At 70.3% G+C, this 112851-nt stretch carries 105 protein-coding genes, 2 tRNA genes and 1 other RNA gene (1 of these 108 running past the window's edge); 52 read left to right on the top strand and 56 right to left on the bottom strand.

Features of this window, described 5'->3' with window-relative positions:
• Positions 1-11: 11 nt before the first annotated feature.
• Positions 12-1220, bottom strand: coding sequence for a CdaR family transcriptional regulator (locus LR269_RS12485; protein ID WP_231431100.1), 1209 nt, complete (start codon positions 1218-1220; stop codon positions 12-14).
• Positions 1221-1230: 10 nt separating this feature from the next.
• Positions 1231-3957, bottom strand: a complete 2727-nt coding sequence (gene aceE, locus LR269_RS12480; RefSeq protein WP_231431099.1) for a pyruvate dehydrogenase (acetyl-transferring), homodimeric type — start codon at positions 3955-3957, stop codon at positions 1231-1233.
• Between the two features lie 161 nt (positions 3958-4118).
• Here aceE and LR269_RS12475 point away from each other — a divergent pair, with 161 nt between their 5' ends.
• From LR269_RS12475 to rnpB, 5 genes are all read left to right on the top strand, one after another.
• Entirely contained in the window at positions 4119-4589 is a 471-nt protein-coding gene (locus LR269_RS12475) for a peroxiredoxin (protein WP_231431098.1), read from the top strand.
• Positions 4590-4653: 64 nt separating this feature from the next.
• Positions 4654-4726 (top strand) — tRNA-Val (locus tag LR269_RS12470).
• 1 nt (position 4727) lies between these two features.
• A complete protein-coding gene (locus LR269_RS12465) occupies positions 4728-5546 on the top strand; it encodes a Nif3-like dinuclear metal center hexameric protein (RefSeq protein WP_231431097.1) in 819 nt (272 codons plus the stop codon).
• A 37-nt stretch (positions 5547-5583) separates the two neighbouring features.
• Positions 5584-6321 (top strand): zinc ribbon domain-containing protein, encoded by a 738-nt coding sequence (locus LR269_RS12460; protein WP_231431096.1) that lies wholly within the window; start codon positions 5584-5586, stop codon positions 6319-6321.
• Positions 6322-6341: 20 nt separating this feature from the next.
• Positions 6342-6719: RNase P RNA component class A (rnpB, locus tag LR269_RS12455), an RNA gene on the top strand.
• A 67-nt stretch (positions 6720-6786) separates the two neighbouring features.
• Here rnpB and ppgK read toward each other — a convergent pair.
• Both ppgK and map read right to left on the bottom strand, forming a co-directional pair.
• On the bottom strand, positions 6787-7539 hold the full coding sequence (ppgK, locus tag LR269_RS12450; protein WP_231431095.1) for a polyphosphate--glucose phosphotransferase: 753 nt from the start codon (positions 7537-7539) through the stop codon (positions 6787-6789).
• A gap of 49 nt (positions 7540-7588) precedes the next feature.
• Complete coding sequence (gene map / locus LR269_RS12445; RefSeq protein ID WP_231431094.1) at positions 7589-8452, bottom strand: type I methionyl aminopeptidase; 864 nt, start codon at positions 8450-8452, stop codon at positions 7589-7591.
• Positions 8453-8463: 11 nt separating this feature from the next.
• Between map and LR269_RS12440 the strand changes: the two genes are divergently transcribed.
• A complete protein-coding gene (locus LR269_RS12440; protein WP_231431093.1) occupies positions 8464-8649 on the top strand; it encodes an SPOR domain-containing protein in 186 nt (61 codons plus the stop codon).
• A gap of 8 nt (positions 8650-8657) precedes the next feature.
• On the opposite strand, the gene panB is transcribed toward LR269_RS12440, so the two are convergent.
• Positions 8658-9566, bottom strand: a complete 909-nt coding sequence (panB, locus tag LR269_RS12435; RefSeq protein WP_231431092.1) for a 3-methyl-2-oxobutanoate hydroxymethyltransferase — start codon at positions 9564-9566, stop codon at positions 8658-8660.
• A 99-nt stretch (positions 9567-9665) separates the two neighbouring features.
• On the opposite strand from panB, the gene glnA (LR269_RS12430) reads away from it, so the two are divergent.
• Together glnA (LR269_RS12430) and LR269_RS12425 are read left to right on the top strand one after the other, a co-directional pair.
• On the top strand, positions 9666-11003 hold the full coding sequence (gene glnA, locus LR269_RS12430; protein ID WP_231431091.1) for a type I glutamate--ammonia ligase: 1338 nt from the start codon (positions 9666-9668) through the stop codon (positions 11001-11003).
• A gap of 7 nt (positions 11004-11010) precedes the next feature.
• The gene (locus LR269_RS12425) at positions 11011-14025 is read left to right on the top strand and encodes a bifunctional [glutamine synthetase] adenylyltransferase/[glutamine synthetase]-adenylyl-L-tyrosine phosphorylase (RefSeq protein WP_231431090.1); all 3015 of its coding nucleotides are present in this window, start codon (positions 11011-11013) and stop codon (positions 14023-14025) included.
• 135 nt (positions 14026-14160) lie between these two features.
• Here LR269_RS12425 and glnA (LR269_RS12420) read toward each other — a convergent pair whose 3' ends face one another.
• Positions 14161-15585: a type I glutamate--ammonia ligase gene (gene glnA, locus LR269_RS12420; RefSeq protein WP_231431089.1), complete on the bottom strand. Its 1425-nt coding sequence runs from the start codon at positions 15583-15585 to the stop codon at positions 14161-14163.
• Positions 15586-15720: 135 nt separating this feature from the next.
• Here glnA (LR269_RS12420) and LR269_RS12415 point away from each other — a divergent pair, with 135 nt between their 5' ends.
• The gene (locus LR269_RS12415) at positions 15721-16155 is read left to right on the top strand and encodes an RDD family protein (RefSeq protein ID WP_231431088.1); all 435 of its coding nucleotides are present in this window, start codon (positions 15721-15723) and stop codon (positions 16153-16155) included.
• 81 nt (positions 16156-16236) lie between these two features.
• On the opposite strand, the gene LR269_RS12410 is transcribed toward LR269_RS12415, so the two are convergent.
• From LR269_RS12410 to lipB, 3 genes are all read right to left on the bottom strand, one after another.
• Complete coding sequence (locus LR269_RS12410) at positions 16237-16950, bottom strand: DUF4191 domain-containing protein (RefSeq protein WP_231431087.1); 714 nt, start codon at positions 16948-16950, stop codon at positions 16237-16239.
• A gap of 98 nt (positions 16951-17048) precedes the next feature.
• Complete coding sequence (lipA, locus tag LR269_RS12405) at positions 17049-18038, bottom strand: lipoyl synthase (RefSeq protein ID WP_231431086.1); 990 nt, start codon at positions 18036-18038, stop codon at positions 17049-17051.
• On the bottom strand, positions 18035-18676 hold the full coding sequence (gene lipB / locus LR269_RS12400; protein WP_231431085.1) for a lipoyl(octanoyl) transferase LipB: 642 nt from the start codon (positions 18674-18676) through the stop codon (positions 18035-18037). Before lipB ends, lipA begins: the two co-directional genes overlap by 4 nt.
• 108 nt (positions 18677-18784) lie before the next feature.
• Here lipB and LR269_RS12395 point away from each other — a divergent pair, with 108 nt between their 5' ends.
• On the top strand, positions 18785-20419 hold the full coding sequence (locus LR269_RS12395; protein WP_231431084.1) for a hypothetical protein: 1635 nt from the start codon (positions 18785-18787) through the stop codon (positions 20417-20419).
• Here LR269_RS12395 and LR269_RS12390 read toward each other — a convergent pair.
• From LR269_RS12390 to LR269_RS12380, 3 genes are all read right to left on the bottom strand, one after another.
• On the bottom strand, positions 20416-21930 hold the full coding sequence (locus LR269_RS12390) for a 2-oxo acid dehydrogenase subunit E2 (protein ID WP_231431083.1): 1515 nt from the start codon (positions 21928-21930) through the stop codon (positions 20416-20418). The two genes, LR269_RS12395 and LR269_RS12390, sit on opposite strands and share 4 nt — an antisense overlap.
• A gap of 68 nt (positions 21931-21998) precedes the next feature.
• Positions 21999-23372, bottom strand: coding sequence for a dihydrolipoyl dehydrogenase (gene lpdA, locus LR269_RS12385; protein WP_231431082.1), 1374 nt, complete (start codon positions 23370-23372; stop codon positions 21999-22001).
• Positions 23373-23470: 98 nt separating this feature from the next.
• Positions 23471-24943, bottom strand: coding sequence for a leucyl aminopeptidase (locus LR269_RS12380; protein ID WP_231431081.1), 1473 nt, complete (start codon positions 24941-24943; stop codon positions 23471-23473).
• A gap of 89 nt (positions 24944-25032) precedes the next feature.
• On the opposite strand from LR269_RS12380, the gene LR269_RS12375 reads away from it, so the two are divergent.
• The 4 genes from LR269_RS12375 to LR269_RS12360 all read left to right on the top strand — a co-directional run bounded on the left by LR269_RS12375 (position 25033) and on the right by LR269_RS12360 (position 29570).
• Positions 25033-25959, top strand: coding sequence for a proteasome assembly chaperone family protein (locus tag LR269_RS12375; RefSeq protein WP_231431080.1), 927 nt, complete (start codon positions 25033-25035; stop codon positions 25957-25959).
• Between the two features lie 269 nt (positions 25960-26228).
• A complete protein-coding gene (locus tag LR269_RS12370; protein ID WP_231431079.1) occupies positions 26229-27557 on the top strand; it encodes an RNA polymerase sigma factor in 1329 nt (442 codons plus the stop codon).
• A gap of 118 nt (positions 27558-27675) precedes the next feature.
• Positions 27676-28836 (top strand): Mur ligase family protein, encoded by a 1161-nt coding sequence (locus LR269_RS12365; protein WP_231431078.1) that lies wholly within the window; start codon positions 27676-27678, stop codon positions 28834-28836.
• A complete protein-coding gene (locus LR269_RS12360; protein WP_231431077.1) occupies positions 28833-29570 on the top strand; it encodes a type 1 glutamine amidotransferase in 738 nt (245 codons plus the stop codon). Before LR269_RS12365 ends, LR269_RS12360 begins: the two co-directional genes overlap by 4 nt.
• An 81-nt stretch (positions 29571-29651) precedes the next feature.
• Here LR269_RS12360 and LR269_RS12355 read toward each other — a convergent pair whose 3' ends face one another.
• Positions 29652-29885 (bottom strand): hypothetical protein, encoded by a 234-nt coding sequence (locus tag LR269_RS12355; RefSeq protein ID WP_231431076.1) that lies wholly within the window; start codon positions 29883-29885, stop codon positions 29652-29654.
• A gap of 146 nt (positions 29886-30031) precedes the next feature.
• On the opposite strand from LR269_RS12355, the gene LR269_RS12350 reads away from it, so the two are divergent.
• A complete protein-coding gene (locus LR269_RS12350; protein WP_231431075.1) occupies positions 30032-32110 on the top strand; it encodes a type IIA DNA topoisomerase subunit B in 2079 nt (692 codons plus the stop codon).
• Between the two features lie 163 nt (positions 32111-32273).
• Here LR269_RS12350 and LR269_RS12345 read toward each other — a convergent pair whose 3' ends face one another.
• Positions 32274-34748 (bottom strand): DNA topoisomerase (ATP-hydrolyzing) subunit A, encoded by a 2475-nt coding sequence (locus LR269_RS12345; RefSeq protein WP_231431074.1) that lies wholly within the window; start codon positions 34746-34748, stop codon positions 32274-32276.
• 75 nt (positions 34749-34823) lie between these two features.
• Between LR269_RS12345 and LR269_RS12340 the strand changes: the two genes are divergently transcribed.
• Positions 34824-35972 (top strand): alkaline phosphatase family protein, encoded by a 1149-nt coding sequence (locus tag LR269_RS12340; RefSeq protein WP_231431073.1) that lies wholly within the window; start codon positions 34824-34826, stop codon positions 35970-35972.
• Between the two features lie 70 nt (positions 35973-36042).
• On the opposite strand, the gene LR269_RS12335 is transcribed toward LR269_RS12340, so the two are convergent.
• Entirely contained in the window at positions 36043-36630 is a 588-nt protein-coding gene (locus LR269_RS12335) for a DUF3043 domain-containing protein (protein ID WP_231431072.1), read from the bottom strand.
• Positions 36631-36667: 37 nt separating this feature from the next.
• On the opposite strand from LR269_RS12335, the gene LR269_RS12330 reads away from it, so the two are divergent.
• From LR269_RS12330 to LR269_RS12310, 5 genes are all read left to right on the top strand, one after another.
• Positions 36668-38110, top strand: a complete 1443-nt coding sequence (locus LR269_RS12330; protein ID WP_231431071.1) for a dipeptidase — start codon at positions 36668-36670, stop codon at positions 38108-38110.
• Between the two features lie 81 nt (positions 38111-38191).
• The gene (erpA, locus tag LR269_RS12325) at positions 38192-38542 is read left to right on the top strand and encodes an iron-sulfur cluster insertion protein ErpA (protein WP_231431070.1); all 351 of its coding nucleotides are present in this window, start codon (positions 38192-38194) and stop codon (positions 38540-38542) included.
• A 200-nt stretch (positions 38543-38742) separates the two neighbouring features.
• On the top strand, positions 38743-39645 hold the full coding sequence (gene coxB, locus LR269_RS12320; protein WP_231431069.1) for a cytochrome c oxidase subunit II: 903 nt from the start codon (positions 38743-38745) through the stop codon (positions 39643-39645).
• Entirely contained in the window at positions 39642-41378 is a 1737-nt protein-coding gene (gene ctaD / locus LR269_RS12315) for a cytochrome c oxidase subunit I (RefSeq protein ID WP_231431068.1), read from the top strand. The genes coxB and ctaD overlap by 4 nt, the downstream gene beginning before the upstream one ends.
• Complete coding sequence (locus LR269_RS12310) at positions 41378-41794, top strand: cytochrome c oxidase subunit 4 (protein ID WP_231431067.1); 417 nt, start codon at positions 41378-41380, stop codon at positions 41792-41794. The genes ctaD and LR269_RS12310 overlap by 1 nt, the downstream gene beginning before the upstream one ends.
• A gap of 60 nt (positions 41795-41854) precedes the next feature.
• On the opposite strand, the gene LR269_RS12305 is transcribed toward LR269_RS12310, so the two are convergent.
• The 6 genes from LR269_RS12305 to LR269_RS12280 are packed head-to-tail and all read right to left on the bottom strand — an operon-like array spanning position 41855 to position 47660.
• The gene (locus tag LR269_RS12305; RefSeq protein WP_231431066.1) at positions 41855-42520 is read right to left on the bottom strand and encodes an SAM-dependent methyltransferase; all 666 of its coding nucleotides are present in this window, start codon (positions 42518-42520) and stop codon (positions 41855-41857) included.
• 45 nt (positions 42521-42565) lie between these two features.
• Complete coding sequence (locus tag LR269_RS12300) at positions 42566-43423, bottom strand: methyltransferase domain-containing protein (RefSeq protein ID WP_231431065.1); 858 nt, start codon at positions 43421-43423, stop codon at positions 42566-42568.
• Positions 43424-43454: 31 nt separating this feature from the next.
• The gene (locus LR269_RS12295) at positions 43455-45062 is read right to left on the bottom strand and encodes a cytochrome bc complex cytochrome b subunit (protein ID WP_231431064.1); all 1608 of its coding nucleotides are present in this window, start codon (positions 45060-45062) and stop codon (positions 43455-43457) included.
• Positions 45059-46135: a ubiquinol-cytochrome c reductase iron-sulfur subunit gene (locus LR269_RS12290; protein ID WP_231431063.1), complete on the bottom strand. Its 1077-nt coding sequence runs from the start codon at positions 46133-46135 to the stop codon at positions 45059-45061. The genes LR269_RS12295 and LR269_RS12290 overlap by 4 nt, the downstream gene beginning before the upstream one ends.
• A 37-nt stretch (positions 46136-46172) precedes the next feature.
• Positions 46173-46967 (bottom strand): cytochrome c, encoded by a 795-nt coding sequence (locus LR269_RS12285; RefSeq protein WP_231431062.1) that lies wholly within the window; start codon positions 46965-46967, stop codon positions 46173-46175.
• 48 nt (positions 46968-47015) lie between these two features.
• Positions 47016-47660 (bottom strand): heme-copper oxidase subunit III, encoded by a 645-nt coding sequence (locus tag LR269_RS12280; RefSeq protein ID WP_231431061.1) that lies wholly within the window; start codon positions 47658-47660, stop codon positions 47016-47018.
• Between the two features lie 132 nt (positions 47661-47792).
• Here LR269_RS12280 and trpD point away from each other — a divergent pair, with 132 nt between their 5' ends.
• Positions 47793-48845, top strand: a complete 1053-nt coding sequence (gene trpD, locus LR269_RS12275; RefSeq protein WP_231431060.1) for an anthranilate phosphoribosyltransferase — start codon at positions 47793-47795, stop codon at positions 48843-48845.
• Between the two features lie 61 nt (positions 48846-48906).
• Here trpD and glpK read toward each other — a convergent pair whose 3' ends face one another.
• Both glpK and LR269_RS12265 read right to left on the bottom strand, forming a co-directional pair.
• Positions 48907-50421: a glycerol kinase GlpK gene (glpK, locus tag LR269_RS12270; protein ID WP_231431059.1), complete on the bottom strand. Its 1515-nt coding sequence runs from the start codon at positions 50419-50421 to the stop codon at positions 48907-48909.
• 87 nt (positions 50422-50508) lie between these two features.
• On the bottom strand, positions 50509-51267 hold the full coding sequence (locus LR269_RS12265) for an MIP/aquaporin family protein (protein WP_231431058.1): 759 nt from the start codon (positions 51265-51267) through the stop codon (positions 50509-50511).
• A gap of 208 nt (positions 51268-51475) precedes the next feature.
• On the opposite strand from LR269_RS12265, the gene dhaK reads away from it, so the two are divergent.
• From dhaK to dhaM, 3 genes are read left to right on the top strand one after another with little or no spacing between them, the layout of a single operon-like run.
• Positions 51476-52477 carry a dihydroxyacetone kinase subunit DhaK gene (dhaK, locus tag LR269_RS12260; RefSeq protein WP_231431057.1) on the top strand — a complete coding sequence of 334 codons (1002 nt, stop codon included), beginning with the start codon at positions 51476-51478 and terminating at the stop codon, positions 52475-52477.
• A 17-nt stretch (positions 52478-52494) separates the two neighbouring features.
• On the top strand, positions 52495-53142 hold the full coding sequence (gene dhaL / locus LR269_RS12255) for a dihydroxyacetone kinase subunit DhaL (protein ID WP_231431056.1): 648 nt from the start codon (positions 52495-52497) through the stop codon (positions 53140-53142).
• Entirely contained in the window at positions 53139-53855 is a 717-nt protein-coding gene (gene dhaM / locus LR269_RS12250) for a dihydroxyacetone kinase phosphoryl donor subunit DhaM (protein ID WP_308191649.1), read from the top strand. Before dhaL ends, dhaM begins: the two co-directional genes overlap by 4 nt.
• Positions 53856-53883: 28 nt before the next feature.
• Here the strand turns inward: dhaM and LR269_RS12245 are convergent, their stop codons facing one another.
• Positions 53884-54648: an SDR family NAD(P)-dependent oxidoreductase gene (locus tag LR269_RS12245; RefSeq protein ID WP_231431055.1), complete on the bottom strand. Its 765-nt coding sequence runs from the start codon at positions 54646-54648 to the stop codon at positions 53884-53886.
• Between the two features lie 78 nt (positions 54649-54726).
• Between LR269_RS12245 and LR269_RS12240 the strand changes: the two genes are divergently transcribed.
• Positions 54727-55065: a hypothetical protein gene (locus LR269_RS12240; RefSeq protein WP_231431054.1), complete on the top strand. Its 339-nt coding sequence runs from the start codon at positions 54727-54729 to the stop codon at positions 55063-55065.
• 105 nt (positions 55066-55170) lie between these two features.
• A complete protein-coding gene (locus LR269_RS12235) occupies positions 55171-55647 on the top strand; it encodes a GNAT family N-acetyltransferase (protein WP_231431053.1) in 477 nt (158 codons plus the stop codon).
• A 34-nt stretch (positions 55648-55681) separates the two neighbouring features.
• Here the strand turns inward: LR269_RS12235 and LR269_RS12230 are convergent, their stop codons facing one another.
• The 4 genes from LR269_RS12230 to LR269_RS12215 form a co-directional block, all read right to left on the bottom strand.
• The gene (locus tag LR269_RS12230; protein ID WP_231431052.1) at positions 55682-56023 is read right to left on the bottom strand and encodes a YciI family protein; all 342 of its coding nucleotides are present in this window, start codon (positions 56021-56023) and stop codon (positions 55682-55684) included.
• Positions 56024-56037: 14 nt separating this feature from the next.
• Positions 56038-58314, bottom strand: coding sequence for a LuxR family transcriptional regulator (locus tag LR269_RS12225; RefSeq protein ID WP_231431051.1), 2277 nt, complete (start codon positions 58312-58314; stop codon positions 56038-56040).
• Positions 58315-58458: 144 nt separating this feature from the next.
• The gene (locus LR269_RS12220) at positions 58459-58890 is read right to left on the bottom strand and encodes a hypothetical protein (RefSeq protein WP_231431050.1); all 432 of its coding nucleotides are present in this window, start codon (positions 58888-58890) and stop codon (positions 58459-58461) included.
• Positions 58891-58988: 98 nt separating this feature from the next.
• Entirely contained in the window at positions 58989-59516 is a 528-nt protein-coding gene (locus tag LR269_RS12215; RefSeq protein ID WP_231431049.1) for a hypothetical protein, read from the bottom strand.
• Between the two features lie 427 nt (positions 59517-59943).
• Here LR269_RS12215 and LR269_RS12210 point away from each other — a divergent pair, with 427 nt between their 5' ends.
• A complete protein-coding gene (locus tag LR269_RS12210; RefSeq protein ID WP_231431048.1) occupies positions 59944-60510 on the top strand; it encodes a hypothetical protein in 567 nt (188 codons plus the stop codon).
• 183 nt (positions 60511-60693) lie between these two features.
• On the opposite strand, the gene LR269_RS12205 is transcribed toward LR269_RS12210, so the two are convergent.
• Positions 60694-61134, bottom strand: a complete 441-nt coding sequence (locus LR269_RS12205) for a MarR family winged helix-turn-helix transcriptional regulator (RefSeq protein ID WP_231431047.1) — start codon at positions 61132-61134, stop codon at positions 60694-60696.
• A 71-nt stretch (positions 61135-61205) separates the two neighbouring features.
• Between LR269_RS12205 and LR269_RS12200 the strand changes: the two genes are divergently transcribed.
• Positions 61206-61691, top strand: a complete 486-nt coding sequence (locus tag LR269_RS12200) for a hypothetical protein (protein ID WP_231431046.1) — start codon at positions 61206-61208, stop codon at positions 61689-61691.
• Complete coding sequence (locus LR269_RS12195) at positions 61684-62673, top strand: hypothetical protein (RefSeq protein WP_231431045.1); 990 nt, start codon at positions 61684-61686, stop codon at positions 62671-62673. The genes LR269_RS12200 and LR269_RS12195 overlap by 8 nt, the downstream gene beginning before the upstream one ends.
• 63 nt (positions 62674-62736) lie before the next feature.
• Here LR269_RS12195 and LR269_RS12190 read toward each other — a convergent pair whose 3' ends face one another.
• Positions 62737-63402: a pentapeptide repeat-containing protein gene (locus LR269_RS12190; RefSeq protein ID WP_231431044.1), complete on the bottom strand. Its 666-nt coding sequence runs from the start codon at positions 63400-63402 to the stop codon at positions 62737-62739.
• 27 nt (positions 63403-63429) lie between these two features.
• On the bottom strand, positions 63430-65805 hold the full coding sequence (locus tag LR269_RS12185) for an excinuclease ABC subunit UvrA (protein ID WP_231431043.1): 2376 nt from the start codon (positions 65803-65805) through the stop codon (positions 63430-63432).
• Between the two features lie 210 nt (positions 65806-66015).
• Here LR269_RS12185 and LR269_RS12180 point away from each other — a divergent pair, with 210 nt between their 5' ends.
• Positions 66016-66618, top strand: coding sequence for an HdeD family acid-resistance protein (locus LR269_RS12180; RefSeq protein WP_231431042.1), 603 nt, complete (start codon positions 66016-66018; stop codon positions 66616-66618).
• A gap of 94 nt (positions 66619-66712) precedes the next feature.
• Here the strand turns inward: LR269_RS12180 and LR269_RS12175 are convergent, their stop codons facing one another.
• On the bottom strand, positions 66713-67480 hold the full coding sequence (locus tag LR269_RS12175; protein ID WP_231431041.1) for an SDR family oxidoreductase: 768 nt from the start codon (positions 67478-67480) through the stop codon (positions 66713-66715).
• Positions 67481-67618: 138 nt separating this feature from the next.
• Between LR269_RS12175 and LR269_RS12170 the strand changes: the two genes are divergently transcribed.
• The 4 genes from LR269_RS12170 to LR269_RS12155 all read left to right on the top strand — a co-directional run bounded on the left by LR269_RS12170 (position 67619) and on the right by LR269_RS12155 (position 70280).
• Positions 67619-68086, top strand: a complete 468-nt coding sequence (locus LR269_RS12170; RefSeq protein WP_308191675.1) for an NfeD family protein — start codon at positions 67619-67621, stop codon at positions 68084-68086.
• A complete protein-coding gene (locus tag LR269_RS12165; RefSeq protein WP_231431039.1) occupies positions 68083-69066 on the top strand; it encodes an SPFH domain-containing protein in 984 nt (327 codons plus the stop codon). Before LR269_RS12170 ends, LR269_RS12165 begins: the two co-directional genes overlap by 4 nt.
• 8 nt (positions 69067-69074) lie before the next feature.
• Positions 69075-69830: a glycerophosphodiester phosphodiesterase family protein gene (locus LR269_RS12160; RefSeq protein ID WP_231431038.1), complete on the top strand. Its 756-nt coding sequence runs from the start codon at positions 69075-69077 to the stop codon at positions 69828-69830.
• Between the two features lie 84 nt (positions 69831-69914).
• Positions 69915-70280 (top strand): RNA polymerase-binding protein RbpA, encoded by a 366-nt coding sequence (locus LR269_RS12155; RefSeq protein ID WP_231431037.1) that lies wholly within the window; start codon positions 69915-69917, stop codon positions 70278-70280.
• Here LR269_RS12155 and lnt read toward each other — a convergent pair.
• The 9 genes from lnt to LR269_RS12110 form a co-directional block, all read right to left on the bottom strand.
• Positions 70277-71833 (bottom strand): apolipoprotein N-acyltransferase, encoded by a 1557-nt coding sequence (lnt, locus tag LR269_RS12150; RefSeq protein WP_231431036.1) that lies wholly within the window; start codon positions 71831-71833, stop codon positions 70277-70279. The two genes, LR269_RS12155 and lnt, sit on opposite strands and share 4 nt — an antisense overlap.
• 23 nt (positions 71834-71856) lie before the next feature.
• Positions 71857-74283 (bottom strand): RNA helicase, encoded by a 2427-nt coding sequence (locus LR269_RS12145; protein WP_231431035.1) that lies wholly within the window; start codon positions 74281-74283, stop codon positions 71857-71859.
• Positions 74284-74312: 29 nt separating this feature from the next.
• Positions 74313-75071, bottom strand: coding sequence for a twin-arginine translocase subunit TatC (gene tatC / locus LR269_RS12140; RefSeq protein ID WP_231432333.1), 759 nt, complete (start codon positions 75069-75071; stop codon positions 74313-74315).
• A 50-nt stretch (positions 75072-75121) separates the two neighbouring features.
• Positions 75122-75340 (bottom strand): twin-arginine translocase TatA/TatE family subunit, encoded by a 219-nt coding sequence (tatA, locus tag LR269_RS12135; RefSeq protein WP_231431034.1) that lies wholly within the window; start codon positions 75338-75340, stop codon positions 75122-75124.
• Between the two features lie 120 nt (positions 75341-75460).
• A complete protein-coding gene (locus LR269_RS12130) occupies positions 75461-76453 on the bottom strand; it encodes a YafY family protein (protein ID WP_231431033.1) in 993 nt (330 codons plus the stop codon).
• Positions 76450-77469 (bottom strand): YafY family protein, encoded by a 1020-nt coding sequence (locus tag LR269_RS12125; protein WP_231431032.1) that lies wholly within the window; start codon positions 77467-77469, stop codon positions 76450-76452. The genes LR269_RS12130 and LR269_RS12125 overlap by 4 nt, the downstream gene beginning before the upstream one ends.
• Before the next feature lie 49 nt (positions 77470-77518).
• Positions 77519-78442, bottom strand: a complete 924-nt coding sequence (locus tag LR269_RS12120) for an FKBP-type peptidyl-prolyl cis-trans isomerase (protein ID WP_231431031.1) — start codon at positions 78440-78442, stop codon at positions 77519-77521.
• Positions 78443-78484: 42 nt separating this feature from the next.
• Positions 78485-79537, bottom strand: coding sequence for a tRNA (adenine-N1)-methyltransferase (locus tag LR269_RS12115; protein ID WP_231431030.1), 1053 nt, complete (start codon positions 79535-79537; stop codon positions 78485-78487).
• Entirely contained in the window at positions 79534-80208 is a 675-nt protein-coding gene (locus tag LR269_RS12110) for an HAD family phosphatase (RefSeq protein ID WP_231431029.1), read from the bottom strand. The genes LR269_RS12115 and LR269_RS12110 overlap by 4 nt, the downstream gene beginning before the upstream one ends.
• A 75-nt stretch (positions 80209-80283) precedes the next feature.
• Here LR269_RS12110 and LR269_RS12105 point away from each other — a divergent pair, with 75 nt between their 5' ends.
• Positions 80284-81189 (top strand): PAC2 family protein, encoded by a 906-nt coding sequence (locus tag LR269_RS12105; RefSeq protein ID WP_231431028.1) that lies wholly within the window; start codon positions 80284-80286, stop codon positions 81187-81189.
• Between the two features lie 72 nt (positions 81190-81261).
• Here LR269_RS12105 and LR269_RS12100 read toward each other — a convergent pair whose 3' ends face one another.
• Together LR269_RS12100 and LR269_RS12095 are read right to left on the bottom strand one after the other, a co-directional pair.
• Positions 81262-82092 carry an undecaprenyl-diphosphate phosphatase gene (locus LR269_RS12100; RefSeq protein WP_231431027.1) on the bottom strand — a complete coding sequence of 277 codons (831 nt, stop codon included), beginning with the start codon at positions 82090-82092 and terminating at the stop codon, positions 81262-81264.
• Between the two features lie 85 nt (positions 82093-82177).
• Positions 82178-83497, bottom strand: a complete 1320-nt coding sequence (locus LR269_RS12095) for a M20/M25/M40 family metallo-hydrolase (protein WP_231431026.1) — start codon at positions 83495-83497, stop codon at positions 82178-82180.
• Positions 83498-83676: 179 nt separating this feature from the next.
• Here LR269_RS12095 and LR269_RS12090 point away from each other — a divergent pair.
• The 5 genes from LR269_RS12090 (at position 83677) to LR269_RS12070 (ending at position 90581) form a co-directional block, all read left to right on the top strand.
• A tRNA-Leu gene (locus LR269_RS12090) sits at positions 83677-83761 on the top strand.
• A gap of 116 nt (positions 83762-83877) precedes the next feature.
• Positions 83878-84639 (top strand): hypothetical protein, encoded by a 762-nt coding sequence (locus LR269_RS12085; protein ID WP_231431025.1) that lies wholly within the window; start codon positions 83878-83880, stop codon positions 84637-84639.
• Entirely contained in the window at positions 84636-86180 is a 1545-nt protein-coding gene (locus LR269_RS12080; RefSeq protein WP_231431024.1) for a DNA polymerase Y family protein, read from the top strand. The genes LR269_RS12085 and LR269_RS12080 overlap by 4 nt, the downstream gene beginning before the upstream one ends.
• 13 nt (positions 86181-86193) lie before the next feature.
• Positions 86194-89646, top strand: coding sequence for an error-prone DNA polymerase (locus LR269_RS12075; RefSeq protein WP_231431023.1), 3453 nt, complete (start codon positions 86194-86196; stop codon positions 89644-89646).
• A gap of 65 nt (positions 89647-89711) precedes the next feature.
• Positions 89712-90581: a DUF3097 domain-containing protein gene (locus LR269_RS12070; RefSeq protein ID WP_231431022.1), complete on the top strand. Its 870-nt coding sequence runs from the start codon at positions 89712-89714 to the stop codon at positions 90579-90581.
• A gap of 40 nt (positions 90582-90621) precedes the next feature.
• On the opposite strand, the gene LR269_RS12065 is transcribed toward LR269_RS12070, so the two are convergent.
• The 3 genes from LR269_RS12065 to LR269_RS12055 form a co-directional block, all read right to left on the bottom strand.
• Complete coding sequence (locus tag LR269_RS12065; protein ID WP_231431021.1) at positions 90622-91374, bottom strand: SDR family oxidoreductase; 753 nt, start codon at positions 91372-91374, stop codon at positions 90622-90624.
• Between the two features lie 37 nt (positions 91375-91411).
• Positions 91412-92506, bottom strand: a complete 1095-nt coding sequence (locus tag LR269_RS12060) for a VIT1/CCC1 family protein (protein WP_231431020.1) — start codon at positions 92504-92506, stop codon at positions 91412-91414.
• Between the two features lie 238 nt (positions 92507-92744).
• Positions 92745-93221 carry an Lrp/AsnC family transcriptional regulator gene (locus LR269_RS12055; protein WP_231431019.1) on the bottom strand — a complete coding sequence of 159 codons (477 nt, stop codon included), beginning with the start codon at positions 93219-93221 and terminating at the stop codon, positions 92745-92747.
• A 110-nt stretch (positions 93222-93331) separates the two neighbouring features.
• Between LR269_RS12055 and LR269_RS12050 the strand changes: the two genes are divergently transcribed.
• On the top strand, positions 93332-94552 hold the full coding sequence (locus tag LR269_RS12050) for a PLP-dependent aspartate aminotransferase family protein (protein ID WP_255679933.1): 1221 nt from the start codon (positions 93332-93334) through the stop codon (positions 94550-94552).
• 69 nt (positions 94553-94621) lie between these two features.
• Here LR269_RS12050 and LR269_RS12045 read toward each other — a convergent pair whose 3' ends face one another.
• The gene (locus tag LR269_RS12045; protein WP_374201119.1) at positions 94622-96475 is read right to left on the bottom strand and encodes a DEAD/DEAH box helicase; all 1854 of its coding nucleotides are present in this window, start codon (positions 96473-96475) and stop codon (positions 94622-94624) included.
• A gap of 47 nt (positions 96476-96522) precedes the next feature.
• On the opposite strand from LR269_RS12045, the gene LR269_RS12040 reads away from it, so the two are divergent.
• Positions 96523-97308: an SGNH/GDSL hydrolase family protein gene (locus LR269_RS12040; protein WP_231431017.1), complete on the top strand. Its 786-nt coding sequence runs from the start codon at positions 96523-96525 to the stop codon at positions 97306-97308.
• Here the strand turns inward: LR269_RS12040 and LR269_RS12035 are convergent.
• Both LR269_RS12035 and LR269_RS12030 read right to left on the bottom strand, forming a co-directional pair.
• Positions 97290-98567, bottom strand: a complete 1278-nt coding sequence (locus tag LR269_RS12035) for a D-alanyl-D-alanine carboxypeptidase family protein (RefSeq protein WP_231431016.1) — start codon at positions 98565-98567, stop codon at positions 97290-97292. The two genes, LR269_RS12040 and LR269_RS12035, sit on opposite strands and share 19 nt — an antisense overlap.
• Positions 98564-99382, bottom strand: coding sequence for an RNA methyltransferase (locus LR269_RS12030; protein ID WP_231431015.1), 819 nt, complete (start codon positions 99380-99382; stop codon positions 98564-98566). Before LR269_RS12030 ends, LR269_RS12035 begins: the two co-directional genes overlap by 4 nt.
• Positions 99383-99525: 143 nt before the next feature.
• On the opposite strand from LR269_RS12030, the gene LR269_RS12025 reads away from it, so the two are divergent.
• Together LR269_RS12025 and LR269_RS12020 are read left to right on the top strand one after the other, a co-directional pair.
• On the top strand, positions 99526-100308 hold the full coding sequence (locus LR269_RS12025) for a Sir2 family NAD-dependent protein deacetylase (protein ID WP_231432331.1): 783 nt from the start codon (positions 99526-99528) through the stop codon (positions 100306-100308).
• A 31-nt stretch (positions 100309-100339) separates the two neighbouring features.
• A complete protein-coding gene (locus LR269_RS12020; protein WP_231431014.1) occupies positions 100340-100951 on the top strand; it encodes a histidine phosphatase family protein in 612 nt (203 codons plus the stop codon).
• 29 nt (positions 100952-100980) lie between these two features.
• Here LR269_RS12020 and LR269_RS12015 read toward each other — a convergent pair whose 3' ends face one another.
• Together LR269_RS12015 and LR269_RS12010 are read right to left on the bottom strand one after the other, a co-directional pair.
• On the bottom strand, positions 100981-102069 hold the full coding sequence (locus LR269_RS12015) for a glycosyltransferase family 1 protein (RefSeq protein ID WP_231431013.1): 1089 nt from the start codon (positions 102067-102069) through the stop codon (positions 100981-100983).
• A complete protein-coding gene (locus LR269_RS12010) occupies positions 102066-102959 on the bottom strand; it encodes an alpha/beta fold hydrolase (RefSeq protein ID WP_231431012.1) in 894 nt (297 codons plus the stop codon). Before LR269_RS12010 ends, LR269_RS12015 begins: the two co-directional genes overlap by 4 nt.
• A gap of 145 nt (positions 102960-103104) precedes the next feature.
• Between LR269_RS12010 and LR269_RS12005 the strand changes: the two genes are divergently transcribed.
• Complete coding sequence (locus tag LR269_RS12005; protein WP_231431011.1) at positions 103105-103821, top strand: exonuclease domain-containing protein; 717 nt, start codon at positions 103105-103107, stop codon at positions 103819-103821.
• Positions 103822-103878: 57 nt separating this feature from the next.
• On the opposite strand, the gene LR269_RS12000 is transcribed toward LR269_RS12005, so the two are convergent.
• The 3 genes from LR269_RS12000 to glgA form a co-directional block, all read right to left on the bottom strand.
• Entirely contained in the window at positions 103879-104127 is a 249-nt protein-coding gene (locus LR269_RS12000; RefSeq protein ID WP_231431010.1) for a type B 50S ribosomal protein L31, read from the bottom strand.
• 156 nt (positions 104128-104283) lie between these two features.
• On the bottom strand, positions 104284-105075 hold the full coding sequence (locus tag LR269_RS11995) for an ABC transporter ATP-binding protein (RefSeq protein WP_231431009.1): 792 nt from the start codon (positions 105073-105075) through the stop codon (positions 104284-104286).
• A 49-nt stretch (positions 105076-105124) separates the two neighbouring features.
• Positions 105125-106312, bottom strand: a complete 1188-nt coding sequence (gene glgA / locus LR269_RS11990) for a glycogen synthase (protein WP_231431008.1) — start codon at positions 106310-106312, stop codon at positions 105125-105127.
• 81 nt (positions 106313-106393) lie between these two features.
• On the opposite strand from glgA, the gene glgC reads away from it, so the two are divergent.
• Positions 106394-107641 carry a glucose-1-phosphate adenylyltransferase gene (glgC, locus tag LR269_RS11985; protein ID WP_231431007.1) on the top strand — a complete coding sequence of 416 codons (1248 nt, stop codon included), beginning with the start codon at positions 106394-106396 and terminating at the stop codon, positions 107639-107641.
• Positions 107638-108300 carry a phosphoserine phosphatase SerB gene (serB, locus tag LR269_RS11980; protein ID WP_231431006.1) on the top strand — a complete coding sequence of 221 codons (663 nt, stop codon included), beginning with the start codon at positions 107638-107640 and terminating at the stop codon, positions 108298-108300. The genes glgC and serB overlap by 4 nt, the downstream gene beginning before the upstream one ends.
• Positions 108301-108328: 28 nt before the next feature.
• On the opposite strand, the gene LR269_RS11975 is transcribed toward serB, so the two are convergent.
• Entirely contained in the window at positions 108329-109039 is a 711-nt protein-coding gene (locus LR269_RS11975; RefSeq protein ID WP_231431005.1) for a beta-ketoacyl-ACP reductase, read from the bottom strand.
• A gap of 104 nt (positions 109040-109143) precedes the next feature.
• Here LR269_RS11975 and LR269_RS11970 point away from each other — a divergent pair, with 104 nt between their 5' ends.
• The 3 genes from LR269_RS11970 to LR269_RS11960 are packed head-to-tail and all read left to right on the top strand — an operon-like array spanning position 109144 to position 110578.
• A complete protein-coding gene (locus LR269_RS11970) occupies positions 109144-109479 on the top strand; it encodes a DUF3099 domain-containing protein (protein ID WP_231431004.1) in 336 nt (111 codons plus the stop codon).
• Positions 109476-109730 (top strand): hypothetical protein, encoded by a 255-nt coding sequence (locus LR269_RS11965; protein ID WP_231431003.1) that lies wholly within the window; start codon positions 109476-109478, stop codon positions 109728-109730. The genes LR269_RS11970 and LR269_RS11965 overlap by 4 nt, the downstream gene beginning before the upstream one ends.
• Entirely contained in the window at positions 109727-110578 is an 852-nt protein-coding gene (locus tag LR269_RS11960) for an SURF1 family protein (protein ID WP_231431002.1), read from the top strand. The genes LR269_RS11965 and LR269_RS11960 overlap by 4 nt, the downstream gene beginning before the upstream one ends.
• 42 nt (positions 110579-110620) lie before the next feature.
• On the opposite strand, the gene LR269_RS11955 is transcribed toward LR269_RS11960, so the two are convergent.
• Positions 110621-112219, bottom strand: a complete 1599-nt coding sequence (locus LR269_RS11955; RefSeq protein WP_231431001.1) for an ABC-F family ATP-binding cassette domain-containing protein — start codon at positions 112217-112219, stop codon at positions 110621-110623.
• Positions 112220-112333: 114 nt separating this feature from the next.
• On the opposite strand from LR269_RS11955, the gene LR269_RS11950 reads away from it, so the two are divergent.
• Positions 112334-112851: the start of a winged helix DNA-binding domain-containing protein gene (locus LR269_RS11950; RefSeq protein WP_231431000.1), read on the top strand. Its footprint extends 607 nt past the window's final position; the window shows 518 of its 1125 coding nt (coding positions 1-518); it begins with the start codon at positions 112334-112336; the stop codon falls past the right edge of the window.

Here is a 112851-nt window from a genome sequence, read left to right as displayed (position 1 = left end):
CTTGGGCCGGTTCAGGATGGTCGTCGCGGGGCGTGCTCGTGGTCGCTCATCGATCCGATGATGAGCGCCGACTGGAGGATGAGCGCCTCGCGTGCGCCCGTGGCATCCCAGCCGATGACGTCGGAGACGCGCTTCAGCCGGTACCTCACCGTGTTGGGGTGCACGAAGAGCTCCCGGGCGGTCGCCTCGAGCGACCGGCCGTTGTCGAGGTAGCTCCAGAGCGTCGTCAGCAGCTCGGTCGAGTGCGCCTGCAGGGGGCGGTAGATGCGGTGGACGAGCGTCGCACGCGCGAGCGGGTCGCCCGCGAGCGCGCGCTCGGGTAGCAGGTCGTCGGCGTGCACGGGTCGCGGCGCGTGCCGCCACGACCGGGCCACCGCGAACCCGGCGAGCGCCGCCTTCGCGCTCTTCGACGCGTCGACGAGGTTCGGCACGGCGTGCCCGAGCACGAGATGGCCGGGACCGAAGTGCGGCTCGAGCTGCGCCGCGATCTCCATGAACGTGAGGGCGGGCGAGGTGCCGATCGACTCCTCGCCGTCGGGGGAGAGGGGGTCGGCCCGGCCGATCACGAGTACGAGGCGATTGCCCTGCACGCCGATGAGCACGTCGGCGTGCATGTGCCGGGCGGCGCGGCGCACGTGGTCGACGTCGAGCTGCTTCGGCGCCGTGCCGACGAGCACGGCCACCTCGCCGTGACCGTGCCAGCCGAGGGCGGCGATGCGGCTCGGAAGCTCGTCGTCGGACTCGCCGGAGAGGATGGAGTCGACGACGAGGGCCTCGAGCCGGGCGTCCCACAGGCCGCGCGCCTCGGCGGCGCGGGCGTAGACGTCGGCTGCCGCGAACGCGATCTCACGCGAGTACAGCAGGATCGCCTCGCGGAGCGGCTCGCCGCCGTCCTTCACCCGTTCCTCGACGACCTCGACCGTCACCCGGATGAGTTGCAGCGTCTGCTGCAGGCTCACCGACCGCAGGAGCTCCCGCGGCGCGGCGCCGAACACGTCGGCGGCGATCCAGGGCGTCGACCGGGGGTCGTCGAACCACGCGATGAACGACGAGATGCCGGCTTGGGCGACGAGGCCGACAGCGGAACGGCGGCTCGGGGGCATGTCGCCGTACCACGGCAACGTGTCCTCGAGTCGCTTGAGCGTCGCAGTCGCGAGCTCACCCGCGATGGTGCGCAACCATGCGAGCGTCTCCGCCTTCGTCTTCGGCCTCGTCGCCACCTCGCGCCCGCTAGCTCTCGCCGCCGGCCGATCCGGTCGTACCGGCGTTCACGTCGTGCAACCGGTACTTCTCGATCGCCTGGGCCGGCAACGAGCGGTCGACCTCGCCTCGGTCGGCGAGCAGCTCGAGTGTGCGCACGACGACCGACGGGCCGTCGATCTTGAAGAAGCGACGGGCCGCCGCGCGCGTGTCGGAGAAGCCGAAGTCGTCTGCGCCGAGCGTCGCGTACTGACCGGGCACGTAGGCGCGGATCTGGTCGGGCACCGCGTGCGCGTAGTCGGAGACGGCCACGAACGGACCCTGGGCCCCGCCGAGCTTCTGCGTCAGGTACGGGACCTGCCGCTCGGCGTCGGGGTTGAGGAAGTTGTGCTCGTCGGCGGCGACGCCGTCACGGCGGAGCTCGGACCAGCTGGTCACGCTCCAGATGTCCGCCGACACGCCCCAGTCGTCCGCGAGGAGCTGCTGCGCCTCGAGGATCCACGGCACGGCGACACCCGAGGCGAGCAGCTGGGCCTTCGGGCCGGCGGTACCGGACTCCGAGAGGCGGTGGATGCCGCGGACGATGCCGTCGACGTCGACGCCCTCGGGCTCGGCCGGCTGCACGATCGGCTCGTTGTACACCGTGAGGTAGTACATGACGTTCGGGTCGGCGTGCTGGCCGCCGTACATGCGCTCGAGGCCCGAACGCATGATGTGCCCGATCTCGTAGCCGTACGCGGGGTCGTACGAGACGACCGCGGGGTTCGTCGCTGCGAGGAGCGGCGAGTGACCGTCGGCGTGCTGGAGGCCTTCACCCGTGAGCGTCGTGCGACCGGCGGTCGCGCCGATGATGAAGCCGCGCGCCATCTGGTCGCCGGCGGCCCACATCGCGTCGCCCGTGCGCTGGAACCCGAACATCGAGTAGAACACGTAGATCGGGATCAGCGGCTCGCCCTGCGTCGAGTACGACGTGCCCACGTTGGTGAACGCGGCGAGTGCGCCGGCCTCGTTGATGCCGACGTGCACGATCTGCCCCTGCGGGCTCTCCTTGTACGCCAGCAGCAGCTCGCGGTCGACCGACGTGTAGTGCTGGCCGTTCGGGTTGTAGATCTTCGCGGTCGGGAAGAACGCGTCGATGCCGAAGGTGCGCGCCTCGTCGGGGATGATCGGCACGATGCGGTGGCCGAAGTCCTTCGAGCGGATCAGGTCCTTCAGGAGTCGCACGAACGCCATGGTCGTCGCGATCTCCTGCGTGCCCGAGCCCTTCTTCGCGATCGCGTAGGCCGACTCGTCGGGCAACGTGATCTGCGTGTACTTCGCGCGGCGCTCGGGCGTGTAGCCGCCGAGTGCGCGACGCCGCTCGTGCAGGTACTGGATCGCCGGGTCGGTCTCACCCGGGTTGTAGTACGGCGGCAGGTAGGGGTTCTCCTCGAGCTGCGCGTCCGTGATCGGGATGCGCATCGAGTCGCGGAACGTCTTCAGGTTGTCCAGCGTCATCTTCTTCATCTGGTGGGTCGCGTTGCGACCCTCGAAGGCGGGACCGAGTCCGTAGCCCTTGATGGTCTTCGCGAGGATGACGGTGGGCTGGCCCTTGTGCTCGACCGCGGCCTTGAACGCCGCGTACACCTTGCGGTAGTCGTGGCCGCCGCGCTTGAGGCCCCAGATCTCGTCGTCGCTCAGGTCTTTCACGAGCTCGAGGGCGCGGGGGTCGCGGCCGAAGAAGTTCTCCCGCACGTAGGCGCCCGACTCGGCCTTGTACGTCTGGTAGTCGCCGTCGGGGGTGACGTTCATGAGGTTGCGGAGCGCGCCCTCGTGGTCGTTCGCGAGCAGCGAGTCCCACTCGCGACCCCAGATGACCTTGATCACGTTCCAGCCCGCACCGCGGAAGAAGCTCTCGAGCTCCTGGATGATCTTGCCGTTGCCGCGCACCGGGCCGTCGAGCCGCTGGAGGTTGCAGTTGATGACGAACGTGAGGTTGTCGAGGCCCTCGTTCGCGGCGACCTGGAGCTGGCCGCGGCTCTCGACCTCGTCCATCTCGCCGTCGCCCAGGAACGCCCAGACGTGCTGGTCGGAGGCGTCCTTGATGCCGCGGTTGGTGAGGTACTTGTTGAGCTGCGCCTGGTAGATCGCGTTGATCGGGCCGAGACCCATCGACACGGTCGGGAACTGCCAGAACTCGGGCATGAGCCGCGGGTGCGGGTAGCTCGAGAGGCCGTTCGGGGCGTGCGACTTCTCCTGGCGGAAGCCGTCGAGCTGGTCGCTCGAGAGACGGCCCTCGAGGAACGCGCGTGCGTACATGCCGGGGGAGGCGTGACCCTGGTAGAAGACCTGATCGCCGCCGCCGGGGTGGTCCTGCCCGCGGAAGAAGTGGTTGAAGCCGACCTCGTACAGGGCGGCGCTCGACGCGTAGGTCGAGATGTGCCCGCCGACGCCGATGCCGGGACGCTGCGCGCGGTGCACGAGCATGGCGGCGTTCCAGCGGATCCACGCGCGATAGCGGCGCTCGGTCTCCTCGTCGCCCGGGAACTCCGGCTCGTTCTCGGGCGCGATCGTGTTCAGGTAGTCGGTGGTGGGCACCATCGGCACGCCGAGGTGCAGCTCCTTCGAGCGCTTCAGCAGGCTGAGCATGATCTCACGCGCCCGCTGGTGGCCCTTCTCGGCGACGAGCGAGTCGAGCGACTCCGCCCATTCGTTCGTCTCCTCGGGATCCGAGTCCATCGCCTCGACCGAGTAAGGATCCTGGTCGTTGACAGTCACACTCGACCTCTCTTCTCTGCAGGGATCACCTGCGTGGTGTGGACGTGCGCACGCCGAGGCTGACCGCCTCGCGGTCGCATGGCACCCCGCCATCCTAATGAGTCTCGTCGGGAATCGGGGGCGGTACGATGATGGGCCGTTCCGATCGGAGGTCCCCGTCCATGATCCTCGCCCCTGGTGCCGTCGCGCCCGACTTCGACCTCGTCGACCAGCACGGGCAGACCGTGCGGCTCGCCGACTTCCGCGGCCGGCGACCGGTCGTGCTCGTGTTCTTCCCTCTGGCCTTCTCGGGCATCTGCCAGGGCGAGCTGTGCGAGCTGCGCGACAACTTCGCGATGTTCGCCGACGAGTCGGTCGAGCTCATCGGCGTGTCGGTCGACTCCAAGCACACGCTCCGGGCGTGGAGCGAGGCGCAGGGCTACGGGTTCCGCCTGCTCGCCGACTTCTGGCCGCACGGCGAGGTCGCCGCGGCGTACGGCGCGTTCGACGCCGAGCACGGCGTCGCGGCACGCGCGACCTTCCTCATCGACGACGACGGCGTGGTGGTCGACAGTTTCGCCACGCCGAAGGGCGAGGCGCGTCCGCTCGAGCGGTACCGCGAGGCGCTCGCTTCGCTGCGAAGGGCCGCCTGACCCGGCGGGATGCCGCGCCGCCCGGCCGCTCGGATACGATGAGCCTGCGCCGCGTGCGGCGCGAGGGCCTTTAGCTCAGTTGGTAGAGCGCCACGTTTACACCGTGGATGTCGTCGGTTCGAGCCCGGCAGGGCCCACATGTCGCTGGTCCTCGCCGATGTGCTCGCCGTCACCGAACGCCTCTGGCCCGCGGCCGGCACCGAGGCGTGGGATGCCTCGGGGCTCGTCTCCGGCGCTCTCGACGCGCCCGTGCGGCGGGTGCTGCTGGCCGTCGACGCGGTCGCCGCGACGGTCGACGAAGCCGTGGCCTCCGGCGCCGACCTGCTGATCGCGCACCATCCGCTGCTGCTGCGGGGCGTCACGACGGTCGCAGAGGACCGCTACAAGGGCGCGCTGCTCGCCCGGCTCATCCGCGCCGACTGCGCCCTGCTCGCGGCGCACACGAACGCGGACGTCGTCGCGACCGGCACGAGCGCAGTGCTTGCCGATCGGCTCGGCCTCGCCGAGCAGCGCCCGATCGAGGCATCCGACGACGGTGACACGGGGCTCGGCCGGGTCGGTCGCCTGACCGAGCCGACCACGCTCGGCCGTCTCGCGCGACGCATCGCCGAGCTCCTCCCGGCGACCGCGACCGGCGTGCGTGCTGCCGGCGGATTCGACGACCCGGTCGAGACGGTCGCGGTCTGCGGCGGGGCCGGCGATTCGCTGCTCGGGCACCCTGCGGTACGTGCGGCCGACGTCTACGTCACCGCCGACCTGCGCCACCATCCCGCCTCCGAGGCGCGCGAGCAGGCCGCGCTCGGCGGCGGACCCGCGCTCGTCGACGTCTCGCACTGGGCGAGCGAGTGGCTCTGGCTGGACGTCGCCGCCGCCGAGCTGCGCGCGGCCCTGCCGGGGCTCGAGATCGTCGTGAGCGAGCTGCGCACCGACCCATGGGACTTCCAGGTCGTGCAATGATGACGAGTCCAGCCCAGACCCCCGCGAGGAGCACCACGTGAAGGCCACGCCCGCCGACCAGCAGGAACTGCTGCGGCTCCAGTCGATCGACACCCGCATCCAGCAGCTCGCGCACCGGCTCGGCGTCCTGCCGCAGACCGCGCAGCTCGCCGAGCTCGCCAAGCGCGAGACGGCGGTGCGCGGCACCCGTGCTGAGGCGATCGGCACGCTCGAGGACGCGAAGACGGAGCTCGCCCGGCTCGAGTCCGATGTCGCCGTCGTCGAGGCCCGTATCGCCCGCGACTCGGACCGGCTGCAGCACACCTCGTCGGTGAAGGACGTGCAGGCGCTCGAGGCGGAGCTCGCCTCCCTCGCCAAGCGGCGCGGCGACCTCGAAGACCAGGAGCTCGTCGTGATGGAGCGGGTCGAGGAGGCCGAGGTCGTCGTCTCGAGCATCGACCTGCAGCGCGCCGCCATCGAATCCGAGGTCGCCGAGCTCGAGGCCGAGCGCGATGCCGCAGCGGGCGGCATCACCGTCGAGCGCGAGCAGGCCGAGCGCGATCGGGAGGTCGTCGCGTCGGGCGTCCCCGCCGAACTCCTCGCCTTCTACGAGCAGCGTCGCACGCGCGGCGCCGGCGTCGGCGCGGCCCTCCTGCGCCAGCGCACCTGCGGCGGGTGCACGATGACGCTCACCGGCTCCGACCTCGAGTCGGTGCGTCGGTCCGCGCCCGACGACGTCGTGCAGTGCCCCGAGTGCGACCGCATCCTCGTGCGCACCGACGAGTCGGGGCTCTGACGGTAGACTTCAGGGGCGAGTGGGTCGGCAAGACGGTCGCGTCGCACGGTTCACCCCGTGCGCCGAGGAACGTCCGGGCTCCACAGGGCAGGACGGTGGGTAACACCCACCCGGGGCGACCCGCGAGACAGTGCCACAGAAAGCAGACCGCCTCCCGCGCGAGCGGGCGGTAAGGGTGAAACGGTGGGGTAAGAGCCCACCAGCGGCCGGGGTGACCCGGCCGGCTCGGTAAACCTCGTCCGGAGCAAGGTCAGACAGGGAACCATGGGGCTGCCCGTCCCGTTCCCGGGTAGACCGCTGGAGGGTCACGGCGACGTGGCCCCGAGAGAGATGGCCGTCCAGCCGCGAGACGCAAGGCTCGCGGTGAACAGAACCCGGCGTATCAGCCGGCCCGCTCGCACCACGAGGCGTGGCGCCGACTCCGGTGATCGCGCCGGCGATCGCGGGCGGCGTTGCACCACACGGTCATTTCGCCGCGAGCGACGCGGCCCCGATGATGCCGGCGTTGTTGCGGTGGCGGGCGGGTACGATCGGCGTCTTCAGGTCGAGCAGCGGCAGGAACTGCTCGTGGTGCTTCGACACGCCGCCGCCGACGACGAACAGGTCGGGCGAGAAGATGAACTCGATGTGCGCGTAGAACCGCTGCAGGCGGGCGGCCCACGACGCCCAGTCGAGCGACTCGCGCTCCATCGCGGAGTACGCCGCGCGCTTCTCGGCCTCGGTGCCGTCGAGCTCGATGTGCCCGAGTTCGGTGTTCGGAACCAGCACGCCGTCGTAGAGGAACGCGGACCCGATGCCCGTTCCGAGCGTCGTGAGGATGACGAGCCCATCGGCGTCGACCGCCGCACCGTAGCGCGACTCGGCGTAGCCGGCGGCATCCGCGTCGTTGATGAAGTGGATCTCGCGGCCGAAGGTCTCCTCGAAGAGCTCCTCGGCAGGCAGTCCGATCCACTCGCGCGAGATGTTCGCAGCCGACAGGGTGCGACCGCGCTTGACGATCGCCGGGAAGCAGACGCCGAGCGGCAGCGACTCGTCGAAGTCGGCCGAGAGCCGGTCGAGCAGCTCGGTGGTCGCGGTCAGGATGTCGGCGGGACGGCCGCCCTCGGGCGTCTTGACCTTGATGCGGTCGGAGACGAGGGTGCCCTCGCCGAGGTCGACGACTGCTCCCTTGATCCCCGTGCCGCCGATGTCGATGCCGATCGCGAGTTCCGTGGCCATGCGCTCACACTATCGCGGTGCCGTGCGGCGAACGCTCAGGCCGGATGCGTCACGGGAGGGTGAGGATCTCGGCGCCGCGGTCGGTGACGACGAGCGTGTGCTCGAACTGGGCGGTGAGGGAACGGTCGCGGGTGACGACCGTCCAATCGTCGGCCCAGACATCCCATTCGACGGTGCCGAGCGTGAGCATCGGCTCGATGGTGAACACCATGCCCTCCTCGATGACCGTCGTCGCGCTCGGGTCGTCGAAGTGGGGGATCACGAGCCCGGTATGGAACGCCCGGCCCACCCCGTGCCCCGTGTAGTCGCGCACGACGCCGTAGCCGAAACGCCTGGCGTACGCCTCGATCGCGCGCCCGATCACGTTCACCTGACGGCCGGGCGCGACGGCGCGGATGCCTCGTGCGAGTGCCTCGCGCGTGCGATCGACGAGCAGCGCGGCCTCCTCGCCGGCGTCGCCGACGAGGAACGTGTGGTTGAGGTCGCCGTGCATGCCGTCGAGGAAGGCGGTGACGTCGAGGTTCACGAGATCGCCGTCGACGAGCACGGTGTCGTCGGGGATGCCGTGGCAGATGACCTCGTTGACCGAGGTGCAGCTCGACTTCGGATAGCCGCGGTAGCCGAGGGTCGACGGGTACGCCCCGTGGCCTGTGACGTACTCGTGCACGATGCGGTCGAGCTCGTCGGTCGTGACGCCCGGGCGGATGGCCGCCGCGGCCTCCTCGATCGCGCCGGCCGCGATGCGGCCGGCGGCCCGGATGCGCTCGACCTCGTCGGGTGCGTACCGGTCGCCGCCCGGGTTCGGGGCGGGTGCACGACGGCCCACGTACTCGGGCCGGGCGATGCCGGCGGGCACGGCGCGCGCCGGTGAGAGTCGTCCGGGGATCAGGTGGCCGGCGGCGTCTTTGGGCATAGGATCAGCCTATGACCGAGGACGTCGAGCACATGTTCTGGTACAACCTCAAGACCGGTGCGGTCGAACAGGGGTTCGTCTCGCAGTCGGTCGACCGGGTCGGCCCCTTCGAGACGCGGGAAGAGGCCGAGCGGGCGCTCGAGATCCTTCGCGCGAACAGTGCGAAGTGGGCCGAGGAGGACGCGGCCGACGACTGACCAGCGGGTCACTCGAACGAGTGCTCCGCGGTCGGATACGCCCCCGACTCGACGTCGGCGCGCCACTCGTTGGCCGCCGCACTGAGCACGCCGGCGAGATCCGCATACTTCTTGACGAACCGCGGCACCCGGCCGGTGGTGAGGCCGGCCCAGTCGGTCCAGACGAGCAGCTGGCCGTCGGTGTGCGGACCGGCGCCGACGCTGATGGTCGGGATGTCGAGGAGCTCGGTGACCTGGCGGGCCGCTTCGGCCGGCACCATCTCGAGCACGACGGCGAACGCGCCGGCATCCTGCACGGCCCGGGCGTCTGCGAGCAGCTGGTCGAGGCCCTCGCCGCGCCCCTGGATGACGTGGCCGCCGAGCCCGTGCTCGCTCTGCGGGGTGTAGCCGATGTGCGCCATCACCGGGATGCCGGCGTTCACGATGCGCCGGATCTGCTTGGCGCTGCGCTCCCCGCCCTCGAGCTTGACGGCGTGCGCCCCGGTCTCCTTCATGAATCGCACGGCGGTGTGCAGTGCGTCCTCGGGGCCGTTCTCGTACGAGCCGAACGGCATGTCGGCGATCACGAAGGCCCGCTTGACCGCCCCGGCGACGGCGCGCGTCAGCGGGATGAGGTCGTCGACCTTGACCGGAAGCGTCGTCTCGTAGCCGAGCACGTTGTTGCCGGCCGAGTCGCCGACGAGCAGGAAGTCGATGCCCGCCTCGTCGAAGATGTGCGCCGTGAGCTGGTCGTAGCTCGTGAGCCCGGTGATCTTGATGCCGTTGCGCTTCGCGTTCTGGAAGTGGCGGGTGCGCACCCGCTTCGGACCGCCGGTCGCGGAGGCGCCGCCGTAGGGGTTCAGCTCCGCCGTGGCGTCGGAGGCCGCGCCGGTCGGGGCGGAGGTGTCGGATGCTGAGGTCTGGGGCTCGCCTGACATGCCGCAATCCTCGCACATCGGCCGAGCCCGATCGGCTGCCGCGAGGCCGCCCTGCGGCGGCCGGTGCCGGTACGCTGGGATCTGCGAGAGAGGGTGTGGATGGATAAGCAGCGCGACTTCGTTCTTCGCACGATCGAGGAGCGGGGGGTCAAGTTCGTCAGGCTCTGGTTCACCGACGTCGTCGGCACCCTGAAGTCGGTCGCGATCGCACCGGCCGAGGTCGAGGGCGCGTTCACCGAGGGCATCGGGTTCGACGGCTCGGCGATCGAGGGCCTGAGCCGCACGTACGAGTCCGACCTGCTGGCCTACCCCGACCCGTCGACGTTCCAGACGCTGCCCTGGCGGGGCGATGTGGACCCGACCGGTCGCATGTTCTGCGACATCACCACGCCCGACGGCGAGCCGGCGGTCGCCGACCCGCGGAACGTGCTGAAGCGCACCCTCGAGCGCGCCGCCGATCGAGGGTTCACCTTCTACACGCATCCCGAGATCGAGTTCTACCTGCTGCGCTCGTCGAAGTTCGGCGACGAGGGGCCGATCCCCGTCGACTCGGCCGGGTACTTCGACAACGTCCCCGGCGGCACGGCGCACGACTTCCGTCGCCGCTCGGTGCGCATGCTCGAAGACCTCGGCATCTCGGTCGAGTTCAGCCACCACGAGGCGGGCCCCGGCCAGAACGAGATCGACCTCCGCTATGCCGACGCCCTCACGACGGCCGACAACATCATGACGTTCCGCACCGTCGTCAAGGAGGTCGCGATCGAGCAGGGCGTCTACGCGACGTTCATGCCGAAGCCCTTCTCGCAGTACCCCGGATCGGGCATGCACACGCACCTGTCGCTCTTCGAGGGCGACACGAACGCGTTCTACGAGCCCGGCGCGCAGTACCAGCTGTCGAAGATCGGTCGTCAGTTCATCGCCGGCCTGCTGCGCCACGCGAACGAGATCTCGGCCGTGACGAATCAGTTCGTGAACTCCTACAAGCGGCTGTGGGGCGGCGACGAGGCACCGAGCTTCATCTGCTGGGGCCACAACAACCGCTCGGCGCTCGTGCGCGTTCCGCTCTACAAGCCGAACAAGGGTCAGAGCGCGCGAGTCGAGTATCGCGCGATCGACTCGGCGGCGAACCCGTACCTCGCCTTCTCCCTGCTGCTCGCAGCCGGCATGAAGGGCATCGAGGAGGGCTACGAGCTGCCGTCCGAGGCGGAGGACGACGTGTGGGCGCTCACCGACAGCGAGCGCCGCGCGCTCGGCTACCATCCGCTGCCGGCGAGCCTCGATCACGCGATCGAGTACATGGAGGGTTCCGAACTCGTCGCCGAGACGCTCGGCGAGCAGGTCTACAACTACGTGCTCGCGAACAAGCGGGCCGAGTGGCGCGACTACCGCTCGCAGGTCACGCCCTTCGAGCTGCACCGCAATCTCGAGATCCTCTGACCGCCGGATGTCTCGACAGGCGCCGACGCTCGGCCGACTCGCACGTGCCGGCTTCGACGACCTCGACCGGGCGTCGACGCGCCTCGGGGAGCTCGCGGCGGCGACCGGGGTCGATGGCGAGGCGCTCCTCGCGGCGCTGGGCGCAGCGGCCGACCCCGACTCGGCGCTGATCGAGTTCCGCCGCCTGCACGACCGGGCGCCTGCGGAGGTCGCCGCGGTGCTCGACGAACCCGCGGCGGCCGAGCGGCTCGCCCGACTGGTGGGCGCATCGCGGGGTCTCGCCGACTTCCTGAACCGCCATCCCGCCGAGATCGCGCTGCTGCAGGCGGTGCCGGCGCCGCCGCCCACGAGCACCGAGGCGCGATCCTCGCTGCTCGCAGCGGTCGACGGACTCGCGCCCGAGCGCGTCGACGATCCCGACGCGCTGGCTGCGGCGATCCGCGTGCGATATCGCCGGCTGCTCGCCGGCGTGGCCGTCTACGACCTCACCCGGCACGACGCGGTCGACGTCGTCGAGTCCGTCTCGGCGGGGCTCGCCGACCTCGCCGGCGCCGCCCTGGACGCCGCCCTCGCCGGTGCACGCCGGATCGTCGCGCGCGACGAGGGCGCCCCCGCCGCGCCCGGCCGGTATCCCGCGGCGGAGGTCGCGGCGACGCGGCTCGCCGTCATCGGCATGGGCAAGGCCGGCGCCCGCGAGCTGAACTACGTGAGCGATGTCGATGTCATCTTCGTCGCCGAATCCGCTGACGAGCAGGCGGTGTCGACCCCGCGCGCCGTCGAGATCGCGACGCGTCTCGCGATGGTGACCATGCGATTGATCGGCGAGCCCGGCATCGAGCCGCCGCTGTGGGAGGTCGATCCGAACCTGCGCCCGGAGGGCAAGGACGGGGCGCTCGTACGCACGCTCGACTCGCACCTCCAGTACTACGAGCGCTGGGCGAAGAGCTGGGAGTTCCAGGCGCTGCTGAAGGCGCGCCCGCTCGCGGGGGACCTCGAACTCGGCGGCCGATACACGGCCGGCGTCGAGCCGATGGTGTGGTCGAGCTCGAGCCGGGAGGGCTTCGTCGAGTCGGTGCAGCGCATGCGCGAGCGGGTCACCGAGCACATCCCGGCCGACGAGGTGGATGTCCAGTTGAAGCTCGGTCCAGGTGGCCTGCGCGACATCGAGTTCACCGTGCAGCTGCTGCAGCTCGTGCACGGCGCGACCGATGATTCGATCCGGCAGGGCGGCACCCTGCTCGCCCTCACGGCCCTCGCCGAGGCGGGATACGTCGGTCGTGAGGAGGCGGGGGAGTTCTCCCGCGACTACCGGGTGCTCCGCGTGCTCGAGCATCGGCTGCAGCTCGAACGCCTTCGACGAACGCATCTGATGCCGCGAGACGCCGACAGCCTGCGCATCCTCGCTCGGGCGTCGGGGCTCGGACGCGACGCCGCCGAGCTGACCCGCGTCTGGCAGTCGACGCGGCAGCGGGTGCGCGGTCTCCACCAGCGCCTCTTCTACCGGCCGCTGCTGTCGGCGGTGGCCGCGCTGCCCGCGTCGGGCCTCGAGCTCACCAGTGCGCAGGCGGAGGCGAGGCTCGCCGCCATCGGGTTCCGCGATCCTCGCGGTGCGCTGGCGCACATCGCCGCGCTGACATCGGGCCTCTCGCGGCGGGCGACGATCCAGCGACACCTGATGCCCGTGCTCATCTCGTGGTTCGCTGAGGGGACCGATCCCGATTTCGGGCTCCTCTCCTTCCGCCGCCTGAGCGACACGCTCGGGACGACGCACTGGTACCTTCGGCTGCTGCGCGACTCGTCCGACGCGGCGCTTCGGCTCACCCGCGTCCTGTCGGGGTCGCGCTATGCCGCCGAACTCCTCGAGCGGACACCCGAGGCGGTCGCCTGGCTCGAGGACCTCGAGGAGCTTCGACCCCGCTCGCTCGCCGCACTCCAGGACGAGACGCGCGCCGTGCTCCGACGTCACGGCGAGTCCGACGACGCGGCGAAGATCTTCCGCGCCATCCGGCGCCGCGAGATGCTGCGCCTCGCGTTGGCCGGCATCCTCGACGTCACGACCGTCGAAGAGCTCGGGCACGGGCTCACCGATCTCACCGAGAACCACATCGCCGCGCTTGTCGCGGCGATACGGGGCGGCGAGTCCGACGGCATCGAGTTCGCGGTGATCGGCATGGGCCGCTTCGGCGGCCGGGAGCTCGGCATCGGCTCCGATGCCGACATCATCTACGTGTATCGCGCTCAGGGCGCAGAGCCCGATGCAGCGCATTCCCGCGCGCTGCGCATCGTGAGCGAGCTCGTGCGACTCTCAGAGGATGCGCGGCTGCCGTTCGAGCTCGACGCCGACCTCCGGCCCGAGGGGCGCAACGGCGTCGTCGCCCGATCGCTCGACGCCTACCGCGCGTACTACTCGCGCTGGTCGCTCACGTGGGAGGCGCAGGCGCTCCTGCGGGCGCGTGGCGTCGCCGGCGACCGCGCACTGATCGACGACTTCACCGAGCTCGCCGACACCGTCCGCTATCCGAGCGAGATCGGTGAGCAGGAGGTCCGCGAGGTCAAGCGCATCAAGGCGCGCGTCGAGAACGAACGGCTTCCGCAGGGAGCCGACCCGACCCGCCACCTGAAGCTCGGCCGCGGCTCGATCTCCGACGTCGAGTGGTTCGTGCAGCTCGTGCAGCTGCAGCACGGCGCGGAGATCCCGTCGTTGCGCACGACGTCGACGCTCCGCGCGCTCGACGCCTCGACCGAGGCGGGACTCATCGATCGTGCCGATGCCGAGACGCTCCGGGCGGCGTGGGTGTTCGCCTCGCGGGCCCGCTCGGCGCTCACCCTCTGGCTCGACAAGACGACCGACGTGCTGCCCGTCGAACGTTCGCAGCTCGAGGGCGTCGCCCGCATCATGGGCTACCCGGCGGGCTCGGCGACGCAACTCGAGCACGACTACCTGCAGCTCACCCGGCGGTCTCGTGCGGTGTTCGAACGGGGCTTCTACGGCCTCGAGCCGAAGCGCGAACCGACCGTCTGACGACGCGAGCAGCGCCGTGCGATCGCACGCCCGCCACGTGGAATCCGAACGGTTTCCTCGGGGTCGGAATGCACGAGAAGGGCCGCCCCGCTTGCGCGGGACGGCCCTTCGTTGGCAGCAGGGGGCTGCGGGTGATCAGACGCCGTAGTAGAGCTCGAACTCGAACGGGTGCGGCCGCTGCGCGAGGGGCTTGAGCTCCTTCTCGCGCTTGTAGTCGATCCAGGTCTCGATGAGCTCCTTCGTGAACACGCCGCCCTCGAGGAGGAAGTCGTGGTCGGCCTCGAGCGCGGCCAGCGCCTCGCCGAGCGATCCCGGCACCTGGGGAATGGCCTTGGCCTCCTCGGGCGGGAGCTCGTAGAGGTCCTTGTCGACCGGCTCGTGCGGCTCGATGCGGTTCTTGATGCCGTCGAGGCCGGCCATGAGCTGCGCGGCGAACGCGAGGTACGGGTTGCCCGAGGCATCCGGCGCGCGGAACTCGATGCGCTTCGCCTTGGGGTTGGTGCCCGTGATCGGGATGCGGATCGACGCCGAGCGGTTGCCCGCCGAGTAGACGAGGTTGACCGGGGCCTCGAAGCCCGGGACGAGGCGGTGGTACGAGTTCACCGTCGGGTTCGTGAAGGCGAGCACAGCGGGGGCGTGCTTGAGGAGGCCACCGATGTACCAGCGCGCGATGTCGCTGAGGCCGCCGTAGCCGGCCTCGTCGTAGAAGAGCGGCTTGCCGTCGTTCCAGAGCGACTGGTGGGTGTGCATGCCCGAGCCGTTGTCGCCGAAGAGGGGCTTCGGCATGAACGTCGCCGTCTTGCCCCACTGCTCGGCGGTGTTCTTGACGATGTACTTGAACTTCAGGATGTCGTCGGCCGCGTGCACCATCGTGTCGAAGCGGTAGTTGATCTCGGCCTGGCCGCCCGTGCCGACCTCGTGGTGCGAACGCTCGAGAATCAGCCCGGCGTCGATGAGCTTCAGGCAGATGTCGTCGCGCAGGTCGGCCTGCTTGTCGACGGGGGAGACCGGGAAGTAGCCGCCCTTGTAGGGGGTCTTGTTGCCGAGGTTGCCGCCCTCTTCGGCACGGCCCGAGTTCCAGGCGCCCTCCTCGGAGTCGACCGAGTAGAAGCTCGAGTGCTGGTTCACCTCGTAGCGCACGTCGTCGAAGATGTAGAACTCCGCCTCGGGGGCGAAGAAGGCCGTGTCGGCGATGCCGGTCGAGGCGAGGTACTTCTCGGCCTTCTTCGCGACCTGGCGCGGGTCCTTCGCGTAGATCTCACCGTTGCGGGGGTTGTAGATGTCGAAAACCATGACCAGCGTGCGCTCGGCGCGGAACGCGTCGATGTACGCGGTCGACACGTCGGGGATGAGCTGCATGTCGGACTCGTGGATGTTCGCGAACCCGCGGATCGAGGAGCCGTCGAACAGCTGCCCGACGGTGAAGAACTCCTCGTCGACCGTGGAGGCCGGGATGTTGAAGTGCTGCTGCACGCCGGGCAGGTCGGTGAACCGGATGTCGAGGAACTTGACATCGGTCTCTTTGATGAACTTGAGCACTTCGGACGAATCACTGAACATGTGATGATCTCCAGGGGGCGGGTGGAACGGATGGACTTGCACAGCCAACGGCGACGGTATCCGCACGCCGTTTCCCGACCGTGACCGGAATGTTTCGGCCATGTTACGCCCATGCCCGATCGGTAGACTCGTGGGGTGCCCGACGCGAAACCCCAGACCTTCGGAGATCTCGAACCCAGCCGCTGGCCCGGCGAACGACTCGGGCTCCCCGCAGAGGGGAGGGGGTCGGTCGGCCGGGCGGGCCGTCGGATCGCGGCGATCTTCATCGACTGGGGCAGCGCGATGCTCATCTCGCTGCTCTTCACGCCGTACGAATCCGTTGCGTACACGTGGGTGACGCCGCTCGTCTTCGCCGTCCTGCAGATCGTGTTCATCCCGACGATCGGCGGGAGCATCGGGCACCGGCTCCTCGGCATGCACGTCGTCCCGCTCGAGGGCGGCTGGATCGGCCTCTGGCGGCCCGTCGTCCGCACGGCCCTGCTCCTCATCGTCGTGCCGGCGCTCGTGTGGGACTCCGACCAGCGAGGCTTCCACGACAAGGTCGCGGGAACGGTGCTCATCCGGGCGTGACCGGCTCCGAGCCATCCGGCCCGTGAACGACGAAGCGGCACCCGCTTCGTGAAGCGGATGCCGCGTGGTCGGCGTGTGCGCTCAGCGCATCTTGCCGCGCTGGGGCCGAACCTTCATCGGGTCGATGCCCTTGGGAATCGGCAGCGACGTCTGCAGCGAGTTCAGGCGGTTCGTGACGGCGAGCACCTCGGGCTTCGTGAGCGCCTTCTTGGTCTTGCGCAACGTCGACGGAAGCTTGTAGAGCTCGATCGATCCCTCGTCATGGCCGACGGAGATGAGCGTGATCGGCACGTTCGGCAGCACGCGGGCGACCTTGCGCTGCTCGTCGTCGAGCATGCGCTTCGTGCGCGTGGCCGGCCCTTCGCTGATGAGCGCGACCCCGCCGCGGCCGACCGCGCGGTACACCGCGTCCTGCGTCTTGCCGTTGACGGCGACCGGCATCTCGTTGCCGACCCATGCACCGCGCAGGCCGCTGCGCAGCACGGCGCCGACGGCACCCGGCTGCCCGTCGATCTGGGCATAGGCGGCACGCTCGGCACGCCGGCCGAGGACGACGAGTGCGAGCAGAAGGCCGGCGAGCACGCCGGCGACGATCCAGAGGGCGATCGTGAAGCCGTTGCCCTCGCTCAGCCAGAGGGCGAGCGCGAGGCCCGCGAGCACCGGCACGAGGAACGCGAGGAGCATCAGCCACTGCGCGGTCGGGTCGTAGCGGCGGGTCATCTGGAAGACCTGCCACATCTGCTTGAGCCGGCCCGGCTCCTTCTGAGCCTTCGATGCGTCCTTCGTGCGTGCCATGGTGTCTAGGATACCGGCGGCCGGAGGCCGCTCGGACCGCGATGGGCGCGGAGCGAGCGGCCCCAGACGAAGACGAGGTCGTCGGGCCGACCGGTCGATCAGCCGACGGCCTGGGCGAAGCCGAGCGACGTGTCGGCGAGGTGGGCGAGGCCGGGCGGGAGTGCTCGGCCCTTCGCGTGCATCGACTGCGCCCACAGCCGTCCGGCGCGGTACGACGAGCGCACGAGCGGACCCGAGAGCACGCCGAGGAAGCCGATCTCCTCCGCCTCCGCCTTGATCTCGAGGAACTCCTCCGGACGCACCCAGCGCGCGACCGGCAGATGGCGCGGGCTCGGCCGCAGATACTGCGTGACCGTGATGATGTCGGTGCCGGCGTCGTGGAGGTCGTGCAGCGCCTGCGTGATCTCTGACCGCTCCTCGCCCATGCCGAGGATGAGGTTGGACTTCGTGATGAGCCCTGCGTCGCGTCCCTGCGTGATCACGTCGAGCGAGCGCTCGTAGCGGAACGCCGGGCGGATGCGCTTGAAGATGCGCGGCACCGTCTCGACGTTGTGCGCGAACACCTCGGGCTCTGCGTCGAAGACCTGCTGCAGCAGCTCGGGCTCGCCGTTGAAATCGGGCACGAGGATCTCGACACCGGTGCCGGGGGACTGCCGGTGGATCTCGCGGATCGTCTCGGCGTAGAGCCAGGCTCCGCCGTCGGGCAGGTCGTCGCGGGCGACGCCCGTGACGGTCGAGTAGCGCAGCTGCATTCGCACGACCGACTCTCCGACGCGCCGCGGCTCGTCGGAGTCGAAGTCGGCCGGCTTGCCGGTGTCGATCTGGCAGAAGTCGCAGCGCCGCGTGCATTGCGAGCCGCCGATGAGGAAGGTGGCCTCGCGGTCCTCCCAGCACTCGTAGATGTTGGGGCAGCCGGCCTCCTGGCAGACCGTGTGCAGTTCCTCGCTCTTCACGAGCGACTGCAGCGCGCGGTATTCGGGACCCATCTTCGCCCGGGTCTTGATCCACTCGGGCTTGCGTTCGATCGGCGTCTGGGCGTTGCGGACTTCGAGGCGCAGCATCCTGCGCCCCTCGGGTGCGGTGGTCATGCGGCCAGCGCCTCCTCGAACTCGTCGCGCAGACGTGCGCCCACGGCGTCGACCAGGTCGGCGGGCGTCACCGTGCGGCCGAGCTCGCGACTGATCGTGGTCACGCCGGCGTCGCGGATTCCGCAGGCGACGATCCGCTCGTACGGCTCGAGCGAGTTCGAGCAGTTGAGGGCGAAGCCGTGCATCGTGACGCCTTCGGCGACACGGATGCCGATCGCGGCGATCTTGTTCTCGAGCCCGGGCGACCCGACCCAGACGCCGGAGCGTCCGTCGACTCGGCGTCCGTCGACGCCGAGCTCCTGGAGGACGTCGATGAGGACGCCCTCGAGTCGGCGCACGTAGCCGACGACGTCGACCGGCTCGGCGAGGTGGATGATCGGATACCCCACGAGCTGGCCGGGACCGTGCCAGGTGATCTTGCCGCCGCGGTCGACGTCGATGACGGGTGTCCCGTCGGTCGGCCGTTCGTCGGGAGCGGTTCGCTTCCCGGCAGTGTAGACGGAGGGGTGCTCCAGGAGGAGGACGGTGTCGGGGCGTTCGCCCGCGACGACCGCGCGATGGACGGCGCGCTGAAGGTCGAGACCCTCGATGTACGGCACGGAGTTGGCGCTTAGCCCCGTGACGACGATGTCGAGCATTCGGCCAGTCTAGGCGACTCGTCCTCCCCAACCGTGGCGGTGCCGCATCGGGGCATCCGATCCGTCGGCTCGATCGCGTGCGCCACGAGCTCCGTGGAGACTGCCGGGATGAGACGTGAACCGAGAAGCGCGGCCGTGACGGCGGCCACCAGGGCGCAGGGCGCGCCCGTGCCGAGCGACGGCGCCGCGGCAGGTGACGGTCGGGTCGCCGGCTACCGGCTGCTTCGCCGCGTCGCGACCGGGGATCGATCCGAGGTGCACCTCGCGGTCGACGCCGTCGACGGTGCAGGGTCGCCGGCAGGTGCCGACGGTGCGACGGCTCGCAGGCCGGTCGCCGTGAAGGTGTACCGCGATGGGGTCGACGACGATCAGATCGGCACCGAGATCGCGGTGATGGGGGCGGATGCCTCGGGCACGCTGCCGACGCTCGTCGACGTCGCAGTGCTCGATGATCGCCGGCGCGTCCTCGTGCTCGACCGCATCGCCGGGCCGACGCTCGCGCATCTCCTCGGCGAACGGCTGCTCGATCCGGGGGAGGCGACCACGATCCTCGCTCCGCTCGTCGCGGCTGCGGCGGGTCTCGCCGACGCGGGATTCGTGCACACGCGGATGGCGACGAGCGACGTCATGATCGACGAGACCGGGAGGCCGCGTCTCGTCGGCCTCGGGGCCGTGCGTTCGCTCGACGCCGCCGGCGCCGCCGTCGCCCGCACGGAGCTGTTGCGCGAGAGCCACCGGCGACTGGCCGCGCTGATCGAGGAGGTGGCGCGATCGACGCGACAACCGGCAGTGTTCGAGCGCGCGGCTGCGATCGCACGGTCCGGGGCGGAGTCCCGGCCGTTCGCCCGCACCGAAGGCGAGATCGAGCGTGCGCTGTTCGCCGCGGCCACTGCCGCACCCGTGCGAACGAACGTCGGCGCGGCGGCTCGAGGGTCGTTGCCGACGCGGATCGCTCCGTCGACGTCTGAACCGATGATGTCGACGGCGGGCCCGGTCACGTCGCAGGCGACGCGCGAACGGCAACGCCCCGCTGGAAGCCGGGCGCGTGGATGGCGTGCCACGCTCGGCGAGCTCGCGCAGCTGCCGATACCGGCGGTGGAGCCGGTGGCGCGCTCGGCCGACGCCGACCGTGCCGGTGCCGCCCGACGGAGATGGCGGGAACTCATCGCGGGCCGGCGGCGCCCACTGGTGGTCGGTGCCGCCGCCGGCGGAGCGGCGCTCGTGCTGCTGCTCACCCTCGTGCCGCCGTCGGCGGAGGCCGGCGGCGTGGATCGCGAGACGGTCACCGCGACCGACAGTGCGTCGTCCGGCCGAACCGAAGCGCGCCGGGCCGCAGTGCCGACGGGCGGGACCGGCGGCGCTGACGAGGCGCACGGCACCGAGCGGGACTCCGACGGACCGGCCGCCGAGGAGGGAGCCGCCCTCGTCGATCCGGTGGCGGCGGCGGTGGCGCTGATGACGCTCCGGCAGGAGTGCCTGGCCGCGATCGACGCGGGCTGCCTCGACCAGGTCGACCAGCCGGGCTCGGCGCTCGATCGCTCCGACCGGGAGGCACTCGCCCGGGCACGCGAGGGCGAGGTGCCGGAGGTTCCCGGCTTCGCGCTCGACCAACTCTCCGTGAGCGCCGAAATGGGCGACGCCGTGCTGCTCGAGCTCCCGTACGCCGACCCGCAACGCGAACCGGCCTCGCTCCTCGTGATGAGGGGCGAGGCCGGTTGGCGACTGCGGGAACTGTTCGACTAGATGCCGAGGTCGGCCTCGAACGCACCCTCCTCGAGACGGTCCTTGACCGCCGTCAGGAAGCGGGCTGCGTCGGCGCCGTCGATGATGCGGTGGTCGTACGACAGCGCGAGGTACACCATCGAACGCACGGCGATCGCGTCCGCGCCGTCCTGGCTGACCACGACGGGGCGCTTGACGACGACACCCGTGCCGAGGATGGCCGACTGCGGGAGGAAGACGACCGGCGTGTCGAACAGCGCACCACGCGAACCGGTGTTCGTGAGCGTGAACGTGCCGCCGGCGAGCTCGTCGGGCTTCAGCTGGTTGTTGCGGGTCCGCTCGGCGAGATCGGCGATCTGGGCGGCGAGACCTGCGATGTCGAGCTCACCCGCGTTGCGGATGACCGGGGTGAGCAGGCCGCGCTCCGTGTCGACCGCGATGCTCATGTTCTCCTGGGCCGGGTAGACGATGCTGTCGCCGTCGACCGTGGAGTTGATGATCGGGTACGCCTTGAGCGCCTCCGCCGCGGCGAGGCCGAAGAAGGGCAGGAACGACAGCTTGTTGCCGGTCTTCGCGAGGAACTCGCCCTTGACGCGATCACGCAGGCGCGCGATGCGGGTCACGTCCACTTCGACGACGGTGGTGAGCTGCGCGGTCGAGGTCATCGAGACGACGGCGCGCTCGGCGACGACCTTGCGCAGGCGCGTCATCGGAACGGTCGTGCCGCGGAGCGGTGAGGTCTCGAGCGGCTGACGTGCCGGCGCGGCGGCCGCCGCGGCCGGAGCCGTCTGCGCCGAGATGACGTCCTGCTTGCGGATGCGACCGCCGACGCCCGTGCCGGTGACGTTCGCGAGGTCGACGCCCTGCTCGTTCGCGAGCTTGCGGACGATCGGCGTGACGTAGCCCGACGGACCCGCGTGCGCACCGGAGGCGGGAGCAGTGGCCGGTGCAGCGGGTGCAGCCGGCGCGGCAGCGGGAGCAGCAGCCGGCGCGGCAGGTGCGGCAGCGGGAGCAGCGGCCGGTGCGGCCGGAGCCGCAGCCGGAGCAGCAGGCGCCGCAGCGGCAGGCGCCGCTGCCGGGGCGGCCGGCGGAGCCGCCGGAGCAGCGGGCGCTGCCGGAGCGGCGGGCGCCGCAGCCGGCACCTCGGCGGGTGCCGCAGGAGCGGCGGGTGCCGCAGGAGCGGCGGGCTCGGCGACCGGCGGTGCGGCGACCGGCTCGGGTGCGGCGGCGGGAGCCTCGGGCGCGGCGGGAGCCTCGGCCGGCGCGGGAGCGGCCTCGGGCGCCGCAGCGCCCGAACCGTCACCGATCGTGACGAGCGCGGTGCCGACCTCGACGGTCTCGTCCTCTTGGACGAGGATCGCCTCGATGACACCCGCCACGGGCGACGGGATCTCGGTGTCGACCTTGTCGGTCGAGACCTCGAGCAGCGGCTCGTCGACCTCGACACGGTCGCCGACATTCTTCAGCCAGCGGGTGACCGTGCCCTCAGTGACACTCTCGCCGAGTGCCGGGAGGCTGACGGATTCGCTCATGCGCTTGTCTCCTTCACAGCGTGGGAACGCGTTCTAGCTTATTGCAGTCGTGGGGGCGGGCAGCGGACTCAGATGGCGTGCAGGGGCTTGCCGGCGAGCTTGAGCACAGCCTCGCCGAACGCCTCGCCCTGGGTCGGGTGCGCGTGGATGAAGGGGGCGATGTCCTCGGGGTACGCCTCCCAGTTCACGGCGAGCTGCGCCTCGGCGATGAGTTCGCCGACACGGCCGCCGATCATGTGGACGCCGACGATGGGGCCGTCGTTCACGCGGACGACCTTGATCGATCCGCCGGTGCCGAGGATGCTCGACTTGCCGTTGCCGGCGAGGTTGTAGTCGAACGAGCTGACCTGGTCGGCGCCGAACTTCTCCGCGGCCTTCGCCTCCGTGTAGCCGATCGAGGCGACCTCGGGCTCGCAGTAGGTGATCTTCGGGATGTTGACGTCCTCGACGATGATCGGGCTGAGGCCCGCGATCTCCTCCGCGACGAAGATGCCCTGCTGGTAGCTGCGGTGCGCGAGCTGCAGGCCGGGCACGATGTCGCCCGCGGCGTACACGCCGGGAACGCTCGTCTGGAGGCGCTCGTCGGTGATGACGAAGCCGCGGTCGATCGTGATGCCGGCCTCTTCGTAGCCGAGGTTCTGCGTCACGGGGCCGCGTCCGACGGCGACGAGCAGCAGGTCGGCCTCATAGGTCGTGCCGTTCTCGAGCGTGACGACGACGCCCTGGTCGTTCTGCGTGACGCTCTGGAATCGGATGCCGAGCGAGAAGTCGATGCCGCGCTTGCGGAACGCGCGCTCGAGCTGCTTCGAGACCGACTCCTCTTCATTCGGGACGAGGTGGGGGAGCGCCTCGATGATGGTCACCTCGGCGCCGAACGAGCGCCAGACGCTCGCGAACTCGACGCCGATGACGCCGCCGCCGAGCACGGCGACCTTGTTCGGCACGAAGTCGAGCTCGAGCGCCTGCTCGCTCGTGATGACGCGGCCGCCGATCTCGAGACCGGGCAGCGAGCGCGAGTACGAGCCGGTTGCGAGCAGCACGTTCTTGCCGACGTAGCGGTCGTCGCCGACCTGGACGGTGTTCGCGGAGACGAGGCGGCCCTCACCCTCGACGACGAGGATGCCGCGCGCCTTGAGGAGACCCTGGAGGCCCTTCCACTTGCTCGAGACGATGCCCTCGCGGTAGGCGGTGACGCCGCCCATGTCGATGCCCTCGAACGCGGCCTTCACGCCGTACTTCGCGGACTCCTTCGAGACCTCGGCGACCTCGGCCGCGTGCAGGAGCGCCTTCGTGGGGATGCATCCGCGGTGCAGACACGTGCCGCCGAGCTTGTCTTTCTCGATCACCACGGCGGTGAGGCCGAGTTCGACGGCGCGGATCGCTGCGGCATAGCCCGCGCTGCCCCCGCCGAGGACGACAATGTCAAAGTTCTGCTCGGACAACCGCAATCTCCCTTGCGCACCTGATCTGCGACACGGACTGCCACGGGCGTGTCGCCCAGGCAGGCGTTCGGGCGACGTTCTCGCCCTGAACGACCTTACTACTTGGCGGAGAGCTCCTCGCCCAGACGGACGAGGGTGCGCACGGCCGCCCCGGTCGCTCCCGTCCCGGTGAAGCCCCAGCCCGCGCCGGAGTTGTGCGAAGGGCCGGCGATGTCGAGGTGCGCCCAGGGAATCCGCTCCTCGGTGCCCTCGCGCGTGCCGACGAACTCCTGCAGGAAGACGCCGGCGAGCAGCATGCCGGGCACGGTCTGGCCGAGCTTCGTGTTGGTGAGGTCGGCGACGTCGGACTTCAGCATCGGCATGAGGTCCTTGGGCAGCGGCATCGGCCAGACGGCCTCGTCGACGTGGTCCGCCGCGGACCGGACGCGTGCCACGAGCTCGTCGTCGCCGAGCAGGCCGGAGATGCGCCCGCCGAGCGCGACCATCTGCGCACCGGTGAGGGTCGCGACGTCGACGATCGCGTCGGGCTGCTCCTCGCTCGCGGCCACGAGGCCGTCGGCGAGCACGAGCCGCCCCTCGGCGTCGGTGTTGAGCACCTCGACGGTCTTGCCGCCGCGGATGCGGAGCACGTCGTTGGGCCGGGTCGCGGTACCCGAGGGCAGGTTCTCGGCGAGGCACAGCCAGCCGGTCACGCGGATGGGCAGTCCGAGCTCGGCGAACGCGATCATCGCGGAGAGCACGGCGGCGGCGCCGGCCATGTCGGTCTTCATGCCCACCATGGAGAGCATCGGCTTCAGCGAGAGGCCGCCCGAATCGAACGTGATGCCCTTGCCCACGAGCGCGAGGTGGGCGGATGCCTCGGCCGGAGCCCATTCGAGGCGCACGAGGCGCGGCCCGCGGCTGGAGCCCTGGCCGACGCCGAGGATCCCGCCGAAGCCGTCGGCGGCGAGCGCCCGCTCGTCCCAGACCGTCGCCGTCACGCCGACCTCGGCGGCCGCGGCGACGGCGAGCTCGGCGAAGCTCGCCGGGAAGAGCTCCGAGGGCGACGTGTTCACAAGGTCCTTCGTGCGTGCCACGGCGGCGACGACGGAGCGGAGCCGGTCGAGTCCCACCGCCTCGGCGCCGAGTTCGGAGTGCAGGTCGATGCGCGTGACCCGCGGCTTCGCCTCGCTGCGGTACTCGTCGAAGGCGTAGGCGCCGAGCGCGGCGCCCTCGAGCAGTGCGGCGACGGCGTCGGCGTCGCCCAGCGCGACTGCGACGGCCACCGATTCGGCCTTGCCGAGGCGACGCACGGCGGCACCCGCGGCGAGGCGCAGGCTCGAGGCATCCGCTCGGTCGCCCACCCCGGCCACCGCGACGACGCGCGGCCCGCCGTCGGCGCCCGGGAGCCGGGTCAGCTCCTCCGCCGCGCCGGTCGCGCCGAGCGCGACGATCTGCGGGCGCACCCAGTCGAAGCCCTCGGGCGTGAGGAGCTCGACGCCGTCGGCCCCCTGCCTGGCGACGAGGAGCACGACGTCGGCGTCGGCGGAGGCGGCGGGGGAGTCGATCACGGAGAGCGCGGGAACGGTCATGGCTCCAGATGTTACGTGTTCGCTCTGGGCATGCACGGCGCGGCTCCGTCGGCGGCGGGTCGCCGGCACCGCGTCAGTAGGCTGGAAACATGCGCGATCCCCGTTCCCTGTACGAGCTGAACGTCGACGTGTCGGTGCCGCCGGGGCTCCCGCTCGTCGCCGGGCTCACCGGCTTCGCCGACGCCGGCGGGGCGGTCGCGCAGACGACCGAGTACCTGCGCGAGACGCTCGAGACGACATCGATCGCGACCTTCGACGTCGACGAGCTCCTCGACTACCGTGCTCGGCGACCGATCATGCTCTTCGAGGGCGACCACTTCACCGAGTACACGCCTCCGCGGATCGAGCTCGAGCTCGCGCGCGACGAGCTCGGCCGGCCCTTCCTGCTGCTCACCGGCTTCGAACCCGATTTCAAGTGGGAGTGGTTCACGGCGGCCGTGCTGCAGCTCATCGACGAACTGCAGGTGGCGTCGACGACCTGGGTGAACTCGATTCCGATGCCGGTGCCGCACACGCGCCCGATCCGGGTGACCGTGAGCGGCAACCGGGACGAGCTCATCGACACGATGTCTGTCTGGCGTCCGACGACCCAGGTGCCGGGCAACGCGCTGCACCTCGTCGAGTACCGGCTCGTCGAGCTCGGGCATCCGACGACGGGCTTCGTGCTGCTCATCCCGCACTACCTCGCGGACACCGAGTATCCGTCGGCCGCGATCGCCGCCCTCGAGGCGATCAGTGCCGCGACGGGTCGCATCTTCCCGACCGACGCGCTCCGCGAGCAGGGGCGCGACTTCATCGCACGAATCGACGAGCAGGTCGCCGAGAACGGCGAGCTCGCGAAGCTCGTGGGCACCCTCGAGGGGCGGCATGACGCCTACATGGAGGGCACGACCCTGCGATCCCCGCTCACCGACGAGGACGGCGAACTGCCGAGCGCCGACGAGATCGCGGCAGAGCTCGAGAAGTTCCTGGCCTTCCGTCGGTCGCGCGACGACGAACCCCCGCGAGGCGCCTGAACGCGAGGACCGTCCGATCCGGGGAATGGCGGGTGGCCCGCCGACGTTGTCTGTGGATGTGCGGCGGGGCGTCGGGCGTGCGCGTCGATCGTTCAGGACCTGTATAATTAAGGCAGGACCCGTTCGGGTTCGCGGGCACGATCGAGACCGTGCCATCCACGCGGACTTGACATGGGTCCTCATAGTGTCCGAAAACGACCGGACCGAATGCACGAGCCGCGCCTTCCGAGAGGGCACACGCCGCGCGACGGTAGGAGAGGTTCAAACGTATGGCAACGACGAAGGCGAAGGCCGAGGCCGAGGCTGAGAAGCCGGCCGCGAAGCGCCAGACCGCCGCGAAGTCGACTGCGAGCAAGGCGCCTGCGAAGGCGCCCGCCGCGAAGGCGGCTGCGAAGACCACGACGGCGTCGAAGACGCCTCGCACGAGCACGGCCAAGAGCGCCGCGAAGCCCCGCACCAAGGCGAAGGGCAAGGCCGCCGACGACGAAGAGGACGACGAGGTCGACCCCGCCGACCTCGAGGTGGTCGAGACCGACGCCGCCGAGGGGGCCCACGACGAGGCGACCGACGAGGACGACGACGCGAAGCCCGTCGCCATCGAACCGCACCCGACGGGTGCGCTCGTGCTGCGCGCCTCCGACGACGAAGACGAGGTGCCGGTCTACTCGTCCACCATCACGGGCGCGACGGCCGACCCGGTCAAGGACTACCTCAAGCAGATCGGCAAGGTCGCGCTCCTGAACGCGGCCGAAGAGGTCGAGCTCGCGATGCGCATCGAGGCGGGACTCTTCGCCGAGGAGAAGCTGTCGCAGATGAGCGACACCGAGAAGCGGTCGCAGCTCGGTCGCGAGCTGCAGTGGGTCGCGAAGGACGGCCAGCGCGCCAAGAGCCACCTGCTCGGCGCCAACCTGCGTCTGGTCGTCTCGCTCGCGAAGCGCTACACGGGTCGAGGCATGCAGTTCCTCGACCTCATCCAGGAGGGCAACCTCGGTCTCATCCGCGCGGTCGAGAAGTTCGACTACACCAAGGGCTTCAAGTTCTCGACCTACGCCACGTGGTGGATCCGCCAGGCGATCACGCGCGCGATGGCCGACCAGGCCCGCACCATCCGCATTCCCGTGCATATGGTCGAGGTCATCAACAAGCTCGCCCGCGTGCAGCGCCAGATGCTGCAGGACCTCGGGCGCGAGCCCACGCCCGAAGAGCTGAGCCGCGAACTCGACATGACCCCCGAGAAGGTCATCGAGGTGCAGAAGTACGGCCGCGAGCCGATCTCGCTGCACACGCCGCTCGGTGAGGACGGCGACAGCGAGTTCGGCGACCTGATCGAAGACACCGAGGCGGTCGTGCCGGCCGACGCCGTGGGCTTCACGATGCTGCAGAAGCAGCTCGAGTCGCTCCTCGACTCCCTGAGCGAGCGCGAGGCGGGCGTCATCCGGATGCGCTTCGGCCTCGGCGACGGCATGCCGAAGACCCTCGACCAGATCGGCGACACGTTCGGCGTGACCCGCGAGCGCATCCGCCAGATCGAGTCGAAGACGATGGCGAAGCTCCGCCACCCCTCACGGTCGCAGTCGCTGCGCGACTACCTCGAGTAGGCCGCCGGTGCGCGCTGGGTCCCTGTGTTATGGGCCGGCGATCCTCGTCGGCAGACTCACCAGATTCGCCGCCCGGCTGCGCAAGCCGGGCGGCGGCTCTGCCGTTCCCGGTCTGGTCGTGAACCGGATCGCGCCGAACTACTTGAAGCGCACCCTGTCGGGATTCCCGCAGGGGCTCGTCGTGGTCTCCGGATCGGCGGGCAAGTCGACGACGACGAAGATGCTCGTCGCGATCCTCCGCGAGCACGGCGTCGACGTGTTCACCAACCCGTCGACCGCGAACATCAGCCAGGGGCTGACCTCGGCGCTGCTCGAGCAGGCCGACTGGCGGGGCCGGGTGCCGGGCGAGGTCGCCGTCCTCGAGATGGACGAGGGCCACGGCGCGCTCGTCATGCAGGGCGTCGACGCGCGCGTCGTCTGCCTGACGAACGTGATGGTCGACCAGATCGACCGGTTCCACGACTCCGAGATGGTCGCGGGCATGCTCGGCCGGATCGCCGCCCGGGCGGGGGAGTCGGTCGTCGTGAACGCCGACGACGCCTACCTCGAGCGGCTCGCCGAGAAGGTCGGGCCGGATGTCTCGGTGCGACGCTTCGGCGTCTCGCAATCGGTCCTCGACGCGGCGCCGCGGGGGCTCGGCTACACCGAGACGTCGACGACGCGTCTCGACCCCGCCGCAGGAGTCGTGATCGACTCGGTCGAGGGTCGCACGACCACGCTCCTCGACGAAGGTCGTCGGGTCGTCGCCGGGCTGCCGGCACGCGGAACGCATTACGCGGTCGACGCCGCGGCAGCGTACTCGACGGCGAAGGCCGTGCTCGGCGAACGCTTCTCGGGCGAGACCGCGGCGCGAGCGCTCGACGCGATCCCCGCCGTGTTCGGCCGGGGCGAGCGAGTGACCGTGCGAGGACAGGAGGTCGAGTTCGTGCTCGTGCAGAACCCTGCGAGCTACCAGCTCAACGTGGACAGCATCGAACCCGGCACGAGCGACATCCTCTTCGCGATCGGGTCCGACGTCCGTGATCCGTCGTACTTCTGGCCGGCGGACGCGTCGTCGCTCCGACGGGTTGCGATCGTCAGCGGATCGAAGGCGGCAGAGGCCGCGCTCATGCTCGCCTACGACGGCGTCGGCATCGATCGCATCGAGCCCGACCTGGCGCGCGCGCTCGACGACTTCCTCGCTGCACCCGCGCCGACCGCCGGCGTGAAGACGATCGTCTTCTCGGCCGACTCGATGCGCCGCACGAGGGCGCACCTCGGATTGACGGGTACCGAATGAGCTTCACGATCGTCTCGCTGCTGCCGACGCTGCAGAACACCAACGGGGACGCGCAGAACGCGCAGGTGCTCGCGATGCGCGCGCGGTGGGCGGGCCTGGAGGCCGACGTCCGTGCCGTCGACGACGCCGCCGTGCTGCCTGACCGCGTCGACGCGGTCGTGCTCGGCTCCGGCAGCGACGCCTCGCTCGAGGCGAGCCGCGAACGGCTCCTCGGACTCCACGACGAACTCCGGCGGTGGGGCACCGAGGGCGTACCGATCCTCGGCGTCGGCACCGGCTGGGAGTTGCTCAGCTGGGGCATCGAGACCGGGGACGGTCGCAGCATCGAGGGACTCGGCATCCTCCCGGGGCGGGCCGTGCCGCGTGCCGAGCGCGTCACGGGCGACCTCGTCGTGCGCTCACCCGCGTTCGGCATGCTCGTCGGCTTCGAGAACCATGCGCGCGACTACATCGGGGCCGAGGGCTCGCCCCTCGGCCGCGTGCTCGCGGGTGGCGGCAACGGCCGCGACTCCGGACAGGAGGGCGTGGTCATGGGCTCGGTGTTCGGCACCCACCTGCACGGCCCCGTGCTCGCGAAGAACCCGGCCTTCGCCGATCGCCTGCTGACGATCATGGCCGAGCGCGCGGGGGTCGACTACACGCCCGGGGGGCGCTCCGAGGAGGTCGACGGCTACGCGGCCGCGGCACGCTCGGTGCAAGCACGCGCCGCCGGCGTCGAGGCGCCCGACGCTTGAGCGTTCGGCGGCCGCCACCGCCCCGCAACGAAGCAACGCCCCGGTCCTGCCGGGGCGTTGCTCGTGTCGTGCGTCAGGTCGTCAGTTGCGGTCGTCGGCGAGGAGGCGATCGCTCTCGTCGTGCCAGCTCTGTGCGATCTGCGAGAGCTTCTCCTGGTGCTTGCGGCCGTGGTGGGCGCAGAACAGCAGTTCGCCGCTCGCAACGACGACGCGGATGTAGGCCTGGGCGCCGCAGGCGTCGCAGCGGTCGAGCGCCGTGAGCTCGTAGGGGGTCTCGACTTCGACCGCACCGGTGGTTTCGGTGTACTGGGTCATGGCTCCTCCTCCGTCGCTCATGCTCGATCTTCTGTTCATCAATGAAAACACGCGGAGCAGCGGGGGACTTCCGTTCCGCCGGGCATTTCGCTCAGCGCGTAGCGCCTGCACTCCGGTGTCGGCCGCGCTCACTAGGCTTGTTCGACGTGAGCTCCGACTATTCCGCCCGCCATCTCTCCGTCCTCGAAGGGCTCGAGGCGGTGCGCAAGCGCCCCGGCATGTACATCGGCTCGACCGACTCGCGCGGCCTCATGCACTGCCTCTGGGAGATCATCGACAACTCGGTCGATGAGGCGCTCGCCGGTCACGGCACCGAGATCGGCGTCCTGCTCCACCCCGACGGCAGCGTGGAGGTGCGCGACCGGGCACGAGGCATCCCCGTCGACGTCGAACCCAAGACGGGGCTCACCGGCGTCGAGGTCGTCTTCACCAAGCTGCACGCCGGCGGCAAGTTCGGGTCGGGGTCGTACGCGGCCTCGGGCGGCCTGCACGGCGTCGGCGCTTCGGTCGTGAACGCCCTGAGCGAGCGACTCGATGTCGAGGTCGACCGCGACGGCAAGACGTACGCGATGTCCTTCCACCGCGGTGAGCCGGGCGTCTTCGCCGATTCGGGTTCGCCCTCGCCCGAAGCGCCGTTCACCCCCTTCGAGAAGCAGAGCGAGCTGCGCGTGGTGGGCAAGGTCGCCAAGGGCGTGACCGGCACGCGCATCCGGTACTGGGCCGACCGCCAGATCTTCACGAAGGGCGCCGAGTTCCAGACCGACGAGCTGCTCGGCCGGGCACGGCAGACGGCGTTCCTCGTGCCGGGACTCGCGATCGACGTCACCGACGAGCGCGGCGAGACGCCGCACACCACGTCCTTCCAGTTCGAGGGCGGCATCTCAGAGTTCGTCGAGCACCTCTCGCCCGACTCGCCCATCACCGACATCTGGCGCCTGACCGGCTCCGGTCACTTCACCGAGACCGTGCCCGTCCTGAGCGAGACGGGGGCGATGGTGCCGACCGAGCTCTCCCGCGAGTGCGAGGTCGACATCGCACTGCGGTGGGGCACGGGCTACGAGACCGTCATGCGTTCGTTCGTGAACATCATCGCCACGCCGAAGGGCGGCACGCACCAGGCCGGATTCGATCAGGGCCTGCTGAAGTTCCTGCGGCAGCAGGTCGAGCAGAACGCACGCCGGCTCAAGGCGGGCAACGACAAGCTCGAGAAGGACGACGTGCTCGCCGGTCTCACCGCCGTGATCACGGTGCGCCTTCCCGAGCCGCAGTTCGAGGGCCAGACGAAAGAGGTGCTCGGCACGCCCGCCGTGCGCAGCATCGTCTCGAACGTGCTCACGAAGGAGCTGAAGGAGCGCTTCGCGTCGACGAAGCGCGACGACAAGACGCAGTCGGCGCTGCTGCTCGACAAGGTCGTCGCCGAGATGAAGTCGCGCATCTCCGCACGCGCCCACAAGGAGACGCAGCGGCGCAAGAACGCGCTCGAGAGCTCGTCGCTGCCGGCCAAGCTCGTCGACTGCCGCTCCAACGACGTCGCCCACTCGGAGCTCTTCATCGTCGAGGGCGACTCGGCGCTCGGCACCGCGAAGCTCGCGCGCGACAGCGAGCACCAGGCGCTGCTGCCCATCCGAGGCAAGATCCTGAACGTGCAGAAGGCGAGCGTGGCCGACATGCTCGGCAACGCCGAGTGCGCGTCGATCATCCAGGTGATCGGCGCCGGCTCGGGACGCAGCTTCGATCTCTCGCAGGCCCGCTACGGCAAGGTCATCCTGATGGCCGACGCCGACGTCGACGGCGCGCACATCCGCACGCTGCTGCTCACGCTCTTCTTCCGCTACATGCGCCCGATGATCGAAGAGGGTCGTGTGTTCGCCGCGGTGCCGCCGCTGCACCGGGTGGTGGTGATGAACCCCGGCTCGAAGCCCAACGAGACGATCTACACGTACTCCGAAGCGGAGCTCGCCGGCGTGCTCGCCGGGCTCGACAAGCAGAAGAAGCGCTACCAGGACCCGATCCAGCGCTACAAGGGACTCGGTGAGATGGACGCTGATCAGCTCGCCACCACGACGATGGACCGTCGGCACCGCACGCTGCGACGGGTGGGCATCGGCGACGCCGAGAACGCGGGTCGTGTGTTCGAGCTCCTCATGGGCAACGACGTCGCGCCGCGCAAGGAATTCATCATCGAGAGCTCCGACGCCCTCGAGCGGGACCGCATCGACGCCTGATCGTCCGTCCCGACCCGCCTCCGGTCAACGCCGGAGGCGGGGTGTCGTGCGATCGCCGGCGCATCGGTGTCGACCAGCGCCGAACACGCCGTGACCGACTCGCCGGGTCACCCCGGCGGCGCGAATCGGATCGGCCGGGACGGCCGACCGCTGACCTCGGCGATCAGCCGATCCGCCGGCCGACCGCGCCGATGACCGCGCCGAGCGCCTGCCCCGAGGCATCCCGTTTCGCACCGGAATCGGGCAGGTCGCGCGACGAGCCGTCCGTGCCGACGGCCAAGGCGGGCGAAACGCCGACCCACGCGAGGTGCAGTGCGTCCTCGCCCTTGAGGAACCGCTGCGCGCGCACACCGCCCGTCGCCCGGCCCTTCGCGGGGAACTCGCCGAAGTCGCTCACCTTCGCGCTGCCGGGGTCGGTGCCGAGCAAGGTGTCGCTCGAAGCGGCGACAGTGACGACGACGGTCGCTTCGGCGGAGACCGCGGGCACGCTCGTGAAGTGGATGACGTGCGCACCACTGCCGAGGTTGATGCCGGCCATGCCGCCGGCAGGGCAGCCCTGCGGGCGCACCGACGCAGCCGGGAACCGCAGCAGTTGCGCATCGGAAGCCACGAACACGAGTTCGTCGGTCTCGTCGCCCTGCACGGCGCCGACGACCTCGTCGCCCGCCTTGAGCCCGATCACCTCGAACTCGGGCTTGCTCGGATAGGCCCCCGTCGCGACGCGCTTGACGACGCCCTGCTTCGTGCCGAGCGCGATCGAGCGGTCGGCGTCGAGCGAGACGATGGCGAGGACGCGCTCGTCGCGGTTCGGCAGGGCGAGGTAGTCGCCGATCTTCACGCCGGCGCCGAGCTGCACCGAGGTCGGCGGCAGCATCGGCAGGTCGACCGGCGTGAACCGGATGAGGCGGCCGAGGCTCGTCACCGCGCCGATCTCGGAACGGCTCGTCGTGTCGAGCGACGAACGGATCGCGTCGTGCTTGCTGCGCCGGGCAGGCGGGGAGATCGACGGGGGGCCGTCGGGACCCTCGGGAAGGTCCACGCGGGCGATGCGCCCCGTCGCCGAGAGGAAGACGCGGCACGGCACGTCGGCCACCTCGAGGACGGCTGCGGCGCGCTTGGCGGCAGCTCCCGCGATCGACGGCCGGGCATCGGTGAGGAGCGTGCGGCGAGGGGTGCCGAACCGCTCGGCGACCTCGGCGAGCTCGTCGGAGACGAGCGCCTCGATGCGGTGGCGGCTCGCGAGCAGCGTCTCGAGCTCCTCGATCTCGGCGCGGAGCCGGTCGCGCTCGGCCTCGAGCTCGATGCGGGAGAACTTCGTGAGCCGGCGCAGCTGCAGCTCGAGGATGTACTCGGCCTGCACCTGGCTGAGGTCGAACACCTCCATCAGGCGGGTGCGAGCAGCCGCGGTGTCGTCACTCGAGCGGATGACCTGGATGACCTCGTCGATGTCGAGGATCGCGATGAGCAGGCCGTCGACGAGGTGCAGGCGCTCACGGCGACGTGCGAGCCGGTACTCCGACCGCCGGGTGACGACCGCGATGCGGTGGCCGACGTACACCTGCAGGAGTTCGCGGAGGCCGAGCGTCTGGGGCCCGCCGTCGACGAGTGCGACGTTGTTGATGTTGAACGAGTCCTCGAGGGGCGTGAGCCGGTAGAGCTGTTCGAGCACCGCATCGGGGCTGAAGCCGGTCTTGATGCCGATGACGAGTCGCAGGCCGTTCGCCCGGTCGGTGAGATCGGTGACGTCGGAGATGCCGTTGATTTTCTTGGCGTTCACGCCGTCTTTGATCTTCTCGATGACCTTCTCGGGGCCGACGAGATAGGGGAGCTCGGTGACGACGAGCCCCGTCTTGCGCGCCGTCAGCTGCTCGACCGAGACCTTCGCACGGGTCTTGAAGCTGCCGCGGCCGGTCGCATACGCGTCTTTGATGCCGGAGAGGCCGACGATGGTGCCGCCGGTCGGCAGGTCTGGGCCCGGCACGAACTCCATGAGCTCGTCGAGCGTCGCGTTCGGATGCGCGATGAGATGACGCGCCGCGCCGACGACCTCGATCAGGTTGTGCGGCGCCATGTTCGTCGCCATGCCGACGGCGATGCCGCTGGCGCCGTTCACGAGCAGGTTCGGGTACGCGCTCGGCAGCACCTCGGGCTGCGTGAGCTGGTTGTCGTAGTTCGGCACGAAGTCGACGACGTCCTCGTCGAGTCCCTCGGCCATCGCGAGCGCGGGGGAGGCGAGCCGGGCCTCGGTGTACCGCGGGGCCGCGGGGCCGTCGTCGAGCGAACCGAAGTTGCCGTGGCCGTCGACGAGCGGCACCCGGAGCGTGAACGGCTGCGCCATGCGCACGAGCGCGTCGTAGATCGCCGTATCACCGTGCGGGTGGAGCTTGCCCATCACCTCGCCGACCACTCGGGCCGACTTCACGTGGCCCTTGTCGGGCCGGAGGCCCATCTCGGTCATCTGGTAGATGATGCGACGCTGCACGGGCTTGAGTCCGTCACGGGCGTCGGGAAGCGCGCGCGAGTAGATCACCGAGTAGGCGTACTCGAGGAACGAGCCCTGCATCTCGGTGGCGACGTCGACGTCTTCGATGCGCTCGACGATCGGGTCGTCGGCTGGCTGCGATTTGGCTCGGGTCATCCGTGTTCTCTGTGCCGTGCGTGCCGAGCACGCGGTGGAACGGGGGCGCGCCCTGCCTATGCCAGACTGGGCGCGATGTCTGCCATGCTACCGGTGCCCGCCGACACGCCTCCGCACCTCACCGAGGTGCTCGAGAGTTGCCTCGCGAGCCTCTCGGGCGAGGCGAACCCACTGGGCTTCCCGGCGTCGCGCAGCGCGGTGGTGCTGCTCGTCGACGGGCTCGGCGCCGCGAACCTCCGGGGCCGCGCCGGTCACGCCCGCTTCCTCGCATCGCGGTTCGGCAAGCGGGATGTCGCGCGCACCGTCTTCCCGTCGACGACGGCGGCGGCGCTCGCGAGCCTCACGACGGCTGCGCGTCCCGGCGAGCACGGCCTCGTCGGCTACCGCACGCTCGACGGGGCGAACGATCGCCTCGTGAACCAGCTGAACGGCTGGGACGACCGGATGCGACCGGAGACCTGGCAACGACGGGGCACGGTCTTCGAGGCGGCAGGGGAGCGAGGGGTCGACGCCGTCGCGATCGGCGCACCCCGGTACGTCGACTCGGGATTCACGCGCGCAGTGCTGCGCGGAGCCCGTTACGTGGCCGGCGCGTCGATCTCCGATCGCTTCTCCGCTGCGCTCGACGTGCTCTCGTCCGGCGAACCGGCGCTCGTCTACCTCTACGTGCCCGAACTCGACCAGGCCGCGCACGCGCACGGCTGGGAGTCCGACCGCTGGCTCGGGCTCCTCGAACAGCTCGACGCCGAGGCGGCGTCGTTCGAGAAGCGGATGCCTCGTGGCACGGGCCTCGTCGTCACGGCGGACCACGGCGTGGTCGACGTTCCCGCGCACCGGCACGTGTTCGTGGACGCCAGGCCGGCGCTCGTCGACGGCGTACGGCACGTCGGCGGCGAGCCGCGCTGCCTGCAGCTCTACTTCGAACCCGGCCTCGACGAACCCGAGCGTGCGTCGGTCGTCGCAGCGTGGCGTGAAGCGGAGTCGCGCCGGGCATGGGTCATGACCCGCGCCGAGGCGATCGGGGCGCGGCTCTTCGGCGACGTCGACCCCGTGGTCGCACCGCGCATCGGCGACCTGCTGGTCGCGGCGCGGGCCGGCATCGCCTACTACGACGCCCGACTCGCCGACCGGCAGGCCGAGAAGATGATCGGGCAGCACGGTTCGCTCACCGACGAGGAGATGCGCGTGCCGTTCATCAGGCTCGGGGCGTTCGCACGGGGGTGAGACGACGACGGCCCGGCACGAGGCATCCCTCGACCGGGCCGTGACGGAGTCGATCGGCGCTGAACCGTGCTCAGGCCGGGTACTGGCGGCGCTTCACCTGAGGCTTCGGAAGACGGAGCGCACGCAGCTGGAGGGCGCGCATCGCCGCGTACCAGCGCACGCGCTCGACCTTTCCCTCGCCGAACTTCGCCGTGAGCTTCCGCTGCAGCGTGAAGCCCAGGATGACGACGTCGACGAGCGCGATCAGGAAGAACGCCCACAGCAGCATGATGCTCGCCGCCTGGATCTCGGCGCTCGGGATGAACGTCAGCACGATCACGGCGAACATGACAGGGATGAGCACCTCGCCGACGCTGAAGCGTGCGTCGACGTAGTCGCGCACGTACTTCTTCTGCGGGCCGCGGTCGCGGGCGGGCAGGTACTTCTCGTCGCCCATCGCCATGCCGACGCGGGCCTTCTCGCGCGCATCGGCCGCCTTCGCGCGGGCCTGCTTCGCCGCCTCCTTGCGGTCGTTCGGAACGAGCGGGCGCTTGTTCGCGGCCTCGCGCTCGGCGCGCGTCGGGGTGGGGGCGCCCTTGCCGCCCTGCTTCAGGCGCGCCTGGGTCTCTTCGAGCGACTCGGCGCTCGGCTGATCGGTGCTGTTGGGGTGCTTTGCCACGGGATCCCTCGAATCGGTTCCCCTTAAGATTACCGGCATGACCGACTCTCTCCCCACCGCTGCGGGATCCGCGGCGACCACCCCGAAGGCCGACGAATTGCGGGCGGCCGTCGAGGCGGGCTTCCCGTCGACGATCGCCGACCTCACCCGTCTCGTGAAGATCCCGTCGGTGTCGTGGCCGGCCTTCGACCCGGCGCACGTGCACGCGAGCGCCGAAGCCGTCGCCGAACTCGTCCGCGGGCTCGGCGTCTTCGACCTCGTGGATGTCCGCCGCGCCCCGGTCGCCGGCGCCGAGGACGATGCCGAGCCGCAGCTCGGCGCGCCCGCCGTGATCGCGCACCGTGCCGCGCGCAACGGCCGCCCGACGGTGCTCCTCTACGCTCACCATGACGTCCAGCCCCCCGGCAAGGACGAGGACTGGGACTCCGCGCCGTTCGAGCCGACCCTCCGCGGCGACCGGCTGTACGGCCGCGGTGCGGCCGACGACAAGGCCGGCATCATGGCGCACGTCGCTTCGATCCGCGCCCTCACCGAGGCGCTCGGCCCCGACCTCGACCTCGGCATCGCCGTCTTCATCGAGGGCGAGGAGGAGTACCTCTCGCAGTCGTTCGGCAACTTCCTGCGCGAACACCGCGAGCTCCTCGCCGCCGATGCGATCATCGTCGCCGACTCCGGCAACTGGGACCTCGAGACGCCCGCGATCACCGTCGCGCTGCGCGGAGCCGTCGCGTTCAACCTGCGCATCGACACGCTGGGCCATGCCTCGCACTCGGGCATGTTCGGCGGGGCGGTGCCCGACGCGATGTTCGCCGCCATCCGGCTGCTCGACACACTGTGGGACGCGGACGGCGCCGTCGCGGTCGAGGGGCTGACGTCGGCCGACTTCGAGACGCCCGAGTACGACGAGGCGCAGCTGCGCGCCGAGACGGGACTGCTCGACGGGGTCGAACCCGTCGGTCGCGACTCGATCCTCTCGCGCATCTGGGCGAAGCCCTCGATCACGATCACCGGCATCGACGCCCCCGACATCGCGAACGCCTCGAACACGCTCGTGCCCGGTGTGAAGGTCCGGGTGAGCGCGCGCGTCGCGCCGGGGCAGGACGCAAGGGAGGCGTACGAGGCCATCCGCACGCACCTCGAGGCGAACGCACCGTTCGGCGCGAGACTCACCTTCGACGACGTCGACACTGGGCAGCCGTTCCTCGTCGACACGACCGGCTGGGCCGTGGCGGAGACTCGCGCCGCGATGGCCGAGGCCTGGGGGCGCGAGCCCGTCGAGATGGGCGTCGGCGGCTCGATCCCGTTCATCGCCGAGCTCGTCGACGAGTTCCCCGCCGCCCAGATCCTCGTCACCGGAGTCGAGGACCCCGACTCGCGCGCGCACAGTCCGAACGAGTCGCTGCACCTCGGCGTCTTCCGGCGCTCGGTGCTGGCCGAGACGCTGTTCCTCGCGCGACTGGACGCCCGCACGACGGAATGATGACGACTCACAGCCGTCGCGGTGCTCACGACGGTTACCATGGAACGAGGATTCCGCGTTCCTGACGCATCGAGGAGAGACATGAGCGACACGATCACCGAGACCACGCACGGCGTGAAGCTGAGCGACCCCGCCGCCGACAAGGTGCGCAGCCTCCTCGAGCAGGAGGGCCGCGACGACCTGCGCCTGCGGGTCGCGGTGCAGCCCGGCGGCTGCTCCGGCCTCATCTACCAGCTCTACTTCGACGAGCGCCTGCTCGACGGCGACGCCGTCGTCGACTTCGACGGCGTCGAGGTCGTGGTCGACAAGATGAGCGTGCCGTACCTCGACGGCGCGGCGATCGACTTCGAGGACACCATCCAGAAGCAGGGGTTCACGATCGACAACCCGAACGCGCAGGGCAGCTGCGCGTGCGGCGACTCGTTCCACTGAGCGCTACCGCATCTTCCTGAGAGGGGGCCGCATCTTGCGGCCCCCTTTCGTGCATTTGGGCCGATCCACCGATGATTCCGCCCCGCGGCGCGCCCGACATCGGCCGTGGATGCACACCTCGGGTGCCGAGTCGGAGTAGGCTAGACATCGATCACCGCGCTTCACTGTGAAGCGCCTTCGAGTCTCCCGAAAGGTCACCGGTGCGCCACAATCGCCGTCTCCGATGGGCTGCTATCCCGATCGCAGCGTCTCTCAGCCTCGTGCTCGCCGGTTGCACGCAGGCGCAGCTCAACGGATTCCTCCCCGGCTTCGTCGAGGGCGAGGCACCGGTCACGAATCACACCGACACCGTTCGCGGCCTCTGGGTCACGTCGTGGGTCGTGCTGCTGATCGTCGGCGTCATCACCTGGGGCCTCACGATCTGGGCGGTCATCGCGTACCGCCGGCGCAAGGGGCAGACGGGTCTGCCCGTCCAGCTGCGCTACAACATGCCGATCGAGGTCTTCTACACGATCGTCCCGCTCATCCTCGTGCTCGGGTTCTTCGCGTTCACCGCGCGCGACCAGGAGCAGATCGAGCAGCGCTTCGCCGCCGACGACGTCGACGTCCAGGTCGAGGTCATCGCGAAGCAGTGGGCGTGGGACTTCAACTACGTGAAGGAAGACGTCTACTCGCCCGGCATCCAGGGACAGCTCGACGAAGAGGGCCCGAAGGGCTCGCTCGTGCAGTCGGAACTGCCGACCCTCTACCTGCCCGTCGGCGCGAACGTCGAGATCGAGCTCGAGTCGCGCGACGTGATCCACTCCTTCTGGGTGGTGGACTTCCTCTACAAGAAGGACATGTACCCGGGTAAGACGAACTACATGTCGTTCGTCCCCGAGCGCGAGGGCACCTACGCCGGCAAGTGCGCCGAGCTCTGCGGCGAGTACCACTCGCTCATGCTCTTCAACGTCAAGGTCGTCTCCCAGGCCGAATACGACGACTACATCCAGTCACTCCGCGACGCGGGCCAGGAGGGCCAGCTGTCGAGCGAGTACGACCGCAACCAGAACCTGCCCGGCGCAGGCGCACCCGAACTGAAGGAAGAGCGAGAAGCCGAATGAGCACCACGACCGCACCGGCTCGGCCGCAGTCGAGCAGCTTGCCGTTCGGCGCCTCCAAGGTCGAACGCAAGGGCAACGTCCTCGTCAAGTGGATCACCTCCACCGACCACAAGGTCATCGGGTACATGTACCTGATCACCTCCTTCATCTACTTCTGCATCGGCGGCGTGATGGCGCTGATCATCCGCGCCCAGCTCTTCGAGCCCGGTCTCGAGCTGCTGCAGACCCGCGAGCAGTACAACCAGCTGTTCACGATGCACGGCACGATCATGCTGCTCATGTTCGCGACGCCGCTGTTCGCCGGGTTCGCCAACGTGCTCATGCCGCTGCAGATCGGTGCTCCCGACGTGGCGTTCCCGCGTCTGAATGCGTTCGCCTACTGGCTGTTCAACTTCGGTTCGCTCATGGCGGTCGCAGGCTTCCTCACGCCGCAGGGCGCCGCATCGTTCGGCTGGTTCGCCTATCAGCCGCTCGCTTCGACGACGTTCTCGCCGGGTGTCGGCGGCAACCTCTGGATGCTGGGCCTCGGCCTCTCGGGCTTCGGCACCATCCTCGGTGCCGTGAACTTCATCACGACGATCATCACGATGCGCGCACCCGGCATGACCATGTTCCGCATGCCGATCTTCACGTGGAACACGCTCGTCACGTCGATCCTCATCCTGATGGCGTTCCCGGTCCTCGCGGCCGCCCTGCTCGCGGCCGGTGCCGACCGCATCTTCGACGCGCACGTCTATGACCCGGCCAACGGCGGCGTCATCCTCTGGCAGCACCTGTTCTGGTTCTTCGGACACCCCGAGGTCTACATCATCGCGCTGCCGTTCTTCGGCATCGTGTCCGAGATCTTCCCGGTGTTCAGCCGCAAGCCGATCTTCGGCTACAAGACCCTCATCTACGCGACGATCGCGATCGCGGCCCTGTCGGTCACGGTATGGGCGCACCACATGTACGTCACCGGCTCCGTGCTGCTGCCGTTCTTCGCCCTCATGACGATGCTGATCGCGGTGCCGACGGGTGTGAAGATCTTCAACTGGATCGGCACGATGTGGCGAGGCTCGATCACGTTCGAGACGCCGCTCATCTGGTCGCTCGGCTTCCTCATCACGTTCGTGTTCGGTGGCCTCACCGGTGTCATCCTGGCGTCGCCGCCGCTCGACTTCCACGTGTCCGACACGTACTTCGTCGTCGCCCACTTCCACTACGTGGTGTTCGGCACGGTCGTGTTCGCGATGTTCGCGGGCTTCTACTTCTGGTGGCCCAAGTGGACCGGCAAGATGCTCAACGAGACGCTGGGCAAGTGGCACTTCTGGCTGCTGTTCATCGGCTTCCACACGACGTTCCTCATCCAGCACTGGATCGGCGTCGTCGGAATGCCCCGCCGGTACTTCTCGTACCTGCCCGAAGACAACGTGACCTGGATGAACCAGCTGTCGACGATCGGCGCCGGCATCCTGGCGATCTCGCTCGTGCCGTTCTTCCTGAACGTGTACATCACGGCCCGTCGGGCGCCGAAGGTCACCGTGAACGACCCGTGGGGGTACGGAGGCTCGCTCGAGTGGGCGACCAGCTGCCCGCCGCCGCGCCACAACTTCACGTCGATCCCGCGCATCCGTTCGGAGCGCCCGGCGTTCGACCTCAACCACCCCGAGGCCGGCATCCCGGTCGGCATCGGACCGGCGAAGGACGCCCCTGAGGCGCCGACGTACGACGCGGCCACGGAGGAGATCAAGTAATGCGCGCCAACGTCATCCTGTTCTGGATCCTCGCGGTCTTCTTCCTGATCATGGCCGGGGTCTACTGGGTGTGGACCACGCTCGAGTACGGCCAGCCCGAATGGGCGGGTTCGATCGCGATCACGCTCAGCGCGATCCTCGCCGCCTTCATCGCGTTCTACCTCGGCCGGGTGCACAGCGCCCAGGGTGCGGAGCTTCCCGAAGACCGTCTCGACGCGAACATCGACGACGGTGACGCCGAGCTGGGCTTCTTCAGCCCGTGGAGCTGGTGGCCGATCATGCTCGCCGGCGCTGCGGCGCTCATGTTCCTCGGCCTCGCCGTCGGCTTCTGGATCTCCTTCATCGCGGTCGGCATCGGCGTGATCAGCCTCGTCGGCTGGGTCTACGAGTACTATCGCGGCAACTTCGCGCGCTGAGCATCGTCTCGACGGCGGAAGCTCCGGACCAATGGTCCGGGGCTTCCGCCGTTATCGGGGTCAAGCGCGTACTGCCCCGACCACGCGCCACGACCCGGCCCGCTGGCGGTAGCGCGCCTCGAATCCGCGGTGTTCGAGCACGGCGACCATCGCATCGGGCGAGTGCACGTAGCCGCGATAGGTCTTTCGCTGCAGCCGCATGAGCAGATTTCCGGATGCCGCGGCGAGCCTGGTCAGCGGATCGCGAGGCGGGTGGGTGAAGACGACCACTCGGCGTGCTCGTCCTGCGGCAGCCGCGAGCAGGCGGGTCGCGTCGGGATAGCAGCAGACGACCCGATGGAGGATCACCACGTCCGCCACGTCGACGGCCTCCGGATGCAGCGCGAGGTCGACGCCGATGCGCCGAGTCATGGCATGCGCCGTACCGGCCTTCGCGGCGACCCGCCCGGCCACCTCTTCATAGGCGCTCGAGAGCTCGAGGTTCACGGAGGCGGATGCGCCGCGCTTGATCAACTCGATCTGGATCTCGCCGATGCCCCCGCCGATCTCGAGCACGGTGGCGCCCTGCACGCCGACCTCGTCGGCCAGGAACTCGACGATGCGCCGCTCGGGGGGCGTCAGTCCGTCCTTCGCATACCGCCGGGCGATTCGCTCGGCGAAGCGTCCGGTGAACACCGGCTCGTAGCGGTCTGCGCCATCTGCTGCATCGACGCAGCAATCGTCCATGGTGCAAGTATCGCCCCAGCGGGAGACGAATGCACCAAGCGCGCGTCAGGCCGCCGACGCCGACCGCTGGAACTCGAGCAGCTCGACGGAGACCGTCACGTTCGCCGGCGCGGCGTCCGGTTCGACCGCAGCCGCAGCCTCTGCACCCGAGTGATGCGCGGCGGGGCCCATTCCCGCGAGCAGTCGACGACCGGCGGCGTCCACGCCGAGGTCGTACTCGAGCGAATGCACGTCCGAGGCAGTGAAGCCGTCGACCGCGAGCTGCTCCACGAGGCGACCCGACTTGCCGGGCGGAACATCGAGCATGAGCCCGGCCACGCGAAGCTCGCGCAGGTGCCGTTCTGTGGGCACGATCACGAGAAGCCGGCCACCCGGGCGCAGGATCCGCGCGAACTCGGCGCCGTTCCTCGGCGCGAACACGTTGAGCACCAAGTCGGCCGTCGACGAGCGAAGGGGGAGTGGCCGCCAGATGTCGAGCACGACACCCGTCTCACCTGGCAGGGCGCGGAGACTCGCGCGAACGGCATCGGGGGAGCGGTCGGCGAGGAGGAAGCGCGCGTCTGGGATGACCCGGGCCAGCTCGGCCGAGTAGTGACCGGTGCCGCATCCCAGGTCGGCGATGCGCGGGGCGGCATCCGACGAGCCGGCGGAGGCCTGTGCGAGACGTGCGAGCGCGTCGGAGATCGGTTGGTACGCACCCGAGCCGAGCAGCGCGGCGCGTGCGTCGAGCATCGACCGGTCGTCGCCGACCGTGCGTGGCGCCTTCGGTGGCAGGAGCGTGAGGAACCCGTACTTCGACCGGTCGAACCGATGGCCGTTCGTGCAGCCGAACGTGCGGTCACCGACGGGGGCGAGATCGCTGAAACAGTTCGGGCACCGAAGCCAGGTCGAATCGATCGACATGGCCCGGTGCCCGAATCCGTCAGTCAGCGAGTCAGTGGTGGCCGTCGTGGCCGGCCTCGAGCTCGCCCTTGGTGACCGGCGCGATGCGGTCCTCGAAGAACCAGCGCGACAGCGAGGCGCGGACGCGCTGGCCGACGGTGATCTTGCCGCGCGCGTTCGGCCGGATCATGAGCGGCTCGTAGGTCTCGAAGTCCACGAGCTTCCATCGGTCGTACTCGTCGAGCGGCTGGTGCACCTCGATGAACTCGCCGCCGGGCAGCTTCACGATGCGGCCCGACTCGTAGCCGTGCAGCACGATCTCGCGATCCTTCTTCTGCAGGGCGATGCACACGCGCTTCGTGATGAAGTACGCGATGAACGGTCCGATGATGACGACGGCCTGAAGCGCGTGGATCACGCCCTCCATCGTGAGCGAGAAGTGGGTCGCCAGGATGTCGGAGCTCGCCGCGGCCCAGAGGCCCGCGTAGAACGTGACACCGGCTGCGCCGATCGCGGTGCGGGTCGGCGCGTTCCGCGGGCGGTCGGCGATGTGGTGCTCGCGCTTGTCGCCCTTCACCCAGGCCTCGATGAACGGGTAGATCAGCACCGCCATGATGAAGCCGCCGAGCACGAGGATCGGCACGATGATGTTGAACGACCACGTGCGGTCGAGCCAGACGAACTCCCAGCCGGGCGGCACGAGACGGAGGGCGCCGTCGGCGAAGCCGATGTACCAGTCGGGCTGGGTGCCCGCGGAGACGGGGGAGGGGTCGTATGGCCCGTAGTTCCAGATCGGGTTGATCGTGAACATCGAGGCGATGAGCGCCAGCACGCCGAAGATGATGAAGAAGAAGCCGCCGGCCTTGGCCGCGTAGATCGGCAGGATGGGCGGGCCCACCGCGTTCTGCTGGGTCTTGCCGGGGCCTGCATACTGCGTGTGCTTGTGCACGACGACGAACACGAGGTGGATCGCCACGAGCGCGACGACGAGGGCCGGGAGCAGCAGGATGTGCAGCGTGTAGAGGCGACCGACGATCGCGGTGCCCGGGAACTCTCCGCCGAAGAGGAGGAACGAGGTCCAGGTGCCCACGACGGGGATGCCCTTGATCATGCCGTTGATGATCGCGAGGCCGTTGCCCGAGAGCAGGTCGTCGGGCAACGAGTAACCGGTGAAGCCCTCTGCCATCGCGAGGATGAAGAGCGTGAAGCCGATCACCCAGTTCAGCTCGCGCGGCTTGCGGAACGCACCCGTGAAGAAGATGCGCAGCATGTGCAGGCCGATGGCGGCGACGAAGAGCAGCGCGGCCCAGTGATGCATCTGGCGCACGAAGAGGCCGCCGCGGATGTCGAAGGAGATATCGAGGGTCGACGCCATCGCGACCGACATCTCGACGCCCTTGAGAGGAACGTACGAGCCGTTGTAGTGCACCTCGGCCATCGACGCCTGGAAGAAGAACGTCAGGAAGGTGCCCGAGATCAGCACGACCACGAAGCTGAAGAGCGCGACCTCACCGAGCAGGAACGACCAGTGGTCGGGGAAGGCCTTGCGACCGAGCTCCTTCACGAAGCCCGCGAGGCTCGTGCGCTCGTTGACGTAGACGGAGGCTGCCGCAGTGAACGACCGCTTCTGCGGCGCGGTGGCGGACGGTGCGGTGCTCAATGGCGCTCCCAGAAGCTCGGGCCGACGGGTTCGGTGAAGTCGCTTCGTGCGACGAGGTAGCCCTCGTCGTCGACGGTGATCGGCAGCTGCGGCAGCGGGCGCTTGGCCGGGCCGAAGATGACCTCGCAGTGGTTCGTGACGTCGAACTGCGACTGGTGGCACGGGCACAGCAGGTGGTGCGTGTGCTGCTCGTACAGGGCGACGGGGCAACCGACGTGCGTGCAGATCTTGGAGTACGCGACGATGCCGTCGTACGACCAGTCCTTGCGATCGGGCAGCTCGTTGAGCTCGGCAGGGTCGAGGCGCATGAGCAGGACGGCGGCCTTGGCCTTCGCCTCGAGCTTGCCGTGCTCGAGCTCGGCGAGCCCCTCGGGGATCACGTGGAAGGCGCTGCCGATGGTGACGTCGGCGGCCTTGATCGGCGTGCCCGACGGGTCGAGCGTGAGCCGGCTGCCCTTCTGCCACATCGTGTGGCTGAGCAGCTCGACGGGGTTCTCGTCCTGCGGGGCGAAGCCGCGGAAGAGCACGATCGCGGGGAGGGGGAACACCAGCAGGGCGCCGATGAGGCTGTTGCGGATCGCGGTGCGTCGCGTGAAGCCCGACTCCCGGTCAGCGTCGGCGAACACCTGCGCCGCGGCGGCCTGGGTCTCGGGCGAACCGCCGATGGGGTGCCGCTCGTCGGCGAGCTCCACCTCGGCCATGACCGCCTTGCCCCAGTGCACCACGCCGAAGCCGATGCCGAGCAGGGCGAGCGTCGCACCGAGGCCGAAGAACATGTTGTTCAGGCGGACCATGCCGACGTCGTTGGACTCGATCGGGAAGAGCATGTACGCCGCGATCGCCCAGATGCTGCCGAGGATCGACAGGTAGAAGAGCGTGTAGACGGTGCGCTGGGCGCGCTTGTCGCGCTTCGGGTCCTCATCGGTCACCCGGGGCCGGTGCGGCGGGAATCCGGGATTCTCGAACGCGTCGGCGGCGATCACCGCGGTGCCCGGCGAAACGTTCGAGTCGTGCGCGGCGTGCGACGAGTCTGCAGCGGCGACTTCCGCGCCGCTGTGGTCGTCCTGTGCCATGGTTCTCCTTCTGGGTCTTCTTCGTGCCGGGCTGCCGCTAGTTGGACTTCGCCGTGATCCACACGGTGATCGCGACGATGGTGCCGAGACCGAAGATCCAGATGAACAGGCCCTCCGAGACCGGGCCGAGCGAGCCGAGCTCGAATCCGCCGGGCGAACGGTTGTCCTGGACGTACTTGAGGTACGTGATGATGTCGCGCTTGTCCTCGGGCGAGATGTTGAGGTCGTTGAAGACCGGCATGTTCTGCGGGCCGGTGACCATCGCCTCGTAGATGTGGACGCCCGTGACCTCGGTGAGCGGGGGAGCGAACTTGCCCTCCGTGAGAGCACCGCCGGCGCCGGCCACGTTGTGGCACATCGCGCAGTTGATGCGGAAGAGCTCTGCGCCGTTCGCCGCGTCGCCGCCGCCGTTGACGAGGTGGTCGGCGGGGATCTCGGGGCCGGGGCCGAGCGAGGCGACGTAGTAGGCGAGCTGCTTGACCTGCTCGTCGTTGAACTGCGGGGGCTTCTGCGGCGCCTGCGGTCCCTGCATCTGCATCGGCATGCGGCCGGTGCCCACCTGGAAGTCGACGGCGGCGGCGCCGACGCCGATCAGGCTCGGACCCGTGTCGGTGCCCTGGGCGTCGATGCCGTGACACGTCGCGCAGTTCGCCTGGAAGAGCTTCTCGCCCTCGTCGATCGTCTGCTGCGAGGTCGGGTCGTCCTCTGCCTGGGCGACGGTGCCGGCGCTGAGCGCCGCGTACGCACCGCCGGTGAAGACGAGGCCCAGGGCGAGGAGCGCGACGGTGGCGAGCGGATGCCGGCGGCCGGCGCGTCGCTTCTGGCGGGTCATGTGGTTCTTCCTGTTCACGGGCTTGCTGGACTGACGCATCGGGCGGGCCTACTTCAGGACGTAGATCACGAGGAACAGGCCGATCCAGACCACGTCGACGAAGTGCCAGTAGTACGAGACGACGATCGCGCTGGTGGCCTCACGGTGACCGAAGTTCTTGACGGCGAACACCCGGCCGATGACGAGCAGGAACGCGAGGAGGCCGCCGGTGACGTGCAGGCCGTGGAAGCCGGTCGTCAGGTAGAAGGCCGAGCCGTACGAGTTCGAGTCGATCGAGATGCCCTCGGAGACCAGCGTCGCGTACTCCCAGATCTGACCCGAGACGAAGATCGCACCCATGGCGTAGGTGAGGAAGAACCACTCGACCATGCCCCACTTGGCCGGGTTCCACCACGGACCCGTGCGGTACGGCTGGAGGCGCTCGGCCGCGAACACGCCGAACTGGCAGGTGAACGACGAGAGCACGAGGATGATCGTGTTCGTCAGCGAGAACGGGAAGTTCAGCCGATCGGCCTCGAACGCCCAGAGGTCGGGTGAGGTCGACCGCAGCGTGAAGTAGATCGCGAAGAGTCCCGCGAAGAACATGACCTCGCTGCCCAGCCAGACGATCGTGCCCACCGCGACGGTGTTCGGTCGATTGATCACGGGCGCGCTCGCCTGATAAGTGATTGAGGTGCTCGTCACGCTCCCCATTATGGCCGAAATCGCGCCGGAGTTTTCGTCATCATCCGGGGCCGTGTCGCAGCGGCGGAGGTTAGGGAACCCTAAGTCGCACTGAGCAACGCCCGAGAATCCGCCGTGAATCGGGCGGATAGGATCGGCAGCATGCCTTCGCACCAGAATTGGCCAGAGATCCTGAACTCCCTCCTGCAGGGTGAAGACCTGAGCGTTTCCGACGCCGCCTGGTGCATGGAGCAGGTCATGACGGGGGAGGCCACCGAGGCGCAGCTCGCCGCGTTCCTCGTCGCGCTGCGCATCAAGGGCGAGACGGTCGACGAGATCGTCGGCTTCCGCGATGCCGTCCTCGATCACGCGGTCCCATTGCCCGCCGATCCGATGGCGCTCGACATCGTGGGCACCGGCGGCGACCGGTTCGGCACGGTGAACGTGTCCACGATGGCGTCGATCGTTGCGGCTGCGGCGGGTGTTCCCGTCATCAAGCACGGCAATCGCGCCGCGAGCAGCGCGTCCGGCTCGTCCGACGTGCTCGCGGCGCTCGGCCTCGATCTCGCGCTCGCCCCCGAGCGGGTCGCCTCCGTCCTCGAGGACGCCGGCATCACGTTCGCCTACGCGGCCGCCTTCCATCCCGGCTTCCGGCACGCCGGCGCGGTGCGGGCGCAGCTCGGAATCGCGACGGTGTTCAACTTCCTCGGCCCGCTGTGCAACCCCGCCCGGCCCGAGGCCTCGGCCGTCGGCGTCGCCCACCTCGATCGGGTGCCACTCATCGTCGGCGTCTTCCAGACGCGCGGCGCCACGGCGCTCGTGTTCCGGGGTGACGACGGACTCGACGAATTGACGACGACCGGCCACTCGCACGTGTGGGAGGTCTCGGGCGGCACCGTGAAGGAGCACGACCTCGACCCCCGCGACCTCGGCATCGCCCGGGCGACGATCGACCAGCTCATGGGCGGCGACGCCGCGCACAACGCCGCGATCGTGCACGAGGTGCTCGCGGGCGCGCGCGGGCCGATCCGCGACATCGTGGTGCTGAACGCCGCCGCGGGCCTCGTCTCGTTCGACCTCGCGAAAGATCCGAATCAGTTCCAGCGGCCGATCCTCGATCGCTTCCGCGACAAGATGGCGGTCGCCGAAGAGGCGATCGACGGCGGTGCCGCGGCGGCGAAGCTCGAGGAATGGATCGCCGCGACCAGGCGGTGACCCCCGGCTCGACGCACGACGCGGGCCCCGTGGCATCCACGGGGCCCGCGATCGTCGTCGGTCACTCGACGTCGTCGTCGACCCAGTCGAAGGTCTTCGTCACCGCCTTCTTCCAGAGCCGCAGGCGGCGATCGCGCTCTTCGGCCCCCATGGTCGGCTCCCAACGCGAGTCCTCCTGCCAATTGGCGCGGAGCTCGTCGAGGTTCGCCCAGAATCCGACCGCGAGACCGGCCGCGTAGGCCGCGCCGAGGGCCGTCGTCTCGGCGACGACAGGACGCACCACGGGCACGCCCAGGATGTCGGCCTGGAACTGCATGAGCGTGTTGTTCGCGATCATGCCGCCGTCGACCTTGAGCTCGGTCAACTCGACGCCCGAATCGGCGTTGACGGCGTCGAGGACCTCGCGCGTCTGGAATGCCGTGGCCTCGAGCGCCGCACGAGCGATGTGGCCCTTGTTGACGAACCTGGTGAGGCCGACGAGTGCACCGCGCGCGTCGGGTCGCCAGTACGGGGCGAACAGGCCCGAGAACGCGGGCACGAAGTAGGCGCCGCCGTTGTCCTCGACCGACTTCGCGAGTTCTTCGACCTCGGCGGCCGACGAGATGAGGCCGAGGTTGTCGCGCAGCCACTGGATCAGCGAACCGGTCACCGCGATGGAACCCTCGAGGGCGTAGTGCGGGGCGTCCGATCCGAGTTGGTACCCGAGGGTGGTGAGCAGTCCGTTCTTCGAGTGGACGATCTCGGTTCCGGTGTTGAAGATCAGGAAGTTGCCCGTGCCGTAGGTGTTCTTCGACTCTCCCGGGTCGAAGGCGGCCTGGCCGAAGGTCGCGGCCTGCTGGTCGCCGAGAATGCCGGCGACCGGCACCTCCCGAAGCAGGCTCGACGGCTCGACCGTTCCGTAGACCTCGGACGAGCTCTTGATCTCGGGCAGCATCGAGCGCGGTACGTCGAAGGCGGCGAGGATCTCGTCGTCCCACTGCAGCGTCTCGAGGTCCATGAACATCGTGCGGCTCGCGTTCGTGACATCCGTCGCGTGCACGCCGCCCTCATGGCCGCCGGTGAGGTTCCAGAGCACCCAGCAGTCGGTCGTTCCGAACAGCAGGTCGCCGGCCTCCGCGCGCTCCCGGGCGCCCGGGACGTTCTCGAGGATCCAGACCACCTTCGTGCCCGAGAAGTAGGTCGCGAGCGGCAGGCCGACCTTGTGCGTGAAGCGCTCGACGCCGCCGTCGGCGGCGAGCCGGTCCACGATGGGCTGCGTCCGGGTGTCCTGCCAGACGATCGCGTTGTAGACGGGTTCGCCGGTGTGGCGATCCCACACCACAGCGGTCTCGCGCTGATTGGTGATGCCGACCGCCGCGATGTCGTGCCGGGTCAGGTCGGCCTTGCCGAGCGCCTGACCGATCACCTCGCGCGTGTTGCGCCAGATCTCGGCCGGGTCGTGCTCGACCCAGCCGGCCTTCGGGAAGATCTGCTCGTGCTCGAGCTGCCCCGTGGCGACGATCGATCCGGCCTTGTCGAAGATGATCGCCCGCGAGCTCGTCGTGCCCTGGTCGATCGCGAGGACGTAGTCAGCCATGAGTTCCTCTCATTCGTGCACGCCGAGCGACGTCGTGCGCACATGATTCGGTTGGGGTCGGTGCGGATGGAGTTGCCCGGCGAGCCGTCACGAGAGCACCGGCAGCAGGACGAGTGCCGCCCACCCGGCGATGAGGCCGCCGATGACGGGGCCGACGACCGGCACCCACGAGTACGACCAGTCGGAGCTGCCCTTGCCCTTGATCGGCAGCACCGCGTGCGCGATGCGCGGACCGAGGTCGCGGGCCGGGTTGATCGCGTAGCCGGTCGGTCCACCGAGCGACGCGCCGATCGCGATCACGAGGAACGCGACGGGGATGGCGCCGAGTTCGGCCGGCGTGCGCCCGTAGCTGAACCCGAGGATGACGAACACCAGCACGAACGTGCCGATGATCTCGGTGATGAGGTTCCACCCGTAGGAACGGATCGCGGGGCCGGTGGAGAAGACCCCGAGCTTGTTCGCGGCCTCGGGCTCGGCGTCGAAATGCTGCTTGTATGCGAGCCAGCAGAACACGGCGCCGATGAAGGCGCCGACCATCTGCGCGCCGATGTAGGTCGCGATGGATGCCGCGTCGATCGGGATGCCTGGAACGAAGTCGGGCTCACCCTTCGCGAGGCGGTTGACGGCGAGGCCGAGCGTGACCGCGGGATTGAGGTTGGCACCCGAGGCGTACGAGACGATGACGCCGGCGAAGACAGCGAGGCCCCAGCCGATGTTCACCATGAGGAACCCGCCGTTGTGGCCCTTGTTGCGGATGAGCGCGACGTTCGCGACGACGCCGCAACCGAGGAGCACCAGCATTGCGGTGCCGACGAGTTCCGACAGGAAGATGATGCCGAGATTCATGTACAGCCCCCTTCGATGCGGCGCTTCATCGCGGCCGCTCTGGTGTCACGATAGCCCCGTGACCCCTTCGGGGGGAACGATTGCGTCCGAGTTCGCGACGTATCGGCCTTACGGTCGAGGCCTCACGGGGCGTAGGTTTGCGAGGGAGCGCCGCGCAGGGGGCGGCCGCGCCGCGACAGGCCCCGCACGGTCACGGAAGGGGTGCCGGATGAAGAAGATCATCAATGACCCGAAGCGCGTCGTCGACGAATCGGTCGCCGGGTTCGCGCTCGCGCACGCCGATCTGGTGCGCGTCGATGTCGATCCGATCCGCGTCGTGCGGGCGGATGCGCCGATCGCGGGCAAGGTCGGGCTCGTCAGCGGGGGCGGCAGCGGCCACGAGCCGTTGCACGCCGGCTTCGTCGGCTTCGGCATGCTCGACGCCGCGGTGCCGGGTGCGGTGTTCACCTCGCCGACCCCCGATCCGATCCTCGAGGCGACGAAGGCGGTCGACGGCGGCGCCGGCGTCCTGCACATCGTGAAGAACTACACGGGCGACGTGCTCAACTTCGAGACCGCCGCCGATCTCGCTGCCGCCGAGGGCATCGAGGTGCGGGCGGTCGTGACGAACGACGACGTCGCGGTGCGCGACTCCCTGTACACGGCGGGCCGTCGCGGCGTCGCGGGCACCGTGCTCGTCGAGAAGATCGCCGGCGCTGCCGCCGAGCGGGGCGACTCGCTCGAAGAGGTCGCCTCGGTCGCCGAGCGGGTGAACGCCGCCGCCAGGTCGATGGGGCTCGCGCTCACGCCGTGCGTCGTGCCGCACGCGGGCGAGCCGAGCTTCACGCTCGCGGAGGACGAGATCGAGATCGGCATCGGCATCCACGGCGAACCGGGACGAGAGCGAGTGGGCCTCGAGCCCGCCGACCGACTGGTCGACCGCCTCCTCGAACCGATCCTCGACGACCTCCCGTACGAGGCCGGCGAACGGGCCCTCCTGTTCGTGAACGGCATGGGGGGAACCCCGCAGATCGAGCTCTACATCGCGTATCGCCGAGCCGCCGAGGTGCTCACGGAACGTGGCATCCATGTCGCCCGCTCGCTGGTCGGCAGTTACATCACGTCGCTCGAGATGCAGGGGATGTCGATCACGCTGTTGAAGCTCGACGACGAGATGATCGAGCTCTGGGATGCCCCGGTGCAGACGGCTGCACTCCGCTGGGGCCGGTGACTGGCGAAGGAGGATCAGTGGGGCTCGACATCACGTGGGCGGTCGATTGGACCCGGCGGAGCGCTGAGTGCATCAGCGAGCACCGGGTGGACCTGATCACACTCGATCGCGAGATCGGCGACGGCGATCACGGCGAGAACATGGACCGCGGGTTCGAAGCCGTCTCGGCGAAGCTCGACGACCTCGCGGCCGGATCCGTCCCGAGCGACGTGCTGAAGCTCGTCGCGACCACCCTGATCTCGACGGTCGGCGGGGCGGCGGGGCCGTTGTACGGCACGGCCTACCTGAAGGCGGCCTCGGCGGTCGCCGGTGAGGCGTCGCTCGACGGCCGCGCGATCGCCGCCCTGCTGACGGCGGGCCGCGACGGCATCGTGCTACGGGGAAAGGCCGAGGCCGGCGACAAGACGATGGTCGACGCGTGGACGCCTGCGGCCGATGCGGCCACCGCCGCCGCGGAAGCCGGCGCAGACGCGGCGGCGGTGCTCGATGCCGCGGCATCGGCCGCGGAGGCCGGGGCCGAAGCGACGGAGCCGCTCATCGCACGCAAGGGACGGGCGAGCTACCTCGGCGAGCGCTCCGCCGGGCATCGCGATCCTGGGGCGGAGTCGAGTGCGCTGCTGCTCCGCGCCGCCGCCGATGCCGCCCGAGCGGCGACCGGGGCATGACGATGCCCGGAACGGTGGGCCTCGTCTTCGTCTCGCATTCGGCCGAGATCGCTTCGGGCCTCGTCGCGCTCGCCCGGCAGATGGCCCCGACGGTCGCGCTGATCCCGGCCGGCGGTACCGATGACGGCCGCATCGGCACCAGCTTCGATCTCGTGAACGCGGCGATCGCCGAAGCCGACTCCGGCTCGGGCGTCGTCGTGCTCTGCGACCTCGGGTCGGCGATCCTCACGGCGGAGACCGTGCTCGACTTCGTCGACGACGAGCTGCGGGAGCGCACGAGGATCGCCGACGCGCCGCTCGTCGAGGGGGGCGTCGCTGCGGCCGTGGCCGCGGAGTCCGGCGACCCGCTCGAGGTGGTCCTGAATGCTGCGGAGTCCGCGGCGGGTGGCGGACCGAGGGCCCCGGGCCGCGCCGAGGCCGGATCCGAGGACCGGCCGACGCGTGGCCACGGGGCATCCGGGTACTCGCGGACCGTGACCCTCGTGAACGCCGACGGCCTGCACGCCCGGCCGGCCGCCGAACTCGTGAAGCTCGCAGCCCGCTACCCGCAGCGGATCACGGTCAACGGGGCCGACGCGAAGAGCTTGCTCGGCATCATGTCGCTCGGGCTGACGAAAGGCGCGAGCCTCGAGATCGCGAGCGACGATCCGGGTGCGTCGGCCGCCGTCGACGCGCTCGCAGAACTGACGGCGACCGGGTTCGGCGAAGCCTGAACCGGGGTTCTGCGGGTTCGATCGACCCTCAGTTGCCGCCCGCCACGCGGATATCGGCGCCGGAGGTGTAGCTCGCGTCGTCGGAGAGCAGGTAGGCGACCGCGCCGGCGATCTCGTGCGGTTCGCCGGGGCGTCGCATCGGGATTCCGGGCGCGCGCTCGTCGGGCGCGTCGGGCCGGCCGGCTGCGGCGTGGATCTCGGTGCGGGTCGTGCCGGGAGAGACGGTGTTGACACGCACGCCGACCGGTCCGAACTCCTTCGAGGCGCCCGTCGTGAGCGCGTTGAGCGCCGCCTTGCTCATCGCATAGGGGATGTACGTGTTCGGGGCACCGGACTTCGCCGCGCCAGAGGAGATGTTGACGATCGAGCCTCCGACGCCGCCACGGTCGGTCGCCATGTGCTCGATCGCAGCCCGGGTGATGATGAGCGGGGCGAGCACGTTGATGCGGAACACCGCTTCGGCTTCTTCGAGCGGCACGTCGAGGAACGGGCCGATCCGGCCGGTGATGCCGGCGTTGTTGACGAGCCCGGTGACGCGGCCGAACGCGTCGACGGCCGACGGCACCACGGTCGCGGCGGCGTCGAGGTCGGCGAGGTCGACCTGCAGCACGAGCACCCGCGCACCGGAATCGGTGCAGCGGCGGGCGACGGCGTCGGCGTCGGCGGCACGGTCGCGGTAGGTGATCACGAGGTCGTGCCCGTCGGCGGCGAGGCGTTCGGCGATCGCTGCGCCGATGCCGCGGCTGGCGCCGGTGATGATCGTGACCGGGCGGGGGAGCGAGGCATCCGTCATCTTCCCAGCCTAAGCAGGGCCGCGAGCCTGTGGCGCGCCTCTGGTGATGAGGATGCCTCGGGGCGTACGATCTCGGTTATGGCACGCGACGCAGCGAGCCGCCCAGACGACGGCAACGCTTTCACGAGGTTCTTCGATCGAGTCGACAACGCACTCGAGCCGATTTTCGGCGCACCGCCCATCACCGAGGGCACCGACCAGGCCGATCCGCGGGAACTGCAGGAGCGACCCTGCCCCGTCTGCGGTCACGCGATTTTCGAACATACGTTCGATGATGCGAACGGCAACATCGTCATGACCTGCCCGACCGACGAACGACTGCCAGAGCGATCCTTGAACGGACCGCTCAACGAGCTCGGAATGCCGGCGACGGGTCGGCGTCTCGAGCGCTACGAGGAGCGAGAAGCGACGAACTGAGCCGGGGGAACCGGGGAAACGGGGGAGTGCGCCGCTCGGGGGAGCGGCGCACGACACTGACGGTCCACCCCGCGCATCGTCGCCGCACCGTGCCAGCATGGCTGGATGACGACAGTGACGGTGCGTCCGATGACCCGGACCGAGTTCGACGAATGGCAGCTCGCGATCGCGGGGGAGTACGCCGAGGAGCAGGTCGAGGCGGGCCGCTGGCCCCGCGAAGGCGCCGTGCAGCGGGCCATCGAGGAGAATGCCCGGCTGCTTCCCGACGGTCTCGAGACCGCGCGCATGCTCATCCTTCGCGGCATCGACGACCATGACGAACCCGTCGGTCGCGCCTGGGTCGGCCTCGACCACCCGCGAGGCGCGCCGGGCGTCGCATTCCTCTACGACATCGAGATCCTGGAAACCCGCCGGGGGACCGGACTCGGGCGAGCCCTCCTCGAAGCCGTCGAACACGCGACGAGAGCCGCCGGCGCGGAGGCCCTGGAGTTGAACGTGTTCGGGCGCAACACGGCGGCGATCTCGCTGTACGCCTCGGCCGGCTACGACGTGGTGACGCAGCAGATGCGCAAGACGTGGTGAGTAGCGGTCGGCCGCCCGTCGTCCCCGTCGGGTGCTAGCTCGACGGGTCGTACTGGAACGCACGCACCTCCTGGGCGCATCGGCATGCCGTCGCGATCTTCGCAGCCCATTCCAGCGCCGACTCGTAGGAGGGGAGCTCGAGCACCGAGTACCCGCCCTCGAGCTGCGTCGTCTGCGGATAGGTGCCCTCGGTCACCGTTCCGTCGGCCGCGACCATCACCGGCGGCAGACTCTCGTCGATGCCGCCCCCGAAGACCCAGACTCCGGCGTCCTTCGCCTCCTGCACGACCGCGTGCGCGGCATCCCCGACGGCCTGCAGCTCGCCCTCCTCGAGCACCATTGCGGCGCTGGGGAATGAGATCAGGTACTTCGTCATCGGTTCGACTCCTCTCATCGCCTGACGGAGCTCGAGACACTCCGGATCGACGAATGCTCTTCGAACGAGGCGGTCTGCAGGCCGCCGAGCAGCCCGAGCGTGGATGCGGTCTCCACCGCCTCAGCCCTGCTCGATGCATCGAGCTTGCGGAAGATCGCGGACACGTGGCTGCTGACGGTGTTCCTCGAGACATAGAGGCGCTTCGCGATCTCCGCCTGGGTGAGGTAGGTCTGGAGATAGGGGAGGACGCGCTGCTCGGCGACCGTGAGTGCGGTCGACGGAGCATGTCGGCCGAGACGCTCCCGCTCGTCGACGGCGCGCGCGGCCGCCGCCACGCGCGCATCCAGGGCCTCGCGGCCATCACGCGGCGGCAGGATCTCATCGATCTCACGCGACAGCATCCGCGCGGCCTCGATGTCGCCCACCTGCAGGTTCGCGTGAATCAGGAAGAGCCTCGTGGGGATGCTGATCAGGGGGACCGCGCCCATGCAACGGCCGCGCTCGGACATCGCCAGCGAGAGGAACTTCTCACCGGCGCTCCGGCGACCAGCGTGCAGTGCGGTGTAGGCCGCAGCGGCATGCGCGTATGCGCACATGATGTACCCGTCGATGTTGCCCGTCTGGATCGCGTCGAGCGCCCGCTGCACGTGCGCGTCGGCCGCCGCCCAGTCGCCGCCGTCGATGGCGAGCTGAGCGAGTTCGACCTCGCACATCACGATCGTCGCGGGGTTGCCATGGGCCTCGGCCGTGTGGATGGCCTCCATCAGCACCTCGCGGGCACGGCCCTCGTGCCCGGTGTGGAGCAGGGTGCTCCCCAGGATCTGGAGCGCGGGATCGCGCCACGGGCTCTCGACGGGTTCGGCCCGGACTGCGAACTCCGCGTCCTCGAGGGCCGCGCGCATTCCGTGCTTCATCGTGATGGCCCGGACCATGGCTTTCGCCGACACGAGATCGATGCCATCGACCCGCGGGGCATCGTCGGGCATGCTGCCGAGCAGCGACGCCCACTTCTGGGCGGCGGCGTCGGTGCCGGAGAGCAGCGAGTACCACGTGACGACCACCACGGCGAAGGGGTTCGCGAGGAGGTTGGCATCGCCGATCTGGCTGATCCACCGGCCGAGGGTCGTGGTTTCGCCTGCGGTGTAGGTGTTCAGGGCTGCGAGCGCCACGAGCGAGGACGCCGTCGCGAAGTCGCCTCCCGCGATCGCGTGGTTGATCGCTTCCGGAAGCAGGCCCTGCTCGTGGCACCAGGCAGCCGCCCTCATGTGCAGGCCGCGAACGGTCGGCCCGGCGTCGAGATGGAGTTCAGCCTGCAGGTACTCGGCGAACAGCGGATGCAACCGATAGGAGCGACGCTGGGGATCCGCAGTGATGAACAGCTGACGCGCTTCGAGATCTCGGAGAATGCTCGCGGAGTCGGAGCGTTCGAGCACCGCGTCGCACATCGCGGGAACGAGCGGTCGCAGGATCGAGACGGAGACGAGGAACCGGCGGATGTCGTCGGGCAGTTCCCGCATGCATTCGCGGTAGAGGTAGTCGGCGAGCAGATCCTGGCCGCCGATCGAGTCCAGCGGCCGGCTCCGCGACAGGAGCGCGCACATGTGCAGGCCCGCCGCCCACCCGCCGCTCTGCTCGACCCAGCTCGTGAGCGTCTCGGGGGAGACCTCTGCACCGGCGACCTCGGCGATCCTGGCTGCTCCCGAGAGGTCGATCCGGAGGTCCTCGGCGGTGACGTGAGCCGCGGACGACGCCACACGTCCGCGCGCGAATGCGGCGGGGCGGTGGCGGCTCGCCAGCACGACCTGCGACCCCGCCGGTACGCCCGTCAGCACGACGTTGAGCGCGTCGATCGCGTCGAGGGAGGTGAGTGCGTGGGTGTCGTCGAGGAACAGCACGAACCGCTGATCGCATCGGGAGAGGGCGCGCGCGAGCACCGGTGCGATCCGGCCCAGCACGCCACGATCGGCCGTCGAGACCTGCTCCTCGAGCGATGCCGCGACCGGGGTGAAGGACGAGCAGGCATGGGTCAGGAGCCGGATGAGCGCGGCGGGATCGTCGTCGCCGCCGCTCAAGGTGAGCCAACCGGTGGCTCGGTCCTCGAGCTGGAGCCATTCGGCGAGGAACGAGGTCTTCCCGTAACCTGCGGGCGCCGTGACGGTGACCAGCCTGGCGGGCCCGGAGCGCACGTTGCCGATGAGGTTCTCGCGGCGCACGAAGCTGGGGTCGAAGTCAGGACCAGTGGTCTTGACCTCGAGGATCAGTTCCTTGAGTTCGCGCTCAGCGGCCGCCATCTCTCGTCTCCCCATCGACCAACGTCAGCAGTGAACTCGCGCCCGAGGCGCTGCGTCGGATTCAGATACTACCGATCCACGGGGCGGTGCCGCGCCACGCGTGCGCCACACGGACGGGGTCGTTGTGGGGCATTCGGCTGCCTGCTACAGAGCGGACCCGATGGGCGACCAGTATCGGAGGGAGACGAGCAGGCGTGAATTCGTCCAGTCCGACGCGGGCCCCAATTCGGACGCAACGCACACCGAAAGCAGGTTGAGGGTCGGCGAGAGCGTGCACCGTTCGGACTCGATCCCCATGTCCTCCGCGAGCTGTCGTGCCGACTGGCCCTCGGGTGGATCGATGTTGAGTTCCGTCCAGCACCCACCGGACGCGCAGTTCTTCTCACTGGTGAGAAGCGTCGCGCCCTCTGGGATCGCCGGGCCGAACGATGCGGGTGGCGCACTTCCCTCCGTGACGAACAGATGGCTCACCGCGACATGCATCAACCAGAACGCGATGAGGACGGCAGCGGCGACGCCGAGCACGACCGAGATGGTGATACGTCGCGCGGTGACCGCCGGTTCCGATGTCTTCATCTGACTCCCAGTGCTCATCGACGGTGTCCAGGGCTCCAAGCGGAGCGGATTCGGCAATCCTGTCATCGAAGCGCCCCAGCGTGCTCGAACCCGTCGAGCTATCCGGCAGTGAGCGCGGTGCTGATGATCGCTCGAACCTCGGCGTCGTCCTGCATGCCGTCGGTCGCGTACGGTTCCCACCGGTCCAACTGGGACAGCACCCATTCCCAATGCGCGAGTCGCAGTGTGATGACCAGCAGATGCTCGCGAGGCGGCCATCCGTACGAGTCACGCTGAGCCTCAGAGGCGGCCGACGCGCGCCATCCCGCGTCGCGGATGCAGGAACCAGCGATCACGGTCTCCGTGATCCCGTCGACCGCGTCGACGGCCATCGAGTTGTCGACGCACCCGTCAACGCGTTGCCACAACCGCACCGGAATCTCGATCGTCAGATAGCGCACGCGGTAATCCTCGCAGACGTGCCAATCGCGGCTTCCGGATTGTCGGACACGCCTGGCTGGTGTCGAGCGGATGTCACGGTGACCGCCGGCGGTCGTGTCGGTGCGCTGGTTCAGCGTGATCTCATGCCCACCCTCACGGTCCGCGACTTCGTCACGGTTGACGGACAGTACGACGACGATGAGCACGGGCGCATGAGCGAACTCGACGGGGGAGTCGTGCGCCCGGCAGGCCATGGGGGAGTAGATGGGGAGGGCCGACCGCGCGAGGGAAGAAGGCCTCAGCGGATCGCGTTGGATCTCGATAACGTCGCGCGGAACCGATGCTCATGAGAATGCCTCACTCAGCGAGAGGTCCAAAGGCGACAGTTCGCTAGGAACACAAACCACCCAGGTGGGGAAGTGGCGCAGCATCCGAATCGTGCATCTGCTGCACTGGGGCTTCCTCTGATGGTGAAGTCACTCAACCGCTTTCCACAAAGCTCGCACCAGAAGCGTTTGGTGCCCGACATCGCGTCGGTAGCGCGGGCGTGTCAGACGGGAATCGTGATCGCCTGGAACCCTCTGATTTGCGCCGCTCGGCTTGCAGAGTTGGTCCGGACGATAGATTCGCCGAATGATGAAGACCCCGACTGGCCGCGTCGCCCTCACCGCGCTGCTGACCCTTCTCCTGCTCACCGGCTGTACCGCTGTGGACGCCTCGTCGCTGCCCGACACCGACACGACCCCGAACGCAGCCCCAGCAGCGATCGAAGGCGACACGGATGAGGATGGCGAGCTCTCTGAGTTCGAGAAGCAGGTACTCGCGAGGAACGCACCCCGCGACATCACCCTTCACGATGGCAGCGTCATTGTTGTGACACCCGGAGAGCCCCTCCCGCAGCCCGTCATTGACCAGATCGTCGCCGACGCGGCGCCCGGCGCGGCTCAGGCGCAGACCGACGACGAGTTTGCGCCCATGGCGGGCATGAGAAGCATCCGTGAGGTGGCAACCTCATATGCGAACCAGTTTGATCGCACCGTCGTCATCGTCTATTGGGGCTTCGGCGCCTGGGGCACGGTCTCCTCCGTCGACGAATCCGGCGGGACCGGGCTGGCAGGGAGCAGCGACCTCGACGCGATGGTCACGGCGGCTACTGACTGGGCGGGATCCCACGACGCCTACGTCGTAGTGGTCGAGTAGCCGTCCGTCTTCATCGAAGTCGCCGCGCGATGCTCATTCCCGCGCAGGAGCACACCGACCATGAGATGTCGCGACTGAGCGCACAGGATGCGCCACGGGTAGGTGGTCTGCTTCACCAGAACTGTCTCATTCCGACATAATGTGCATTATCGGCGCAATACGGAGCAGCATGGCCGTCGGGCTTCAGTCCCGCGGCGCCAGGCCGGTCAGCATGCGTGACAGCACCGACCTCAGCGATTCGAGCTCGGCCGTATCGACGGCCGTGAACAGCTCCCCGGCCACGGTGCTCGTCTGTTGCTGCACGGCCTTCAGGGCTCGGTCGCCGTCGTCCGTCAGGTTGAGAATCGTCACGCGCCGATCTGTCGACGACGGCACCCTGGTGACATAGCCGAGCCGCTCGAGATCGTCGACGGTTCGCACCATGCCCGTCTTGTCGGTGCTGAGCCGCGCCACGAGGTCGCGCTGCGTCTTCACGCCGTCTCGGATCATGAACATGACCGACGCGTGCCGCGTCGTGAGATCCAGCGGTTGCAGGGCGGCGTTCAGGCGTTGCGTCGCGGCCGTGTACACCTGGTGGAACAGCAGTCCGACCTCGATGGCGGCGCGCGCCCCCGCTTCGCTCATAGTTCGAGTCTCCCCCGAAGGAGATCCAAATGCAATAGATCCAAATGGATCCAGTTGATAGGCTGCGGAGCATGTCCCGACTCGATGACGGTTCCGGCCACGACCGTCTGTGGCCCCTGACGCTGCTCCGCTTCTCGCTCGCCCTCACCTCGGTCTTGCTGTTCGGGCAGGCCGTGTCGGCGGGCCTGTTCATGGGCGGCGTGCCTGTCGCATTCGGATTGCACCGTGAGATGGCGACGGTGTCGGGCGTCGCGCTGATGGTCGCGATCCTCGCGACGATCCTCGCCCGCGCACTGAGTCGTGCGCCGCGGTGGCCGATCGCCGCGACGATCGGGCTCCTCGCGCTCATGTCGCTGCAGGCGTTCGCGGGGTTCCGGTCCCTCGTGGCGCTGCACGTGCCGCTCGGTGTGGTAGTGATCCTGCTCAGCGTCGCCTTGACAGTCTGGGTCTGGCGGCGGATGCCTCGGCAGCAACCGAATCGCGAGGACGATCGCGAAGGTCCCGAGAAGGCAGCGGCGCGCGCCTCCGTGCGTATGGCACGCTCGAACAATGGATGACTCCGACGACTTCCCGCAACTCGCCCATGTCGGAGTCCATCCCGATGTGCTCGCGAAGCAGGGTGAGCGTTTCGACGCGCTCCTCTCCTCGCTCGGATGGAGCGAACCCGTCGACCTTCCTGCCGCGGCGCCGCACGAGGGTTGGCGCGTGCTTCGGCGAGACGGCGGCGCCGTGCTCCTCGGTGCTCCGGCCGACTCCGCAGCAGCGACGTGGTCGATTGCGAACCTTCCCGCCGAGCCGATGCGGGGCGGACAGGCATCGGTCCACCCCGACGTCTTCCCGCTCCGGCCGAGCCGACGCGAGCGGCGCGGCGGCCTCGTGCTGCGCTGGCCCGAGACGATGCGCACCGAGCCCGACATCGACGAGCTCGTGATCGACATCGTCAACGAAGGCGACGCACGATGGCACCCGACCGGCGACGACTTCCACGTCGCCGGCACGGTCTCCCGACAGGGTGTCACCGCCGGCGGCGTTTCCTTCGGCTACGTCGGGCGCCCGGATGCAGCGTTCGCGCTCGACCCGGGCGAGTACGCGCGAGTGCGGGTGAACATCGGGTCCGCCGACTGGGACGACTTCCAGGCCGGTCGGTACGAGGTGCATGCCTGGCTCGTCAGCCTCGGCCTTCGCACGGCGGCGCCGTTGCCGATCGATCTCGACGCCGCGCTGATCGAGCGCCAGCGAGCCCGACATGCGCCCCGCCGCCCGCCGCCCGTGCCACGTGACCACCTGGACGAGCGACGTCAGATGCTTCGCGCCATGATCGCCACCCAAACCGACGCCGAGACGATCCTCCGCATCGTCGCCGATGCGGCCTCCGACGAAGCGGCGCGCCGCAGCATCGGCGAAGCACTCGGCTGCTCCGAGACCGCGGCCGACGCCGTGCTCGCGATGCAGCTGCGACGGTTCCGCCGCGGCAGCGCGGAATCGATCGCCCGCGAACTCGACGAGCTCGAGCAGCACATCGAGGGTCTCGGCGTCTGAGCCGGGGCTCGCAGCCGGAACCGGAGTGGCTGAGTGTCGCCCGCTCCCCCGCGTGCCGATCCGTCAGTCGTCCACTCGGATGCCCAGGTGTCGTGCCAGGTGGGGCGCGAGCAGGGCCGCCTGCATCGAGTCGATCGTCGCACCGCTGAGGCCGCCGATGCCGTCGATCACGGCGAGCTCGAGGCCGCGCAGGTCGACATCGCGCAGCCTCGCCCCGGTGACGTCGAGCGAGCGCAGGTCGCAGCCCTCGAAGGCCACCCGCTCGGCCTGCGCGTTGACGAGGTCGAGCTCATCGATCGTGCAATCGGTGAACAGGACATCACGGATCTCGGCACCGCGAAGGTTCACGTAGCCGAGCTTGCAGCCCACGAACCGCACCGCCCGCCATCGGTCGTCGTGGAACTCGACCGATCCGAGTCGCGATGACATGAACGAGACGTCGCGCAATTCGGCCAGCGGGGCCCTGAGCACCGGTGCCTCGAGCCGCTCGATCACGACCTCCGAGAAGGCGGCCGCGCGAAGGCGCGTCTCATGGGCGGCGACGCCGGTCAGCTCGCACTCGGTCAGACGCAGGCCGCCGAGATCCCGTTCGGCGAGGTCGAGCCCGCTGAACCGTCGCGCCTCGACGACCGCGCCGGCGACCAGCTCGCTCTCGTGACCGTCGTCGAGCTCACCGAGCAGGACCGGGTCGACGCGCGGCGCGACGGGATGCCTGGCCTTCGACGCCACGGCCGCTCCTCTCCGAACGAAGACGAATCAGGATGCCTCGGCGCCGACGTAGTCCGCGAGGTGTTCGCCGGTCAGGGTCGAACGGGCGGCGACGAGATCGGCGGGAACGCCCTCGAACACGATCCGCCCGCCGTCGTGACCGGCGCCGGGACCGAGATCGATGATCCAGTCGGCGTGCGCCATCACGGCCTGGTGGTGCTCGATCACGATCACCGACTTGCCCGAGTCGACCAGGCGGTCGAGGAGGCCCAGCAAGTTCTCGACGTCGGCGAGGTGGAGACCGGTGGTCGGTTCGTCGAGCACGTAGACGTCGCCCTCCTCCCCCATCGCGATCGCGAGCTTGACCCGCTGCCGCTCGCCGCCCGAGAGCGTGGAGAGCGGTTGGCCGAGCGTGAGGTAGCCGAGGCCCACGTCCTCGAGGCGACCGAGGATCTTCGCCGCCGCCGGGATCTTCGCCTCGCCGTCGGAGAAGAACACCCGTGCCTGCGCCACCGGCAGGTCGAGCACCTCGGTGATGTCGAGCCCTCCGAGCTTGTACTCGAGCACCCCGGCCTGGAACCGCTTGCCGCCGCAGTCCTCGCAGGGCGTCTCGATCGTGTCCATGAAGCCGAGCTCGGTGACGATGACGCCCGATCCCTTGCAGCTCGGACACGCGCCCTCGGAGTTCGCGCTGAAGAGCGCGGGCTTCACGCCGTTCGCCTTCGCGAAGGCCTTGCGGATGGGCTCGAGCAGACCCGTGTACGTCGCCGGGTTGCTTCGTCGTGAGCCCTTGATCGCGCCCTGGTCGATCGACACGACGCCGTCCCGTCGCGACACCGAGCCGTGGATGAGCGAGCTCTTGCCCGAGCCCGCCACGCCGGTGACGACGGTCAGCACGCCGAGCGGGATGTCGACGTCGACATCGTCGAGGTTGTTCGCGTCGGCGCCGCGCACCTCGATCGCGCCGCGCGCCGAGCGAACCTCCGCCTTGAGCGACGCGCGGTCGTCGAGATGCCGGCCGGTGAGGGTGCCGCTCGCCTTGAGCCCGTCGACCGATCCCTCGAAGCAGATCTCTCCCCCGCCGCTGCCCGCGCCGGGGCCGAGGTCGACGACGTGATCGCCGATGGCGATCGTCTCGGGCTTGTGCTCGACGACGAGCACGGTGTTGCCCTTGTCACGCAGCCGCAGCAGCAGCGTGTTCATGCGCTGGATGTCGTGCGGGTGCAGCCCGATCGTGGGTTCGTCGAACACGTAGGTGACGTCGGTGAGCGACGACCCGAGGTGACGCAGCATCTTGATGCGCTGCGCCTCGCCGCCCGACAGCGTGCCCGACGGGCGCTCGAGGCTGAGGTAGCCGAGCCCGAGGGTCACGAACGCGTCGAGGTTCGCGCTCAGCGCCTCGAGCAGTGGGCCCGCGCCCGGCTTGTCGAGGCCGCGCACCCACTCGGCGAGGTCGGTCACCTGCATGCGGCACGCGTCGGCGATGCTGACGCCGTCGATCTTCGACGAGCGCGCGCCCTCGGTGAGCCGGGTGCCGTCGCACTCCGGGCATCTCGCGAACGTCGCCACCCGCTCGACGAAGGCGCGGATGTGCGGCTGCAGGGCGTCGAGGTCCTTCGACAGCATCGACTTGGTGATCTTCGGGATGAGGCCTTCGTAGGTCATGTTGATGCCGCTGATCTTGACCTTGGTGACCTCGCCGTAGAGGAAGAGGTGCCGCTGCTTCTCGGTGAACTGCGCGATCGGCTTGTCGGCCGGGTAGAAGCCGGACTGCGAGAAGCCCTTCACCATCCAGCCGTCGGCGGTGTAGCCGGGCACCATGATCGCGCCCTCGTCGAGCGACTTCGACTCGTCGACGATCTGCGCGAGGTCGAGATCCGACACGGCGCCCCGGCCCTCGCATCGCGGGCACATGCCGCCGAGGTAGATCACGTCCTTGACGATCTTCTTCTCGCCGTGCGGGCCGGTCATCACCCCGCTCGCCTTCTGCGTGGGGATGTTGAACGAGAACGCAGTCGGCCCGCCGATGTACGGTTCGCCCAGCTTGGAGAAGAGGATCCGCAGCATGGCGTTCGCATCCGTCACCGTGCCGACGGTCGACCGGGGGTTGGCGCCGAGCCGCTCCTGGTCGACGAGGATCGCCGTCGTCAGACCCTCGAGCACGTCGACGTCGGGTCGCGGAACCGACGGCATGAAGCCCTGCACGAAGGCGCTGTAGGTCTCGTCGATCAGTCGTCGGGACTCCGCGGCGATGGTGTCGAAGACGAGCGAGCTCTTGCCCGACCCCGACACGCCCGTGAAGACCGTCAGCCGTCGTTTCGGCAGGTCGATGTCGACGTTCTTGAGGTTGTTCTCCCGGGCGCCGCGCACGCTGATGAGCTCATGGCGGTCGGCGGGATTCGGAACGGTCGTCTCGGTGGCCATGTGGTCTAGATTCTCACGGGCGCGAACGATGAGGCACATACCGGTCACGCTAGCTGCGGCATCCACCCCGGTGCTTCTCGATTCCTGACCGGTGCGCCTACGACACGGTCGTAGTTCGTCGCATCGCGACGCGCGCGTTCACATCCGATACTCAGGCGGGGTTCGGCAATAGCCTTGGCGGGCACGGTTCACCCTCAGAAAGGACATGCCATGTCTTCCACACAGCCGACCGGCTTCTTCGCCACGTTCTCGCTCGATGCCGCCGAGCTGTCGAAGTCGGCCATCAACACCGTCCGCACGACGCTCGGCATCAGCGGCGCCGTCGCGCTCATCGTCGGGCTCATGATCACGTTCTGGCCGAAGGACTCGGCCGTGGTGCTCACCATCATCCTCGGCATCTACCTGCTCATCGCGGGCATCGCCTACCTCGGGCTCGGCATCTTCTCGAAGGGCATCTCGGGTGGTGCGAGGGCGCTCGACATCATCCTCGGCATCCTGTTCATCATCGGCGGCATCTTCGCCGTGGCGAACCCCACCGAGAGCGCGGTCGTGCTCGGCATCTTCCTCGGCATCCTGATCGGTGTCCTCTGGATCGTCGAGGGCATCGTCGCGCTCGCGCAGCTCGGAGACGCGCCGTCGAAGGGCTGGGCGATCTTCTTCGGCATCCTGAGCATCCTCGCGGGCATCGTGCTGCTGTTCTCGCCGCTCTACGTCGTCGTGCTGTGGTGGATCATCGGCATCAGCCTCATCGTGCTCGGCATCATCCAGATCGTGCGCGCGTTCACCTTCGGGCGCGGCGTCACGGCCGCCTGAACCGAACGGGCGGCTCTGCCGCGCAGAAGAAGGCCGGCCCCGGGATGACTCGGGGCCGGCCTTCTTCGTCTCCGCCGTGGCGGTCGAGCTGGGCTCAGGCCTCTTTGGCGAAGCCCGAGATGTCGCCGACGTAGCGCGTGTTCTCGGCGGGGACGGGCTCGACGACGGCCGACGCGACCTCTGCGGCGAACTCGGCGACGTTGTAGAGACGGCCGGCGTCCTGCTTGCGGGCGTCGATCGCGCCGGGGTTCGCGCGCTCGAGGAGCGTCGCCGTGATGGTTCCCTCGATCATGTCGCCCGACACGACGACGAACTCGACGCCCGCCGCCTCGAACTCGGGCAGCTTGGCGCGGAGCGCGTCTTCGCCGGCGCGCTTCGAGAGGGCGACGGGCTCGTACTCGGGCATCGTCGGCGTCGTGCGGATGAAGTGCGCCTGGTGGCTCGTGACGAAGACGATGCGGGCCCCGTCGGCCAGGTGCGGCAGCGCGCCCTCCACGACGTTGACCTGCGCGTCGCGATTGAGGCGCATCGCATAGTCCTCGCCGAGGCCGGTCTCCATGCCGCCCGACGCGTTGAGCACGAGCACGTCGATCGGCCCGAGCTCTGCAACGGTGCGCTCGAACATCGCCGCGACCGACTCGGGGTCGGTCAGATCGGCGCCGATCGCGATCGCGGTGCCGCCGCCTGCCACGATCTCGGCGACCACCTTCTCGGCGCGAGGCGCCTTGCTGCGGTAGTTGACGACGACCGATGCGCCGGCCGCTGCGAGGTAGCGGGCGGTGTCGGCGCCGATGCCGCGCGACGAGCCCGTCACGAGGGCGACGCGGCCGGCCAGCGAGCCGGGGGCGAGTGGATTGGTCACGGGGAGGCTCCTCGAGGTCTTGGCACCGCGAAGACGACGCGGCGCGGCCGAACCGAGACTATCAACTCCCCCATGCCGAGCCCGGCACTGCTAGTTTCGGAATGAGCCGACCGCGTGCGAAGGAGACCCGATTTGGATGTGCTGACCCAGTACGCGTGGATCGTCTGGCTGGTGCTGATCCTGGCATTCGCCACGATCGAGGTGTTCACCCTCGAGATGACTTTCCTGATGCTGGCCCTCGGCAGCGTCGCGGGCCTGCTGTCGGGTCTGTTCGGCATTCCGTGGTGGGCGCAGTTCATCATCGCCGCGGTGGTGGCGGTGGCGCTCATGCTCGTGCTGCGCCCGCCGCTGCTGCGGGCGCTCCGACGTGGCGGCGACCCGGCACGCAGCAACGTCGACGCCCTCATCGGGGCCGAAGGGACCGTGGTGCAGACCGTCGGCGACGCGGGCGGTCAGGTTCGGCTGCAGAACGGCGAGACCTGGACGGCGCGGCTCTCGCCCGCGACCGAGCAGGTCGACGTGCCGGTGGGCGGGCGGGTGCTCGTGACCGGCATCGATGGCGCGACGGCGGTCGTCGTGCCGGTTGAGAGGAGCACCCCCGAGTGATCGACCTGCCCACGATCATCGTGACGATCGTCGTCATCGCGATCGTCATCTTCGTCATCGTCGTCATCGCGCGATCGATCAGGATCATCCCCCAGGCCTACGCGGGCATCGTCGAGCGCCTCGGGCGCTATCACAAGACGCTCACGCCCGGCCTGAACCTGCTCGTGCCGTTCATCGACCGGCTGCGGCCGCTCGTCGACATGCGCGAGACGGTCGTGTCGTTCCCACCGCAGCCGGTCATCACCGAAGACAACCTCGTCGTCTCGATCGACACGGTCGTGTACTTCCAGGTGACCGACGCCCGTGCCGCGACGTACGAGATCGCCAACTACCTGGGTGCGGTCGAGCAGCTCACGACGACGACGCTGCGCAACGTCGTCGGCGGCCTCAACCTCGAAGAGGCGCTCACCTCGCGCGACAACATCAACGGCCAGCTGCGCGTCGTGCTCGACGAAGCCACCGGCAAGTGGGGCATCCGCGTCTCGCGGGTCGAGCTCAAGGCGATCGACCCGCCCGTCTCCATCCAGGACTCGATGGAGAAGCAGATGCGCGCGGAGCGCGACCGCCGTGCGCTCATCCTCACCGCGGAGGGCACGAAGCAGTCTGCGATCCTCACCGCCGAGGGCGCGCGGCAGGCTGCGATCCTCGAGGCCGAGGGCGATGCCAAGGCCGCCGTCCTGCGCGCGCAGGGCGAGGCGGAGGCGATCCTCACGGTCTTCGATGCGATCCACAAGGGCGACCCCGACCCGAAGCTGCTCGGCTACCAGTACCTGCAGATGCTGCCGCAGCTCGCACAGGGCGACGCAAACAAGCTGTGGGTCATTCCGAGCGAGCTCACCGAGGCGCTGAAGGGCATCGGCCGCGCCTTCACTCCCCCGGCCGCCGGCGCCCAGCAGGTGCCCGGTGCGGCTCAGCAACCGCCTGCCGCCCCGTCGACCGGCGAGCCCCGCCCGCCGTCGGGATCGTTCCCGCAGGCGTGAGGCCGGGCGTGGCCTCCGACTACTTCGACGGGGCCGTGCCCCGCGTGCTCGCGCACCGCGGACTGGCGCTGGATGCACCCGAGAACACCCTCCTCGCGTTCGCCGCGGCGATCTCCGCCGGCGCGGGGCACCTCGAGACCGATGTCCGGGCGACGCACGACGGTGCGGCGGTCATCGCCCACGACGCGTCCCTCTCGCGTGTCGCGGGTCGCGACGTGGCGGTGGGGCAGCTCACGATGGCCGAGTTGCGACGGATCGACCTCGGCCACGGCCAGGGTTTCCCTTCGCTGGAGGACGCGCTCGATGCGTTTCCCGACGGTCGCTTCAACATCGACGTGAAGGACGAGCGCTCTGTCGACGGCACCGTCTCGGCCATCGCCCGCACGGGCGCGGCGTCGCGCGTGCTCGTGACGAGCTTCTCCGAGCGTCGACGCCGCAGGCTCGCCCGGCTCGTTCCCGGCGCCGTCACCTCCGTCGGCGCCGCGGGCGTCCTCGCATTCCGCGCTGCGGCGTCGCTGCGCTCCTCCTCCCTCGCCGCGCGGGCGCTCCACGGCGCACGGGCGCTGCAGATCCCCGAACGCACCGGACCGATCCGCCTCGTCACCCGGCGGCTCGTCGATGCCGCGCACGCGCTCGGCGCCGAGGTCCACGTGTGGACGGTGAACGAGGCCGACGACATGGTGCGCCTCCTCGACCTCGGCGTCGACGGCATCGTGACCGACCGCGCCGACATCGCACTCCGCGTCATCGCCGGCCGAAGCTGAGAATTCCCCGCGAAACCTCAGGCTTCGGAAAGGGAACGCCCAGCTTGATCGTTGAGACTGTCAGACGATCGAGAGGAGAACGCCATGGCGGATCGGAGCCTTCGGGGCATGCGAATCGGTGCGCAGAGCCTGCAGAGCGAAGACGGCGTGGTGTTCGCCGACCGCGCCGAGTACACCTACCAGTGCGAGACCTGCGGCCGTGACACGACGATGGTCTTCTCGACCGAGGCCGAGATCCCCGAGACGTGGGAGTGCCGCCACTGCGGTGCCTCGGCCGTGCTGCTCGTCGACTCGAAGCCGGTCGAGATCGACCGATCGGGTGAGAAGATCGCCCGCACGCATTGGGACATGCTGCTCGAGCGTCGCACCATCCCCGAACTCGAAGAGCTGCTCGAGGAGCGCCTCCAGTACCTGCGCGCGCGTCGCGGCGGCCAGAAGGTCGGCGCCTAGTCCTGCTCGACGGGTTCGGGTCGCGCGGTGCGCTGTCGCGCCATGACGCCGGCTGCGATGAGCCCGATGATCGCCCCGGCGACGATCACGATCGCCACCCATGAGCCGAGCACGACCGACGGCGTCAAGCCGCGACGCAGTTCGACGTCGGTGACCATCGCCCCGGCCTCGTAAGCCGGGAGTGCGTCGATCGTGCGCCCCGACGGATCGATCACCTGGCTGGTGCCGACCGTCGAGATGTTCACGACGGACCGACCCGTCTCGATCGCACGGAGTCGCGCGATCGCGAGCTGCTGCTGATTCTCGTCGGTTCCCCTGAAGTCGGCATTGTTCGTCTGGAACATGTAGAGCTCGGCGCCGTCACGGGCTCCCTGCCAGATCACCTCGTCGTAGATCACGTCGAAGCAGATCGCGAGACCCGCGACGGCGTCGCCGAGGTCGAAGACGGGGGCGTTCACGCCGGGCGAGTATCCCCGCTGCACGAGCCCCGTGAGGTCGGGCACGATCGCGTCGTAGAACCAGCGATCGGGGATGTACTCGCCGAAGGGCACGGGGTGGCGCTTGTCGTAGCTGTCGACCGCGCCTTCGCCGCTGCGCCAGAGGATCGACGTGTTGAAGAACTCGTCGCCCCGCGTCGTCACCGTGTTCAACACGATCGGCGCGTCGAGGCGACGCCCGAGCGTGTCGAAGATCCCCGCGGTCGCCGGGCTCCGCGTGGGGTCGAGGTCGGACCCGCCCTCCGGCCAGAGCAGGACATCGATGCCCTCCTCGTCGAGGATCGGCTCCGTCGCCTCGAGCTGTGCGGCGAGCACGTCGCCGGGCTGACGTTCGTCGAAGTACCCGGACGGTCCGTTGCCCTGCACGCTCGCGACCCGGAGCTCTCCCGAGGCGGTCGTCGGAAAGGCGGGAGCCATCACCGCGACGATCAGCAGCGCGACGACGGGGATGGCCGTACGCAGGTCGCGCCAGCCCCGCAGGCGCACCCACTCGATGACACCGGCCACCAGCGCGACCATCACGAATCCGAGTCCGGTCGAGCCGATCCAGGCGACGACCTCGGCGAACGGACTCTGCGACTGGCTCAGCGCGGCGCGACCCCAGGGGAAGCCGCCGTACGGCATCGTGCCCGCGGCGGTCTCGCGCACGATCCAGAGCCCCGACACGAGCAGCGGCAGCCAGACGAGCCTCGTCCATCGCGAGTCGCTCGCCCGCGGCACCCAGCGGTACGCGAGCGCGATGAGCACGGCGCCGCCGGCCATGAAGAACGATTCGAAGATCGAGAGCGCGAGCCACGGGATCGGCCCGAGGTAGAGCGAGGTCCACGAGACGTGCGGCAGGTAGAAGGCGAGTCCGAAGACGAAGCCGACGAGCGCGGCGCTCCACGCGCTTCGGCCGATGAGCGGCAGGAGGGCGAGCGCGATGCCCGCGAACGCGAGGGGCCAGGCCGACACGTCGGGGAACCCGAGGTCGTAGACGAATCCGCCGACCGCGGCGACGATGACGGCTGCCCACAGCGGCAGCGGAAGCAGGCGTCGTGCAGGGGTGGATGGCACCAGATCAGCCTAGGCGACTCGGATCAGGCGACCGTGCCGTAGGCGACGACACCGCGTCGTACCGCATCGATGGCGGAGCGTGCCGTGGCGGCGAGCTCGGCGTCGGCGACGATCGAGATCTGGTCGAGCAGGTCGATCACCTGCTTCGTGAGCCGCACGAAGTCGCCGGCCGCGAGCTCGGTGTCTTCGAGCACGCCCGCGAGCGCACCGCCCCGGGCCCAGCCGTGCATCGCCGAGGCGAGCGCGGGTGACGGCTGCTCGCTCGACGGCAGGCGATGATCGCGTTCGAGGTCGTCGAGCGCGCTCCACACGTCGAGCGTCTTGTCGAACGCCTCGCGGAAGCCGCGTCGCGGCAGCCGGTACTCGACCCCGCGGTCGTCTCGTCGGGGCTCGTAGACGAGGGAGGCGGCCATCGCGGCGATGCCCGCGACGTCGAGGCCGTCCCAGAGCCCGAGGCGCAGGCACTCGGCGACGAGCAGGTCGCGTTCGCCGTAGATCCGCTTGAGGACGCGTCCGGCCGACGTCGAGACGAGGCGGCCGTCGCCGTCGACCTCGAGATAGCCGAGCGCGGTGAGCACCTCGGACACCCGATCGAACCGCTTGGCGACCTGCCCCGTCCGGCTGCGGATCTGCCGGGAGAGATCGTCGTGCTCCTGCTTGAGGCGCCACCACCGCTCCGCCCAGCGCGCGTGCGACTCGCGCTCGGCGCAGCCGTGACAGGGGTGGGCGCGCAGGCGCTTGCGCGCGTCGGCGAGCTCTCGCTGCAACCGCTCGCGCTCGGCGTGCGTCGGGTTGCCCTTCGAGGACTGGCGCTCGAGCCGGCCGATCTCACGGCGGATGCCCGCGTACTCGGCGAAGTCGCCGAGATGGCAACGCATCGCCTCGTCGTAGCCCGACATCGACTCCTCCTGCTTCCGCAGGGTGCGGGCGAGGTCGACGACCGCGCGGTCGGCCTGGAACTGCGCGAACGAGAGCTCGAGGATCTGCCGGGTGCGCTCACGACCGAATTGGTCGATCAGGTTCACCGCCATGTTGTACGTCGGACGGAAGCTCGAGTTGAGCGGATAGCTGCGTCGGGAGGCGAGCGCCGCGACCGACTCGGGGTCGAGGCCGTCGACCCACTGGATGACGGAGTGGCCTTCGATGTCGATACCGCGCCGGCCGGCACGGCCCGTGAGCTGGGTGTACTCCCCCGGAGTGATCGGCACTCGGGCCTCGCCGTTGAACTTGTCGAGCTTCTCGAGCACCACCGAACGAGCCGGCATGTTGACGCCGAGAGCGAGCGTCTCGGTCGCGAACACGACCTTCAGCAGCTTCTTCTGGAAGAGCTCCTCGACGATCTCCTTGAACGCCGGCAGCATGCCCGCGTGGTGCGCGGCGACGCCGCGCTCGAGCCCTTCGAGCCAGTCCCAGTACCCCAGCACCGCGAGGTCCTCGTCGCGAAGCATCCTCGCCCGTTCTTCGACGATGGCGCGGATCTCGGCGCGCTCGTGTCCCGCGGTGAGCCGGATGCCGGAGCGGAGCACCTGGCGTACTGCCTGATCGCAGCCCGCACGGGAGAAGATGAACACGATCGCGGGGAGCAGGTTCTTGCCCTGCAGCAACGCGACGACCTCGGGCCGATCGAGCCGACCGCCCTGCTGGGCCTGGTGGAACCGGCCGCGATCGCCGCCCCGGCGCCCGCGGGCCGAACGCTGCCCGAGCGACCGGCCGCCGGCCCGCGCCAGTTGCTTCAGTTCGGGATTCACCCGGTGGGTGGCGGCCTGGCCCGACGAATCGAACAGCTCGACGAGCTTCGAACGCACGAGCACGTGCTGTTCGAGCGGCACCGGGCGGTCTTCGGAGACGATCACCTCGGTGTCGCCGCGCACCGCCTGGAGCCAGTCGCCGAATTCCTCCGCGTTCGACACGGTCGCGCTCAGCGAGACGAGGCGCACCTCCTCGGGGAGGTGGATGATGACCTCCTCCCAGACGGCGCCGCGGAACCGGTCGGCGAGGTAGTGCACCTCGTCCATCACGACGTACGCGAGGCGGTCGAGCAGCGGCGAGTCGGCGTAGAGCATGTTGCGCAGCACCTCGGTCGTCATGACGACGATGCGCGCGCCCGAGTTCACGTTGGTGTCGCCCGTCAGGAGCCCGACCTGGTCGGCCCCCCAGGTGTCGCAGAACTCCTGGTACTTCTGGTTCGAGAGCGCCTTGATCGGGGTCGTGTAGAAGACCTTCTCGCCGCGCTCCTGCATGGCGAGGTGCACGGCGAACTCGGCGACCACGGTCTTGCCCGCACCCGTCGGAGCGGCGACGAGCACGCTGCGCCCCTCGTCGAGCGCCGCGCAGGCCGCCGCCTGGAACGGGTCGAGGTCGAATCGCATCGAAGCGGCGAAGTCGGCGAGCCGCGGCTGCCGTCGTTGTTGGCGCGACCGCGCGTAGCGCTCGGCCGGCGAGAGGCTCATCACCCCTCCAGCCTAGACAGCGACGAACCTCAGACCGCTTCGCCGAACTCGGCGATGTTGCGACGTGCGACGCGCTTGTCGTGCAGGTTCGCGATGAACCAGGCGGCGAAGTACAGCACGATCATCGGGATGGCGAGCATGAACATCGAGACCACGTCGGCCGACGGCGTCGCGATGGCGGTGAACAGCACGATCACGAGGATCGCGACGCGCCACGACTTGATGATCGCCGCCGCGCTGATGACGCCGGCGAAGTTCAGCAGCACGATGAAGACCGGTACCACGAAGGCGACGCCGATCGCGATCACGAGCTTCAGGACGAAGTCGATGTACTCCTTCGCCGTCAGCAGCGACATCGCCCCTTCTGGCACGAAGCTCGTCATGAGCTTGACGATGTTCGGCAGCACGAACCAGCCGGCCGCGCAGCCCGCGAAGAAGAGCGGGATCGCCGTCGCGAAGAACGCGAGCGTGAAGCGGCGCTCCTTCTGATTGAGCCCCGGTACGAGGAAGGCGAAGATCTGGTACAGCCACACCGGGCTCGAGATCACGAGGCCGAGGGTGAACGCGATCTGCAGGCGCAGGTCGAACGCGCTCGAGATCGTCGGGAAGACGATCGCGGTCTCTGCGCTGTGCCCCTGCGCCTCTGCGACGCGCACGACCGGCTGCTGGATCGCGTCCCAGACGTAGAGATCGGTCAGCACCCATCCGGCGACCATGCCGACGACGATCGCGATCGCCGAGATGAAGAGGCGCTTGCGCAACTCGACGAGGTGCGCGGCCAGAGACATCCGCTTCTCGCGGTTCTTCTCCCCGCGATCTTTCACCGCGGTCATCTGTATCAGGCGCTCTTGCCGGAATCCGACTCCTCGGACTTCGGCGTGTCGTCACCGGCGGCGGCAGCGTCGCCGTCGCCCTTGTCGGAGCGCACCTCGGTCTTGAGAATCTTCATCGACTGCCCGAGGCTGCGGGCGAGCGCCGGAAGCTTGGGGGCGCCGAACAGCAGCAGGATGACCACGAGGATGATCAGCGCGTGCCAACCGGTGAAGCCTTGCCACATAGGTTTTCGTCCGTTTCTCGGGGGATGTTGGCGACAGTCTACCTGCCGGAGGTTTCTGCGAGGTCACGGCTGTGGACGGATGCCCGGTCGGACCGTCGGGTCCGACGCGGCGATCCGTACTCAGTGACCGGATGCCTCGTCGTCAGCGTATCCGGCGAGCCCGGCGGTCGCCCAGCCGGCGACCGCCGCCCGCGCCTCCGCGGGCGAGACGACGGTGACGAGCCCGGGAAGTCCGGCGACGAGCCGCTTGAGCCCGTGCACGTGGGCCAGTCGCAGGGTGACCCTGAGTCGCCCGTCGACCTCCTCGGACTTCGAATCGGCCAGATAGTCCGCGAGGAGCGGCAGCGCTTCGGGGAGCGCATCGACCACGACGTCGAAGTCGCTGTCGGATCCCTGGAAGAGGGTGTCGGGCACGACGGTCTCGGCATGCTCGCCGATCGGAAGGTCGGAGACCACGAGGTCGCTCATGCGGTCGACGCGGAAGTTGCGGACGTCTTCGCGCGTATGGCAGTAGGCCTGCAGGTACCAGTCGGCGTCCTGCGAGAGGATGCGAAGGGGGTCGACCCGGCGACGCCCCGCGACCCCGACCGCGTTGCGGTAGTCGAACTCGAGCTGCCGTCCGTCGGCGACGGCCGCGCGGATCGCGGCGAGCGACGCGTCGCTCTCCGACTCGGCGACGGCGAGCCTCGTCGGTGCCGCCGAGGCGCCGGCGGTGAGCTTCTGCATGAGGGCGCCGAGCGAGGCGCTCCCCGCGTTCTCGGGCAGTGCGGAGAGGTACTGCAGTCCGGCGATGAGCGCGGCCGCCTCGCGCGCCGAGAGGCGCGGGGCGTCGTCGATCGCGACGTGGTGCACGATGACGATGACGTCGTCGTCCTCGAACGCGTCCCAGTCGATGTCGAACAGGTCGTTCGGCTGGTAGGTGCCGGTGGCGCCCGGCAGCCCCGATGTCGCGATGAGTCGGACGGCGTCGCGGATCTCGTCGTCGGTCACGCCGAAGTGGGCCGCGGCGTCGGGCACGTCCACGACCTGCTGCTCGAGCAGGTACGGCACGAGCGAGAGCAGGAACACCAGCTTGTCGGAGGCCTTCAACGGCTTGCGTCGCGACTCGTTCATCGTTCGCTCCTCCCGCGGTGCGCGTCGGCGACGAGGCGCAGGCGATCGCGCACCGCCTGCCGCAGCGACGCCGGGCCGAGCACGCGCACCTCGGGCCCGTACGCGGCGAGCTCGTCGGCGAGCACCGCCTCGTCGGTGTAGTGGAGACGGATGACCCCCGCGTCCTCGTCGCCGTCGACGGCGCGCTTGCCGAGACGGACCTCGGCGTCGCTGCCGGCGGTGACCGCCAGGTCGGCGACGTTCGAGAGGCGCAGCGCGTCGAGTTCGGCGATCACGCGGTCCTGGATGCCGGGCGGCGGCGCATCGAAGGTCGAACCGGCGACGGGCTGGACCTCGCCGACGATGCGGGAGAGCAGGAACGTGCGGGGCTCGTCGACATCGCGGTCGCGGGCGTGCAGGTGCCAGCGGCCCTCGTGCAGCACGACGGCGAGCGGGTCGACGGTGCGCACACGCGGCTCGCGCTCGCCAGGCTTGAAGTACCGGAAGCGCACGGTCTGCCGGCGATCGAGCGCCTGACGCAGCGGCTCGAAGGCGGCGTCGCGCACGCGCAGGCGCGGTGCGTAGCCGATGACGGGGTCGCGCGGCTCGATGCCCAGCGAGCGCAGCTTCGTGAGCGCGCGCTGCGAATCGGCCGACACGGATGCCTCGCGCCAGACCTCGGCGGCGAGGCCGAGCAGCGCCAGCTCGTCGGGGCTGAACCGCACGGCCTCGGGGAGCTCGTACTGCCCCTTCGGGATGCGGTAGCGCAGCGACTGGTTGTCTCCTGGGCGATCGGGCGACTCGACCGTCTCGAGCGGGATGCCGAGATCGCGGATCTCGTCCTTGTCGCGCTCGAACTGGCGCTCGAGGTTCGCGTTCGAACCCGAGGCGTCGTAGCGTTCGGCGTAGCCCCGGACGGTCGAGAGGATCTCGGACTTCAGCAGTCCGGTCTCGGTGGCGACGAGCGCCAGGACGAGGCTGAACAGCCGGTCCTCGACCGGAACCTTCGCTGCACCACTGGGTTCTGTTCCGGCCACACGAGCGATCATACTGAACCGCCGGCGCCGCTCGGGCGCCGGCGATCGGTCACAGGACTCCGAGGATGTCGACGACGTAGAACTGGGCCGAGCCGCTCGCATCGTCACCTTCGGGGGCCACGATCACGCCGATCTGCGATCCGGCCTTCTGGCCGACGAGCTCCTTCGTGACCGCGGGGGGAAGGCTTCCGCCCTGGCCGCCGTCACCGGCCACGGCCGTGACGGGGGCACCGTCCTCCCAGGTGGAGCCGGTCACCTCGTTCGACTCCCAGTCGACCGCGGTGTACTGCACGACGACCTGGTCGCCCTCTTCGACGACCTCGCCCGATCCGGCCTTCAGCGTCTCGACCTCGCTCTGCTCCGGCGCGGGGCTCTTCGGGACCGTGATGCCGGGGCGGCCGTCGGGAGCGAGCACCACGGCGGGGAAGCCGTCGCGTGTGAGGCGGGGGCTTCCGTCGGCGCGCGACGGGAATGCGCGCTGCACGTCGATCACGAAGACGAGGCTGTCACCGGGGTTGACACCGATCTGCGGGTTGCCGTTGGGCCCGAACGCGTCCTTCTCGGGCACGACGACCGCGACCCGCGACCCCTCGCGGGCGCAGGTGAGGCCCTTCTTCAGGCCAGTGAGCGATTGGTTGGTCACGACGAGCGGAATCGGCTCCTCGTCTCCGAATCCGGTCACCTGGATCTCGTCGCCGGTCGCGCCGTTGTACACGGCGAGGCCGGTGAGCGCGAGCTGACCCTCCTCGAGGTACGGCCCCTCCCCCGCGACGATCTCGGTGCACTCGGTCTCTTCGGGCATGAGCGGCGTCGGGAACTCGACCTCGGGGCTCGTACCGAAGTCACCGGTCACGTCGATCGTGTCGGACGACCCGCCCGGCGCGGCCTCGGGCGCGGGTGCCTGGGCGGCGCAGCCGGAGAGCGCGACGGCGACGAGCGCGGCCGTGGCGATGAGCGCGAGAGACGAGCGCACAGATCCTCGATTCTTCATGGGTCGCTGAGGGGCGATGAAAGCCTACCCGTCCGAGACGGGCGACTCCTGCTCGGGGGCTTCGAGGTCGCCGGCCGACTCGGAACCGGCCTCATCCGAACCGGCGGACTTCCGTGCCGCGGCGTCGGCCGCGCGGACCCGCTTGCGCAGCGCCTTGGCGCTGACCTGGCGTTCGCCGAGGGCGCCCGGCGTCCACGCCTCGACGTCCTCGTCGCTGAACTCGGTCTTCGACGGACGTCGCTTGAGCTCGGGCAGGACGGTGCCGGGCGCGAGCCGGCGCGCCGTGATGAGGAACCCGGTGTGGGCGATCATCCGGTGGTCGGGTCGCACGGCGAGACCCTGCACGTGCCAGCCGCGCACCATCGTCTCCGAGGACTGCGGTTCGGTGTACTCGCCCGTGGCGCGGATGGCCTCCGCGACCCGCGACAGCTGGGTGACGGTGGCGATGTAGCAGAGCACCACTCCGCCGGGCTTGAGCGCACGGGAGACCTCGTCGATGCACTCCCACGGCGCGAGCATGTCGAGCACGACCCGGTCGACCGAGCCCTCGTCGACGGTCTCGGGCAGCGCCTCGGCGAGGTCGCCGAGCGTGATCGACCAGTTGTCGGGCACCGCACCGTGGAAGGTCGCGACGTTGCCGCGGGCGACGTCGGCGAACTCCTCGCGACGTTCGAACGAGTGCAGGCGGCCGCGTTCCCCGATCGCGCGGAGCAGCCAGAGCGAGAGGGCGCCGGAGCCGACGCCCGCCTCGACGACGGTCGCGCCGGGGAAGATGTCGGCCTGCGCGAGGATCTGCGCGGCGTCCTTCGGGTAGACGATCGCGGCGCCACGGGGCATCGACATCACGAAGTCGCTGAGCAGCGGGCGAAGGGCGAGGTACTCGATCCCGACCTGGTTCGCGACGACCGAGCCGTCGGGGAGGCCGATCAGGTCGTCGTGCGCGATCGGCCCCTTGTGGGAATGGAAGAGCTTGCCCGGCTCGAGCGTGATGGTGTGCATCCGGCCCTTGGGGCCGGTCAGCTGAACGCGGTCGCCGACCCGGAACGGCCCGCTCTGCTCGCCTCGACTCGTGGTCATCTGGTCGCCTCCCGTTCGCCGACGAGCGCCGCGACATCGGCCACCGTCATGCCCTCGAGCGTCGGCCAGAGCACCGTCGACGACACGTCGTCGAGCGCGAGGATGTTGGGCACGCCGACGGCGATGGTGCCGGCGTCGTAGGCCGAGGTGAGGCCGGCAGGCGAATCCTCGAACGCGACGCAGTCGGCGATGTCGACGCCGAGCTCGGCCGCGGCCTGCAGGTACGGCTGGGGATGCGGCTTGGCATGCTCGACCGAGTCGCCCGTCACGATCGCGTCGAACGCCGTGAACGGGATCGCGGAGATGATCTCGTCGGCCATCGAGCGCAGCGACATGGTCACGAGCGCGGTCGGCACGGATGCCTCGCGCAACGCGAGGAGCAGCTCCCGGGCGCCGGGCCGCCAGGGCACGCCGTGCTCGGCGAGCATCTCGGCCACTCGATTCGTGAGGCGCAGGACGATGGTGTCGGCGTCGAGGTCGACGCCCTTCGCCTGGAAGACGCGGGCGGATTCCCACAGGCCGCTGCCGACGAGGGCAAGCGCCTCGTCGTGGGTCCAGGTGCCGCCGAAGGCTTCGACCAGCTCCTCCTCGGCGGCCATCCAATAGCGTTCGGTGTCGACGAGGGTTCCGTCCATGTCCCAGAGGACGGCGGCAGGCAGGCGTGAGGTCACAACGCCCAAGTCTACGGGCACGGCCTATTGTGGAGGGGAACCCGGACGACCGGGGTGGGAAGCGGGGCACACGGAGTGATTCAGCCGGCCGGATTCGAGGGCCGAAGGCTGCTCGTCGTCGCCTTCGAGGGCTGGAACGACGCGGGCGAGGCCGCGAGCGGCGCCGCCAAGCTGCTCGCCGAGCGGCTCGGCCTCGTCGAGGTCGCCGCCGTCGACCCAGAGCTCTACTTCGACTACCAGTTCACCCGCCCGACCGTGGTCGTCGGCGACGACGGCGTCCGCAGGCTCGAGTGGCCGGGCGCCGCGATCCTCGGTCCGAGCGGACCGGCCGATGTCGACGAGCCGGTGACCGGCCCCGGGGCATCCGGCCTGCACGTGCTCATCGGAGCCGAGCCGGCCCGCAGTTGGAAGGGCTTCGCCGCCGAGCTCATCGACGCCGCGCTCGCCGCCGACATCGACGGCGTCGTGCTGCTCGGGGCGATGCTCGCAGACGCCCCTCACACGCGCCCGCTCACCGTGTTCGCGTCGAGCGAGAACCCCGAGGTCCGCGAGGCGCTCGGCGTCGAGCGCTCGACCTACGAGGGGCCGGTCGGCATCCTGAGCGTGCTGGCCGACCGGGCCGAGCGCCTCGGCATCCCGACCGTGTCGCTGTGGGCGTCGGTGCCCCACTACGTGCACAACGCGCCGTCGCCCAAGGCCGTGCTCGCCCTGCTCGGCAAGCTCGAGGAGCTGACCGGCCTGTCGATCCCCCGCGGCACCCTCGAGACCGAGGCGCAGGCGTGGGAGGCCGGGGTCGACGCCCTCGCCGCCGACGACGAGGAGATGGCCGGGTACATCGCCCAGCTCGAGCAGGCGCGCGACGCGGTCGACGCCCCCGAGGCGAGCGGCGAGGCGATCGCGCAGGAGTTCGAGCGCTACCTCCGTCGCCGCGGCGACGGACCCGAGGGCCGTGCCGACGGGCGCGGTCCCGCGACGCCCTGACGGCTGCTTCCCCGCTGCCGGAATCACGCCGTCGTGGACGCCTCGGTCGAGGCATCCACGACCGGCGTCGACCTAGACCGGCTGCAGCGTGCCGTTCGCGAGCAGGAAGAAGAGCAGCCCGCCGACCACGATGCGGTAGATCACGAACGGCAGGAAGCTGTGCTTCGAGATCCAGCTCATGAAGAACGCGATCACGAGGATGGCCACGACGAACGCGACGACCGTCGCCGCCGCGGTCTCGAGCGGACTGTAGACCGACGGCTCGTCGAGGCTCTTGACGAGCTGGAACAGCCCGCTGCCGAACACGGCCGGGATCGCGAGCAGGAAGGCGTAGCGGGCCGCTGCGGCGCGTTCGTAGCCGAGCAGCAGGCCCATCGTGATCGTGCCGCCCGAGCGCGAGACGCCGGGGATGAGCGACAACGACTGGGCGAGTCCGAAGAGCACGCCGTGCGGGTACGTCAACTGGTCGAGCTTGCGGCGCTTGGCTCCGGCCCAGTCGGCCAGGCCGAGGATGATGCCGAACACGACGAGCATCGTCGCCGTGATCCAGAGCGATCGGAGCACCGTCTCGATCTCGTCCTGGAAGAGCAGGCCGAACACCACGATGGGGATCGAGCCGATGATGATGAGCCAGCCCATGCGGGCGTCGGGGTCGTTGCGGGGCACGCGCCCGGTGAACGAGCTGAACCAGTGCGACACGATGCGCACGATGTCGCGCCAGAAGAACACGACGACCGCGGTCTCGGTGCCGAGCTGGGTGATCGCGGTGAAGGCCGCCCCCGGGTCCTGCGCGCCCGGCAGGAACTCCCCGAGGATGCGCAGGTGGGCGCTCGAGGAGATCGGGAGGAACTCGGTGAGGCCCTGGACGAATCCCAGGATGAGCGCTTCGATCACGTGGTGCATCCGCCTTCCGCCTCCGCGGAAGTCGGAGGTCTCAGCTGGCCTGACGTGGGTGGCCCGATGGGCCGCCGCGCCGTCGACTCGCCGGTCAGTACTCGAGGAGCAGGTCGCGAAGGACCCGCCTACCGAAGACTAGTGCGTCGAGCGGCACCCGCTCGTCAACGCCGTGGAACATCGCAGGGAAGTCCAAGCCTTCGGGCAGGCGCAGCGGGGCGAAGCCGTAGCCGGCGATGCCGAGGCGACTGATCGCCTTGTTGTCGGTGCCGCCCGACAGCAGGTAGGGGAAGACCGGCGCGCCGGGATCGTGGGTCTCGAGCGAGCGCTTGACGGCATCCACGAGCGATCCGGACGTCGCGGACTCGAGTCCGACGTCGCGGTGCACCACCTCGATCTCGATGCCGTCGCCGACGAGCGCCTGCACCTCCGCGAGCACCGCCTCCTCTTCGCCGGGGAGGGTGCGGATGTCGATGAGCGCCTCGGCGCGGTCAGGGATCACGTTGTGCTTGTAGCCGGCCTCGAGGAGGGTCGGATTCGACGTCGTGCGCAGCGTCGCCGTGATGAATCCCGACGCGGATCCGGTCGCGAGGGCGAGCTCGTCGGGCGACACCTGTTCGGGGTCGACGCCGAGCACCGCGGCGATCTCGGCCAGGAGCTCGCGGGTCGTGTCGGTGAGGCGCATCGGCCACTCGGTGCGCCCGAGCGTCGCGACCGCCTCGGCGAGCTTCGTGATCGCGTTGTCCCGGATGAGCCGCGAGCCGTGCGCCGCGACGCCGCGGGCGACGAGCTTGATCCAGAGCAGCGACTTCTCGCCCGTCTGCAGCAGGTAGGCCCGGCGGCCGCCGACGGTGATCGAATAGCCGCCGACCTCGCTGATCGCCTCGGCGGCCCCGGCGAAGAGCTCGGGGTGGTGGTCGACGAGCCAGCCCGAGCCCGCTCCCCCGCCCGCCTCCTCGTCGGCGAAGAAGGCGATGACGAGGTCGCGCTCGGGCTGCGCCCCGCTGCCGAGGATGTCGCCGAGCGCGGCGAGCATCATGGCGTCCATGTCCTTCATGTCGACGGCGCCGCGACCCCAGAGCATTCCGTCGCGGATCTCGCCCGCGAAGGGGTCGACGCTCCAGTTGCGGGCGTCGGCGGGCACGACGTCGAGGTGGCCGTGCACGACGAGGGCGGGCTTGTCGGGATTGCGCCCGGGAACGCGGGCCACGACGCTCGTGCGCCGGGGCTCGGGTTCGAACATCCTGGGCGCGAGTCCGAGGCCGGCGAGCCGGGCCTCGACGTACTCCGCGGCCTCGCGTTCGCCGTTGGCCCGCCCGCTCCCGTAGTTGGAGGTGTCGAACCGGATCAGGTCGCGCGCGATCACCGCGGTCTCGTCGAGCACTGGGTCTGGGGTCGCGGATGCCTCGGCCATGCGCTCCACGCTAGTCGGTACGGCCACCGGCGCTCGCAGCGATCCCGGAATCGCGAGTTTTCCTGCCGCTCACCCGGGGTTTCGAGGCGTCGTCGACCTCGTCGTGGCGGTTTGGTCAATCGGGCTCCGCAAACCGTGCTAATGTCTTCTACGGCCGCTGAGCGATCAGCGGAAACCACGCGCGGGTGGCGGAATTGGCAGACGCGCTAGCTTGAGGTGCTAGTGCCCGTATAGGGCGTGGGGGTTCAAGTCCCCCCTCGCGCACGTGGGTCGAAAGGGCCGGATCGGAAGATCCGGCCCTTTCGCGTTTCTCCAGAACGGTTTCGGACGTTCGGCCGAGGCGACTTGCCAGTTTCGAACATGTGTTCGAAACTTGAAGGGTGACCCAGGCCGCTCCCCTCCCCTCGTCGACGGCCCGCCTCGAGCGGGTCGACGAGTTGCAGGCGCGCATTCACGGCATGCAGTCGACCCGGCTCGAGACCCGGGCGGTGCCGACCCATCCGGCCTTCACGGGGCTGCTGCCGGGCGGAACCCTGCGTGAGGGCACCGTCGTCGAGGCGCACGGGTCGACCACCCTCGTGATGGCGCTGCTGGCCGGCCCCTCGGCGAGCGGGCGCTGGGCGGCCGTCGTCGGCATGCCCGAGTTCGGGGTCGAGGCCGCGGCCCGGTTCGGCATCGATCTCGAGCGGCTCGTGCTCGTGCCGGAGCCCGGGCGGCAGTGGTTCGCGGTGGTCGCGGCGCTCGCCGACGTCATTCCCATCGTCGCAGTGCGACCGGCCGAGCGCGTCGCCCCTGCCGAGGCATCCCGGCTCGCCGCCCGCCTGCGCGAGCGCGGTGCCGTGCTGATCGCCGCCGGCCCCTGGCCGGGCAGTGACGCGAGCCTCGACGTCGAGGCGAGCGAATGGCACGGCCTCGAGTCCGGCCACGGCCTGCTCGACGAGCGAGAGGTCGTCGTGAGCGCTGCAGGCCGCGGCGGCTTCGTGAAGCGGCGTCGTTCGAAGCTGCGGCTGCCCGACCGCGCGCTCGGGTTCGAGGCGCTGGACGAGGGGCCGGGTGCAGCAGATGCGGCCGAGTCTCCCCCGTCCGGCACCGAGGCGGGGCTGGCCCCCGTGCTCCACGGCGAGTTCCGGAGGCCGGCATGAACCCGGCCTCCCCCACGAGGGCGATCGTGCTCTGGTGCCCCGACTGGCCCGTGTTCGCCGCGGCTCGCGAGGCGGGGCTCGACCTCGACGCGCCCATCGCCCTCACCGAGGGCGGTGCGGTGCACTCCTGCTCGGCGGCGGCACGACGCGACGGCGTGGCGCGCGGGCTGCGCCTCCGCGAGGCGCAGTACCGCTCCCCCGCGCTCACCGTGCTGCCGTACGATCCCGCCCTCGACGTGCGCGCCTTCGAACCCGTCGTCCGACGGGTCGAAGACGCGGTGCCGGGGGTGCAGGTCGTGCGCCCCGGCACGCTCGCGATGCGGGCGCGGGGGCCGGCCCGCTACTACGGCGGCGAGGACGCCGCGGCACGGGCACTGCTCGACACGGCACGGCAGCTCGGCCCCGAGGTGCGGGTGGGCGTCGCCGACGGGCCGTTCGCCGCCGAGCAGGCGGCACGCGCGGTGCGCTCCTCGCCGCACATCGGCATCGTGGCGCCGGGCGGCTCGGCCGAGTTCCTCGCGCCGCTGCCCGTCGGCCTCGTCGTCGACGAACGCACCCGGGTGCTGCTCAATCGGCTCGGGGTTCGCACGCTCGGCGACTTCGCGGCGCTGCCGGCCGACGATGTGCGCCGCCGGTTCGGGGCCGCCGGTGCGTTCGCCCACGACCGGGCCGCCGGCCGCGAGTCCAACGGGGTGGCGGCCCGAACCCCGCCGCCCGAGTTCGAGGTGCTCGCCGAGTTCGAACCGCCGCTCGATCGCATCGACCAGCTCGCATTCGCGTTCCGAGTGCGAGCCGACGAGTTCATCGACCGCATGCGGGCGGTCAGGCTCGTGTGCACGGCGATCCGCGTCGAACTCGACGACGAGCGGGGCGGCCGATCGAGTCGCAGCTGGCTGCATCCGCGCTGGTTCACGCCCGCCGACGTCGTCGACCGGGTGCGCTGGCAGCTGCAGGGAGCCGGCACCGCCGACAGCGGGCTCGCCTCGCCGATCACCGCGCTGCGGGTGATCCCCGAGCGGGTCGACTCCACCGCGAACCACGAGGCGGGGCTCTGGGGGCAGGGGCCCGACGAGCGGGTGCACCACGCGCTCACCCGGGTGCAGAGCATGCTCGGGCACGAGGGGGTCGTCACGGCGGCCGTCGGCGGCGGGCGCATGCTCGCCGATCGGCAGGTGCTCGTACCGTGGGGCGACCGGGCTCCCGAACGGCGCGAGGCCCCGTGGCCCGGCAGCCTGCCCGCGCTCGCGCCGGCGAGCGTGTTCCGCGAACGGCACCCGGTCGCCCTGCTCGACGCCGCCGGCGCCACGGTCGCGATCGATGCGCGCGGCGCGATCTCGTCGCCGCCCGAGACCTTCGCGGTCGGCCGCACCGCACCGGCGCGGGTACGCGCGTGGGCCGGCCCGTGGCCGGTCGTCGAACGCTGGTGGGACGACGCGCGTGCGCGGCGCGTGCACCGGTTCCAGCTCGTCGACCACGACGGCTGCGCGTGGCTCCTCGTGCGCGACGCCGAGGGCTGGTGGGCCGAGGCGAGGTACGACTGATGGGCAGAGGCTGATGGGCTGGAACAATCCCGAGATCCCCTGGTCGGAGCTCGAGCGCAAGCTCTCCGACCGCCGCAGGCCGAGCCCGTCGAAGCTCATCGCCGACGGCGGCGACGGCCCGGCGTTCAGCCGCAAACGGCAGCCCTACCGGCCGAGCGAGGGGCTCACCGCGCCCGAGGGGCCGGTCGTGCCCTACGCCGAACTCCACGCGCACACGAACTACAGCTTCCTCGACGGGGCCTCTTCGCCCGAGCAGCTGGTGGAGGAGGCCCACCGGCTGGGCCTCTCCGGGCTCGCGGTGACCGACCACGACGGCTTCTACGGCATCGTGCGCTTCGCCGAGGCGGCCGAGAGCTTCTCCGACCTCACGACCGTCTTCGGGGCCGAGCTCTCGCTCGGGCTGGGCCGTCCGCAGATGGGCGAGGCCGACCCCGAGGGCGACCACCTGCTCGTGCTCGCCCGCCGCGAGGCGGGCTACCACCGGCTCGCCGCGGCGATCACGGCGGGCCAGCTCGCGGGCGGCGAGAAGGGGCGCCCGGTCTACGACCTCGACGACCTCGCCGCGCGGGCGGGAGATGACTGGACGGTGCTCACGGGGTGCCGCAAGGGCGCGGTGCGGCGGGCGCTCGCCGCGGAGGGACCGGATGCCGCGCGGCGTGAACTCGATCGACTGATCGCGCTCTTCGGGCGCGATCAGGTGGTCGTCGAGCTGTTCGACCACGGGCATCCGGCCGACCAGCGGGCGAACGACGTGCTCGCGGGGCTCGCCGAAGGCGCTCGGCTGCGGATCGTCGCGACGAATGCCGTGCACTACGCGACGCCGCCCGAACACCGGCTCGCGAATGCGCTCGCGGCGGTTCGCGCGCGGCGCAGCCTCGACGAGCTCGACGGGTGGCTGCCCGCCTCCGACGGGCTGCACCTGCGCAGCGGCGCGGAGATGCAGGCGCGGTTCGCGAGGTATCCGGGCGCGGTCGAGCACTCGGTCTCGCTCGCAGGAGAACTCGGCTTCACGCTGCGCAGCGCCAGGCCCAGGCTTCCCCGCCAGGAGGTGCCCGAGGGGCACACCCCGATGAGCTGGCTGCGGGAGCTCGTGCGGCAGGGCGCCGCCGAGCTCTACCCCGGGGCGGGCGACGCCGTGCACGCCCGGCTCGAGCACGAACTCGCGATCATCGAGCAGAAGGACTTCCCCGGCTACTTCCTGATCGTGCACGATCTCGTCCGCGAGGCGCGGAGCCGAGGCATCCTCTGCCAGGGCCGGGGATCTGCCGCGAACTCGGCCGTCTGCTACGCGCTGCGCATCACCGCGGTCGACTCCATCAAGTTCGACCTTCCGTTCGAGCGGTTCCTCTCCGCACTGCGCGACGAGGAGCCCGACATCGACGTCGACTTCGACTCCGACCGGCGGGAGGAGATCATCCAGTACGTCTACGAGAAGTACGGCCGGCAGAACGCCGCACAGGTCGCGAACGTGATCAGCTACCGGCCGAAGGTCGCGGTGCGCGACATGGCGAAGGCCCTCGGCTACTCGACCGGGCAGCAGGACGCGTGGTCGCGACAGGTGGAACGCTGGGGCGCGGTGGTCGAGACCGACGACCACGACATCCCCGGCCCGGTCGTCGAGCTGGCCGAGCAGGTGCTCGGATTCCCGCGGCACCTCGGCATCCACTCGGGCGGCATGGTGCTCACCGACCGGCCGGTGGGCGAGGTCTGCCCGATCGAGCACGCCCGCATGGAGCACCGCACGGTGCTGCAATGGGACAAGGACGACTGCGCCTGGATGGGCCTCGTGAAGTTCGACCTGCTCGGGCTCGGCATGCTCGCCGCCCTGCAGTACACGTTCGACCTCGTGCGCGAGCACACGGGCGAGACGTGGGAGCTGCAGTCCGTCCCGAAAGAGGAGCCGGCGGTGTACGACATGCTCTGCCGAGCCGACTCGATCGGCGTGTTCCAGGTCGAGAGCCGGGCGCAGATCGGCACGCTCCCCCGCCTGAAGCCGCGAAAGTACTACGACCTCGTCGTCGAGATCGCGCTCATCCGGCCCGGCCCGGTGCAGGGCGGGGCGGTGCACCCGTACATCCGGCGGCGCACCGGTGAAGAGCCGGTCAGCTACCTGCACCCGAACCTCGAGCCCGTGCTCGAGCGCACGCTCGGGGTGCCGCTCTTCCAGGAGCAGCTCATGCAGATGGCCGTCGCGGTCGGCGGCTGCACCGCGGCCGACGCCGACCTGCTGCGCCGGGCGATGGGCTCCAAGCGCGGCGTCGAGAAGATCTCGAAGCTCAGGGCGAAGCTCTTCGAGGGCATGGCGGCGAACGGGCTCAGCGACGACGACGCGCAGGCGATCTACGACAAGATCGAGGCCTTCGCGAACTTCGGCTTCGCCGAGAGCCACGCACTCTCCTTCGCCCTGCTCGTCTACGCGAGCTCGTGGCTGAAGCTGCACTACCCGGCGGCCTTCCTCGCGGCGCTCCTGCGCGCCCAGCCGATGGGCTTCTACTCGCCGCAGACCCTCACCGCCGACGCGCGACGGCACGGGGTGCGAGTGCTGCGACCCGACGTGCTGCGGTCGGGCGTGCACGCGGGGCTCGAGGCGTGCGACGGGCCCCGCGTCCCCGGCGAGCAGGCGGATGTCGCGGGGCGGACGCCAGCGCAGCGGCGACCGCCGACCGGCATGGCGGCGTGCACGCACGTCGCCCAGCCCGACATCGGCGACTTCGACCTCGAGGCGCCCGATCGGTCGGCCGAGCATCGCCGCGACGGGGCCTTCGCGGTGCGGCTCGGGCTCGCCGACGTCTCGTCCATCGGGGCGAAGGTCGCGCAGCGCATCGTCGACGAGCGCGACGCGCGCGGCCCGTATCGAGACATGAGCGACCTCTCCCGCCGGGCGGCGCTCGACACCGAGCAGCTCGAGGCGCTCGCCGCAGCGGGCGCCTTCGAGGGCTTCGGGCTCGCCCGTCGCGAGGCGCTCTGGCTCGCCGGCGAGGCCTCGCAGGACCGCGCCGAGTTCCTGCCCGGGTCGGTGGTCGTGGTGCAGCCGCCGCTCCTGCCCGTGCTCTCACCGGCCGAGCAGGTCGTGTACGACCTGTGGGCGACCGGCATCTCCCCCGACGACCACCCGATCCGGCACATCCGCGATCGGCTCGACGAGCGCGGGGCGATCCGCATCGATCGCCTGCGCGAGGTCGAGTCGGGCCGACGGGTCGAGGTCGGCGGCGTCGTGACGCACCGGCAGCGGCCGGCGACGGCGTCGGGCATCACCTTCATCAACCTCGAGGACGAGTCGGGCACCCTCAACGTGATCGCCGGAGTCGGTGTCTGGAACCGCTACCGGCGCATCGCCCGGGAGGCGCCCGCGATGGTCGTCCGAGGCATCCTCGAACGGTCGAACGAGGGGGTCACGAACCTCATCGTCGACCGCTTCGAGTCGCTCACCGTGCAGGCGCAGACGCGGTCGCGCGACTTCCGGTGAACCGCCGGCGGGGTCGAGCCGTGCGCCTCGCGCTCGAGGGGGCCGCACTCCGATAGCCTCGACCGGTGCCTGCGACACCGCCCTACGACGCCGACCCCTTCGACCGATACGGCAGCGACGTGCTCGCCGGTGACTGGAAGGCCCGCGGCCGCACCGTGATCCCCGCCGTCGAGGCGGAGCGCGACCTCGTGGTCGAGCTCGCCGACTCGGGCTACTGCGGCGCCGTGGTGCGCGTCGAGAAGGGCGTCGTCGTGCTCGAGGACCGATACGGCAAACAGCGGATGTTCCCGCTCGGCCACGGGTTCCTCGTCGAAGGGCGCGCGGTGCAGCTCACGGCACCCAGGCCGAAGGCCCCGACCGGGCGGCTGCGCACCGCGTCGGGATCGTTCGCGGTCGAGCAAGGACCTGCGAAGGTCGCCCTGCCGAGCCGCATCTTCGTCGAGGGCCGGCACGACGCCGAGCTCGTCGAGAAGGTCTGGGGCGCCGACCTGCGCGTCGAGGGCGTCGTCGTCGAGTACCTCGAGGGGGTGGACGTGCTCGATGAGGTGCTCGCCGAGTTCCGCCCCGGCCCCGGGCGCAGGGCGGGAGTCCTCGTCGACCACCTGGTGCCCGGTTCGAAGGAGCAGCGCATCGCCGACGCGGTGGCGCGCGGACCCTACCGGTCGGACGTGCTCGTGGTCGGCCACCCGTACATCGACGTCTGGCAGTCGGTGAAGCCAGCCCGCCTCGGCCGGGAGGCCTGGCCCGTCGTCCCCCGCGGAACCGAGTGGAAGCACGGCGTGTGCGAGGCCTTCGGCTGGCCGCACGCCGACCAGGCCGACATCGCCCGCGCGTGGCAGCACATCCTCGGCCGGGTGCGCGGCTACGGCGATCTCGAACCGGCGCTGCTCGGACGGGTCGAGGAGCTCATCGACTTCGTGACCGCACCGGCCTGACGAGACCGGTCGCGTCGCTCGCCGCGCCGCGGGCACGCGGTCAGATCGACGACCCGCCGTCGCTGTGCACGAGCTGGCCGGTGACCCACCGCGCATCGTCGGACACGAGGAATCGCACGAGCCGCGCCGTGTCGTCGGGCGTGCCGAGCCGACCGGTCGGCTGCTGCGCCGTGAGCGCGGCGCGCGTCGCGGCATCCATCCACCCGGTGTCGATCGGGCCCGGGTTGACCAGGTTCGCCGTGATGCCGAGCGGCGCGAGCTCTCGTGCGGCGGCGACGACGATGCGATCGAGCGCCCCCTTCGACGCCCCGTACGGCACGTTGCCGACGATGTGATCGCTCGTCAGCGCGACGATGCTGCCGCCGCCTGCGGGAACCTGCCCGGCGAACGCCTGCACCAGCAGCAGCGCGGCGCGCGTGTTCACGGCGAAGTGGCGGTCGAAGCTCTCGACCGAGGTGTCGAGCACGCCCGAGTCGACACTCTGGGCGTGCGACAGCACGAGCGCCCGGATCGGGCCGAGGGCGGCGGATGCCTCGGCGAAGAGCCGTGCGGGAACGGCGGGGTCGGCCAGGTCGGCGTCGAGGCCGATCGCACCGGCGCCGATCGCGCGGAGCTCGGCCTCGAGGCTCGCCGGATCGCGATCGGGATCGCCGCCGAGCCCCATGCGCCGGTCGTAGTCGGCGAGATGGCTGAACGCGATGTCCCAGCCGTCGGCCGCGAGCCGCGTCGCGATCGCCCACGCGATCGTGTTGCGCCGGCCTGCTCCGGTGATGAGCGCGACGGGGCGGTGCATGTGACTCCTCGGGACGTGCGGTCGGGGGCTCGGCGGATCAGCCTACCGTCGTGCCGAACGCGAGGCCGAGCAGATAGGTGACCGCGGCGGCGCCGAGCCCGATCGAGAGCTGACGCAGTGCGCGCTTCAGCGGCGAGGCGCCGGACAGGAGGCCGACGGTCGCGCCCGTCGCGAGCAGCGCGATTCCGACGAGCACGGTCGCCGTCACGACCGCGGCGAGGCCGGTCATTCCGAACAGGTACGGCAGGACTGGGATGAGCGCGCCCGACGCGAAGAAGCAGAAGCTCGAGATCGCCGCGGAGAGTCCAGTGCCGATCGCCTCGTCGTCGTCGGCCTCGATCGCGAGCGCATCGGTGGGTGCCTGCGCCAGCTCGGCCGCCTGCACGCGGGCCACGACGAGTGCCGCGTGCTCGATGGCGTCGTCGGGCTCCATGCCGCGGGCGCGGTACACGAGGGCGAGCTCGTTCGCGTCGACGTCGAGGTGCGGCAGCGCGTCTCTCGTCGTGGGGTCGGGCGCGGATGCCTCGAGCAGCTCCCGCTGGGATCGCACCGACACGTACTCCCCCGCCCCCATCGACAGTGCACCGGCGAGCAGGCCGGCGATCCCCGTGAACAGCACGACGCTCGCCGGCACGCCCGTCGCGCCGATGCCGAGCACGAGCGCGAGGTTCGAGACGAGCCCGTCGTTCGCGCCGAAGACGGCGGCGCGGAAGGTTCCGGCGAGGCGCCGTCGGCCCCGTGCCGCGAGCCCTCGCACGACCTCGCCGTGGATGCGTTCGTCCGCGGCCATCGCCGCCGTCGCGTCGGGGTCGGTCGCGTACGGCGATCGCGCCTCGGCCCGCTGCGCGAGTGCGAGCACGAAGATCGAGCCGAAGCGGCGCGCGAGCGAGGCGAGCATGCGGGTGCGGACGTCGGCACGCGGAACGCCCGCCTCGTCGCCGCCGAGCAGGCCGAGCCAGTGCGCCTCGTGGCGACCCTCAGCCGCGGCGAGGGCGAGCAGGATCTCGCGCTCCTCGCCGTCGCGACGGGCGGCGAGCTCTCGGTAGACGGCCGCCTCCGCACGTTCCGCGGCGAGATACCGTCGCCAGCGATCACGGTCGGCCGGGGTGCCCTGCGGCGCCACGTCGGTCATCGTGCCTCCTCGTCGTGGTGCGGGCGCGGTCCGACGCCGGCATGCGCCCGCGACATCGCGCGGCCGTGTCACGGCCGACGACCACGCTATCGGGCGCCCCGGCCGCGGCGGCCCGGTTGTGCGGGATTGGCAGCTTTTCGGACGGCCGAACACCCGCACGGATGCCTCCGGCCGGTGCCGAGGCATCCACGCCGCCACGGGCGGGAACCGAGGGGCGCGGACGGGAGCAGCCGGCCCGTCAGCCGACGAGCTTGTTCCAGCCGTCGCCGTCGACGTGCTCGAAGATGAGGTTGGTCTCGGTATGCGCGACCGCAGGGTGGCCGGTGAGGTGGGCCAGGACGAACTCGCGCAGCTCTTCGGCGTCGCGGGCCGCGACGTGCAGCAGGTAGTCCTCTGCTCCCGCCATGTGGAACACGCCGAGCACACCCGGCAGATGCGGCACCTGGGCGCGGAAGGCGTCGATCTCGCCGCGGTCGTGCTTGACGAGCCGAACGGCGATGAGCGCCTGGAGCGAGACGCCGAGCGAGGCGAGGTCGACGTCGACGCGATAGCCGCGCACCGTGCCGAGCGACTGCAGGCGGCGCAGGCGCAACGAGACCGTCGACTCGGCCACGCCCACCTCGGCGGCGAGTGCGGCTCCGGAGGCACGCGCGTTCGTCGACAGCGCCTGGAGGAGCGCGCGGTCGACGCGGTCGAGTTCGGGCTTCTGCGCCATGCGTGCGCTCCCATCGATCGAGTATGCAGATGCTTCGAGATTTCCAGACTATCCCACTGATCGTTCGAGCCGAGTTGTTTCTGGTGACAGGATCTGCTTTCGTTCCTGCCATGCAGACATCGTCGTCGCATCTCGAGACCCGCGCCGTCCACGGCGGAATGCGCGGTGTCCGGGAGAGCGGATCCCATGTGCCCGTCATCGACTTCTCGACCACCAACCCGCTCGGCTCGGTCGAGACCGGCGGGCTCTCGTACGAGGAGCTCGCCACCGGTCACGACCTCGGCGATGGCCGCTCGGCCGTCTACCAGCGTCTCTGGCAGCCCGGCGTCGCCCGGTTCGAGGAGTCGCTCGCCGGGCTCGAGGGCACCGACGGGGCCGTCGCCTTCGGCAGCGGCATGGCGGCACTCGCCGCCGTGCTCATCGCGACCGCCTCGGCGGGCCGGCCGCACATCGTGGCGGTGCGCCCGCTCTACGGCGGCACCGATCATGTGCTCGAGAGCGGCCTGCTCGGCACCGACGTCACCTGGGCGACGGTCGACGAGGTCGCGGCGGCGATCCGCCCGGACACGGGTCTCGTCGTCGTCGAGACGCCGGCGAACCCGACCCTCGAACTCGTCGACCTGCGCCGGCTCGCGGCCGTCGCGGGCGAGGTGCCGGTGCTCGTCGACAACACGTTCGCGACCCCCGTGCTGCAGCGTCCCGCCGAGCACGGCGCGCGGCTCGTGCTGCACAGCGCGACGAAGTACCTCGGGGGCCACGGCGACGTCATGGGCGGGGTCGTGGCAGCCGACCGCGAGTGGGTCGAACGGCTGCGGCGCGTGCGCGCGCTCACCGGCGGGCTGCTGCATCCGATGGCGGCCTATCTGCTGCACCGCGGTCTGCGCACGCTCCCCCTGCGCGTGCGCGCGCAGCAGACGTCGGCGGCGGTGCTCGCGGATCGCCTGGCCTCCCACCCCGCGGTCGGCCGGGTGCACTACCCGGGGCTGCCCGGCCAGGATCCGCAGGGCCTGCTCGGCCGCCAGCTCGAGGGTGCCGGCTCGATCATCGCGATCGAGCTCGCCGGAGGGTTCGACGCCGCGGTCGCGTTCACCGAGGCGTGCGAGCTCGTCACGCATGCCGTGTCGCTCGGCGGTGTCGACTCGCTCGTGCAGCATCCCGCTTCACTCACTCACCGGCCCGTCGCCGGCGAGGCGAAGCCGGGCGACGGCGTCGTCCGGCTGTCGATCGGCCTCGAGCACGTCGACGACCTCACGGACGACCTGATGAGCGCGCTCGACGCGGCGGCCGTCATCGCGGGCATCGAGGCCGTGGCGCGGGTCTCGGCTGGCTGACCTGGATCGGATCGCCCGGGACCGCCGGTTCGACGCCGAGCGTCGGGGTCCCGGGCGAACCCGCCACGATCAGCGTCCGCCGAGTCTCCGCCGGAGCAGCTCGATGCGGGACTGCAGCTGCGTGACCGTCGCCTGTGCGACCTCGGGACCGCCGCAGGCGCGACGGAGCTCGGCGTGCACCATCGAGTGCGCCTGGCCGTTCTGTCGCGCGTAGAGGCCGACGAGGCTGTTGAGCAGCGAGCGCTGCTCCTTCAGGGTCCGGTACAGCGCGACCGGCTCGACCGAGTCGCCGTCGCCCGACACGCCCTCGGTGGATGCCGCGTGCTTGCGTCGTTCGCTCTGACGGCGGGCCTGCCGCGCCTGGCGGTGGCGCAGGAGCTCGGACACCTGTTCGGGTTCGAGCAGCCCCGGGATGCCGATGAAGTCGTACTCCTCGTCGCTGCCGGGCTCGGCGAGCGTGCCGAACTCGGTGCCGTCGAAGACGACCCGGTCGAAGCTCGCGTCGGACGCGATCGCCTGCCACGTGAACTCGTCGGCGAGCTCGTCGGACGCCTTGTCTTCGCGGTTCGCGGATTCGAGCAGACCGTCGTCGAGCCCCGGGTCGTCATCGCCGTCGCCGTCGCGACGGTCGAGCGCATGGTCGCGGGCCCGCTCGAGCTCGGAGGCCAGTGCCATGAGCACGGGCACGTTCGGCAGGAAGACCGACGCCGTCTCGCCGCGCCGGCGTGCGCGCACGAATCGGCCGATCGCCTGCGCGAAGAACAGCGGGGTCGACGAGCTCGTCGCGTACACGCCGACCGCGAGCCGCGGCACGTCGACGCCCTCGGACACCATGCGCACCGCGACCATCCACCGACGGTCGTTGCCCGAGAACTCCTCGATCCGGTTCGAGGCGGCCTTGTCGTCGGAGAGCACGACGGTGACCGGTTCGCCGCAGATCCGCTCGAGGATCTCGGCGTAGGCGCGGGCCACGGTCTGGTCGGTGGCGAGCACGAGTCCGCCGGCGTCGGGGATCGAGTGCCGCACCTCGGTCAGGCGCCGGTCGGCCGCCTGCAGCACCGCCGGGATCCACTCGCCGGTCGGCTCGAGCGCGGTGCGCCAGGCCGACGAGGTGATGTCCTTCGTGTTGTCCTCGCCGAGCTTCGCCTCCATCTCGTCGCCCGCCTTCGTGCGCCAGCGCATGTGGCCCGCGTAGACCATGAACATGACAGGACGGACGACGCCGTCGGCGAGGGCGCGGCCGTAGCCGTACGAGTAGTCGGTCTGCGAGAGGCGGACCCCCGCGGCGTCGGGTGCGTAGTTCACGAACGGGATCGGAGCGGTGTCGCTGCGGAACGGCGTGCCGGTGAGCGACAGGCGCTTCGTCGCAGGCTCGAAGGCCTCGCGGATCGCGTCGCCCCAGGAAAGCGTGTCGCCGCCGTGGTGCACCTCGTCGAGGATGACGAGGGTGCGGCCGGAGAGGGTGAGTTCGCGGTGCAGGGCGGGACGCATCGCGACCTGGGCGTAGGTGACGGCGACGCCGTGGTAGTGCCGTGCCGAACGGCCGTGGGCGTTGCGGAATCCGGGGTCGAGGCGGATGCCGACCCTGGCCGCCGCGTCGGCCCACTGGCGCTTGAGGTGGTCGGTCGGCGCGACGACCGTGAACCGGTCGATGATGCGGCGCGAACGCAGCTCGGCGGCGAGGCGCAGGGCGAAGGTCGTCTTGCCTGCGCCCGGGGTCGCAGCGGCGAGGAAGTCGCGCGGCAGCTCGGCGAGGTACTGATCGAGGGCCTCGGCCTGCCAGGCCCGCAGCTTCGACGCGGTGCCCCATGCGGCGCGCTCGGGGAACGACGGTGAGAGGTGCTCGGCCGCCGAGGTGCCCGGCTGGGCTCCTGAAGGCGTCGCGGTACTCACTGGTTCGAGGGTAGTGGAGCCCTGCGACATCCTCGAACCGGCACCCGCCCGTACCCCGTTCTGTGCAGAATGGAGGGATGGTCACCCAGCAGCATCCCTGGTCCCGCTACGTCGCGATCGGCGACTCGTTCACCGAGGGCATCGGCGACCCCGAGCCCACCGTGCCGGGCGGCCACCGCGGATGGGCCGACCGCGTCGCGGAGGTCCTGTCGCAGGGCACCGAGGACTTCGCCTACGCCAACCTCGCGGTGCGGGGCAAGCTCATCCAGCAGATCGTCGACGAGCAGCTCGAGCCCGCGCTCTCGCTGCGGCCCGACCTCATCACGATCTCGGCGGGCGGCAACGACGTCATCCGGCCCGGCACCGATCCCGACGAGATCTCGGCGCGCTTCGAGTACGCGATCGACCGGCTCAGCCGCGACCACGCCACGATCGTGATCTTCACCGGCGTCGACGTCGGTTTCTCGCCCGTGTTCCGCGGCATCCGCGGCAAGGTCGCGATCTACAACGAGAATCTCCGTGCGATCGCGGCGAGGTACGACTGCATCGTCGCCGACCAGTGGGCGCTCTCGGAGATCCAGGACCCGCGGATGTGGGCTCCCGACCGGCTGCACCTCAACGCGCTCGGACACCACACGGTCGCGCGGATGGTGCTCGCAGCCCTGAACGTCGAGAACGACCTCGATGCGCTGACGCCCGAGCCGCTGCCCCTGACCACGTGGCGGCAGGCGCGGGTCGAAGACCTCGCGTGGGCGCGCGAGTACCTCGTGCCGTGGGTGGTCCGGCGCATCCGCCACCAGTCGTCGGGCGACTTCATCACGGCGAAGCGCCCCGAGGCGGGCCCCTACTCGCTGCCCGACTGAGCGGTGCTCTGAGCGAGGCCGTCGGGGTTCGCCAGCCGCCACCAGGTGCCGGGATCGTCGATCTCGGCGTCGAGCACGAGCGGCACCGTGATCTCGCGGTCGCCGGAGCGCACGACCGCGGTGCCGACGTCCGCCCCCTCGGCCGCGACGGTCACGGGCTTCGCGTGCACCTCGACCTCGACCGGCGTGTCGCTCCACACCACGAGCGAGGCGCCGTCGGCGGCACGCGCCTTCGCGGTGTCGCCCCACGGCGTCTCGTAGCTCGCGAGCTCCTGCCCCGCCTCGAGCGGGGCGACCTCGTGGAACCCCGGGGCGACGCTGTCGAGCAGCGTCGCGACGGCCTCTCGCAGGACCGCGTGGTTCTCGGCGCCGAGGAGCACCCCGACGACCGTGACGGTCTGCTCGCCGACCGCGTAGTCGGCCGAGAAGAGCAGGTTCGCCGCGTCGTCGGTCGTGCCGGTCTTGATGCCGTCGACGCCGTGCGTGCCGAGCAGCTTGTTCGAGTTGTCGAGCTTTCCGAGCTCGGGGATGTCGACCGACTTCGTGGAGACGATCTCGGCGAGCGTCGGCTCCGCGAGGGCGAGCTCGCCGAGCTGTACGAGGTCGGCCGGCGTCGAGATGTTGTCCATCGAGAGCCCGCTCGAATCGGCGATGCGCGTGTTCGCGAGCCCGTGGTCGGCGAGCCAGGTCGTCGCGGCGGTCACGAGACCCGCCTCCGAGCCGTACGCCCAGTTCGCGAGCGAGATCGCGTAGTTGTTGCCCGAGGGAAGCAGCATCGCCTCGAGGCTCTCCTTGAGGCTGAGCGTCGAGCCCGCCTCGACGGGCGCGACCGATCCGTTCTGGGCGATCATGTCCCAGTAGATGTCGATGTCGGCCTCGGTGTACTCGATGTCGGGGCCGCCCTCGCCCGCCGGGATCGGGTGGTCCTGCAGGATCGTGAGCGCCGTGATGACCTTCGTGATGCTCGCGGTCGCCATCGGCCGGTCGGGCTCGCCCGCGGCGAGCAGGCCGTCGAAGCCCACCGCGCCGACCGCGTAGCCCCCGAAGCCGGGGAGGTCGAGCGCCTGCGCCGGCGCGGCCAGGGGTTCGGGCTGCTCGACGACGGGCGATGCCGCCGGCACGGCGGCCCCGAGCGCGTTCGCCGTGTACACCCCGCCGCCGACGACCAGCGCGAGGACGACGCCGAGCGTGCCGAAGACGGCGATGCGACGGCGCCGGTACACGCGCTTCCGCTCGGCGGGATCGGGGGTCGTCGTCATCGGGCCTCCTCGGGTTCGACGGCGACGGCGTACAGCACGACGGCCGCGGCGGCGGCGACGTTGAGCGAGTCGACGCCGTGGCGCATGGGGATGGTCACGACCCGGTCGGCGGCCGCGAGCGCGCGTCGGCTGAGGCCGTCGCCCTCCGCCCCGAACACGAGGGCGAGGCGCTCGGGCGCCGCCGCGGCGAGGTCGGGCAGCGCGACGGCGTCGTCGGCCAGGGCGAGCGCGGCGATCTCGAACCCCGCCCCGTGCAGCAGCTCGGCCGCCTCGTCCCACTCCGGCAGCCGGGTCCACGGCACCTGGAAGACGGTGCCCATGCTGACGCGTACGCTGCGCCGGTAGAGCGGATCGGCGCATCGGGGCGACACGAGCACGGCGTCGGCGCCGAGCGCCGCGACCGAACGGAAGATGGCGCCGACGTTGGTGTGATCGACGATGTCCTCGAGCACGACGACCCGGCGGGCGCCCGCGACGAGCGACGCGACTTCGGGCAATTCGGGGCGCTCGAACGCGGCGAGCGCGCCCCGATGCACGCGGTAGCCCGTGATCTCCTCGAGCTGGTCGGGGTCGCCGAGGTGGACCGGGATGTCGAACGACTCCAGCACGGGTGCGAGCCCGTCGAGCCACTTCTCCTCCATGAGCACCGAGCGAGGTCGATGGCCGGCCGCGATGGCGCGCCGGATCACCTTCGCCGATTCGGCGATGTAGAGGCCCTCCTCGGGCTCGCGCACGCTGCGCAGCGCGACGTCGGTGAGCCTCGCGTAATCGGCGACGGCATCGGATGCCGCGTCGCGGACTCGTTCGATGTGCATGGATCTCCTCCCCTCAAGAGTGCCAGCCCGTGAAACAATCCGGAAAACGACGGCGTTTACTCTCAGGGGTGTCGAAGGGAGACGACTTGGAGCAGGCGATCGGCCGGGCGCAGGCCACCGGCATCGACGAGGCGATCGAGCTCATGCGGGGCGCGCGCGTGGCCGTGCTCACGGGCGCCGGCGTCAGCACCGACTCGGGCATCCCCGACTATCGGGGCGAGGGGGCGCCCGTTCGCACGCCGATGACGGTGCAGACGTTCCTCTCCTCCGAGTCGGCGCGCAAGCGGTACTGGGCCGGCAGCCACCTCGGATGGCGTGACTTCGCGGCGGCCGCGCCGAACACCGGCCACCGGGCGCTCGCCCGGCTCGAGGCATCCGGGGCGGTGTCGGGCATCGTGACGCAGAACGTCGACGGCCTGCACCGGCGCGCCGGGAGCCGCCACGTCGTCGAGCTGCACGGCGGTATGGACCGGGTCGTCTGCCTCGAGTGCGGGCAGCACTACGCGAGGCAGGCGATCGCCCAGGAGCTCACCGTGCGGAACCCGTGGCTCGACGCCGATCGCGCGGTGCGGCTCAACCCCGACGGAGACGTCGAGATCGACGACGTCGAGGCGATGCGCGTGCCCGTCTGCACGGTGTGCGGCGGCGTGCTCAAGCCCGATGTCGTGTTCTTCGGCGAGTTCGTGCCGGTGCCGACGTTCCGCGCCGGCGCCGCGCTCGTCGCCGGCTCCGACGTGCTGCTCGTGGCGGGCTCCTCGCTCGTCGTGAACTCCGGGATGCGGCTCCTCGAGCAGGCCCGCCGCAGCCGGCGCCCGGTCGTCATCGTCAACCGCGGCGCCACGAAGGGCGACGCCCGGGCCGCAGTGAAGATCGACGCCGGCACGAGCGAGACGCTCGCCGCCTTCGCGACCGCGCTCGATTCGTGAACCCGCCGCCCGACGTGCGAGAGTCGTCGACATGACGGATGCCTCGACGAGTGCCGCACCGGTGACGATCGCGCTCGTGCGCCACGGTGAGACGGACTGGAACGTGCAGCGCCGCATCCAGGGGCGCACCGACATCCCGCTGAACGACACCGGACGCCGCCAGGCCGTCGACACCGGCGCCGCGCTCGCCGCATCGGACAGCGACTGGGACGCGGTCTACGCGAGCCCGCTCTCGCGGGCGTCGGAGACCGCCGAGCTGATCGCCGCCGAGCTCGGCGCGCCGGTGCTCGGACATCTCGAGGCGCTCGCCGAACGGGGCTACGGCGTGCTCGAGGGGCTCGACCATGCGGGCCGTGCGGCCGTCGAGGCGCAGGCGGCCACGATCGAGGGGCTCGAGACGCGCTCCTCGGTGATCGAGCGCTCGAGCGCCGCCCTCGCGGAGATCGCGGCGGCGCACCCCGGCGGCCGTGTCGTCGTGGTGTCGCACGGCGGCGTGATCCACTCCCTCATCCTCCACCTGAGCGGCTGGACGCTGCCCTCCGCCGGCTACACCGTCACGAACGGGTCGGTGCACCTCGTGACCGCGGCGGCCGGTGAGTTCGAGCTCGCGGAGCCCGATCTGCTCACCGGCACCGGTGGCTGACCCGCCGCGCCGACTTCCGGCCGCCGCCGTCAGCGCCGCCGACGGCCGCCCGGTTCGGCGACGACCCGCTGCATGAGTGCGTAGAGCGCGGCCGCCGACTTCGCCCACGTGTACCGTGCCGCGACCTCGACCGATGCGGCCGAGCGTCGCTCCCACTCGTCGCCGTCGTCGAGCGTGCGCAGCGCCGCGACGAGCGTCTCGGGGCGGTCGGAGTCGAAGAACAGCGCGGCGTCACCGCCGATCTCGCGGAAGATCGGGATGTCGCTCACGACGACGGGCGTGCCGAGTCGCATCGCCTCGACGAGAGGGATGCCGAAGCCCTCGGCCTTCGAGGCGTGCACGAGCGCGGTGGCGCCGGAGAGCAGCTCGGCGTACGCGGCGTCCGTCACCCCGTCGTGGAAGACGAGACGGGCCTCCGGTGCGAGCCTCGTGAGTCGCTCGCGCTCCTCGTCGCTGATGCGGCTGAGCAGATGCAGCTCGTGGTCGGGGAGCGCGGCCGTCGCACGCACGAGCGTGTCGACGTTCTTGTACGGCATGTACGAGCCCATGTAGACGAGCCGGTGGCCGACGGGGCGGGTGCGCGGCAGGTCGGGCACGGCGAGGTCGTCGGCGGCGTTCGGCACGACCGTCACGGGCCGGCGCGTCAGCCGGTGCTCGCGGATGAGACCCGCGGTCGTCTCGGACACGGTCACGACCGCGTCGGCCCGGTCGAGGAGCGCACGCTGCGGCCACCACGCGAGGTGGTAGAGCCGCCAGAGGAGCCGGATCGCGGCGGGCAGGTCGCGCGGCGGCGTGCGGTTCTCGTAGTAGATGAGGTCGTGGAGGGTCAAGAGGAGCCGGTAGTCGCGACCCCACGAGCCCATCGTCTGCATCGGCGAGAACACGATGTCTGGGCGGAGGCGACGTACCTGGCGGGCGACGAAGGGCTCACGGGCGCTCGTCGGCGCGCTCACGAGTTGCCACGGGAGCGGCGGCAGCATCTCGAGCTGGCGGTGGTCGCTCACGAGCATCGTCACGGGATGCAGCTTCGCGAGCTCGCCCACGATGCCCGCAGTGAAGCGGCTGATGCCGTCGTGGTGCCCGATCCGGGTGTAACGGCAGTCGACGACGATCTTCATGCCCGCTCCCCCGCCTCGAGGAAGCGGGCGATCCGGCCCGCGGCGTCGCCGGGGGTCTCGTAGTGGATGAGGTGCCCGACCTCGGGGATGACTTCGAGGGTCGCGTCGGGGAACCGCGTGACGAGCCGTCGCTGGGCTTCGAGCGGAGTGACGTCGTCGCGCTCGGCCGCGACGAGCAGCGTCGGCACCGCGATGTCGGCCGCGTACTCGCCGACGTTGTGGCTGACTGAGGCGCGGAACGCCTCGACCAGCTGGTCGCGGTCGCCGAAGTCGGAGAAGTAGCGGTCGTGCTGGTCGTGGATCCAGCGACGGAGCTCGCGATCGCGGGTCTTGGCCATCGTCACGCTCATCACCCGGACGATCGCACCGTTGCGGAGCAGGGCGAAGCCGGCCCGTTCGGGCAGCGCAGCCGACGCGCGGTAGTAGACGACGGCGAGCCGGGTCATCACGCCTCTCGGCCCCTCGAGTGCCGGGGCGCCGATCGGGTTCACGAGCACGAGCCGGCGCGGGGCGAGGCCGCCGGCCACCGCCGCGCTCGCCACGATCGACCCGAACGAGTGGCCGAGCAGGTCGTAGTCGCCGTCGAGGCCGACCGCCTCGACGAAGGCGGCGAGCCAGCGCGCATAGCCGTCGATGTCGTGGGCGCGGTCGGCGAAGACGGCCGACGCACCGAACCCGGGCAGGTCTGGCGAGACGATGCGGTAGCCCGGCAGCTGCGCCACGATCGGTTCGAGCCCGTGGTGGTCGCCGCGGAAGCCGTGTACGAGGACCAGCACCGGCGCGCCCGCGTCGCCGTACTCCCACCACGCGGTCGACGTGCCGTCGACGTCGATGCGGTGCTCCCTGACTGGGATGCGGTCGAGCGCGGAGGCGTACGGCGAGGCGATCATCCCCGCCATTCTACGGACGGCGACTGCGCGCGACCTGCGCGTCGCGGCCCGTGCTCGCCGCGTCGCGCGGGATTGCACGGCCCGGGGTCAGGACACGCGATCGGCTGCACCGGTGATGACGGTGGCGCTGCATAGCCTGTGGCACATGGATGCTGTGAACGGGGCCCGCTGGGCCGACACCCTCGCCGTCTTCGACCTCGAGACGACCGGGATCGACGTCGACGTATGCCGCATCGTCACGGCGCACGTGGGCGTGCTCGGTGCCTCGGGCGAGGTGCTCGAGCGGCGCGAATGGCTCGTCGATCCGGGCGTCGAGATCCCGACGGCCGCCTCGCTCATCCACGGCGTCACGACCGAACGGGCTCGGCTCGAAGGGCAGAACGCCGCGACCGCGGTCGCCGAGATCATCGGCGAGCTCGCATCGGCCGCGGCGAGGGGCCTGCCGATCGTCGCGTACAACGCCGCGTACGACCTCACAGTGCTCGCGCGGGAGGCCGAGCGCTACGGGCTCGCCCCGCTGCCGGGCCCGGGCCCGGTCGTCGACCCGCTCGTCATCGACAAGGCGGTCGACCGCTACCGCAGGGGCAAGCGCACGCTCTCGGTCACGGCCGCCCACTACGGCGTCCGCCTCGACGACGCGCACGACGCGGGCGCCGACGCGGTCGCGGCCGGGCGGGTCGCACAGGCCATCGCGCGGGCCTACCCCGAGCTCGCGGCCCTCGCGATCGGCGACCTGCACGCACGGCAGGTCGAATGGTGCCGCGACCAGGCCGAGAGCTACCAGGCGTGGCGACGCGGCAACGGCGAGCCCGAATTCACGACGTCGGGCGCGTGGCCCGTGCGCGTTCGCACCGGCGCCTGATGCGAGGACGACGAAGGGGCGGGCGACCTCGGTCGCCCGCCCCTTCGTTCGGCTGGATTACTTGCCGAAGTTCTTGAAGCGCTGGTTGAACTTCTCGACGCGGCCGGCCGAGTCCATGATGCGCTGCTTGCCCGTGTAGAACGGGTGCGACTCGCTCGAGATCTCGACGTCGATGACCGGGTAGGTGACACCGTCGAGCTCGACCGTCTTGTCGCTCGTCGCGGTCGAGCGCGTGAGGAACGTGGCGCCCGAAGCCAGGTCGCGGAAGACGATGGCGTTGTACTCGGGGTGGATGTCGGTCTTCATGGAGACTTCCTTGGATTTCGGTTGATAGAGCGATCGGATGATGTTCGAGCTCCCGCCGCGCGAGTGTCGCACCTTCGCGGTGCCGTTCGTCGGCGGGAAAGCATGCTGGCCCCGAGGGCCAGCTAACGAGTTTAGCAGAGTCGAGGCGCGAACGTCTCAGACGGCGCGCGCGGCGAACCGCCCGTCGCGCTCGGTGAGCTCGATCTTCATGTCGAAGGTGGTGCTCAGCGCCTCGGCCGTGAGCGCCTCGGCGAGCGGGCCCGCCGCGACGATGCCGCCCTTCGACAGGAGCAGCGCGTGCGTGAAGCCGACCGGGATCTCCTCGACGTGGTGGGTGACCATGACGATCGCCGGAGACGCCGGCGACGCGGCGTAGCCGCCGAGGAGCCCGACGAGCTCTTCGCGGGCGCCGAGGTCGAGGCTCGCGGCCGGCTCGTCGAGGAGCAGGAGCTCGGGGTCGGTCATGACCGAACGGGCGATCTGCACGCGCTTCTGCTCGCCGTCGGACAGGCTGCCGAACCGGCGGCCCGAGAAGCCCTCGAGGCCCCACTCCTTGAGCACGCGCTCGGCGCGACGGAGGTCGATGCCCTCGTACTCCTCGTTCCAGCGCCCCGTGACCGAGTACGCCGCGGTGAGCACGACGTCGAGCACGGTCTCGTCGCGCGGGATGCGGCGGGCCATCGCCGTCGAGGCGAAGCCGATCATCGGGCGGAGCTCGAAGACGTCGACCTTGCCGAGCTTCTCCTGCAGCACCTCGGCCTTGCCCGAGGTCGGGTGCATCGCAGCGGCGGCGATCTGCAGCAGCGTGGTCTTGCCCGCACCGTTCGGCCCGAGCACGACCCAGCGCTCGTCGGAGTCGACGCTCCACGTCACCGAGTCGAGGATCGTGTTGCCATCTCGGACCACCGACACATCCCGGAACTGCAGAACCGTACTCGCACTCGCCATGCGTCCAATGCTATCGGGAGCGAAGTCGCCCTCCGGCGCACCCGTCGGGTCAGCGGCCGAGCACCCGCTCGTACACCTCGATCGTTCGGGCGGCGATCGCGTCCCACGCGAACTGCGTCTCGGCGCGCCTGCGGCCGGCCGCGCCCATCTCGGCGGCGCGCGCCGGATCGGCGACGACGCGCGTGAGCGCCGCAGCGAGATCGGCGACGAAACGGTCGGGGTCGAGCGGGGTGCCCGTGCCGTCGTCGGCCTGCTCGATCGGCACGAGCACGCCCGTGACGCCGTCGTCGACGACCTCGGGGATGCCCCCGGTCGCGGTGCCGACGACGGGCGCGCCGCAGGCCATCGCCTCGAGGTTGACGATGCCGAGGGGCTCGTAGATCGAGGGGCACACGAAGCACGTCGCCGCGGTGAGCAGTGCGGTGAGCTCGTTCCTGGGCAGATGGCGGTCGATCCAGACGACGCCGTCGCGCTCGGCGCGCAGGCCCTCGACGAGGCCCTCGACCTCGGCCATGATCTCAGGGGTGTCGGGAGCGCCAGCGCAGAGCACGAGCTGCACGTCGGCGGGCAGCAGCCGCGCCGCGCGCAGCAGGTACGGCAGGCCCTTCTGCCGGGTGATGCGGCCGACGAACACGATCGAGGGCCGTTCGGGGTCGACGCCGAGCGCGCGCACGGCGTCGGCGTCGTTCGAGGGCGCCCAGTCGGTGAGGTCGATGCCGTTGTAGACGACCTCCACGCGAGCGGGGTCGAGGTCGGGATACGAGCGCAGGATGTCGCGGCGCATGCCGTCGCTCACCGCGATGACGGCGTCGGCATCGGTGAAGGCGGCCCGCTCGACCCACGAGCTCAACCGGTAGCCGCCGCCGAGCTGCTCGGCCTTCCACGGTCGCAGCGGCTCGAGGCTGTGCGCGGTGACCACGTGCGGAACGCCGTGCAGTCGCTTGGCGGTGAAGCCGGCGAAGTTCGCGTACCACGTGTGCGAGTGCACGAGGTCGGCGCCCGCGGAATCGCCGGCGATGAGCAGGTCGACGGCCATCGTCGAGAGTGCGGCGTTCGCCTCGGCGAACTCGGCAGGCACCGGGTAGGCGGTCGTGCCGGCCTCCGTGCGCGGCGCGCCGAAGCAGCGCACCTGCACGTCGATGCTCGCCCTCAGCGCGCGGACGAGCTCTGCGGCGTGCACGCCGGCACCCCCGTAGACCTCGGGCGGATACTCACGAGTGAGGAGGTCGACGCGCATGCTGCAACGCTAGCGCAGGGGCCGGTGACACGCTCCGAAACCGGGAGCACCGAATCGCCGCCGGCTGGTTACAGTGGGCACATGGTTGCGCGCAAGGTCTTCGGTATCGTCCTCGCCGGCGGCGAGGGCAAGCGGCTCATGCCACTGACGGAAGACCGGGCGAAACCCGCCGTGCCCTTCGGCGGCCAGTACCGGCTCATCGACTTCGCGCTGTCGAACCTGTTGAACTCCGGCCTTCGCCAGGTCGTCGTGCTGACCCAGTACAAGTCGCACTCGCTCGACCGGCACGTGTCGCAGACGTGGCGGCTCAACGGCCTCCTGAACTCCTACGTCGCGTCGGTGCCGGCGCAGCAGCGTCTGGGCAAGCGCTGGTTCTCGGGATCGGCCGACGCCATCCTGCAGAGCCTCAACCTCATCTACGACGAGCGGCCCGACCTCATCGTCGTCGTCGGCGCCGACCACGTCTACCGCATGGACTTCTCGCAGATGATCGACGCGCACGTCGAGTCTGGGGCCGCCGCCACGGTCGCCGCCATCCGGCAGCCGATCGCGCTCGCGAACCAGTTCGGCGTCATCGAGGTCGATCCCGCCTCCCCCGAGCGCATCAACCGGTTCCTCGAGAAGCCGAACGACCCCGTCGGCCTGCCCGACTCCCCCGGCGAGGTGCTCGCCTCCATGGGCAACTACGTGTTCGACGCTCAGGCCCTCATCGACGCGGTGCTGAGCGACGGCGAGCAGTCCTCGTCGAGCCACGACATGGGCGGCGACATCATCCCCGCCTTCGTCGACCGCGGCGAGGCGGGGGTCTACGACCTGCAGCGCAACGAGGTGCCCGGCTCGACCGATCGCGATCGCTACTACTGGCGCGACGTGGGAACGATCGACTCGTTCTTCGAGGCGCATCAGGACCTCATCTCGGTGCTGCCGGTCTTCAACCTCTACAACCGGGAATGGCCCATCTTCAGCCAGCAGCTCAACTCGCCCCCGGCGAAGTTCACGCGCGATGCGCGGGGTTCGCTCGGCACCGTGATCGACTCGATCGTGTCGCTGGGCTCCGTCATCTCGGGTGCGCACGTCGAACGGAGCGTCCTCGGCCCGTGGGCGATCGTCGGCTCGGGGGCGCACGTCGCCGACTCGATCCTCTTCGATCGCGCACGCATCGAGGCCGGAGCGACGGTGCAGCGCGCCATCCTTGACAAGGAGGTGGTCGTCGAAGCCGGCGCACGCATCGGCGTCGACCGCGCCGAGGACGTCGCGCGGGGCTTCATCGTGACCGACAGCGGCATCACCGTCGTGGGCAAGGGCTCGCGCGTCCGGACGCACGCGTGAGCGCCGCGCAGACAGGCCGCTCCGGCGGCCCGCTCGTCGTGCTCGACGCCGACTCGACGCTCATCCGAGAGGAGGCGATCGAGCTGCTCGCCGAAGCCGCCGGCAGCCTCGAGCACGTCGCCGCCGTGACCGAGCGGGCCATGCGCGGCGAACTCGACTTCGCGGCGAGCCTGCGCGAGCGCGTCGCGACCCTCGCGGGTGTCGAGACCGCCGTGTTCGACGAGGTGCGGACCCGCATGACCCCGACGCCCGGCGTCGAGGCCCTCATCGCCGGCGTGCACGCCGCGGGTGGTCGCGTCGGCGTGGTGTCGGGCGGTTTCCACGAGCTGCTCGACCCCCTCGCCGAACGACTGGGACTCGACTTCTGCCGGGCGAACCGGCTCGCGGTCGTCGACGGCCGGCTCACGGGCGTGGTCGACGGGCCGATCATCGACGCCGAGGCGAAGCGCCTCGCGCTCGAGGAATGGGCCGACCGCAGCGCGATCCCGCTCGGCCGAACGGTCGCCGTGGGCGACGGGGCGAACGACCTCCGCATGCTCGACCGCGCGGCGCTCGGCGTCGCATTCTGCGCGAAGCCGATCGTGAGGGCGCAGGCCGACGTCGCGGTCGACCGACCCGACCTCGCTCAGGTGCTCGCGCTGCTCGGCCTGCGCGGCTGAGCCGCGTCGGCGGGAGCGTCGGACGCGCTCAGTGCCCCATGCCGAGGCCGCCGTCGACGGGGATGACGGCACCCGAGATGTACCCGGCGTCGTCGCCCGCGAGCCAGGCCACGACCCGCGCGACCTCGTCGGGAGACGCGAATCGTCCGAGCGGGATGTTCTTCTTGTACTCCGCCTGCTGCGCCTCGGGCAGCTCATCGGTCATGTCGGTCTCGATGAACCCCGGCGCGACGACGTTCGCGGTGATGTTGCGGGCGCCGAGCTCGCGGGTGAGCGAGCGGGCCATGCCGACCAGGCCGGCCTTCGACGACGAGTAGTTGATCTGGCCGGGCGAGCCGTAGAGCCCGACGACGCTCGAGATGAGCACGATGCGGCCGAACCGCGCCTTCAGCATGCCCTTCGACGCCCGCTTGACGACGCGGAACGCGCCCGTGAGGTTGGTGTCGATGACGCTCGTGAACTCGTCCTCGCTCATGCGCAGGAGGAGGGTGTCGCGGGTGATGCCCGCATTGGCGACGACGACCTCGACGGGGCCGAGCTCGGCCTCGATCTCGGTGAACGCGCGGTCGATCGACTCGGCGTCGGTGACGTCGGCCCGCACGGTGAGCGAGCCCTCGGGCCCCTCGCCGGAGCGGGCGGTGACGGCGACGCGGTGCCCCTGGGCGATGAACTCGCGGGCGATGGCGTAGCCGATGCCCCGGTTGCCACCGGTCACGAGGACGGTGCGGCTCGTCGTCATGCTGGACTCCGTTTCAAGGGTCGATGCGGGGAACTGGCCGTGCGGCCCGTCCCAGCATAGAGTGTCCCGTTCTCGGCATCCGTCGGGTCGCGACGGACGTAGGCTTGAAGCAAGAGGAGCGCCGTCAGATCCCGGCGACCACCATGAAGCAGCAGTCGATCACCTCGCTGCCGCCCTCCCCCGAAGCGGAGCGGCGCGCACGCATGATCAAGTACACGATCGCGATGACGATCCGGGTCGCCTGCATCTTCGCCATGCTCTTCGCGAAGGGATGGTGGCTCGCGGTCTTCGCAGCCGGGGCGATCTTCCTCCCCTACATCGCGGTCGTGCTCGCGAACGCGCAGGGTTCGGGTCGCGCGGGCCGTGCCGTCCGTCCCGATCGCGCCCTGCCCGCCGGGCCGTCCGCGCCCTCACCGGACGAAGGCGACGGAACCCGATGATCGGCGGACTCTCCGGCGCCCCCGACGGCGCCGTCTGCTCCCGCGCCGCGTGCACGACGGCCGCGACGTGGCGCATCGAATGGCGCAACCCCAAGATCCACACGGGCGACCGCAGCAAGACGTGGCTCGCCTGCGACGAGCACGTCGACTACCTGCGCGGGTTCCTCGAGGCCCGCTCGTTCCCGGTCTCCGTCGCCGCCTTCGGTCATGACGAGCGCGGCGCGGATGCCTCGACGGGAGGCCGCTCGTGAACGACTGGCGCTTCCTCCTCAGCGGCCGCTGGGCCGGGTACCTCGTCCTCGTGGTGATCTTCGCGATCGCGTGCTCGGCCCTCGGCACCTGGCAGCTCAACCGCCGCGCCGAGGCGCTCGCCGAGGTCGCCCGCATCGACGCGAACTACGACGCCGACGCCGTTCCCGTCGCCGAGGCGCTCCCCGATCCGGGCGCGTTCGACATCGACCAGCGCTGGCAGGTCGTGTCGCTCGAGGGCGAGTACCTGGCCGCCGACGAGGTCGTGGTGCGGAACCGACCGCTGGGCGGCAACGTGGGCTTCGAGGTCATCACCCCGTTCCGCCTCGACGACGGCACGGTGTTCATGGTCGACCGCGGCTGGATCCCGGAGGCGCCCGACGGACGACCGGGCGATATTCCGGCCGCGCCCTCGGGCGAGGTCGTGGTCGAGGCGCGCCTGAAGGCGGGTGAGGGCACGATCGCGGGCCGAACGTCGACGGGCACCGAGCTCGCGACGATCGATCTCGACGAACTCGCCGCACGGATCGACGCCCCCGCCTACACCGGCGCGTACGGCCTGCTCGTGCAGTCGCCCGACGACGCCGCCGAGCCGCCGCTCGCGGCCCCGCGCCCCGAGCGCGACGAGGGGCCGCACCTGTCGTACGCGCTGCAGTGGTTCGTGTTCGCCCTGCTCGCGTTCATCGGCCTGGGTTGGGCGGCGAACCAGGAGCGCAAGGGCCTCGCCGAGGCATCCACGGGCAGCGGCGGCGACCGCGGTCCGCAGCGCCGCGCACCGCGGCGACCCGAGCGGAAGGCCCGCCGCGACGAGGACGCCGACGTCGAGGACGGGATCCTCGACCGCCGGTAGGGCGCTCCCGGTCGATCGCTGCGGTGCGGCCGCGTGCGCGCGTCAAGCCAGTTCGATGAGCTCCTGGTACTCCGCCGACCAGTGGTCCTCCACGCCGTCGGGCAGGATGAGCACGCGCTCGGGGTTGAGCGCCTCGACGGCGCCCGGGTCGTGCGAGACGAGCACGACTGCGCCCTCGAAGTGCGAGAGCGCGTCGAGGATCTCGTCGCGGCTCGCGGGGTCGAGGTTGTTGGTGGGCTCGTCGAGCAGCAGCACGTTGGCGCCGGACACCACGATCATCGCGAGCGCGAGGCGCGTCTTCTCGCCGCCCGAGAGCACACCGGCCGGCTTGTGCACGTCGTCGCCGGTGAAGAGGAACGAGCCGAGCACCTTGCGCGCTTCGGTCTCGGTGAGGTTCGGCGAGGCCGACACCATGTTCTCGAGCACCGTGCGCTTGACGTCGATCGTCTCGTGCTCCTGCGCGAAGTATCCGATGCGCAGGCCGTGGCCGGGCTCGAGCTGCCCGGTGTCGGGCTGGTCGACGCCGGCGAGGATGCGCAGGAGCGTCGTCTTGCCGGCGCCGTTCAGGCCGATCACGACGACCTTCGAGCCGCGGTCGATCGCGAGGTCGACGGCGGTGAAGATCTCGAGCGAGCCGTAGCTCTTCGACAGGTCCGAGGCCTGCAGCGGCGTTCGACCGCAGGCCGCGGGCGTCGGGAAGCGCAGCTTCGCGACGCGGTCGACCTGGCGCACCTCGTCGAGCCCTGCGAGCAGCTTCTCGGCGCGCGCGACCATCTGGTGGGCCGCGGCCGCCTTCGAGGCCTTGGCGCCGAACTTCGCCGCCTGGAGCTTCAGCACGTCGGCCTTCTTCTCGGCGTTGGCGCGCTCCTTCTTGCGGCGCTCCTCGTCGGCGGCGCGCTGGCGCTGGTAGTGCTTCCACCCCATGTTGTAGACGTCGATGACCGATCGGTTGGCGTCGAGGTAGAACACGCGGTTCACGACCTCGCCGACGAGCTCGACATCGTGCGAGATGACGATGACACCGCCCTTGTAGCCCTTGAGGAACTCGCGCAGCCACACGACGGAGTCGGCGTCGAGGTGGTTCGTGGGCTCGTCGAGGATCATCGTGGAGGCGTCGCTGAACAGGATCCGAGCGAGCTCGATACGCCGGCGCTGGCCACCGGACAGGGTCTTCAGGGGCTGGTCGAGGATGCGGTCGGGCAGGTTGAGGTTCGAGGCGATCGACGCGGCCTCCGCCTCGGCGGCGTACCCGCCCAGCGCGTTGAAGCGGTCGGTGAGGTTGCCGTACTTCTTCATCGCCTTCTCGGCCACGACCGGGTCGTCGCTGCCCATGTTCATGGATGCCTCGTGCATGCCGAGCACGAGCGAGCCGAGGCCGCGTGCGTCGAGGATGCGGGTGCGTGCGAGCATCTCGGGATCTCCCGACCGCGGGTCCTGCGGGAGATAGCCGATCTCGCCCGAGCGGTCGATGCGACCGTCGGTGGGCAGGGTCTCACCCGCGAGGGTCTTCGTGAGGGTCGTCTTGCCGGCGCCGTTCCGGCCGACGAGGCCGATCTTGTCGCCGTCGGACACACGGAAAGAGACGTTCTCCATGAGCAGGCGCGCGCCGACGCGGATCTCGAGGTCGTGGACGGCGAGCACGGCGGGCCTCCTGGCGGGGTGGGTTCGATGGTGCCGAGTGGCACAGCCTCCCAGTCTAACCGGCGGCGCGCGGCCGCCTCGCGCGATGTCGGCAGCGTCGGGCAGACTCGCAGCATGACGACGGATGCCTCGCGCGATTCCGCGGTCGCGGCGCTGCGCGCGGCCCGGCTCCGGGCGCAGGGGCTCGTGACCCCGTTCGGCTCCCCCGCCGACGCGATCGAGCGGCTCGTCTGCGTGCAGGCGCAAGACCTCGCCGCAGCGAAGTGGGTGCTCGGCGCGCGCGTCCGCGACTCGAGCGAGGCGTCGATCGACGCCGCGATCGAGGGCCGGCTGCTGCTCAGGTCGTGGCCGATGCGCGGCACGCTGCACTTCGTCGACCCGGTGATGCTGCGTCCGATCCTCCGGCTCGCGTCGCCCCGGGTCCGCATGCGCTCGGCGAAGATGGAGCGCGACGAGGGCATCGACCTGCAGGTGCTCGCCACCGTCCGGGGCATCGCGGTCGCGCTGCTCGAGGGCGGGCGCTCCGCGACCCGCGACGAACTGCAGGCCGCCTGGAGCGCTGCCGGTGTCTCGACGACGGGCCAGCGCGGCTATCACCTGATCTGGCTGCTCGCGAGCGAAGGGCTCCTGTG

Source organism: Agromyces sp. S2-1-8, from assembly GCF_021129215.1.
Classification (GTDB): Bacteria; Actinomycetota; Actinomycetes; order Actinomycetales; family Microbacteriaceae; genus Agromyces; species Agromyces chromiiresistens.
This window is presented reverse-complemented; position numbering and strand designations above follow the sequence as displayed.

Excerpts from the sequence above, each read along its gene's own strand:
- LR269_RS12475 (WP_231431098.1), top strand. The coding sequence starts at position 4,119 with ATGATCCTCGCCCCTGGTGCCGTCGCGCCCGACTTCGACCTCGTCGAC.
- LR269_RS12465 (WP_231431097.1), top strand. The coding sequence starts at position 4,728 with ATGTCGCTGGTCCTCGCCGATGTGCTCGCCGTCACCGAACGCCTCTGG.
- ppgK (WP_231431095.1), bottom strand. The coding sequence starts at position 7,539 with ATGGCCACGGAACTCGCGATCGGCATCGACATCGGCGGCACGGGGATC.
- map (WP_231431094.1), bottom strand. The coding sequence starts at position 8,452 with ATGCCCAAAGACGCCGCCGGCCACCTGATCCCCGGACGACTCTCACCG.
- LR269_RS12440 (WP_231431093.1), top strand. The coding sequence starts at position 8,464 with ATGACCGAGGACGTCGAGCACATGTTCTGGTACAACCTCAAGACCGGT.
- panB (WP_231431092.1), bottom strand. The coding sequence starts at position 9,566 with ATGTCAGGCGAGCCCCAGACCTCAGCATCCGACACCTCCGCCCCGACC.
- glnA (WP_231431091.1), top strand. The coding sequence starts at position 9,666 with ATGGATAAGCAGCGCGACTTCGTTCTTCGCACGATCGAGGAGCGGGGG.
- LR269_RS12425 (WP_231431090.1), top strand. The coding sequence starts at position 11,011 with ATGTCTCGACAGGCGCCGACGCTCGGCCGACTCGCACGTGCCGGCTTC.
- glnA (WP_231431089.1), bottom strand. The coding sequence starts at position 15,585 with ATGTTCAGTGATTCGTCCGAAGTGCTCAAGTTCATCAAAGAGACCGAT.
- LR269_RS12410 (WP_231431087.1), bottom strand. The coding sequence starts at position 16,950 with ATGGCACGCACGAAGGACGCATCGAAGGCTCAGAAGGAGCCGGGCCGG.
- lipA (WP_231431086.1), bottom strand. The coding sequence starts at position 18,038 with ATGACCACCGCACCCGAGGGGCGCAGGATGCTGCGCCTCGAAGTCCGC.
- lipB (WP_231431085.1), bottom strand. The coding sequence starts at position 18,676 with ATGCTCGACATCGTCGTCACGGGGCTAAGCGCCAACTCCGTGCCGTAC.
- LR269_RS12395 (WP_231431084.1), top strand. The coding sequence starts at position 18,785 with ATGAGACGTGAACCGAGAAGCGCGGCCGTGACGGCGGCCACCAGGGCG.
- LR269_RS12390 (WP_231431083.1), bottom strand. The coding sequence starts at position 21,930 with ATGAGCGAATCCGTCAGCCTCCCGGCACTCGGCGAGAGTGTCACTGAG.
- LR269_RS12380 (WP_231431081.1), bottom strand. The coding sequence starts at position 24,943 with ATGACCGTTCCCGCGCTCTCCGTGATCGACTCCCCCGCCGCCTCCGCC.
- LR269_RS12375 (WP_231431080.1), top strand. The coding sequence starts at position 25,033 with ATGCGCGATCCCCGTTCCCTGTACGAGCTGAACGTCGACGTGTCGGTG.
- LR269_RS12370 (WP_231431079.1), top strand. The coding sequence starts at position 26,229 with ATGGCAACGACGAAGGCGAAGGCCGAGGCCGAGGCTGAGAAGCCGGCC.
- LR269_RS12360 (WP_231431077.1), top strand. The coding sequence starts at position 28,833 with ATGAGCTTCACGATCGTCTCGCTGCTGCCGACGCTGCAGAACACCAAC.
- LR269_RS12355 (WP_231431076.1), bottom strand. The coding sequence starts at position 29,885 with ATGACCCAGTACACCGAAACCACCGGTGCGGTCGAAGTCGAGACCCCC.
- LR269_RS12345 (WP_231431074.1), bottom strand. The coding sequence starts at position 34,748 with ATGACCCGAGCCAAATCGCAGCCAGCCGACGACCCGATCGTCGAGCGC.
- LR269_RS12340 (WP_231431073.1), top strand. The coding sequence starts at position 34,824 with ATGTCTGCCATGCTACCGGTGCCCGCCGACACGCCTCCGCACCTCACC.
- LR269_RS12330 (WP_231431071.1), top strand. The coding sequence starts at position 36,668 with ATGACCGACTCTCTCCCCACCGCTGCGGGATCCGCGGCGACCACCCCG.
- erpA (WP_231431070.1), top strand. The coding sequence starts at position 38,192 with ATGAGCGACACGATCACCGAGACCACGCACGGCGTGAAGCTGAGCGAC.
- ctaD (WP_231431068.1), top strand. The coding sequence starts at position 39,642 with ATGAGCACCACGACCGCACCGGCTCGGCCGCAGTCGAGCAGCTTGCCG.
- LR269_RS12310 (WP_231431067.1), top strand. The coding sequence starts at position 41,378 with ATGCGCGCCAACGTCATCCTGTTCTGGATCCTCGCGGTCTTCTTCCTG.
- LR269_RS12305 (WP_231431066.1), bottom strand. The coding sequence starts at position 42,520 with ATGGACGATTGCTGCGTCGATGCAGCAGATGGCGCAGACCGCTACGAG.
- LR269_RS12300 (WP_231431065.1), bottom strand. The coding sequence starts at position 43,423 with ATGTCGATCGATTCGACCTGGCTTCGGTGCCCGAACTGTTTCAGCGAT.
- LR269_RS12290 (WP_231431063.1), bottom strand. The coding sequence starts at position 46,135 with ATGGCACAGGACGACCACAGCGGCGCGGAAGTCGCCGCTGCAGACTCG.
- LR269_RS12285 (WP_231431062.1), bottom strand. The coding sequence starts at position 46,967 with ATGACCCGCCAGAAGCGACGCGCCGGCCGCCGGCATCCGCTCGCCACC.
- LR269_RS12280 (WP_231431061.1), bottom strand. The coding sequence starts at position 47,660 with ATGGGGAGCGTGACGAGCACCTCAATCACTTATCAGGCGAGCGCGCCC.
- trpD (WP_231431060.1), top strand. The coding sequence starts at position 47,793 with ATGCCTTCGCACCAGAATTGGCCAGAGATCCTGAACTCCCTCCTGCAG.
- glpK (WP_231431059.1), bottom strand. The coding sequence starts at position 50,421 with ATGGCTGACTACGTCCTCGCGATCGACCAGGGCACGACGAGCTCGCGG.
- LR269_RS12265 (WP_231431058.1), bottom strand. The coding sequence starts at position 51,267 with ATGAATCTCGGCATCATCTTCCTGTCGGAACTCGTCGGCACCGCAATG.
- dhaK (WP_231431057.1), top strand. The coding sequence starts at position 51,476 with ATGAAGAAGATCATCAATGACCCGAAGCGCGTCGTCGACGAATCGGTC.
- dhaM (WP_308191649.1), top strand. The coding sequence starts at position 53,139 with ATGACGATGCCCGGAACGGTGGGCCTCGTCTTCGTCTCGCATTCGGCC.
- LR269_RS12245 (WP_231431055.1), bottom strand. The coding sequence starts at position 54,648 with ATGACGGATGCCTCGCTCCCCCGCCCGGTCACGATCATCACCGGCGCC.
- LR269_RS12240 (WP_231431054.1), top strand. The coding sequence starts at position 54,727 with ATGGCACGCGACGCAGCGAGCCGCCCAGACGACGGCAACGCTTTCACG.
- LR269_RS12235 (WP_231431053.1), top strand. The coding sequence starts at position 55,171 with ATGACGACAGTGACGGTGCGTCCGATGACCCGGACCGAGTTCGACGAA.
- LR269_RS12230 (WP_231431052.1), bottom strand. The coding sequence starts at position 56,023 with ATGACGAAGTACCTGATCTCATTCCCCAGCGCCGCAATGGTGCTCGAG.
- LR269_RS12225 (WP_231431051.1), bottom strand. The coding sequence starts at position 58,314 with ATGGCGGCCGCTGAGCGCGAACTCAAGGAACTGATCCTCGAGGTCAAG.
- LR269_RS12220 (WP_231431050.1), bottom strand. The coding sequence starts at position 58,890 with ATGAAGACATCGGAACCGGCGGTCACCGCGCGACGTATCACCATCTCG.
- LR269_RS12210 (WP_231431048.1), top strand. The coding sequence starts at position 59,944 with ATGATGAAGACCCCGACTGGCCGCGTCGCCCTCACCGCGCTGCTGACC.
- LR269_RS12205 (WP_231431047.1), bottom strand. The coding sequence starts at position 61,134 with ATGAGCGAAGCGGGGGCGCGCGCCGCCATCGAGGTCGGACTGCTGTTC.
- LR269_RS12200 (WP_231431046.1), top strand. The coding sequence starts at position 61,206 with ATGTCCCGACTCGATGACGGTTCCGGCCACGACCGTCTGTGGCCCCTG.
- LR269_RS12195 (WP_231431045.1), top strand. The coding sequence starts at position 61,684 with ATGGATGACTCCGACGACTTCCCGCAACTCGCCCATGTCGGAGTCCAT.
- LR269_RS12185 (WP_231431043.1), bottom strand. The coding sequence starts at position 65,805 with ATGGCCACCGAGACGACCGTTCCGAATCCCGCCGACCGCCATGAGCTC.
- LR269_RS12180 (WP_231431042.1), top strand. The coding sequence starts at position 66,016 with ATGTCTTCCACACAGCCGACCGGCTTCTTCGCCACGTTCTCGCTCGAT.
- LR269_RS12155 (WP_231431037.1), top strand. The coding sequence starts at position 69,915 with ATGGCGGATCGGAGCCTTCGGGGCATGCGAATCGGTGCGCAGAGCCTG.
- LR269_RS12145 (WP_231431035.1), bottom strand. The coding sequence starts at position 74,283 with ATGAGCCTCTCGCCGGCCGAGCGCTACGCGCGGTCGCGCCAACAACGA.
- tatC (WP_231432333.1), bottom strand. The coding sequence starts at position 75,071 with ATGTCTCTGGCCGCGCACCTCGTCGAGTTGCGCAAGCGCCTCTTCATC.
- tatA (WP_231431034.1), bottom strand. The coding sequence starts at position 75,340 with ATGTGGCAAGGCTTCACCGGTTGGCACGCGCTGATCATCCTCGTGGTC.
- LR269_RS12130 (WP_231431033.1), bottom strand. The coding sequence starts at position 76,453 with ATGAACGAGTCGCGACGCAAGCCGTTGAAGGCCTCCGACAAGCTGGTG.
- LR269_RS12115 (WP_231431030.1), bottom strand. The coding sequence starts at position 79,537 with ATGACCACGAGTCGAGGCGAGCAGAGCGGGCCGTTCCGGGTCGGCGAC.
- LR269_RS12100 (WP_231431027.1), bottom strand. The coding sequence starts at position 82,092 with ATGCACCACGTGATCGAAGCGCTCATCCTGGGATTCGTCCAGGGCCTC.
- LR269_RS12095 (WP_231431026.1), bottom strand. The coding sequence starts at position 83,497 with ATGGCCGAGGCATCCGCGACCCCAGACCCAGTGCTCGACGAGACCGCG.
- LR269_RS12080 (WP_231431024.1), top strand. The coding sequence starts at position 84,636 with ATGAACCCGGCCTCCCCCACGAGGGCGATCGTGCTCTGGTGCCCCGAC.
- LR269_RS12075 (WP_231431023.1), top strand. The coding sequence starts at position 86,194 with ATGGGCTGGAACAATCCCGAGATCCCCTGGTCGGAGCTCGAGCGCAAG.
- LR269_RS12065 (WP_231431021.1), bottom strand. The coding sequence starts at position 91,374 with ATGCACCGCCCCGTCGCGCTCATCACCGGAGCAGGCCGGCGCAACACG.
- LR269_RS12060 (WP_231431020.1), bottom strand. The coding sequence starts at position 92,506 with ATGACCGACGTGGCGCCGCAGGGCACCCCGGCCGACCGTGATCGCTGG.
- LR269_RS12055 (WP_231431019.1), bottom strand. The coding sequence starts at position 93,221 with ATGGCGCAGAAGCCCGAACTCGACCGCGTCGACCGCGCGCTCCTCCAG.
- LR269_RS12050 (WP_255679933.1), top strand. The coding sequence starts at position 93,332 with ATGCAGACATCGTCGTCGCATCTCGAGACCCGCGCCGTCCACGGCGGA.
- LR269_RS12045 (WP_374201119.1), bottom strand. The coding sequence starts at position 96,475 with ATGTCGCAGGGCTCCACTACCCTCGAACCAGTGAGTACCGCGACGCCT.
- LR269_RS12040 (WP_231431017.1), top strand. The coding sequence starts at position 96,523 with ATGGTCACCCAGCAGCATCCCTGGTCCCGCTACGTCGCGATCGGCGAC.
- LR269_RS12035 (WP_231431016.1), bottom strand. The coding sequence starts at position 98,567 with ATGACGACGACCCCCGATCCCGCCGAGCGGAAGCGCGTGTACCGGCGC.
- LR269_RS12030 (WP_231431015.1), bottom strand. The coding sequence starts at position 99,382 with ATGCACATCGAACGAGTCCGCGACGCGGCATCCGATGCCGTCGCCGAT.
- LR269_RS12025 (WP_231432331.1), top strand. The coding sequence starts at position 99,526 with ATGCGGGGCGCGCGCGTGGCCGTGCTCACGGGCGCCGGCGTCAGCACC.
- LR269_RS12020 (WP_231431014.1), top strand. The coding sequence starts at position 100,340 with ATGACGGATGCCTCGACGAGTGCCGCACCGGTGACGATCGCGCTCGTG.
- LR269_RS12015 (WP_231431013.1), bottom strand. The coding sequence starts at position 102,069 with ATGAAGATCGTCGTCGACTGCCGTTACACCCGGATCGGGCACCACGAC.
- LR269_RS12010 (WP_231431012.1), bottom strand. The coding sequence starts at position 102,959 with ATGATCGCCTCGCCGTACGCCTCCGCGCTCGACCGCATCCCAGTCAGG.
- LR269_RS12005 (WP_231431011.1), top strand. The coding sequence starts at position 103,105 with ATGGATGCTGTGAACGGGGCCCGCTGGGCCGACACCCTCGCCGTCTTC.
- LR269_RS12000 (WP_231431010.1), bottom strand. The coding sequence starts at position 104,127 with ATGAAGACCGACATCCACCCCGAGTACAACGCCATCGTCTTCCGCGAC.
- LR269_RS11995 (WP_231431009.1), bottom strand. The coding sequence starts at position 105,075 with ATGGCGAGTGCGAGTACGGTTCTGCAGTTCCGGGATGTGTCGGTGGTC.
- glgA (WP_231431008.1), bottom strand. The coding sequence starts at position 106,312 with ATGCGCGTCGACCTCCTCACTCGTGAGTATCCGCCCGAGGTCTACGGG.
- glgC (WP_231431007.1), top strand. The coding sequence starts at position 106,394 with ATGGTTGCGCGCAAGGTCTTCGGTATCGTCCTCGCCGGCGGCGAGGGC.
- LR269_RS11975 (WP_231431005.1), bottom strand. The coding sequence starts at position 109,039 with ATGACGACGAGCCGCACCGTCCTCGTGACCGGTGGCAACCGGGGCATC.
- LR269_RS11965 (WP_231431003.1), top strand. The coding sequence starts at position 109,476 with ATGATCGGCGGACTCTCCGGCGCCCCCGACGGCGCCGTCTGCTCCCGC.